Annotated in this window: 104 protein-coding genes and 1 tRNA gene (1 of these 105 running past the window's edge); 64 read left to right on the top strand and 41 right to left on the bottom strand. The window is 38.7% G+C overall.

Features of this window, described 5'->3' with window-relative positions:
• The 8 genes from LQ201_RS19210 to LQ201_RS19175 all read left to right on the top strand — a co-directional run.
• On the top strand, positions 1-2,737 hold the 3' portion of the coding sequence (locus LQ201_RS19210) for a type I polyketide synthase (RefSeq protein ID WP_230144908.1). It extends 1,499 nt beyond the left edge of the window; the window shows 2,737 of its 4,236 coding nt (coding positions 1,500-4,236); the start codon falls outside the window, past its left edge; its stop codon occupies positions 2,735-2,737.
• Positions 2,738-2,772: 35 nt separating this feature from the next.
• On the top strand, positions 2,773-3,021 hold the full coding sequence (locus LQ201_RS19205; protein ID WP_225876570.1) for a phosphopantetheine-binding protein: 249 nt from the start codon (positions 2,773-2,775) through the stop codon (positions 3,019-3,021).
• Positions 3,009-3,773 (top strand): alpha/beta fold hydrolase, encoded by a 765-nt coding sequence (locus LQ201_RS19200; protein ID WP_230144907.1) that lies wholly within the window; start codon positions 3,009-3,011, stop codon positions 3,771-3,773. The genes LQ201_RS19205 and LQ201_RS19200 overlap by 13 nt, the downstream gene beginning before the upstream one ends.
• A 12-nt stretch (positions 3,774-3,785) precedes the next feature.
• Positions 3,786-4,985: a glycosyltransferase gene (locus LQ201_RS19195; protein ID WP_230144906.1), complete on the top strand. Its 1,200-nt coding sequence runs from the start codon at positions 3,786-3,788 to the stop codon at positions 4,983-4,985.
• A gap of 10 nt (positions 4,986-4,995) precedes the next feature.
• On the top strand, positions 4,996-6,204 hold the full coding sequence (locus LQ201_RS19190; protein ID WP_230144905.1) for a glycosyltransferase: 1,209 nt from the start codon (positions 4,996-4,998) through the stop codon (positions 6,202-6,204).
• Positions 6,205-6,421: 217 nt separating this feature from the next.
• A complete protein-coding gene (locus LQ201_RS19185) occupies positions 6,422-7,711 on the top strand; it encodes a condensation domain-containing protein (RefSeq protein ID WP_230144904.1) in 1,290 nt (429 codons plus the stop codon).
• Positions 7,708-8,976, top strand: coding sequence for a hypothetical protein (locus tag LQ201_RS19180; RefSeq protein ID WP_230144903.1), 1,269 nt, complete (start codon positions 7,708-7,710; stop codon positions 8,974-8,976). Before LQ201_RS19185 ends, LQ201_RS19180 begins: the two co-directional genes overlap by 4 nt.
• On the top strand, positions 8,969-9,535 hold the full coding sequence (locus LQ201_RS19175) for a hypothetical protein (RefSeq protein WP_230144902.1): 567 nt from the start codon (positions 8,969-8,971) through the stop codon (positions 9,533-9,535). The genes LQ201_RS19180 and LQ201_RS19175 overlap by 8 nt, the downstream gene beginning before the upstream one ends.
• Positions 9,536-9,927: 392 nt before the next feature.
• Here LQ201_RS19175 and LQ201_RS19170 read toward each other — a convergent pair whose 3' ends face one another.
• Complete coding sequence (locus tag LQ201_RS19170; protein ID WP_230144901.1) at positions 9,928-12,006, bottom strand: hypothetical protein; 2,079 nt, start codon at positions 12,004-12,006, stop codon at positions 9,928-9,930.
• A 158-nt stretch (positions 12,007-12,164) separates the two neighbouring features.
• On the opposite strand from LQ201_RS19170, the gene LQ201_RS19165 reads away from it, so the two are divergent.
• The 7 genes from LQ201_RS19165 (at position 12,165) to LQ201_RS19135 (ending at position 20,311) form a co-directional block, all read left to right on the top strand.
• A complete protein-coding gene (locus LQ201_RS19165; RefSeq protein ID WP_230144900.1) occupies positions 12,165-13,001 on the top strand; it encodes an alpha/beta fold hydrolase in 837 nt (278 codons plus the stop codon).
• Positions 13,002-13,717: 716 nt separating this feature from the next.
• Positions 13,718-14,338: a hypothetical protein gene (locus LQ201_RS19160; protein ID WP_230144899.1), complete on the top strand. Its 621-nt coding sequence runs from the start codon at positions 13,718-13,720 to the stop codon at positions 14,336-14,338.
• Positions 14,339-14,493: 155 nt separating this feature from the next.
• Positions 14,494-15,843, top strand: coding sequence for a M28 family metallopeptidase (locus LQ201_RS19155; protein ID WP_230144898.1), 1,350 nt, complete (start codon positions 14,494-14,496; stop codon positions 15,841-15,843).
• 44 nt (positions 15,844-15,887) lie between these two features.
• Positions 15,888-16,361, top strand: coding sequence for a TspO/MBR family protein (locus LQ201_RS19150; protein WP_230144897.1), 474 nt, complete (start codon positions 15,888-15,890; stop codon positions 16,359-16,361).
• A gap of 48 nt (positions 16,362-16,409) precedes the next feature.
• The gene (locus tag LQ201_RS19145; protein ID WP_230144896.1) at positions 16,410-18,707 is read left to right on the top strand and encodes a patatin-like phospholipase family protein; all 2,298 of its coding nucleotides are present in this window, start codon (positions 16,410-16,412) and stop codon (positions 18,705-18,707) included.
• A complete protein-coding gene (locus tag LQ201_RS19140) occupies positions 18,704-19,234 on the top strand; it encodes a hypothetical protein (RefSeq protein WP_230144895.1) in 531 nt (176 codons plus the stop codon). Before LQ201_RS19145 ends, LQ201_RS19140 begins: the two co-directional genes overlap by 4 nt.
• A gap of 507 nt (positions 19,235-19,741) precedes the next feature.
• Positions 19,742-20,311 carry a 2'-5' RNA ligase family protein gene (locus LQ201_RS19135; RefSeq protein WP_230144894.1) on the top strand — a complete coding sequence of 190 codons (570 nt, stop codon included), beginning with the start codon at positions 19,742-19,744 and terminating at the stop codon, positions 20,309-20,311.
• A gap of 1 nt (position 20,312) precedes the next feature.
• On the opposite strand, the gene LQ201_RS19130 is transcribed toward LQ201_RS19135, so the two are convergent.
• The gene (locus LQ201_RS19130) at positions 20,313-22,745 is read right to left on the bottom strand and encodes a BamA/TamA family outer membrane protein (RefSeq protein WP_230144893.1); all 2,433 of its coding nucleotides are present in this window, start codon (positions 22,743-22,745) and stop codon (positions 20,313-20,315) included.
• On the opposite strand from LQ201_RS19130, the gene LQ201_RS19125 reads away from it, so the two are divergent.
• From LQ201_RS19125 to LQ201_RS19110, 4 genes are all read left to right on the top strand, one after another.
• Positions 22,730-23,476, top strand: coding sequence for an RNA methyltransferase (locus LQ201_RS19125; RefSeq protein ID WP_230144892.1), 747 nt, complete (start codon positions 22,730-22,732; stop codon positions 23,474-23,476). The two genes, LQ201_RS19130 and LQ201_RS19125, sit on opposite strands and share 16 nt — an antisense overlap.
• Before the next feature lie 59 nt (positions 23,477-23,535).
• A tRNA-Cys gene (locus LQ201_RS19120) sits at positions 23,536-23,609 on the top strand.
• 34 nt (positions 23,610-23,643) lie between these two features.
• Positions 23,644-23,814, top strand: coding sequence for a hypothetical protein (locus LQ201_RS19115; RefSeq protein ID WP_029275070.1), 171 nt, complete (start codon positions 23,644-23,646; stop codon positions 23,812-23,814).
• 116 nt (positions 23,815-23,930) lie between these two features.
• Positions 23,931-24,596, top strand: coding sequence for a DNA alkylation repair protein (locus tag LQ201_RS19110; RefSeq protein ID WP_230146665.1), 666 nt, complete (start codon positions 23,931-23,933; stop codon positions 24,594-24,596).
• Between the two features lie 226 nt (positions 24,597-24,822).
• On the opposite strand, the gene LQ201_RS19105 is transcribed toward LQ201_RS19110, so the two are convergent.
• From LQ201_RS19105 to LQ201_RS19095, 3 genes are all read right to left on the bottom strand, one after another.
• Complete coding sequence (locus LQ201_RS19105; protein WP_230144890.1) at positions 24,823-25,851, bottom strand: quinone-dependent dihydroorotate dehydrogenase; 1,029 nt, start codon at positions 25,849-25,851, stop codon at positions 24,823-24,825.
• A 243-nt stretch (positions 25,852-26,094) separates the two neighbouring features.
• Positions 26,095-26,745, bottom strand: a complete 651-nt coding sequence (locus tag LQ201_RS19100) for an NAD(P)-dependent oxidoreductase (protein WP_230144889.1) — start codon at positions 26,743-26,745, stop codon at positions 26,095-26,097.
• A 74-nt stretch (positions 26,746-26,819) separates the two neighbouring features.
• Positions 26,820-27,230, bottom strand: coding sequence for an Rrf2 family transcriptional regulator (locus LQ201_RS19095; RefSeq protein ID WP_230144888.1), 411 nt, complete (start codon positions 27,228-27,230; stop codon positions 26,820-26,822).
• Between the two features lie 125 nt (positions 27,231-27,355).
• On the opposite strand from LQ201_RS19095, the gene LQ201_RS19090 reads away from it, so the two are divergent.
• Complete coding sequence (locus tag LQ201_RS19090; protein ID WP_230144887.1) at positions 27,356-30,439, top strand: AsmA family protein; 3,084 nt, start codon at positions 27,356-27,358, stop codon at positions 30,437-30,439.
• A gap of 133 nt (positions 30,440-30,572) precedes the next feature.
• Positions 30,573-32,477 (top strand): ABC-F family ATP-binding cassette domain-containing protein, encoded by a 1,905-nt coding sequence (locus tag LQ201_RS19085; RefSeq protein WP_230144886.1) that lies wholly within the window; start codon positions 30,573-30,575, stop codon positions 32,475-32,477.
• Positions 32,478-32,771: 294 nt separating this feature from the next.
• Here LQ201_RS19085 and LQ201_RS19080 read toward each other — a convergent pair whose 3' ends face one another.
• The gene (locus tag LQ201_RS19080; protein ID WP_230144885.1) at positions 32,772-33,002 is read right to left on the bottom strand and encodes a hypothetical protein; all 231 of its coding nucleotides are present in this window, start codon (positions 33,000-33,002) and stop codon (positions 32,772-32,774) included.
• Between the two features lie 131 nt (positions 33,003-33,133).
• On the opposite strand from LQ201_RS19080, the gene LQ201_RS19075 reads away from it, so the two are divergent.
• The 5 genes from LQ201_RS19075 (at position 33,134) to LQ201_RS19055 (ending at position 39,197) form a co-directional block, all read left to right on the top strand.
• Positions 33,134-34,411: a DUF5103 domain-containing protein gene (locus LQ201_RS19075; RefSeq protein ID WP_230144883.1), complete on the top strand. Its 1,278-nt coding sequence runs from the start codon at positions 33,134-33,136 to the stop codon at positions 34,409-34,411.
• Between the two features lie 511 nt (positions 34,412-34,922).
• On the top strand, positions 34,923-35,888 hold the full coding sequence (locus LQ201_RS19070) for an SUMF1/EgtB/PvdO family nonheme iron enzyme (RefSeq protein ID WP_230144882.1): 966 nt from the start codon (positions 34,923-34,925) through the stop codon (positions 35,886-35,888).
• A gap of 34 nt (positions 35,889-35,922) precedes the next feature.
• Entirely contained in the window at positions 35,923-37,242 is a 1,320-nt protein-coding gene (locus tag LQ201_RS19065) for a Gfo/Idh/MocA family oxidoreductase (RefSeq protein ID WP_230144881.1), read from the top strand.
• 10 nt (positions 37,243-37,252) lie between these two features.
• Positions 37,253-38,248, top strand: a complete 996-nt coding sequence (locus LQ201_RS19060) for an FAD:protein FMN transferase (protein ID WP_230144880.1) — start codon at positions 37,253-37,255, stop codon at positions 38,246-38,248.
• A gap of 25 nt (positions 38,249-38,273) precedes the next feature.
• A complete protein-coding gene (locus LQ201_RS19055; RefSeq protein ID WP_230144879.1) occupies positions 38,274-39,197 on the top strand; it encodes a hydroxypyruvate isomerase family protein in 924 nt (307 codons plus the stop codon).
• 126 nt (positions 39,198-39,323) lie between these two features.
• On the opposite strand, the gene LQ201_RS19050 is transcribed toward LQ201_RS19055, so the two are convergent.
• A complete protein-coding gene (locus LQ201_RS19050) occupies positions 39,324-40,811 on the bottom strand; it encodes an alpha-amylase (RefSeq protein ID WP_230146664.1) in 1,488 nt (495 codons plus the stop codon).
• Between the two features lie 561 nt (positions 40,812-41,372).
• Between LQ201_RS19050 and LQ201_RS19045 the strand changes: the two genes are divergently transcribed.
• Together LQ201_RS19045 and LQ201_RS19040 are read left to right on the top strand one after the other, a co-directional pair.
• A complete protein-coding gene (locus tag LQ201_RS19045; RefSeq protein ID WP_029275086.1) occupies positions 41,373-41,894 on the top strand; it encodes an acyl-CoA thioesterase in 522 nt (173 codons plus the stop codon).
• Positions 41,895-41,964: 70 nt separating this feature from the next.
• Entirely contained in the window at positions 41,965-43,146 is a 1,182-nt protein-coding gene (locus tag LQ201_RS19040) for a cation:proton antiporter (RefSeq protein WP_230144877.1), read from the top strand.
• 547 nt (positions 43,147-43,693) lie between these two features.
• Here LQ201_RS19040 and LQ201_RS19035 read toward each other — a convergent pair.
• Positions 43,694-44,260 (bottom strand): hypothetical protein, encoded by a 567-nt coding sequence (locus tag LQ201_RS19035; RefSeq protein ID WP_230144876.1) that lies wholly within the window; start codon positions 44,258-44,260, stop codon positions 43,694-43,696.
• A gap of 282 nt (positions 44,261-44,542) precedes the next feature.
• Between LQ201_RS19035 and LQ201_RS19030 the strand changes: the two genes are divergently transcribed.
• Positions 44,543-44,731: a hypothetical protein gene (locus LQ201_RS19030; RefSeq protein WP_230144875.1), complete on the top strand. Its 189-nt coding sequence runs from the start codon at positions 44,543-44,545 to the stop codon at positions 44,729-44,731.
• Between the two features lie 168 nt (positions 44,732-44,899).
• On the opposite strand, the gene LQ201_RS19025 is transcribed toward LQ201_RS19030, so the two are convergent.
• Positions 44,900-45,304, bottom strand: coding sequence for an EVE domain-containing protein (locus tag LQ201_RS19025; protein ID WP_029275089.1), 405 nt, complete (start codon positions 45,302-45,304; stop codon positions 44,900-44,902).
• A gap of 330 nt (positions 45,305-45,634) precedes the next feature.
• On the opposite strand from LQ201_RS19025, the gene LQ201_RS19020 reads away from it, so the two are divergent.
• From LQ201_RS19020 to LQ201_RS19005, 4 genes are all read left to right on the top strand, one after another.
• Entirely contained in the window at positions 45,635-46,537 is a 903-nt protein-coding gene (locus LQ201_RS19020) for a nucleotidyltransferase (RefSeq protein ID WP_230144874.1), read from the top strand.
• 14 nt (positions 46,538-46,551) lie between these two features.
• Entirely contained in the window at positions 46,552-47,463 is a 912-nt protein-coding gene (locus LQ201_RS19015) for a patatin-like phospholipase family protein (RefSeq protein WP_230144873.1), read from the top strand.
• Positions 47,464-47,840: 377 nt separating this feature from the next.
• On the top strand, positions 47,841-48,551 hold the full coding sequence (locus LQ201_RS19010; RefSeq protein ID WP_230144872.1) for a hypothetical protein: 711 nt from the start codon (positions 47,841-47,843) through the stop codon (positions 48,549-48,551).
• A gap of 85 nt (positions 48,552-48,636) precedes the next feature.
• Complete coding sequence (locus LQ201_RS19005) at positions 48,637-48,996, top strand: ferredoxin (protein ID WP_230144871.1); 360 nt, start codon at positions 48,637-48,639, stop codon at positions 48,994-48,996.
• A gap of 83 nt (positions 48,997-49,079) precedes the next feature.
• On the opposite strand, the gene LQ201_RS19000 is transcribed toward LQ201_RS19005, so the two are convergent.
• Positions 49,080-49,643 (bottom strand): PIN domain-containing protein, encoded by a 564-nt coding sequence (locus LQ201_RS19000; protein ID WP_230144870.1) that lies wholly within the window; start codon positions 49,641-49,643, stop codon positions 49,080-49,082.
• A complete protein-coding gene (locus LQ201_RS18995; RefSeq protein WP_230146663.1) occupies positions 49,633-50,040 on the bottom strand; it encodes a helix-turn-helix domain-containing protein in 408 nt (135 codons plus the stop codon). The genes LQ201_RS19000 and LQ201_RS18995 overlap by 11 nt, the downstream gene beginning before the upstream one ends.
• A gap of 841 nt (positions 50,041-50,881) precedes the next feature.
• Here LQ201_RS18995 and LQ201_RS18990 point away from each other — a divergent pair.
• Entirely contained in the window at positions 50,882-51,418 is a 537-nt protein-coding gene (locus LQ201_RS18990) for a hypothetical protein (RefSeq protein WP_230144868.1), read from the top strand.
• Between the two features lie 379 nt (positions 51,419-51,797).
• Here LQ201_RS18990 and LQ201_RS18985 read toward each other — a convergent pair whose 3' ends face one another.
• From LQ201_RS18985 to LQ201_RS18970, 4 genes are all read right to left on the bottom strand, one after another.
• A complete protein-coding gene (locus tag LQ201_RS18985) occupies positions 51,798-52,487 on the bottom strand; it encodes an ATP-dependent Clp protease proteolytic subunit (protein ID WP_230145369.1) in 690 nt (229 codons plus the stop codon).
• Positions 52,488-52,565: 78 nt separating this feature from the next.
• Positions 52,566-52,835 (bottom strand): hypothetical protein, encoded by a 270-nt coding sequence (locus LQ201_RS18980; RefSeq protein WP_230144867.1) that lies wholly within the window; start codon positions 52,833-52,835, stop codon positions 52,566-52,568.
• A complete protein-coding gene (locus LQ201_RS18975) occupies positions 52,816-53,376 on the bottom strand; it encodes an RNA polymerase sigma factor (RefSeq protein ID WP_230144866.1) in 561 nt (186 codons plus the stop codon). The genes LQ201_RS18980 and LQ201_RS18975 overlap by 20 nt, the downstream gene beginning before the upstream one ends.
• A gap of 571 nt (positions 53,377-53,947) precedes the next feature.
• Complete coding sequence (locus LQ201_RS18970; RefSeq protein ID WP_230144865.1) at positions 53,948-54,940, bottom strand: AraC family transcriptional regulator; 993 nt, start codon at positions 54,938-54,940, stop codon at positions 53,948-53,950.
• Positions 54,941-55,098: 158 nt separating this feature from the next.
• On the opposite strand from LQ201_RS18970, the gene LQ201_RS18965 reads away from it, so the two are divergent.
• Positions 55,099-55,716, top strand: coding sequence for a class I SAM-dependent methyltransferase (locus LQ201_RS18965; protein WP_230144864.1), 618 nt, complete (start codon positions 55,099-55,101; stop codon positions 55,714-55,716).
• 177 nt (positions 55,717-55,893) lie between these two features.
• On the opposite strand, the gene LQ201_RS18960 is transcribed toward LQ201_RS18965, so the two are convergent.
• From LQ201_RS18960 to holA, 3 genes are all read right to left on the bottom strand, one after another.
• On the bottom strand, positions 55,894-57,405 hold the full coding sequence (locus tag LQ201_RS18960; RefSeq protein WP_230144863.1) for a sulfatase: 1,512 nt from the start codon (positions 57,403-57,405) through the stop codon (positions 55,894-55,896).
• Positions 57,406-57,853: 448 nt separating this feature from the next.
• Positions 57,854-60,112 (bottom strand): glycoside hydrolase family 95-like protein, encoded by a 2,259-nt coding sequence (locus LQ201_RS18955; protein WP_230144862.1) that lies wholly within the window; start codon positions 60,110-60,112, stop codon positions 57,854-57,856.
• Between the two features lie 134 nt (positions 60,113-60,246).
• On the bottom strand, positions 60,247-61,269 hold the full coding sequence (gene holA / locus LQ201_RS18950; RefSeq protein ID WP_029275124.1) for a DNA polymerase III subunit delta: 1,023 nt from the start codon (positions 61,267-61,269) through the stop codon (positions 60,247-60,249).
• Positions 61,270-61,487: 218 nt separating this feature from the next.
• Here holA and LQ201_RS18945 point away from each other — a divergent pair, with 218 nt between their 5' ends.
• The gene (locus tag LQ201_RS18945) at positions 61,488-61,946 is read left to right on the top strand and encodes a type I restriction enzyme HsdR N-terminal domain-containing protein (RefSeq protein ID WP_230144861.1); all 459 of its coding nucleotides are present in this window, start codon (positions 61,488-61,490) and stop codon (positions 61,944-61,946) included.
• Between the two features lie 752 nt (positions 61,947-62,698).
• Here the strand turns inward: LQ201_RS18945 and LQ201_RS18940 are convergent.
• The 7 genes from LQ201_RS18940 to LQ201_RS18910 all read right to left on the bottom strand — a co-directional run bounded on the left by LQ201_RS18940 (position 62,699) and on the right by LQ201_RS18910 (position 73,481).
• Positions 62,699-63,892, bottom strand: a complete 1,194-nt coding sequence (locus LQ201_RS18940) for a Gfo/Idh/MocA family protein (RefSeq protein ID WP_230144860.1) — start codon at positions 63,890-63,892, stop codon at positions 62,699-62,701.
• Complete coding sequence (locus tag LQ201_RS18935; RefSeq protein WP_230144859.1) at positions 63,893-65,257, bottom strand: DUF1080 domain-containing protein; 1,365 nt, start codon at positions 65,255-65,257, stop codon at positions 63,893-63,895.
• Between the two features lie 98 nt (positions 65,258-65,355).
• A complete protein-coding gene (locus LQ201_RS18930) occupies positions 65,356-66,711 on the bottom strand; it encodes a Gfo/Idh/MocA family protein (RefSeq protein WP_230144858.1) in 1,356 nt (451 codons plus the stop codon).
• 283 nt (positions 66,712-66,994) lie between these two features.
• Positions 66,995-67,678 carry a hypothetical protein gene (locus LQ201_RS18925; RefSeq protein WP_230144857.1) on the bottom strand — a complete coding sequence of 228 codons (684 nt, stop codon included), beginning with the start codon at positions 67,676-67,678 and terminating at the stop codon, positions 66,995-66,997.
• 55 nt (positions 67,679-67,733) lie between these two features.
• Positions 67,734-70,424 (bottom strand): valine--tRNA ligase, encoded by a 2,691-nt coding sequence (locus LQ201_RS18920; RefSeq protein ID WP_230144856.1) that lies wholly within the window; start codon positions 70,422-70,424, stop codon positions 67,734-67,736.
• 247 nt (positions 70,425-70,671) lie between these two features.
• The gene (locus LQ201_RS18915; protein WP_230144855.1) at positions 70,672-71,307 is read right to left on the bottom strand and encodes a Uma2 family endonuclease; all 636 of its coding nucleotides are present in this window, start codon (positions 71,305-71,307) and stop codon (positions 70,672-70,674) included.
• A gap of 188 nt (positions 71,308-71,495) precedes the next feature.
• Positions 71,496-73,481, bottom strand: coding sequence for a heavy metal translocating P-type ATPase (locus LQ201_RS18910; RefSeq protein WP_371823057.1), 1,986 nt, complete (start codon positions 73,479-73,481; stop codon positions 71,496-71,498).
• A gap of 347 nt (positions 73,482-73,828) precedes the next feature.
• Here LQ201_RS18910 and LQ201_RS18905 point away from each other — a divergent pair, with 347 nt between their 5' ends.
• From LQ201_RS18905 to LQ201_RS18895, 3 genes are all read left to right on the top strand, one after another.
• Positions 73,829-75,862, top strand: a complete 2,034-nt coding sequence (locus tag LQ201_RS18905) for a M13 family metallopeptidase (RefSeq protein WP_230144854.1) — start codon at positions 73,829-73,831, stop codon at positions 75,860-75,862.
• A gap of 386 nt (positions 75,863-76,248) precedes the next feature.
• Positions 76,249-77,061: a DUF2625 domain-containing protein gene (locus tag LQ201_RS18900; RefSeq protein WP_230144853.1), complete on the top strand. Its 813-nt coding sequence runs from the start codon at positions 76,249-76,251 to the stop codon at positions 77,059-77,061.
• A 22-nt stretch (positions 77,062-77,083) separates the two neighbouring features.
• Complete coding sequence (locus LQ201_RS18895; protein WP_230144852.1) at positions 77,084-77,548, top strand: DinB family protein; 465 nt, start codon at positions 77,084-77,086, stop codon at positions 77,546-77,548.
• Positions 77,549-77,597: 49 nt separating this feature from the next.
• Here the strand turns inward: LQ201_RS18895 and LQ201_RS18890 are convergent, their stop codons facing one another.
• Positions 77,598-77,936: an MmcQ/YjbR family DNA-binding protein gene (locus tag LQ201_RS18890; RefSeq protein WP_029279813.1), complete on the bottom strand. Its 339-nt coding sequence runs from the start codon at positions 77,934-77,936 to the stop codon at positions 77,598-77,600.
• A 405-nt stretch (positions 77,937-78,341) separates the two neighbouring features.
• Between LQ201_RS18890 and mnmD the strand changes: the two genes are divergently transcribed.
• The 6 genes from mnmD (at position 78,342) to mazG (ending at position 83,305) form a co-directional block, all read left to right on the top strand.
• Positions 78,342-79,004: a tRNA (5-methylaminomethyl-2-thiouridine)(34)-methyltransferase MnmD gene (gene mnmD / locus LQ201_RS18885; protein ID WP_230144851.1), complete on the top strand. Its 663-nt coding sequence runs from the start codon at positions 78,342-78,344 to the stop codon at positions 79,002-79,004.
• A 574-nt stretch (positions 79,005-79,578) separates the two neighbouring features.
• Positions 79,579-80,526: an aldo/keto reductase gene (locus tag LQ201_RS18880; RefSeq protein ID WP_230144850.1), complete on the top strand. Its 948-nt coding sequence runs from the start codon at positions 79,579-79,581 to the stop codon at positions 80,524-80,526.
• Between the two features lie 79 nt (positions 80,527-80,605).
• Positions 80,606-81,715, top strand: a complete 1,110-nt coding sequence (locus tag LQ201_RS18875) for an AI-2E family transporter (RefSeq protein ID WP_230144849.1) — start codon at positions 80,606-80,608, stop codon at positions 81,713-81,715.
• 1 nt (position 81,716) lies between these two features.
• On the top strand, positions 81,717-82,013 hold the full coding sequence (locus LQ201_RS18870; RefSeq protein ID WP_215130811.1) for a hypothetical protein: 297 nt from the start codon (positions 81,717-81,719) through the stop codon (positions 82,011-82,013).
• 16 nt (positions 82,014-82,029) lie between these two features.
• A complete protein-coding gene (locus LQ201_RS18865; protein ID WP_230144848.1) occupies positions 82,030-82,479 on the top strand; it encodes a hypothetical protein in 450 nt (149 codons plus the stop codon).
• A gap of 19 nt (positions 82,480-82,498) precedes the next feature.
• Positions 82,499-83,305, top strand: coding sequence for a nucleoside triphosphate pyrophosphohydrolase (gene mazG / locus LQ201_RS18860; protein ID WP_230144847.1), 807 nt, complete (start codon positions 82,499-82,501; stop codon positions 83,303-83,305).
• An 81-nt stretch (positions 83,306-83,386) separates the two neighbouring features.
• Here mazG and LQ201_RS18855 read toward each other — a convergent pair whose 3' ends face one another.
• Positions 83,387-83,770, bottom strand: coding sequence for a YchJ family protein (locus tag LQ201_RS18855; protein ID WP_230144846.1), 384 nt, complete (start codon positions 83,768-83,770; stop codon positions 83,387-83,389).
• A gap of 73 nt (positions 83,771-83,843) precedes the next feature.
• On the opposite strand from LQ201_RS18855, the gene LQ201_RS18850 reads away from it, so the two are divergent.
• From LQ201_RS18850 to LQ201_RS18840, 3 genes are read left to right on the top strand one after another with little or no spacing between them, the layout of a single operon-like run.
• Positions 83,844-84,644: a tRNA pseudouridine(38-40) synthase TruA gene (locus LQ201_RS18850; RefSeq protein WP_230144845.1), complete on the top strand. Its 801-nt coding sequence runs from the start codon at positions 83,844-83,846 to the stop codon at positions 84,642-84,644.
• A 36-nt stretch (positions 84,645-84,680) separates the two neighbouring features.
• Complete coding sequence (locus tag LQ201_RS18845) at positions 84,681-85,127, top strand: hypothetical protein (protein WP_230144844.1); 447 nt, start codon at positions 84,681-84,683, stop codon at positions 85,125-85,127.
• An 11-nt stretch (positions 85,128-85,138) separates the two neighbouring features.
• Entirely contained in the window at positions 85,139-85,540 is a 402-nt protein-coding gene (locus LQ201_RS18840) for a hypothetical protein (RefSeq protein WP_230144843.1), read from the top strand.
• Positions 85,541-85,596: 56 nt separating this feature from the next.
• Here LQ201_RS18840 and LQ201_RS18835 read toward each other — a convergent pair whose 3' ends face one another.
• Positions 85,597-86,817, bottom strand: a complete 1,221-nt coding sequence (locus LQ201_RS18835) for an FtsX-like permease family protein (RefSeq protein WP_230144842.1) — start codon at positions 86,815-86,817, stop codon at positions 85,597-85,599.
• A 179-nt stretch (positions 86,818-86,996) separates the two neighbouring features.
• On the opposite strand from LQ201_RS18835, the gene LQ201_RS18830 reads away from it, so the two are divergent.
• The gene (locus LQ201_RS18830) at positions 86,997-88,265 is read left to right on the top strand and encodes an exo-beta-N-acetylmuramidase NamZ domain-containing protein (protein ID WP_230144841.1); all 1,269 of its coding nucleotides are present in this window, start codon (positions 86,997-86,999) and stop codon (positions 88,263-88,265) included.
• Between the two features lie 166 nt (positions 88,266-88,431).
• Positions 88,432-88,638 carry a hypothetical protein gene (locus LQ201_RS18825; protein ID WP_029279784.1) on the top strand — a complete coding sequence of 69 codons (207 nt, stop codon included), beginning with the start codon at positions 88,432-88,434 and terminating at the stop codon, positions 88,636-88,638.
• A gap of 119 nt (positions 88,639-88,757) precedes the next feature.
• Here the strand turns inward: LQ201_RS18825 and LQ201_RS18820 are convergent, their stop codons facing one another.
• Positions 88,758-89,801, bottom strand: coding sequence for a DNA topoisomerase IB (locus tag LQ201_RS18820; protein WP_230144840.1), 1,044 nt, complete (start codon positions 89,799-89,801; stop codon positions 88,758-88,760).
• A 91-nt stretch (positions 89,802-89,892) separates the two neighbouring features.
• Here LQ201_RS18820 and fmt point away from each other — a divergent pair, with 91 nt between their 5' ends.
• Positions 89,893-90,801 (top strand): methionyl-tRNA formyltransferase, encoded by a 909-nt coding sequence (gene fmt, locus LQ201_RS18815; protein WP_230144839.1) that lies wholly within the window; start codon positions 89,893-89,895, stop codon positions 90,799-90,801.
• A gap of 548 nt (positions 90,802-91,349) precedes the next feature.
• Here fmt and LQ201_RS18810 read toward each other — a convergent pair.
• Together LQ201_RS18810 and LQ201_RS18805 are read right to left on the bottom strand one after the other, a co-directional pair.
• A complete protein-coding gene (locus tag LQ201_RS18810; protein ID WP_230144838.1) occupies positions 91,350-92,189 on the bottom strand; it encodes an aminotransferase class IV in 840 nt (279 codons plus the stop codon).
• 3 nt (positions 92,190-92,192) lie between these two features.
• A complete protein-coding gene (locus LQ201_RS18805; RefSeq protein ID WP_230145367.1) occupies positions 92,193-93,221 on the bottom strand; it encodes an RluA family pseudouridine synthase in 1,029 nt (342 codons plus the stop codon).
• Between the two features lie 103 nt (positions 93,222-93,324).
• Between LQ201_RS18805 and LQ201_RS18800 the strand changes: the two genes are divergently transcribed.
• The 4 genes from LQ201_RS18800 (at position 93,325) to LQ201_RS18785 (ending at position 97,279) form a co-directional block, all read left to right on the top strand.
• Entirely contained in the window at positions 93,325-94,353 is a 1,029-nt protein-coding gene (locus LQ201_RS18800) for a DUF6588 family protein (protein WP_230144837.1), read from the top strand.
• Positions 94,354-94,372: 19 nt separating this feature from the next.
• Positions 94,373-95,287: a 1-aminocyclopropane-1-carboxylate deaminase/D-cysteine desulfhydrase gene (locus LQ201_RS18795; protein ID WP_230144836.1), complete on the top strand. Its 915-nt coding sequence runs from the start codon at positions 94,373-94,375 to the stop codon at positions 95,285-95,287.
• Positions 95,288-95,527: 240 nt separating this feature from the next.
• Positions 95,528-96,124: a TetR/AcrR family transcriptional regulator gene (locus tag LQ201_RS18790; RefSeq protein WP_230144835.1), complete on the top strand. Its 597-nt coding sequence runs from the start codon at positions 95,528-95,530 to the stop codon at positions 96,122-96,124.
• A gap of 6 nt (positions 96,125-96,130) precedes the next feature.
• The gene (locus LQ201_RS18785; RefSeq protein ID WP_230144834.1) at positions 96,131-97,279 is read left to right on the top strand and encodes an NAD(P)/FAD-dependent oxidoreductase; all 1,149 of its coding nucleotides are present in this window, start codon (positions 96,131-96,133) and stop codon (positions 97,277-97,279) included.
• Between the two features lie 329 nt (positions 97,280-97,608).
• Here the strand turns inward: LQ201_RS18785 and LQ201_RS18780 are convergent, their stop codons facing one another.
• Together LQ201_RS18780 and LQ201_RS18775 are read right to left on the bottom strand one after the other, a co-directional pair.
• The gene (locus LQ201_RS18780; protein ID WP_230144833.1) at positions 97,609-97,914 is read right to left on the bottom strand and encodes a GNAT family N-acetyltransferase; all 306 of its coding nucleotides are present in this window, start codon (positions 97,912-97,914) and stop codon (positions 97,609-97,611) included.
• Between the two features lie 117 nt (positions 97,915-98,031).
• Complete coding sequence (locus LQ201_RS18775) at positions 98,032-98,397, bottom strand: helix-turn-helix domain-containing protein (RefSeq protein ID WP_230144832.1); 366 nt, start codon at positions 98,395-98,397, stop codon at positions 98,032-98,034.
• A 98-nt stretch (positions 98,398-98,495) separates the two neighbouring features.
• On the opposite strand from LQ201_RS18775, the gene LQ201_RS18770 reads away from it, so the two are divergent.
• Together LQ201_RS18770 and LQ201_RS18765 are read left to right on the top strand one after the other, a co-directional pair.
• Positions 98,496-99,248 carry an SDR family NAD(P)-dependent oxidoreductase gene (locus tag LQ201_RS18770; protein WP_230144831.1) on the top strand — a complete coding sequence of 251 codons (753 nt, stop codon included), beginning with the start codon at positions 98,496-98,498 and terminating at the stop codon, positions 99,246-99,248.
• Positions 99,249-99,512: 264 nt separating this feature from the next.
• Positions 99,513-99,980 carry a hypothetical protein gene (locus tag LQ201_RS18765; RefSeq protein WP_230144830.1) on the top strand — a complete coding sequence of 156 codons (468 nt, stop codon included), beginning with the start codon at positions 99,513-99,515 and terminating at the stop codon, positions 99,978-99,980.
• 11 nt (positions 99,981-99,991) lie between these two features.
• Here the strand turns inward: LQ201_RS18765 and LQ201_RS18760 are convergent, their stop codons facing one another.
• The 3 genes from LQ201_RS18760 to LQ201_RS18750 form a co-directional block, all read right to left on the bottom strand.
• Complete coding sequence (locus tag LQ201_RS18760; RefSeq protein WP_230144829.1) at positions 99,992-100,453, bottom strand: nuclear transport factor 2 family protein; 462 nt, start codon at positions 100,451-100,453, stop codon at positions 99,992-99,994.
• A gap of 126 nt (positions 100,454-100,579) precedes the next feature.
• Positions 100,580-101,470: an MBL fold metallo-hydrolase gene (locus tag LQ201_RS18755; RefSeq protein WP_230144828.1), complete on the bottom strand. Its 891-nt coding sequence runs from the start codon at positions 101,468-101,470 to the stop codon at positions 100,580-100,582.
• An 81-nt stretch (positions 101,471-101,551) separates the two neighbouring features.
• Complete coding sequence (locus tag LQ201_RS18750) at positions 101,552-102,133, bottom strand: Crp/Fnr family transcriptional regulator (protein WP_230144827.1); 582 nt, start codon at positions 102,131-102,133, stop codon at positions 101,552-101,554.
• A 240-nt stretch (positions 102,134-102,373) separates the two neighbouring features.
• Between LQ201_RS18750 and lat the strand changes: the two genes are divergently transcribed.
• The 3 genes from lat to LQ201_RS18735 are packed head-to-tail and all read left to right on the top strand — an operon-like array spanning position 102,374 to position 104,997.
• Positions 102,374-103,705, top strand: coding sequence for an L-lysine 6-transaminase (gene lat, locus LQ201_RS18745; RefSeq protein WP_230144826.1), 1,332 nt, complete (start codon positions 102,374-102,376; stop codon positions 103,703-103,705).
• A 2-nt stretch (positions 103,706-103,707) separates the two neighbouring features.
• A complete protein-coding gene (locus LQ201_RS18740) occupies positions 103,708-104,109 on the top strand; it encodes a hypothetical protein (protein ID WP_230144825.1) in 402 nt (133 codons plus the stop codon).
• Between the two features lie 27 nt (positions 104,110-104,136).
• The gene (locus LQ201_RS18735; RefSeq protein ID WP_230144824.1) at positions 104,137-104,997 is read left to right on the top strand and encodes a hypothetical protein; all 861 of its coding nucleotides are present in this window, start codon (positions 104,137-104,139) and stop codon (positions 104,995-104,997) included.
• Between the two features lie 451 nt (positions 104,998-105,448).
• Here LQ201_RS18735 and LQ201_RS18730 read toward each other — a convergent pair whose 3' ends face one another.
• The 4 genes from LQ201_RS18730 to LQ201_RS18715 form a co-directional block, all read right to left on the bottom strand.
• Positions 105,449-106,810 (bottom strand): acyl-CoA dehydrogenase family protein, encoded by a 1,362-nt coding sequence (locus tag LQ201_RS18730; RefSeq protein WP_230144823.1) that lies wholly within the window; start codon positions 106,808-106,810, stop codon positions 105,449-105,451.
• Positions 106,811-106,982: 172 nt separating this feature from the next.
• Complete coding sequence (gene bshB1 / locus LQ201_RS18725; protein WP_230144822.1) at positions 106,983-107,699, bottom strand: bacillithiol biosynthesis deacetylase BshB1; 717 nt, start codon at positions 107,697-107,699, stop codon at positions 106,983-106,985.
• Positions 107,700-107,706: 7 nt separating this feature from the next.
• Positions 107,707-108,219 carry a glutathione peroxidase gene (locus LQ201_RS18720; RefSeq protein WP_230144821.1) on the bottom strand — a complete coding sequence of 171 codons (513 nt, stop codon included), beginning with the start codon at positions 108,217-108,219 and terminating at the stop codon, positions 107,707-107,709.
• A gap of 6 nt (positions 108,220-108,225) precedes the next feature.
• Positions 108,226-108,840, bottom strand: coding sequence for a DUF4294 domain-containing protein (locus tag LQ201_RS18715; RefSeq protein ID WP_230144820.1), 615 nt, complete (start codon positions 108,838-108,840; stop codon positions 108,226-108,228).
• Between the two features lie 109 nt (positions 108,841-108,949).
• On the opposite strand from LQ201_RS18715, the gene LQ201_RS18710 reads away from it, so the two are divergent.
• The 3 genes from LQ201_RS18710 to LQ201_RS18700 all read left to right on the top strand — a co-directional run bounded on the left by LQ201_RS18710 (position 108,950) and on the right by LQ201_RS18700 (position 113,158).
• Positions 108,950-111,157 (top strand): bifunctional (p)ppGpp synthetase/guanosine-3',5'-bis(diphosphate) 3'-pyrophosphohydrolase, encoded by a 2,208-nt coding sequence (locus tag LQ201_RS18710; protein WP_055906427.1) that lies wholly within the window; start codon positions 108,950-108,952, stop codon positions 111,155-111,157.
• Positions 111,158-111,341: 184 nt separating this feature from the next.
• Complete coding sequence (locus tag LQ201_RS18705; RefSeq protein WP_230144819.1) at positions 111,342-111,839, top strand: Fur family transcriptional regulator; 498 nt, start codon at positions 111,342-111,344, stop codon at positions 111,837-111,839.
• A gap of 38 nt (positions 111,840-111,877) precedes the next feature.
• Positions 111,878-113,158 (top strand): adenylosuccinate synthase, encoded by a 1,281-nt coding sequence (locus LQ201_RS18700; protein ID WP_057933642.1) that lies wholly within the window; start codon positions 111,878-111,880, stop codon positions 113,156-113,158.
• Between the two features lie 192 nt (positions 113,159-113,350).
• Here LQ201_RS18700 and LQ201_RS18695 read toward each other — a convergent pair whose 3' ends face one another.
• Positions 113,351-113,662: a hypothetical protein gene (locus LQ201_RS18695; protein ID WP_230146662.1), complete on the bottom strand. Its 312-nt coding sequence runs from the start codon at positions 113,660-113,662 to the stop codon at positions 113,351-113,353.
• 182 nt (positions 113,663-113,844) lie between these two features.
• Between LQ201_RS18695 and LQ201_RS18690 the strand changes: the two genes are divergently transcribed.
• Positions 113,845-115,101, top strand: a complete 1,257-nt coding sequence (locus LQ201_RS18690) for an anthranilate synthase component I family protein (protein ID WP_230144817.1) — start codon at positions 113,845-113,847, stop codon at positions 115,099-115,101.
• Positions 115,102-115,343 lie beyond the last annotated feature (242 nt).

The following is a 115,343-nucleotide window of genomic DNA, read 5'->3' as shown; positions in this document are numbered from 1 at the left end:
AAGTTCCGAAAGGATCAAAAAAGCCTTAAAAATTGTGGCTAAAAATTCTCCATGGAGAAATAAACAGGATATCTGGTACACCAATGCGCCACTATTGGCGAACGATGGAAAAATTGCATTTGTTTTTCCGGGTTTAGATGGACTTGCAGGTGGTGAAATCAAATCGGTAGCCGATTATTTCAACATCAGTATCGACGAAAACGAAAAACAGGATGGTCTTTTAAGCGAGGCACTCAACATATTAAACAAAAGCAGCGTTTTAGATCAGGCTTTAAAGCAATTGGGCATTAAATCTGATATGAATGCTGGGCACAGCCTCGGCGAATGGCTCGCAGCAAGATCATCAGAACTGGCAGAAGAAAGTTCAGTAATGAATTTACTGAATGTGCTTAACCCCGAAACTTTTGAGCTGAAAGATTCGCGTTTTATTGCCGTGGGTTGTGGTTTAGACACCCTTCAACCCATCATCGAAAGTATACCCGATTTATACCTTTCTAACGATAATTGCCCACAGCAGGTCATCCTTTGTGGAAGCAAAATCGCACTTGATGAACTGGTTCCAATATTGAAGGTGAAACAGATTTTTCATCAGATTTTGCCTTTCCAATCGGGTTTCCATTCTCCATTTGTAGCAGATAAGCTGGGTTTGATTCTCGAAGGCATGCAGGATATGCAGTTTCGAAAAACCACTACACCGCTTTGGTCGGCCACTACTTTAGAAACTTATCCCGAAGGTTTCGAAGCCATCCGTCAGTTAAGTGCCGAACACCTGATTAAACCAGTTCGTTTCCGCGAGCTTACCGAAAAGTTATATGCAGAAGGTGTACGTGTTTTTATTCAGGTGGGTTCTGGTGGTTTAGTCGGCTTTATCGACGATACTTTAAGGGGAAAAGAAATCAGCACCATTAGTGCAAATGTGCCGATCCGTTCGGGCATTACGCAGTTACAAAGAGTTTTGGCAGCACTTTTTATTGAAGGAAAAGAAATTGGCCTTAATTATCTGGGCAATATCAAATCAACCCCACCGCAAAAAAATAAAGGCATTAAACTCGAACTGGGTTCGCCGATTATCCATAACCTGCAAACACTTAAAGGCTTAACCATTAAACAAGCTCCGTCCACACAAGCTAAAACTTTTGTGGAGGCTAAACATCCGGTTTTACAAGCCTTTAATGAGAATGTGATGGAAATGATCAACATGCAGAGCGAAATGATCGAACTGTTCGAAAATGCAGCTTTACAGGTCGATCAGCCGAGCAACTGGGCACCAACCAAACCAATAAAACCCATAAGGCAGCCTTTTAGCCAAAAACTTGATGTGAGCCTGGAGAACTGCCCTTACCTGATCGATCATTCCCTATTGAGGCAACCAAAAGGCTGGCCAACGGTAGAAGATATGGATCCGGTAATTCCAATGACCATGATTTTTGAAGTGTTTGCTGAAATCGCCAACGCGCAGTCGCCTGAAGAAAAGGTACAGAAAATCATGAACATGCGGGTTTTCCAATGGATGAACGTGGTTAAACCTTTTCAGGAAACCGTAACTGGCGAATGGAAAGACGAGCAAAGGGTTTACCTTAATCTGGAACGTTTTGCCAATGCAGAAGTGCGGTTAGCTGCACAGTTAAGCCCTGCTCCGAAAAGAACTTTCGATATTGGAAAATTATTGGATATCGACCGTACTGCTGCACAGATTTACGATGCGCACATGTTCCATGGACCAGATTACCAGGGCATCAAAAAACTGATTGCTGTTGGCGAAAAAGGAATTACAGGAATCATCGAAGCATCTGGCGGAAAAGGCTCACTGCTTGATAATGCAGGTCAACTGTTTGGTTTATGGCTTCAACTTACTTTAGAAAAAGATCGGATTGCTTTCCCTGTTAAAATTCAGGAAATAGAATTTTTTGGCGATATGGCCGATCAGAAAGGACAATTCGAATGTACCTGTGTACTTACAGAAATAAACGATGAATTTGCCACTGCCGATATCGTGATGAAAAGAGATGGCATCACCTGGCTCATTATATCAGGCTGGCAGAACCGCAGGTTGGAAATAGACGAACCACTTTGGAACGTTTCGATGTCGCCACTCCACAACCGCTTATCGGAAGAGGTTGCACCTGGCGTTTTCCTTTTCGGCAATGCTTATTCGCGTGTGGTATCATGGGATTTTATCCTGAAAAGATATTTCAACCAGACAGAGAAAAAGCACCACCAAAACCTCTTACCCAATAAAAGAAGAACCTGGATGATCAGTCGCGTGGCGGCGAAAGATGCCGTTCGGAATTTATTGAATACACAGAAAAACCAGGCCTGTTACCCCATCACCTTCGAAATCTATTCGGATGAATTCCGCAAACCTTACGTTAAAGGTGGTTTAACAGATAACATCAATATCTCGATTGCACATAAAGGTACCGATGCCGTCGGCATAGCACGTTTTAACGAACCTGTTGGTATCGATATCGAACATATTGAAGAACGGAGCGCCGGTTTCTTCGATCTTGTGTTTAACGATCACGAAATGGCCCTGCTCGAAAGCCGCGACAAAACAGAATGGGCAACCCGGTTCTGGGTAGCCAAAGAAGCTTATGGGAAATACCTGGGCAAAGGTTTACAGGGCAATCCAAAAGCCTATACCGTTGAAGAAATTAACGGCGAAGAATTGCGCATCAATAACATCACAATCAAAACAATCAAACATAAAAACTATATCATCGGATGGACACTATAACTACGAAATTAAGCAGCGAAGAAATCTTCAACCTCATGAAACAATTTATCACCGAAGTAATCGGCGAAGAATTTGTTGAAGAAATGGATATCACCCCTGAAAGTTCTTTCACTAAAGATCTGGAAATGGATAGCATCGAAATTGTATCTTTTTCTGAAAAAATCAAAGCGCATTTTGGCGAACAGATCGATTTTACGGGCTGGTTATCTTCAATGGATTTAGATCAGCTGATCAACTTAAACTTAGGCATGATCATCTCTTATATCGAAGAATGCCAATCATAACGGTAAACGGCAAATCGGTTCACATTCAGGAGCTCAATAAAGGGGCTACTGAAACCATCGTCCTCGTTCACGGGATGTTCAGCAACCTGTCTGTCTATTATTTTAATATCGCGCCGCTATTGGCCACAAAATATCATGTGGTACTGTACGACTTAAAAAGTCATGGCATGAGCGAAAAGGCTTTGGAAGGGTACGACCTGGAGAGCATGACCAACGATCTGTTTGCATTAATGGAGGTTTTAAACCTTCAAAAAGTGCATTTAGGTGGTTATAGCTTCGGTGGATTAATTGCTTTAAAAATGGCCATCCGCTTTCCAGAACGCATTAACAAACTGGCAATAATTGAAGCACCAGATCCGAATGACGATAAAACAAGGGGAATTATTGATGAGTACAGTCGCGAATTTTTAGAACATTACGTTGAAAACTTCACTGATACCACAAAAGTGAAAATGGGTAAAAGGCAGATGGAGCGTAACCACCGCATGTACGAGTACCTTTTTTATCAAACTTCGATTAAAACCGACATGGAACTCGAAAAAGACTTTTTTGGCAGTCCTGCAATCGAAACCATAAAACAGTCTACCCTATTGTTGTATGGTACCGATTCCAATTGCCTTAATGCTGGTAAACATTTAGACGGAATGATTAAAAATGCCTCGTTAATTGCTATACCGGGAGATCATAATATCCCGATACAACAACCATTGGTAATCGCCGAAGCATTGTTAAACTTCTTTCAGGAAATATAAAATTAAACACACATGGCAAAATTTGTATTTGTTGTTCCTCCGCTAACTGGTCATATTAACCCTACGCTAAGTATGGGTACTGCCTTGCTTGAAAGAGGCCACCGTGTAGGATGGATTACTTTAGATGAATCATTAGGCGATAAACTTCCTGCCGGAGGCGAGTTGCTGTTGATCAGTTACAACCAAAACGACCAACAGAAAAAAGATTCAGAGAAATACCTCGATATCATCACCAAAAAGATTGTTTACGGTATCGATAGCATCAAATTTCTGTACGAGGAAGTATTGATTCCGCTTAACAGGCACAGTTATGATGGCATTGCCGAGTTACTCGATCAGTTTAAGCCAGATTTGGTGATCACAGATCATCAAATGTTTGCCGGTGCAATTGCCGCAAGCAATAAAAACTATCCTTATGTTACATCTGTTACCGCACCTGCAGCCATAAAAGTAATGGATGAACTGCCCAAAGTGCATGAATGGGAAGTAAATCAGATTGTAGCCCTGCAAAAAGAATTCGGCATAAATACCACAGATTCTATTGCCTGCTCTGATCTTGCCACTTTGGTATTTACCTCCAGAGATTTTTTTGGGGAGATGGATTTACCCGAGCATTTTAAATTTGTAGGGCCCGTTTTTAACCGCCGCAAAACTACAATTCCTTTCCACTGGGAGGCATTTCATACCAGCAAACCAAAAATACTGGTCAGCATTGGCACCACCTTCGATCATGAGCATAAAAAAGCATTTTTTGCCAAGGTAATCGAGGCTTTCGCTAACGAAGACTTACATGTAGTTGTCGTTTCAGATCCTGCTTTATTTGAGGAATGGCCAGCCAATTTTACGGTGCAGCACCAGGTACCACAATTGGAACTTTTGCCTCACCTTGATGCTGTGGTTTGCCATGGCGGGCACAATACCGTTTGCGAAACCTTGATGAATGGCCTGCCCATGGTGGTTATTCCAATAGCATACGATCAAAGCCATGTTGCCGGACGTGTTTTTAGGGTAGGTGCCGGAGAGCGTTTAAACTTTAACCGTTTTAAAGCCAACCACCTTAAAGAAGCGGTAAACAAAGTGCTGCAGAACGAAAGTTATAAAATCGCCGCAGAACAAATTAAACAGTCCTTTATCGAAGCTGGCGGAACAGAATGTGCCGCCGATTTATTGGAAGCCTTAAGCAACAAAACCTCAAACGTATTCATCAGTTAAATTATACATTATGTCAAAATTCCTTTTCGTTGTCCCGCCTTTTTTTGGCCATATCAGTCCAACTTTAAGTATTGGCGCAAGTTTACTGGCCCGCGGCCATGAAGTAAAATGGCTGGGTATTACCCCACTTGCACAGGTACATTTACCTGAAGGCGGAGAATTTATTTACCCTGAAGAAGATCTGGCAGAGTATGCTGATGAAATACAACGCATTTTAAAACGTCAGGATGATGGCCCTTCGTGTTCTGGTCCGGAGGTGATGAAACTTGCCCTCGAAGAAACCTATGTTCCTTTTGCCAAAATGATGATGAAAGGACTGAACAACTTTGTTGACGCCTGGAAACCCGATGTAATTATTAATGATTGCATAACCTTTGCCGGTGCATTAAGTGCACATTTAAAAGGCATACCATCGGTTACCACTACCCCAGTACCACCCGATGTGATGGGCGATACGGCTAACAGCGCACCCAAAATATTCGAATGGCAACAAAACTTAATTAAAGATTTACAAAAGGAAGTAGGCATATATAGCGATGATATTCACATCCATTCACATGAATTGAATATGGTTTTCACTTCACAGGCATTTGCAGGTTTTGAAGAAAAACCACCACACATGCATTTTGTTGGTCCGGTAAAAGGCAGGCCAAATTTAGCCCCTTTTGATTGGGAACGTTTAAGTCAGGTCACCACACCTAAAGTTTTTGTTTCGTTGGGTACTTTGCTGGTTGATATTCGTAAAGAATTTTTCCAGAAACTGATCACTGCTTTCGAAAACCAGCCCGTAACAATCGTGGCGGCAACCAATCCTGATATTTTTGAAAAATGGCCTGATAATTTTATTGTAAACGGTTTTGTGCCACAATCAGAATTGATGCCACACATGGATGCGGTAATCTGTCATGGTGGGTTTAATACGGTAAACGATACCTTCACCAATGGTTTACCAATGTTGATTACGCCTATCGCCTACGATCATTTTCATACGGCTAAACTGATTGAGCAAGCAGGTTGCGGAGTAAGCATCCGCTACAAAAGGTTACGCATCAGCGATTTAAGAGATACCGTTTTCGAGCTTTTAGAAAACCCGAAATACCGCCAGGCCGCACAAAAAATAAAAGAAACATTTATCGAAGCTGGTGGTAACGATAAGGCGGTGCAATTGTTGGAAGATTTTGCAAAAACAGCACAGGTTGTAGAAACCAACAGCTTGTAAACCTCGACCGTCATCTCGAGACCTTTCTCGGTCGTCACCCTGAATTTATTTCAGGGTCTTAATAGCAGGAAAGATGCTGATCCCGAAGTTTCGGGACAGCATGACGAATCGACTAAATTAATCGCAAGCATGAAGGAACGCATCAACATAACTTTAAGAGTTGTCAACTTGCATAACCAGATTACTAGAAAGTTGACAACTCAGAATAATAAAAAAAATGAAGAGAAAACTGTTATTTGGCGAAAGAATGTTATACGGAGATGGAAACAGTCCGTTTAACATTGTAATACCTTTCAAAATCAGGGGAGAAATCAAGGAAGATGATTTAAAGTTTGCCTTATTCAAAATCCAAAAAAAACACCCTTGGTTAACCGCCGCAATACGTTTTGATGAAGGTAAAAGGCCTTGGTTTGTAACCAATCTTACCGAAAATTTTAGCATTCCAGTTCGCATTGTAGATAGATTAAACGATGAGCATTGGGAGGAGGAATCTACTTATGAATGGAAAACCGCTTTTGATGCCTCAATTGCACCACTTTGCCGCATTACATGGGTTAAAGGTAAAGCCGTATCCGAATTTTTGATGGTATATCACCATTGTCTTTGCGATGGCACTTCGGCACTTTCTATTTTAACAGAATTACTTCAGCTTTTAGATGACCCCGATGCCAATATTGGGAAAGAGATTCCAATTATGGATATAAAAGATGTGATTCCGAAAAAAGTATTAAACAGCTACCGCAACAGGGCCAAAAACGGATTAATCGGCAAAATTGCCACTTTAGCACTTTGGATCATCCCGATCAAAAAGGTAGCTGTAGAGCGAAAAAAAGATTTTATGCTCCGCTGGAAATTCGATCAGGATTTCACTACACAGCTAATCCAGTTTTGTAAAGCCAATCAGTTCACCGTAAATACTTTGTTAAGCGCTGCTGTTTTAACGGCATTTAAAGCGGTGAGAAAAGAAAAAGCATTTAATAAAATATCATTACCGGTTGATATCCGGAACTTTAACCCGATTATTAAAAAAGACCACATTTTTGCCTTCGGATTAATGATTGTACTTTCTTTATTTCCTGAAAAAGACTTTTTAGACAACGTTAAAGCGCTACAAAAAGATGTGAACGATAAATCGGCCAAACTTAATCCTTACAGCTTGATGATGATGATGGAAGCTTGCCACCCTGCGTTAAACAACTTTACTAATTTCTTAAAATATGGAAAATCGAGTAATGATTGTATGTTTTCAAACCTGGGCAAAATAGACATCCATTACCAATATCGAAACTTCGAAGTAGAAACCATATTCAGCCCTTCGGTAATGGGCCCCTTAGGCAACACCACCACCATGATTGCCTCCACTTACCGTAATCAAATGGATTTTACCTTTGTGGCTAGCGAAGGTTATGTTCCTTTTGTAGAAGCAGAAGCCATAAAAGAAAAAGTAATAGCTATCCTTAAAGAACAGGTTGAAAAACCAATCGAGATTTTAACTGCAACTGCATGAAAAGAAGATTAATTTTAGGCGAAAGAATAATGCATGTAGATGCTAAAACACCGTTAAACTGTGTTTTTGGCGCCAAAATTTCGGGTAAAATGAGTGAAGAAAATTTGCACAAGGCACTGTTTAAAATACAGCAGAAACATCCACTGCTGCAAATGAATATCGATGCTACAGGCAAAACACCATATTTTGTACGAAACGAAAACATCAGCAAAATACCCATTAGGATTGCTGATCGCCCAACAGATCAAAGCTGGTTGGCTCAATCAAAAATAGAGTGGTATAAACTTTTTGATGCCTCAAACGAGCCATTAGCCAGGTTAGTTTGGCTAAAAGGTGAAACTGAATCAGACCTTTTGCTCGTACTTCCACACTGTATTTGCGATGGAACGACCATTTTAAATTTAATGGGGGAGCTGATGACTTTGATTGATGACCCTGAACAAGATCTGGCTCCATATCCTTCATTTCTTTCTGTTCGCGACCTGTTACCAGAAGATTTTGTGATGAGTAAGTTGGGGCATTTTAAAGGGAAAATTTTTGCAGCGCTTGGCCGTTTGTTTTTCTTTTTTAAATCTACTTCAAACAATAATATAGACAGGAGCAATTACGCTGTTCATTGGAAAATCAGTGCAGAGGATACCAAAAACCTATTAATTAAGTGTAAGGAAGAAAACACAACTGTGCATGCCACCATCTGTGTGGCCTTTATGGAAGCTTTTAAACATGTACAAGGCACTAAAGCCCATGGCAAAGTGATCTGTCCGGTTGATATCAGGCGGTTTGTAGAAGCCATAAAACAAGATACCATGTTTGCCTTTGCACCTATTGTAGAGTTAAAATTAGCGCAAGGCGAAAATGATTTCTGGACAAAAACCCGAACCTTAAAAACCGATCTGGAAGCAAAAGTAGCAGAAATGAAAGTCCACGACCTGTTAAACATGAGCGAGTATTTCCATTCATCAGTAAATAAAATGATCGGCTTTTTGAAAACAACCAAGGGCACGCACGATGTGACACTCAGCAATATGGGGCTTTTAAACATCCCGAAAGATTATCAGCACTTTTCTATTGAAACCATTTATAGTCCTACGGTTGCTTTCCCATGGAAAAATGCCAACACTTTAGTATGCAGCACTTTTAACGGACAGCTGGATTTCTCTTTTATGTCAAACGAATCATTCCTGAGGGAATTTGAAGCCTGGCAGATAAAAGAAAGAGTAATGGAACTGATTAAGGAAAATTTAAATGAACTGGTCAATGTCTGATAAAGTGGAATATGATGAGCAGGCAAAAGTGTCGAACTGGCGAAAGTTTGTGCGCAAAAACCTGCTGATACACCTTATCCCAAACACGGTATTGAATACTATAGTGCCATATTTTGCTTTTAAAGCGCAAAATTCGGTGCATTTATTTAGTGGAGAGCAAAATTTGGCCAGGTTTTTATTGCCGATGTCGTTGCTCCTGCCCTTTATGATTACCCTCGATATTTTAAAAAAAATAAAACTGCTGCAACACGCTGGCGCCATTAATTATAACATAGACGAAAAAATTACGGGTTATCCTTTTATATTGAAAAAAGCAGGTTTAAATGGCTTGTACAGCATTTTGGTGGTATTTGGATTGATGCTTGTACTGCACTTCTCCTTCCCTAAAAATCACGATTTCGGAATTACCCCATCTGCTGTATGTGCGGGATTGTTGGCTGGTTTATATTCCATTACCTTTTTTTATCTCGCCATTAGAAGGTTTAGGATCGATGCAGTAACGCAATATCATTTTGAAAACGGCTGTCATTCTGAACGCAGTGAAGAATCTGCCCAATAATGGGATTATTATTCAATGTATATATTAAATCCTTACACTGTTTGGTTACCCACCAAACACTAGAAAACCAATTTTGCCACGGAAGCGCAGAAACACGGAAACTCGACGTTGGAGTTCGTAAGTACTTTTTATACTTATGAACGTCAAATTGGTCTTCGGGGGTAGTTCTAGAATGCTATTCATGGTCTTTTTCGAATATAGCATTGTTATTTTACCATCTGAGAAATATAAGCGCATTTAAGTTTATAATCAATGACGATAATCTGAGGAGATTTAATCCTTTAAATCCTCCTATCATTATAAAATAAATTACCCTTCAGGACGACAGATCGTATAATTTTAAGTGTTTCATCGCTTAGAGATTCTTCGCTGCGCTCAGAATGACAGTACAACTACTCCAGCCAAACCATTTGTGTAAAAGCACCATTAGTGGCAATATCCCAAGCCTCTACCCTTACCCACTTACGCCCTTTTAAATTAACTGGCCAACTAAAATCCTTTTTCCCAAAAGCCTGTGTAGCATTCAAATTAATGCGGTTTCGATAAACCTTAGTTCCATCACCCGATACAATTTCGACAAAGCTTAAGGGGAATGTCCAGTCGAGGCGCATATTTATCTTTACTTTTCCGCTATTATCAACCTTCAAAGTTTCTCCTGCGCCCTTTCCATTAACATTAAAACTCGGGATCAATACCTCTCCTGTTGATACAAAAAACTTTCCTTTCCGCATTACATCTAAAACAGGTTGCCAACCATCTGCATAATTAGGTACCTTATCCAACTGCAAATAATTCACGTTTAAGTGTGCGTACATTTCATTTTGCTCAGTAATGGTAAAGATATCAGCCTCTGAGATAATGTGTTTTTTCAAACCCCAATTGGCCATATCATCCATCAGGTTCAATACCCGTTTACTTAAGGTTGGCAGCGAAAGATCTCCTGGAATGGCCTTCCAGGCAGCGCCCATAAAAGTCTCCGATTTAAAAAAGTCTTCTTCTTTATATTTGTCTGGATAACCTGTTGAAGCCTTTGTTCGGGCATGGGCAGTCCAGGCTAAGCCATGTTCTTGTTCCAATAGTTTAAGCATTTCTGTTTTATCATTAATGCGGTAAACTTTACCATATTTAGAATCGTTAGCTTCGAAAGGCTGATCGCTTTTTCTCGACATAATCCAATAAATTGGTTTAGGAAAAAATGCCAGCCAATGCCCTCCATAAAAATTATTGGCTTCTTCTCCTGGTAACAATAAAAAATTTGGATCAGATAACCTTTTAGTTTGTTTAAACAAGGCATCTAATTCCTTTAAACGAACAGAATCGGGTCCTTTGGGGTGGCCTGGTCCGTGAAATTCGGCAAGCTTAACAATATTTAAACCCGCCTTTTTCAATACCTCAACAAATTCGGGCTTTTCCGGAACGGCTTTTCCACTCAGCACTACATCCGAAATAAACTCATTGTGGAAATGGCTAGCCATTGTTTTATAACCTGCCAAGGGCTCATAAGTATCATTGTGCGTAAACTTTTTAACTTCATCCAACGCTGCCCCTGCCTTCCCAGTGCTCAATAAACAGAAAAAATTAAGACGCTGTTGGGTATTTGGTGGTGCATTAAACCAAGGCACATAACGTTTATCGCCTAATGGATCCTGCCTGATCCCGATACCAAAGTCGGGGATTAAGTTTAAATAATTACTGCCTTTCCAGGTAAATTTAAGGTTAAAAGCTTCATCTAAGGGATAGAAATATTGATGCGGAGCAGGAAAAACGGCCAAACTTCCACCATTATTTTCGCCGATAACGGTGCGGTATTTTACTTCCAGGTTTTTACTTGGATCTGCTTGTGCTGCCTTTTCGCGCTGAAGGTTTCCTTTTACATCAGACCAGGCGATATTAGACCAGATATCTTTTTTGCTGAGCAATCCGGCATCGTATAAAATGGCTGTAGAATCTTTTGGGGTTGATACCACTGCAGCCACATTAAACAAAGGGCTTCCATTGTAAAGTGTTATTTCTAAAGCACCGCTAAAGTTTTCGCATTGAACTCCATTTATTCGCACCACAGTTTGCGAGCCCTTCGTAGAAACACTGGCTGCCCCTTTTTCGAATTTTACAACATTTGTGGTATATGGTCTGGTTGGAACCCGGTCGAAAAAAACATCCCAGCCCCCACTGTTTGGACTTAAAGTGCGTTTACCTATTCTCAGCACAAATCCAGGGTCGAGATGAGCCGCAACTTCTTTTAAGGCGCCTTGCTTACCTAACAGCAAACTTTTAAACAATGGTTTGGTACGGTCAAGATCTAAAATCATTTTACCTAATGTTCCTTTACCAGCTGGCCAGGTGAGCATGAGTTCTTTTTGATTGGAAGAAACGGTAGCTCCGTTAGCTTTAAAGGCTTTTAGATTTACCTGGCTCTGCGCGCAAAATGCTGAAAAGCACATTATCAATAATATAGAAATACTGTTTCTCATACAACTTAATCGTTTTAGTATAGATATAACGCAAGATAACAATTAAGTGCAAAACATAAAATATTCGCTAATCAGCAATACATTGCGTTCATTATTTATTTTTTAAGAAAAACATAATAACATTGCTTAACTTAAGTAAGAATTTTAAACCAAATATCTTGCATCCTATTCTCATCAGAAACAACGTTAAAATCCTTGGCGAAGGGAGCCAGGTAATTGTATTTGCCCATGGCTTTGGCTGTGCGCAAAGTTCCTGGAAATTTATTACAGATGCTTTTCTCCAATCCTACAAAGTAATACTATTTGATTATGTTGGATCTGGCGATTCAGACCTAAGCCAATACGACCAACGGAAATATGCTACACTCGAAGGATATGCCTGTGATGTAATCGATATTATAGAAGCGCTTGATTTAAACAATATTATTTTTGTTGGTCACTCGGTAAGCAGCATGATTGGCATGATTGCCGCATTACAGATGCCAGAAGCATTTAAAAAATTAGTTTTTATTGGTCCTTCGCCGAGGTACTTAAATGATCGTGATTATATCGGCGGATTTAATATTGAAGATATTGAAAACATATTTGAGCACATAGCAGATGATTATGTGGCCTGGAGCAAACAATTGGCTCCAGTAGTGATGAATAGTCCTTTAAAACCCGAATTAGCTGATTTTTTACAGGAATGTTTTGAGGCTACCGACCCAAGCGTGGCCCTGGCCTTTGCAATGGCTACTTTTAAGGCCGATTATAGAGACGATTTAAAGAATCTGGGCGTGCCAAGCCTTACCCTGCAAAGTTCGAACGATATTATGGCTCCTTTATCAGCCGGCGAATTTATCCATAAAAATACACCAGAGAATTTTTTGGTTGTAATGAAAGCCACAGGGCATTTTCCGCACATTAGCGAACCAGAAGAAACCATCAGGGAAATAAAAGACTTTATTGAAGATATCCCTTTAAAATCGGCATCTGATCACCTGTATGCCTCCTAATGATTTTTCGGCCAGCGATAAATTAAAAACCTTTTAGCAAAGAAAAAGCACCGCCATTGTTTAAAAACACCTGCGCTTTTTCTTTAGCCTTTTTGCAGTTTATGGTAATCAGCCTTACCCTTTACCGCAATGTCATTAAGTTAAGCATTTTAACCACAGATGAGTACAGATAAACACGGATTTCATATCTGTGTGCATCCCTTCCCATCTGTGATTAAATTATTTTTGCTGGTATCGAATGGCACATTACCCATTACCTCGATGTCATTAAGTTAAGCGTTTTTAACCACAGATAAACATGGATTTTCATATCTGTGTGCATCCCTTCCATCTGTGGTTAAATTATTTTTTGCTGGTGTCGAATGGCTTAACTTAATGAAATTGCCTGTTACTCTATACTAATCGACAGTTAAATTATCATCCTCAATAGCCTGTAAAGCGCGCGCTCAGTTTAGGGCCTAAACTCATTACATAAATGTTTGAAAGCATTTAGGTTATCACTGCAATTAAACTTCGCGTGGCTGGAGAATATTTTCGCGAATAAATAATGAACAAAATGAATAAAGTATATATTTGCAAAAACTATTCAAGTCTTCATCACGTATATACGCCCGTTCGTCTAGGATTTTCACCCATCCAATACCTAGATAATACCAAATTAGCTTAAAAAAACGTACATCCAGTTACAGCATCACCCCTAAAACAGAAAGAACAAAATGAACAAAATCAAAAAAATCTTCATTGCAGCATTAAGCTTGCTATGCATTTACAACGCTAAAGCACAATCTTTTAAAGAACCTGTTGGCTATAAACTCAAAAATGGCATGAACATCATCATATCAGAAAATGACAGGTCGCCAAAAGCATACTCAAGTTTTACGCTGGATAGCAAAGCTTTCGGCCATAAAAAAGATGGTGTGGTTGAATTATTAAATGCGGTATTAAACGAAAATGCAGGTAAAAACCCGAGTATTAGTTTCAACGACAATAGCGGCAAACTGGCTACACTAAATGCGGATCTTGATAAAGACCTGGCAATAATGGCTTCGGTAATTCAACATGCAAGCATCGACCAGAAAACTTTTAATACGGCTAAAGCTAAGTTAATTGCCAGTATAACATTGCAGAATTACGATTATGACCAAACAGTAAATGAAAATTCGATCAATGCATTAACCTTGGAAGATGTTAAAAACTTTTACAGCCAGATCTCTCCAGAAAAAACATTTTTAACGATTGCCGGAGATGTTGAATTAAATACAGCCAAAGCCTCAGCTAAAAAAGCTTTTGGCAACTGGAACCCGACGCAAGAACTTGCATTAACTGTGGCAAGGTAATATTAAAATTAAATTTGAGGCCCTTTGATTAGTTTCGAAGGGCCTTTTTTATGCCCAAAATGTTACAAGAGATTAGGCTTAAACCGCCTGTATTCAAGGAATCATTCAATATATTCGTTTTTAAATAAAATCATTGTTTCTGAAAAAACCGACAGATGAAAAAAATCTATACACTCCTACTTCTTGTTACCATAAGTTTACCGCTACAGGCACAAGTTGTGGTTAACCGAAATCAGGATATTGATAAAATGGTTAAAGCTGTAAATCAGGATTCGCTAAAATCGTATATCAGTAAAATGGTTTCTTTCGGAACAAGAAATACGCTTAGTGATATTAAAAGTAAAACGAAAGGAATTGGAGCTGCCAGAAATTGGGTCGTAAATAAGTTTAATCAGTTTGCAAAGCAAAGTGATGGCAGGCTTACTGCATACCTGGATACCATTACATTTAAACCCGATGGCAAAAGAGTAGATCAGCCTACACTTTTGGGCAATGCTGTAGCTATATTAAAAGGCACTGATGCAAACGACAAACGCGTTTATGTGGTGAGCGGACACCTCGATAGCCGGGTTACCGATGTAATGAACAGAACCAGTGATGCACCTGGCGCCAATGATGATGGTAGTGGTGTTGCGGGTGTAATTGAGGCTGCAAGAATTATGAGTCGATATAAATTTCCGGCCACCATAATTTTTGTAGCCGTAAGCGGTGAAGAACAATCGTTATTAGGCTCTGGTTTTATGGCTGCAAAAGCAAAAAAAGAAAACTGGAATGTCGACGCCATGTTAAACAATGATATGATTGGCAGCAACAACAGTAGCGAAACACAAATCATCGACAATACCAGGCTGCGAGTATTTAGTGAGGGTTTACCCAGCTTCGATCTGGATAAAAATGCGAAGAGCATCCGTCAGTTTGGTTTAGAGAACGATGGCAAAAGCCGTCAGTTGGCACGGTATGTTAAAGAAATAGGCGAGCGTTATGTAGATCAGTTAGAAGTTAAATTAATTTACAGGAACGATAGATTTCTCCGGGGTGGAGATCATACCCCATTCGTAGAAAATGGATTTACGGCGGTTCGCATAACCGAAATGAACGAAAACTTCGATCACCAACACCAAGACCTTAGAACGGAGAAAGGCATTAAGTATGGCGACCTTCAGGAATTTATGGATTTCGAATATCTGCGTAAAAATACAGGTGTAAATATTGCGGTTTTGGCCAATCTCGCCAAAGCACCCTCAAGCCCTACCGAAGTAAAAATTGATGTAAAAAACCTGAGCAACGCTACCTTTTTATACTGGAAAGCACCTGCTAATGGCACAGTAAAGGGCTATTATGTTTTAATGCGCGAAACCAGCAGTGCCGTTTGGGAAAAGAAATTTTTCACTTCTGCCACCGAATTGCGATTACCTTATAGTAAAGACAATTATTTATTTGCAGTACAAAGCGTTGGGAATGATGATAATGAGAGTTTACCTGTAGTGCCAGGCATTGGCAGGTAATAAAACATTTAGAATTTTCCATTGTTTAAACTCAAATTTATAACATGAAATTTAAACCGGTAGCTTTTGTTATCAATATTGCCATCACATTGGGTGTTGGTGCCCTTGGTTCGTGGGCAACACTTCAATCTGTTAAAACATGGTATCGTACAATAAACAAACCTTCTTTCAATCCACCTGACTGGCTTTTTGGGCCTGTTTGGACTACACTTTATGTACTTATTGGCATAGCGGCCTATCTGGTATGGGTAAGGCGCGATAAAATTGTTCATTTTCCACGAACAGTGGCCATTTACCTCATTCAGTTAATTTTAAATTTAGCCTGGTCATTTATTTTCTTTCACCTGCACGAGATAGGTTTTGCCCTGGCCGAAATTATACTGTTGCTAATTATTATTGTAATTAATGGTTTAGTTTTCTATAAAATAAATAAATGGGCAGGACTGATTTTTATTCCTTATTTCCTTTGGGTAAGTTTCGCCACAATTTTAACTTATAACATTTTCATGTTGAACTAATTTAAAAGAAAACCCCTATTTTTAAGGGTGGTAACTTTTAAAAGATTTTTGCTGATCCTCTTCGTTCTGTGCTGTAACCAATTGCAGGCGCAAAAGGTAGGTCTTGTGTTTAGCGGTGGCGGTGCAAAAGGATTGGCGCACATTGGCACATTAAAGGCTTTGGAAGAAAATCACATCCCTATCGATTACATTACCGGCACATCGATGGGTGGCATAGTTGGCGCCATGTATGCCGCAGGTTATAGCCCGGCGGAGATAGAAAAAATTGCACGAAGCAACGACTTCCAAAATTGGGTAAATGGACGATACACCAGCGATTACACCTTTTTCTTTCAGAAAAATGCGCCCAATGCCTCTATGCTTACCGCAAAAGTGGCTATTGATACGGGTTTTCATTTTAGCTTCCGTTCTAACCTCATTAACGATATTCCATTAAATTTTGCCTTTCTCGAGCTTTTTGCCCAGGCTTCAGCTGTTTCTAAAGACAATTTTGATAATCTTTTTGTTCCCTATCGGTGTATGGTTGCAGATGTGCTTTCGCAAAAAAGTATCACAGTAAGCAAGGGAAGTTTAGCAGAAGCAGTAAGGGCAACCATGACAGTTCCGATTATCTACCGGCCCATTAAATTGGATGGAAAATACGTTTTTGATGGGGGGCTTTACAATAATTTCCCTGCTGATGTAATGGAAAGAGATTTTAAGCCTGATTATGTGATCGGCGCCAATGTTTCTTCAAAAACCTATAACGAATACCCTAAAAACATCGACGATCGTTTAATGAACCGCTTTTTGGTATACATGTTTCTATCCAAATCAGATTCTACCATGATCGGGAAAAACGGCGTGTACATCCAACCCAACCTGGCTACGTACAGCGTAACTAATTTTGCTCCTGTAGAAGAGCTGATCAAAAAAGGCTATGATGCAACAATAGCCGATATGCCAAGGATTAAAGCTTTAATCAGCAAAAGAGTGAGCGATGAAGAACTGGCACAAAGAAGGGAAAAATTTAATGCGAGAAAGCCAGATCTAAAGTTCAGCAACATCATCGTAACCGGTGTAAACAGTCAGCAGAAAAAATATGTAGAAAGGCTTTTCAAAAGCGATAAAGTTACTTTTAACCTGCAGGATATTAAACGTGGGTATTATAAACTGGTTGCCGACCAAACTTTCGAAACTGTATTTCCTAAAATTTCATATCAGGCAGCAACAGACAGTTATACTTTTGAGGTAGTGGCACAGCCGAAAAAGAGCTTTAAACTCGAATTAGGCGGCAATATATCTACAAGGCCCATCAGCAATGTTTTTTTGGGCGCCCAGTACAATTACCTCAACCGAAAATCGTATACCTTTGGAACCAGCTTTTACTCTGGCCGCTTTTACGAATCGGTACAGGTTAATGGCCGGGTAGATTATCCAACCAGACTTCCCTTGTTTCTGGCCGCGGAGTTAACCTATAATCACTGGAATTTTTATAATACCAGCCAGATATTTATCGAAAACCCACGCCCCATTTACATCGAACAATCTGACCGTAAGATTGACCTTATGATGGGAATGCCTTTAAATTACAATACCAAAATTGTACTTCATTCTACTTTTATCAATAATAATGATCGCTATAGCCCAAACAACACCTTTGCGGTAGGCGACCTGCTCGATCAAACTATTTTTAATGGATTTAGGGGATCCTTAAATCTCGAAAAGAATTCGTTAAACCGGAAACAGTATGCCAGTAGAGGTCAAAGCTTTTCGCTAAGTTTCAATTACACCACAGGCCGCGAAAACTATAATCCCGGCAATATTTTCCGCACCACTCCAGGTTTTGTTAAAATCCCGGGCAGCAGTCATTTGCGCCAGTGGGGAAGCATAAAACTTACCCAGGAAAACTACTTTTTATACCTCAAAAAATACACATTGGGTTATATTGTGGAAGGCGTTTTCTCTAACCAGCCTTTATTTAGCAATTATTACGCTACGCTTTTAACTGCTCCGGCCTTTTATCCTTTGCAAGATAGCAGGTCATTATTCCTGGATAAATTCAGGGCCACAACCTATGCTGCCGGCGGAATAAAAAACATTTATAATGTTAAAAAAAATCTCGATTTTAGATTGGAAGGTTATTTATTTTTACCCCATAAGGAGTTTGAGCTGAATAATTTTCAGGATGTAGATTATGCTAGAGCCATCACAAAAATACGCTATGCAGGTACTGCAGGTTTAGTTTACCATTCACCGCTCGGCCCCGTAAGCCTAAGTTATAATTTATATAATGATGCAGTTAAAAGAAATGGTGTATTATTGCATATCGGTTATTTAATTTACAATAAACGTTCTATCGAATGAAACGAATCTTACTCTTGCTTTCGCTGTGTTTAACCGGGTTTTTCAGCCATGCCCAAACTGCAGCAATCAATAATTTTCTGGTAAAAGAAAATTTGCTTAAAAACAACAAACTGGCCATAATAGCCGCCGATTCTTTAAACAACCCGAACGAAAATATAAACGGAACTTATACCTTTAGTGTAAGTGGTTTTACACAGGTATTAAAATTTAACGATGGCATAGCGGTGTTACCTTTACCCATCGATAAATCTACCTTCGTTTACATCAAACATCAAAACGACTCTGGCACCCACAGTAAACTGGTGTATGTGTATAAAAAAGATACCGATTTAAGTCCGTATGCCATAAATAGTTTATGGCTTTTCATCATTCCGATTATACTGGTAATCATTGCCTTTGCCTTCCGCAAACTGATCATATTTGTGGTCATTGTTTTTCTGGTATTTGTGTATTTTAACCACAGTAATGGCTTAAACCTTTCTACCTTTTTCGAGAGCATATTCGATGGATTAAAAAACCTCGTCTGACGTTTTTGAATTAATTTTTCATCACGAATCGTCATTGCGAGGCTGGACAAGCGCGAGCCGAAGCAATCTCATGCTATAAATTCTCTTTCTTTTTAGAAAAGCAAGGCCTGTGGTGCTTCGGTTATACCAGTCCCGCCCTTTGCTTAATCCCGATAAAATTATAATAATAAAAAATCACCTCAAATCGGGATAACGCTGTCGGTCGGGTTTATTTTACCACGAATAGCAGTACTGTTGTAGCCCCCTAAGCCCGATCGAAGCGAGATGCCGATTATTTCAATCGGCAGAAGCGGGAGCGGGACTACAGAGAGCCAATAGCTTCTGCAATTGCCTTCCAATAAAAAATCTGAAGTTAAGATATGTTTATATGTTCTAAATAATGAAATTGTTATTGCGAGGCAGAACAAGCTTCATGCTCACGCTCGTTTCTAACGAGTGTGTAGATAACAAATCGTTTTTAACGGTTCATTATTACTTTTTTACTAAAATTTTTAGTAAATTTGATTCATGGAAAATCTATTTTTAGTGTGTTTAGTCCCTCCTGTTTCTGTTGTAGAAGACATAGATGAGATTAGAACATACATTTCAGAGAAATTTAATGTGTATGAATCATTAAAACGTCCGGCACACATCACCTTATACCCTCCGGTAAAACTATCAGCTTACGATGCAGAAGAAAGATTTTTTGATGCTTTAGCAGATGCTTCATTCAGTGAGCCATTTACACAGGTACTCCGAAACTTCAATTCATTTCTGGAGCGTACCTTTTATCTTGATGTTGAACAAAATGAGGGCTTAATGAGCCTGGAAAAACAGATTACTAAAGCTTTACAACCTTTAAAACTGATAGCGAAAAAAGAAAAATTCAATCCACATTTAACTTTAGCGTTTAGAGATGTAAAACCTCCCATTTTCAAACAGCTTTCTGCCGAGTTTAAAGACCGGAAATTTAAACGCGAGTTCCCGGTTTCATCCTTTTCTGTTTACAAACACATGGATAAAAGATGGCAACCCTTTAAAGAATTTTCATTTAAAGATCCGGATACCAAACCTAAAGCATTAAGCCTTTTCGGTTAATTTAGAATGGCATACCAATACCAAAGTTGTACTGTAGAAAACGATAGGTATCAGGCCCGTGTGTAGCGTTATAGCTATTTTTAAAATCTCTTGCCCCAGATAAAAATTTGCTGATTACCCACTGGTCTGATCCGATAAACTGAGGATCTTTAAGTTTTAGCCCCACATCAAACCTGAAAACAAAATACTGAACATCGTACCTTAAACCAACACCTGTACCAATAGCAATTTGCTTAGCCAATTTACTAAGTTTAAACACGGTCAGTTCATCCAACTCAGGGTATTCAAGTGTAATCGACTCCCCTCTGCGGATATTCCAGATATTACCGGCATCAACAAACGCAGCTCCTTTCAAAGTAGCACCGAAAAATTTCCGGGCAAGTGTAAACCGATACTCAAAATTAGTTTCTATCCGTAAAGTACCCAATTGATCTAGCCCAAAAACAGCTTTCCGTACTTCATCGCTGGCAAGTACCTGTCTATTATAATTACCCGGACCAATTGTTCTGGCTTGCCAAGCCCTTAAGCCGTTAGATCCACCGGCGAAAAATTGCTTTTCGAAAGGAATACCTGTTAAAATTGAATTACCATAAGCGTAGGCTAATCCGGTGTTTAAACGGGCAACAAATTGCCGCTCACCACCCAAATGTTTATACCACCTAATATCTACCTCTGGCCTGGTGTACTGGTTAAAAGGCAAGCCTAATATCTTTGCCGGGTCGTTGTTTGCCGGATCATGCTTTGAACCTGTTAGCTTAGATATGCCTTGCAACATATTACCTGCAATATCCATCCCTGCTCTTAAATAAACAAAAGTTCTCAGTTGGTTTAACTTATCCGCATTCAAGGTGTAGGTATATTTCATACCCAGTGTTAAATCTTTACGATCGAGTAGTGAAGAATAATAAAGGTTGTTAAAGCGGGTAATTGCATCCACTTTTGATGTATCGAGGTTACCAAAACGGTACTCAAAATTTAATGGGGTAAAAGAGTGCAGCTTAGATTTGGTTTCAAACCAATCATAAGTAATGGAGTTGATAAAAATCCTCCTTACCGAAACATCTTTTTGTAAGGCATAAATGTAACTGGTTGCAAAAGTAGTGTGCGGCATTCCGTTTCCACCTAAAACAGGGTTATAAAAAGGGATCATCAATCTAGGTACCGAAATACTCGCACTGATTGAAAAATCGCGCTGATAAATATCACTAAAAACCTTGGCACCGTTACCTATACGCGATTGCAAACCACCTTTTACCTGGAGTTCGAATCGTTCTGCTCCTCTAAAGATATTGTTATTGGTATAGGTATTTCCGATGGTAAACCCAACGGTACCACCATTAAACGGAACCTCGCCCTCCACGCGATTACTCATTACCTTTTGGGGGGTGAGCAAAATGATTGCATTGATTTTATTTGAGGTACTGTCCCTTCTGAAATAATCGATCTTTACGTTTTTGAAAACATTTAGCTCATATAAGCGGTCGTAAGTAAGGTTTTCATTCCGGATGTCATAAAGGTCACCTTGCTTCAGAAAATCGTAACGAACGATCGGATTACGCCTGTAGCGCTTAGAGAAATCGGTATAAATAATCCCGTTCAAAGTATCTTTGCTTAATTTATACCTTGCCGAATCGGGCAAACCGTCAGGATTTGGCGCAATTAACAAATGTGTGTAACCTATATTAAACTGTTTATGCGGGCCATTTGCAGGATCTGTTACATTAAGATTCAGATCTATTTTGTTAGTCTTAGAGCTGGGTTCAGCACCATATACATCGAAATTTACATAAGGCCTTAAGAAATAGAAATATCCATTTTCTTTCATAATGCGATAAATCTGCTCTCTTTCATAAGTTAAAGAGTCTTCATCGTACTGCATTCCCTTGTGTAAATGGGATATTTTAGCCTTATTCGATTCGTAAAGGTTCCTGATATTTGCATTTGGTATTGAATCAGAAATTTTCTCAATAAAATAAGCAGGCCCAGGTTTTGCACTGAATACAATTTCGGCCTTTTTATCTGCAATCTTGATGGCAGAAGTTACTTCGGCCTGGCGGTAACCCTTACTTTTTAAAAACTTCTGTATCTGTGTTCTGGAAATTTCGACCAATGTACTATCTAAAATAGCAGGTGGTGTACCAAATGGTTTAATATCGCTTGTTTTATACCGACCATCTTTTGTATTGAACAAATTGTACAAAGGCACGTTGATACTCAGCTTAGATGCCGGCCTGATATCTTTCTGAACATAATTGTAAGCCTGTTCTTCAAATTTAGCATCAACACTATCAATAGTTACCTTTTTCACTATCGATTGATAGTCGGCAATGTATTTAGTTGACGAGCAGGCCTGAATTAAAACAATAATAAATAGTAATATTGCAGTGCTTTTCAGTTTAATATTTATTGAGTTTTGGTATGCTTTCAAAATCACAGATTAGTTTTATAAAGTCGTTACATCAAAAAAAATACCGTAAAGAACATGGTTTATTTATTGTTGAAGGTATAAAATCCATAAAAGAATTTTTTCAGTCAAGCTACCAGATCCATACTATATTTTACAACAGCGAACAATACAATTTGTTACCCAAATTGCCTGCAAATATAAACTTATTTGAAGTAAAGAACGCCGAATTAGATAAGATTAGTACGCTGCAAACGCCACAAGGCTTTTTAGCGCTCATTCATATCCCAAAAAACAGAGAATTAGCGTTAACAGCGCTAAAAAATCAGTTCACTCTGGTTTTAGATGGCGTTCAGGATCCAGGTAACATGGGTACCATTATCAGAACGGCAGATTGGTTTGGCTTTAAAAACATCATCTGCTCTGTAGACTGTGTAGAAGTATTCAACCCAAAGACCGTACAGGCCACAATGGGCTCGTTGGCACGGGTAAATATTTATGAAGCAGATCTGCCGGCCTTGTTAGAGAAAAATACCATCCCTGTATTTGGAGCGTTGTTAGATGGCGAATCGATTTACAAAACGCAATGGGGAGCTGAAGGATTGGTGATTTTAGGCAATGAAGGAAAAGGAATATCGGCAGAAGTGATCAAAAAAATAAATAAACCGGTAACCATTCCGAGAATTGGCGAGGCCGAATCGTTAAACGTGGCAGTAAGTGCGGCAATCTTTTGTGCTGAGTTAGTGCGAGTTCGAAATTAAATTAAGATATTATTTGCGGGCTAACTAATAATTGCTATTTTTGCAGCCTTGAATTTAAGGGTCGAGTGGCCGAGTGGCTAGGCAGAGGTCTGCAAAACCTTCTACAGCGGTTCGAATCCGCTCTCGACCTCCATTTGTACAAATAAAATAATTAAAAGGTTATTACCATGGCAGTTACCAGATTAAAAAGAAAAGACAGAAGAAATAAAAATACAGCTCACCAAGAGGTAGCATTTTTAAAGAGAGCAACCAACATCGAGTTGGGAAGCCGCTCTGCACAACCTAAAAACGATCAATTAGCTAAAAACAATGCTGTTTTAGCTGCTTTGGCAAAATAGTTTTTAGAAATTTCTTCTTAAAGAATTTAAAGCATCCTTCTGATCAAAGGATGCTTTTTTTATGCCTTAAAAAATCTGGATAATCTTTAAATTTGGAAACAGCGAAAGGTAAAACCATGAATCTTACAGAAACTCTTTCAAAACTAGAATCGCTCGGCGAAGAGAAAGTCCGCGCCATGCACATTAAGAACGGTGCCAGAGAAAATATTTTTGGCGTTAAAATGGGTGACATTAGAACGATAGCTAAGAAGATCAAAACCGATCATGAGCTGGCACTTCAACTCTGGGAAACTGAAAATATTGATGCCCGATTGCTGGCCATCTTAATCCTTAAACCAAAAGCGCTGTCTGCAGCACAGATTGAGCAAATGGTAGCTTCAGAAAGTTTTACCTGGGCAGCTGATTGGTTTTACAATTACATTGTTAAAGAATACCCTGATAAGGAACAATTCAGGGAAAAGTGGATGAATTCAGAAAATATTATGCTGGCCCGCGCAGGCTGGAGCTTAACCAGCGGACGTATAACCAGAGCGCCTGAAGGAATAGACATCCCAGCAATTCTCGATCGGATTGAAAAAGAAATGCCTAAAGCAGCACCAGAAATCCAATGGACGATGAATACCGCATTGGCTCAGATTGGCATTAACCACCCTGATTATAGAGTAAGAGCCTTAGCCATAGGTGAAAAACTTGGCATTTATCGCGATTATCCTGTTTCTAAAGGTTGTACTTCTCCATTTGCACCAATCTGGATTAATGAAATGGTAAGCCGGCAGAAATAAGTTATTTAGCCCGTAACGCAATATGTTTTCGATTAGTAAAGGTTTCGATAGGCTATCAATGGCAGATACCAATAGAGTGGCCGTCTTTCCCGGGCAGACCCTCGTGTGGACACAATTCTATATTTGTTTTTAGTGCACATTAATTAGGGCGGTCGTCATGCTGAACTTGTTTCAGCATCTTTCATGCACGATAGACCCTGAAATAAATTCAGGGTGACGACTGGATTTAAACCAGCTCTTTACAGATGCTTTTGATCAACCCTGGTCCTTCATATATAAAACCAGTATACAATTGAACCAAACATGCGCCGGCATCTAATTTTTCTTTGGCATCTTTTGCCGAATGAATACCACCTACCCCGATAATTGGAAATGCTTTGTTCGATTTCTCCGAAAGATAACGGATTACTTCAGTGGAGCGCTCTTTAACAGGTTTACCGCTTAAACCACCTGTTTGCGTAGTCAAGTCTTTTTCTGTAGCCAGATTTTCTCTGCTAATGGTTGTATTGGTGGCAATAATACCAGCAATTTTAGTTTCTGCAACAATCTCAATAATATCATCCAGCTGCGCATCCGTTAAATCAGGTGCAATTTTCAATAAGATCGGACGTGAAATATCGTTTTTACGATTTCGTTGCTGTAAGGTATTGAGGATTTTTTTTAACGGTTCTTTTTCCTGCAGCTCGCGTAAACCCGGGGTATTGGGCGAACTTACATTCACCACAAAATAATCCACCACATCAAAAAGACGGTCGAAACATTTAATATAGTCGTTTACTGCGTCTTCATTTGGTGTAGCCTTGTTTTTACCGATGTTTCCACCAACTACAATATCAGGATGTTTATCTTTTAGCAGACGCAAACGTTCAGCCATTACATCTACGCCCTTATTGTTAAAACCCATCCGGTTAATTAAAGCTTCATCACTAGGTAAACGGAACATACGGGGTTTATCATTTCCGGGTTGTGGCATTGGCGTTACCGTACCCACTTCGATAAATCCGAAGCCTAAATTGCTAAGCGGCTCTACATATTCACCATTTTTATCAAATCCGGCGGCTAAACCAACAGGATTTCTAAATTTTATGCCGAAAACCTCACGTTCTAAACCTTTAATGTGAACATCAAAGCTGCTACGGATAATAGTTTTACCTAGTGGAAATTTATCATTAAACCATTTTAACCGCTTAACTACAAAATAATGTACGTTTTCGGGGTCAAATTTGAAGAATATTGGTTTAATAAGGCGATACATGGCACGAAGATAAGAACTTAATACTAATTATGAAAAAAGGTTAATTGGTTCATTAGTTCAATAGCCATTCGTTCATTTGTCTAAGTGTCTAAATCCAACCCTGCTCCTAACGTTGTTCATGGTCAATGGTTTTTATGCCCATGATCGATAACCTAGCAAGCTTGTTGACCATGAACCATCAACCCCTAGGCAATCTGCCGCCCACCAATGACCAATGAACTGATGACTAATGAACCAACTGCTCTAATATGCTGCCGTAAACTGCTCCTGGTGGTGTGCCTTATTTTCCAGCTCATCGGCAATAACGATTGCTAAATCTTCTACCGATAAAATAGAACGGCCTTCTTCATTAAAAACAGGGCTTGTTTTACCCAAGCGGTATTTCCCTGTACGACCGGTGGTGATGCCCTGGTGCATTTCAATAGCCGGACTAAAAAATAACCAATCTAATTCCTTCTCCTGTTTTAGCGTATTGAAATAATCTCTTACCGCTGTTGCACCTGGCTTGTATTCGGCAGGGAAGTTCGGTCCGTCTACAATTTGGTGACCATCAATCTGCAAGGTACCCGCTCCGCCGATAAAAATGTAACGTTTAACGCCCGATGCTTTTACTGCAGCCTGAATAGCCTCTGCTCCCTGTACAGTATCATTATATAAATTCGGATTGGTCCAACCTGCGTTAAAAGCACTTACCACTGCGTCGGCACCTTTTAAAACCGCTGCTAATTTTTCAGTATCCAAAACATCGACTGCGATTTTACTTACCTGATCATTGTTATTTTCAATTTTAGCGGTATCGCGTGCAATGGCGATCACTTCGTTTCCACGACTTACCAATTCGTTTAAAATGGCTTTGCCTACAAATCCAGAGGCTCCAATTAATGCTACTTTCATGTTATTTAATTTTTAAAATTTATTAATCTAATTAAAATTGTAATATTTTTTGTTACAGTTATATTCAAATTTTTTTATTTAAAACTTGCACTAAAATCTTTTAATGTTTTAGCTGATAAACTTTTAACCAAAGCGGTTTCGGCTTCATCATATAAATCGTTTAAGTGTTGGGTAATCTGCCTCCCTACCGGACAATTGGGATTAGGTTCATTTTTGCTTTCGCCTAACAGTTTTTTCTGTTTAACAGCCCAATACACATCCCCCAGGTTAATATCGGCAGGACTTTTTGCCAAAGTAGAGCCTCCGCCCTTCCCTTCTTTGCTCTGCACAAAACCATGTTTATGCAGGTTGGCCAATTCTTTTCTTACCAAAACAGGATTACAGTTAATGCTTCCGGCAATATATTCAGAATTCAATAGTTGCCCCTTCACCTGATCGAGCAGTGTAAGGATGTGAAGCGATATAGAAAAATGACTGCTGTTCATACTGTAACTATTTTTATTACAGAACAAAGGTATAAATATATTTTCTAATACAAAAATGTTAAATCTTTATTCCTAATTCATCTAAAGACTATCTTTGTCGCTGAACGTGCCCTTAAATTAAAATCTTGAAAAAGTTCCTAAAAATATTCGCGATTACGATCGTTTCCTTAATAGTTTTTCTAATTGTTGTTCCCTATTTAATTCCGCAGACCATTACCAAAGAAATCACACAGGTTATTAATAAAAACATAAAAGGTGAGGTAAAGTTTGAAAGCACCAACATTTCCTTTTTCAACCATTTCCCTTCTTTAACTTTAAACCTGAATAACTTTTTACTAAAAGGTTCTGCCCCGTTTCAACAGGATACGCTCATTTACACCAAAAAGTTAGCCCTGGGCATAAACCTGCTTTCGTTATTCTCTAAACAGGTTAAAATTGATCAGTTCTATTTAGACGATGCCCGCATCAATATCCTCAGCGATGAAAAAGGTCATGCGAATTATAATGTCTACGAAAGCAAAAAGGGAAATGCGCCGGATACCAGCGAAAGCAATACTGCAATAAAAATTGAAGGGATTTTCATTAACAACAGCAACCTTACTTACAGCGACCGTTCAATTCCTATGCTCATCAGGACCAAAGGGCTTACTTATACAGGAAAAGGCGACCTCAGCAATGCGATATTTGACTTAAAAAGTAATCTTTCTATCAATGAAATGGATGTTTATTATGCCAATACCCCCTATTTGATCAAGAAAAAAATAAATGCCAATCTGATCACAAAGGTGAATACCAACTCCCTTAATTTGATTTTCGATGAAAACAATTTAATGATCAACTCGCTTCCAATCCGTTTTGTTGGCCATTTTTCATTTTTAAAGGATGGTTACGATATCGATTTCAGAACCAGGGCTAAAGAAACAGATTTACAGAATATTTTCACTGCACTACCTTCAGAAATTGCCGATAAACTGGAAAAAACAAAGGTTAAAGGTTATGCAGAGATTGATGCTTCTTTAATCGGGAAATACATTGCCGCCACCCACAGCATGCCTACACTTTCGTTTAACATGAAAGTAAGAGATGGCTCTATTTCTAATCCAAATGCGCCAGAACCAATCAGCAACTTGTTTTTAAATTTAAAAACAAAACTCCCTGGCTTGAATACGGATAGCCTATTGATTAATATGGATAGTCTTTACTTCAATATCGGAAAAGATTACGTGGCCTCGGTTACAAAAATAAAGGGTTTTAAAGAACCCGAAATCTACACAGATACCCGCTCGAATATCGACTTAGAAAAATGGGCAAAAGTTGTTAATCTTGATGCCTTACAACTAAAAGGCAGATTGAATATGAACATTAAGGCAGATGGAAAATACAGCAAAAAAATTGTCCGCTCTGGCATAAGGCAGGTTGATACGGTAATTGCAACCGTACCCAAGTTTTCGTTAAAAGTAGCCTTAAACAATGGCTACTTTAAATATGCTGCTTTGCCCATTGCTGTTAATAAAATCAATTTCGATGTGCTTGGTTCAAATACTGATGGAAATTACAAAAGCACTAAATTAGCTATCGAGAACATCGATATCCAGGCCTTAAGCAATTATATCAAAGGTTATGCAAAATTACAGACCTCAGAAAATATGCCTTTAACTGTTCAACTTAAATCGATAATCAATTTTGCCGACCTAAAGAATATTTACCCGATAAAAGGTTACGAACTGAATGGTTTACTGAATATTGACCTGCAAAGCAATGGCCCTTTCAATAAAGCGAAAAAGCTTTTTCCTGTTACCACCGCGACCATTAAACTTAACAATGGTAGAATAGTGACAGGAAACTTTAATTATGCCATGGAAAACATCCAGGTTGATGCCGATTTAACCAACAACGATGGTACGCTGAAAAACACCAAATTAAACATTAAACCCATTTCCTTTCGAATGGGCGGGCAGCCTTTTACACTGAAAGCCAATGTGCATAATTTCGAAAATATTACTTATAATGTTTCATCAAAAGGCACCATAGACATTGGTAAAATATATAAACTGTTCGGGGTAAAAGGTTATCAGGTTAACGGTTTAATTTTCGCAGATGTTTTATTTAAAGGCTCACAAAGCGATGCAATTGCCGGCAGATACAACAAATTACAAAATAGCGGTAGTTTAGGCATTAAAGACTTAAATCTCCAATCGGATTTATTCCCTAAAAGCTTTTTAATCAAAAACGGTGTATTCTCTTTTCAACAGGATAAAATGAATTTTGATAAATTCAATGCCACCTACGGGCAGTCTGATTTTCAACTGAATGGAAGCTTAAGTAATGTAATCAATTACGTTTTAAATGAAAAAGCCAGGCTTACCGGCAATTTCAAATTGATCAGTAAAAAAATATATGCTGATGAATTTATGGTCTATGCAGACAATGCACCTAAAACAGCTTCAACTACAGCAAACGGTGTGATCATTATTCCTGATAATCTGAATGTTAATTTTGCTGCAAATGTTGCTGACGTCATGTACAATGGTTTAAATATCAGGAATGCAAAGGGAACAATGTTATTAAATAATGGAACACTTGCCCTAAAACAAACAGGTTTTAATATTGCTGGTGCACAGGTTGATATGGATGCGAATTACAAGAGCACAAGTACAAAAACTGGCTTATTCGATTTTCATCTTACCGCTAAAGAATTTGATATCGACAGGGCTTATAAAGAAATTAAGCTATTTAGAGAGATGGCCAGTTCGGCATCGAAAGTAAAAGGCGTGGTTGGCTTAGATTATCAACTCACAGGAAAACTGAATGCAGAAATGTTTCCGGTATATCCATCGTTGAAAGGCGGAGGTGTGCTGAGCTTAAAAAAAGTAAGTTTAATGGGCTTCAAAATGATGAATGCCGTGAGTAAAGAAACAAAAAGAGACAGTTTAACCAATCCCGATTTATCTGATGTTCAGATAAAATCAACCATCAAAAACAATATTATCACCATCGAGCAGACCAAAATGAAGGTGGCAGGTTTCAGGCCACGTTTCGAAGGTCAGGTGAGCTTCGATGGCAGGTTAAATTTGAGTGGTCGCTTAGGCCTCCCTCCTTTTGGTTTATTTGGCATCCCATTGAGCATAACGGGCACACAGGAAAAACCGATTGTGAAACTAAAAAGAAATAAAGAAAGCAAGCTCGAAGAAACGGGAGAAAATAAATAGCATTATCAACAAAGGACAAAGCCTTAAAGGTTGTTGTATTGCTTTTCCAAAAAGCTAAGGCAAAACCACGGGCTTATCCTATTTGACATTCCAGCTGAAAAAAGCCTTTAAATTTCGTACTTTTGCAGCCGAAATGATTTCAATAAATAATTTAACCTTCCTGATTGGCTCAAGGGCCCTATACGATGACGCGAACTGGCACATTAAACCTGGCGACAGAGCTGGTTTAATCGGCGCCAATGGAACAGGAAAATCAACACTTTTAAAAATAATTGTAGGCGAATATGCACCAAGTTCGGGTACTGTTTCCATGTCTAAAGACCTGAAAATTGGCTACCTAAACCAGGATTTACTTTCTTACGATTCGCACCATAGCATTTTGCATGTGGCCATGGAAGCTTTTGAGCGCCAAAACCAATTGCATGATGAGATTGAAGAACTGCTTAAAAAAATCGAAACGGATTATAGCGAAGAGGTTTTATTTAAGTTAAGTGATAAACAGCAAGAGTTTGAAGCCTTAGATGGCTATAACATCGAATACAGGGCAAACGAAATTTTGGCTGGTTTAGGTTTTAGTACAGCAGATCAATTGCGCCCGTTAAATACCTTCTCAGGAGGTTGGCGGATGCGTGTAATGCTGGCTAAAATATTACTGCAAACGCCTGATATCCTATTACTGGATGAGCCTACCAACCACATGGATTTACCTTCCATTAAATGGTTGGAAAACTATTTAATGGGCTTTGAAGGTGCCATTGTAATCGTATCTCACGATAGGTACTTCTTAGATAAGATTGTAAACCGTACAGTCGAATCGCGCAAAGGAAAATTAACCGTATACGCAGGCAACTATAGCTTCTATGTTGAAGAAAAAGCCTTACGTGGCGAAATTCAAAAGGGCGAATTTAAAAACCAACAGGCTAAAATAAAGCAGGAAGAACGTTTAATTGAGCGTTTTAAAGCGAAGGCGAGCAAGGCTAAAATGGCGCAATCGCGGATGAAAGCTTTAGATAAGATGGAGCGTATTGATGATGTAGATGATGATAATCCGACCGTAAATTTCGCTTTCAAATTTTCTAAACCATCGGGCAGGCACGTGGTGCGTATAGAACACGCCAATAAGAGCTATCCAAATGTGCACATTTTAGATGATGCAGAAGGTGTAATTGAAAAAGGTGATAAAATAGCCTTGATCGGTGCAAACGGTAAGGGTAAATCTACTTTATTGAGAATGATTGCCGGAACCGAAAAATTTGAAGGTTTCTGCGAAACTGGTCATAATGTTACCACCACTTTCTTTGCACAGCATCAATTAGAATCGCTGCATTTAGAAAATTCGATTTTAGAAGAATTACAGGCATTTGCCCCAAAACATAGCGATACCGAATTACGTAGTATTTTAGGTTGCTTCCTTTTTACGGGCGATGATGTTTTCAAAAAAATCAAAGTGCTTTCGGGAGGGGAAAAATCGCGTGTGGCCCTGGCTAAATCATTAACAACAGATTCGAATTTCCTGATTCTGGATGAGCCTACCAACCACTTGGACATTCAATCGGTTAACATCCTAATCCAGGCTTTAGATCAGTTTGAAGGCACTTTTATTGCCGTATCTCACGATAGGTATTTCTTAGATAACGTAGCCAACAAAATCTGGTTCATTGAAGGCGGAAAAATTAAACAATACCCTGGTACTTATGCCGAATATGAAGAATGGAATAGCAAAAGGGTAATTCCTGTGGCTAAACCTATTCCGGTTAAAATGCCTGAGAAAAAAGAACAGCCAAAAGTTGTTGCGCCAAATACAGCCAACCAATTAAAAAAGCTGAACGACGAACTGCAAAAAACAGAGAAGCTGATTACCGAACTGGAGCAGAACGTTAAAAATATTGAAGCAGAATTGGCTGATGAGAATGTATACGCCAAAGCCGATAAATTAGCAGAAGCCAACAAACGTTATTTAGCAACAAAACAGGAGTTAGATGCCAGCCAAAATAAATGGGAAAGTTTAGCTGCTGAGATTATGGAGCTGGAAGGATAGTTTTAGCCCCCTATTAAAGCATATTCATATTAAAGCCACAGAAATTCTGTGGCTTTTTTTGTTGCCACGGAAGCACAGAACACGGATAACAACATTTAAGACTATGTCATGCTGAGGCACGAAGCATCTGCAACCTAAGTGTGCTAACGGATGTTACCATCTGGCTTTGTTTATTGAATTCATCATTTAGTGTCAGATAGCAATATCTGACACCACAAAAAGATTTCTCGACTGCGCTGTACTCCTCTACCATTGACGTTATTTGGTAATTATTATTAATCAGGGGTTTATTGTTTATGCATTCCACCCAACTAGGCCATAGCACCATATCTTCGTTCTACTTAAATCCGGCCTAATAAATTTTTCGGGCTCCACTGAACCAGCCATCCCACTTGCTTCGAAAGAAAAATTTTCAGCCGGTGTTTTTTGTTTCTTTTTGACAGCAAAAAGAAAGAGCCAATCGGCGGCGGTGAGCCGAGGCAAGGTTGAGCCAAGGGGCAATAACCAAATATATACGTCATTCATATTGATTTTTATACAATAAATTAGCCCTCGAAATAACGGCACACGGGGAATCTTCCGTGTCCATCCGTGCTTCCCTGGCAACCATCCACAATTCGGTTTTGCCACTTCCCAATAAAACTTTACTTTTAGCCATGCAGAAAATATTAATTCCGATTTTATTTTTCATTTCTACCCTGGCCTTTGCGCAAAACGACAAAACGTTTACCAACGGGAATAAAATTTATCTTCCAAATATTAAAACTGTACTTTGCTATAACAGCAATAAAGAGCAGAGCCTACCTGTAATTATGCTCAATTCGTCAGAAACGATCACTTTTTCATTCGACGATTTACTTGCAGGCACCAAAAACTACTGGTATACCATAGAGCACTGTACCGCAGAATGGGAGACTTCGAAAATCTCGAGCATCGATTATTTGGGGAGCTTTAACGACGACCGCATCATCAATTACCGCTATTCTTCCAACACCACAAGAAAATACACTCATTACGAAATCAGTTTACCCAACACTCAAATCCAACCAAAAATTGGGGGTAATTATGTGTTAAAAGTTTATTTAGATGGCGATAAAAACCAACCTGTTATTTCGCAACGCTTCTACATCCTCGATAGTCAGGTTGCCGTAGCAGCAGAAGTAAACAATTCCATGCAAGTGGAAAACAGGAACTACAAACAAAAAATCAATTTCACCATTAACCATGCTTTTCCCATCCCAAACCCCTACCAGGATATAAAAGCAGTAGTGATGCAAAACTTCAATGCCAATACGATCCAGGTGAATACTAAACCATCTTTTGTAAGACCAAACCAATTGGTTTATAACGACCTCAATACGAATGATTTTTGGGGAGACAACGAATTTCGAAAATTTGATACAAGGAGTTTGCGTTACAAGGCTGATAATGTTAAAGATATTTATCGCGATAATCAATCCGTAAACGTGATGCTTTTTCAGGATGCGCCCAGAACTGTTGGTGCATTTGCCAATCAGTACGATGAAAACGGAAACTTTTTTATCCGCAATACCGATGGACGTGACGATAAAACAGAAGCAGAGTACATGAGTGTTTTATTTACATTAAATGCCCCGGCACCCAGCCCGAATGGCGATGCTTATGTTGTTGGCCGGTTTAACAATTATACCATGAGCAATGAAAATAAACTGTTATATGATGCCAACAGGAAACAGTTTTACGGTAATGTTATACTTAAACAGGGCCTATACGATTATGAGTTTGCCTGGTTTAATAAAGACACCAAGGTAATGGAAACCAAACCTTTCGAAGGTGCATTCTTCCAGACCGAAAACAGCTACCAGATCTTTGTTTATTATCGCCGCCCCGGTGCGCGATGGGATACGTTGATTGGTTATACCAACCTGAGCAATAAGGTTACCGATAGAAGATAAGTCAGCTTTCAATGATGATGCATCAAAATGCAAGGAAATATAGGCTTATGACCTCATATTCTTGATGTGGCAAAAGACCTTTCACCTACTCTTAGACAATTAATTATACTAAGATTGACTTAAAAGATCTTCGCCAATTAGATCCTGAAACAAGTACCATTGACAGAATCTATAGAAAGGTCGTCATTGCGAGGAACGAAGCAATCTTAAAGCGCACGCTAGTAGCGATCGTTGTAAGATTGCTTCGTCGGCTGAAAAAGCCTTCTCGCAATGACGATTCCTCGTAGCCTATTACTCCAAAAAAGATCCTCTGTCATCTTTATTGATTTTTACAAAATAAATTATCCCTCAAGATGACGATAGCTTTAATTGTCAGTTTGACTTTTAATGTTACATTTCTTACCTTTATTGTTACATAAGTTTTCTTTGTTTTAAATGTGGTTATTTACTTTAGTGTTTCAGAAAGTAACCAGATAAACACTTAGAAAACAAGTGTATCTAACCAAAAATTATGTTTAAAAAGTTAATTGCCGTAGCATTAATCTCCTATCCTTGTGCACAGATTTCAGCACAAACTTCTAGTGACTCGTACACACAATCCATTAATGGAACGAAATTAAAATTCGATATGCAGGCTATACCAGCAGGCAAATTTAAGATGGGAAGTAAAACAGGCAAACCTGATGAACAACCCGTTCACGAGGTTAAACTCGATGCTTTCTGGATTGGAAAACATGAAGTAACCTGGGATATTTTCGAACCTTTTCTTTATCGCGATTACGAAAAACAAGCCAGCACAAGTGCTATTCCAGCTGAGGTGGATGCAGTAACCAGACCTACAAAACCCTATCTCGATATGACTTTTGGCATGGGCAAAGAGCACCAGCCAGCGGTAGCAATGACACAATATAATGCCATCCAGTTTTGCAAATGGCTTTATGTGCGTACAGGTATTTTTTACCGTTTACCAACAGAAGCCGAATGGGAATATGCCTGTAAAGCAGGTACAGAAACCAATTATTCTTTTGGCAATGATGCAACCAAATTAGGAGATTATGCCTGGTATAAAGACAATAGCGACAATAAAACGCATCAGGTAGGGCAAAAAAAACCAAATGCCTGGGGATTATTTGATATGCACGGAAATGTTAGCGAATGGACTTACGACCAATACATCGCTGATTTCTATAGTCAAAGCAAGGATAAAATTGCAGAAAACCCTGTGGCAGTTCCCGAAAAACTCTACCCCAATGTAGTTCGTGGTGGCTCTTATGATGAAACGCCAAACAACCTGACATCAACAGTTAGGTTAGCGTCTGATCCATCATGGAAACAATTAGATCCACAGATTCCGAAAAGCAATTGGTGGTTCCCCGAAGCGCCATTTGTAGGCATGCGTTTAGTACGACCAGCTAAAACGCCATCAAAAGCCGAAATTGATGCTTATTACAATAAACAACCTATAAAAGACTTTTAACCGACACTATCTAACCAAAATAAAAACTAAACACATGAAAAAACCAATCAACCAACAAGATCGTCGCGATTTTTTAAAAGCGACAGCAATGCTCGCAGGCGGTGCAATGTTAAGCACTATCCCACTGGCCGGAGCTTATGCTTCAGGATCAGACACGATTAAAATTGCCTTAATTGGCTGCGGCGACCGTGGAACAGGAGCCGCTTTCCAGGCATTGAGCACTAAATTCAACATTAAACTGGTGGCTATGGCCGATGCTTTTCAGGATCGCCTGGACAGCAGTTACCAATCGCTAAGCGGAAAATTTGCAGCAAAGATGGATGTTCCAAAAGAACGCCAGTTTGTAGGTTTCGATGCTTATTTAAAAGCCATTCCATTAGCCGATGTAGTGCTATTAACAACTCCTCCGGGCTTCCGCCCGATCCATTTCGAAGAAGCGGTTAAACAGAACAAACAAGTTTTCATGGAAAAACCTGTTGCTGTAGATGCACCGGGCATTAGAAAGGTATTGGCCGCAGCCGAAGAAGCTAAAAAGAAAAAATTAAATGTTGTAGTAGGTTTACAGCGCCGTTATCAGACCAACTATCGTGAGTCGATGAAACGCATTAACGATGGCGCCATTGGCGATATCATGTCTGGTCAGGTATACTGGAACAGTGGTGGCGTTTGGGTACGTCCGCGTAAAGCAAACCAAACCGAAATGGAATACCAAATGAGAAACTGGTATTATTTCAACTGGTTATGCGGCGATCATATCGTTGAGCAACATGTACACAATATTGATATTGCCAACTGGATAAAAAATGGGCATCCGGTTTCGGTACAGGGAACAGGTAGCCGTGCCTGGAGAACAGGAAAAGATTACGGAGAGATTTACGATAACCACTCCATCGAATTAACGTATGCAGATGGCGCGGTAATTAATAGCCAATGCCGACATTTCGAGGGTATCAGTAACCGTGTGGATGAATCTTTTCAAGGTACCAAAGGCAAAATTTATCTTTCAGGCAGCAATCAGGCCATTATGAAAGATTACAGTGGCAAAGAACTATATAACCACAATACCAAAGGAAACGCAAATCCTTACCAGACAGAACACGACGAACTGTTCGATGCAGTTTCTAAGGGAGAATATAAATTCAGTAATGTAGACTATGCTGCAACCAGCACATTCTCTGCAATTATCGGTCGTTACGCTACTTACTCTGGTCAAACCATTAAGTGGGACGAGGCTTTAGCTTCGAACATCAGTTTAATGCCGGAGCGTTTTGCATGGGATGCGAACCCAAGGTTAATGCCTGATGAAAAAGGGCTATACCCTATCGCCATGCCCGGACAAGCAAAGGTGATCTAAAACTAAACTGATGCGTTATAGGTTTTTGCTTTTCCTTTTACCACTGATTTTTGCTTTCTCCTTGAAAAAAGAAGTGAGGCAATACAAAATCAATGGTTATGCACAGGGAACCGATTATGCTATAATGTACTATGCCACTGATAGTTTAGCCACTAAAACAGGTATAGATAGTTTATTAAATGAAATTGATTTATCGATGTCGCTTTACAAAAAGGGATCATTGATAAATCAATTTAATGCGGCTAAAAAAGAAATCAAAACCGACCGTTTTATAAACGATGTGCTCAAAAGGAGTTTCGAGATCAATCGGGATACAAAAGGTGTTTTCGATATTACGGTTGCTCCATTGGTACAGGCCTGGGGTTTTGGGCCAAAAGAGGCTAAAAACGAGCCCGATCCGGCAGTCATTAAATCGATACTCGCCTGCATAGGCATGAAAAACCTAAAATTAAAGAATGGTTTATTAAGCAAACTAAAGCCTTGCGTGCAGATCGATTTAAACGGAATTGCCCAGGGTTACAGTGTTGATTTAATTGCCGATTATCTCGAAAAAAAAGGAATTAAGCAGTACGTGGCCGAACTGGGAGGCGAAATTCGGATTTCAGGACCTAAACCCAATGGCGAAACCATGAAAATCGGTATTGAAGGCCCGGATAAGGACGGAACGCCGGTAATCAGGCATATTGCCGCCATCAACTCAGGAGCAATCACCACCTCTGGTAACTATCGGAAATTTCACCAGAGCGGAAAGAAAAAGATTTCACATCTGATCGACCCCAAAACAGGTTATCCGCTGGATAATGAAATGATCAGCGTAACAGTGTACGCTAATGATGCCATTACAGCCGATGGCTACGACAATGCCTTGATGGCCATGCACCTTAAAGATGCCATCGCCTTCGTAGAAAGCAGAAAAAGCCTCGAAGCTTATTTTGTATACCATCAAAAAGATGGCAAAGTGGCTGATACCTTAACTACAGGGTTCAAAAAATTAATTACACATTAATATCTATCCGTTTAAAACCAAACCGATGAAAAGAAGTGAATTTATAAGAAACAGCTTATTCACTGCTGGCGCAATTGCCACTGGAGCAGGAATTAACAATACTTTTGCAGCTGAAAAGCATAATACATTAAGTGATAAGGTTTTTAACATGGATTATGCCCCACACCAGGGCATGTTCGAAAACCATGCGGGCAAAAGTTTTTTAGATCAGATCCAATTTATGTACGATAAAGGTTTCCGATCTATCGAAGATAATGGCTACTTAAACCGCTCAGTAGAAGAACAGGAAAAAATTGGAAAGCTATTGGCGAAACTGGGTATGCGCATGGGCGTTTTTGTGGTAGATGGTGGCGATAACTGGAAAACCTCTTTAACCACAGGCAAAAAGGAATTTAAAGACAAATTTGTAGAAACCTGCAAAAAATCGGTTGAAGCGGCAAAACGTTGTAATGCAAAATGGCTTACCGTAGTACCTGGGTTTTATGAACGCAACCTGCCTTATGGCAATCAATTTGCCAATGTAATTGATGCCATGCGTGCCGGAACCGAAATTTTTGAGCCCCACGGTTTGATTATGGTTTTGGAAACCTTGAGCGATACCCCGGAGCTTTTCTTGCAAAAAACAAATGAAACCTATGCCGTTTGTAAAGCGGTTAAAAGCCCTTCGTGTAAAATTCTTTACGATATTTATCATATGCAGCGAACAGAAGGCGACTTAATTAAAACCATCGACCGTTGCTGGGATGAAATTGCCTACATCCAGATTGGTGATAATCCGGGCAGAAAAGAACCTACAACCGGAGAAATCAATTATAAAAACCTATTCAAACACCTGCATAAAAAAGGTTATAAGGGTGTGATGGGCATGGAACATGGCAATTCGAAAGGCGGAAAAGAAGGCGAACTGGCTGTTATTTCTGCTTACAGGGCTGAGGATAATTTTTTGTAGATAATGTTCAAAGAAGCGTCGTCATTGCGAGAAGGCTTTTTCAGCCGACGAAGCAATCTTAAAACGATCGCTACTAGCGAGTGCATTAAGATTGCTTCGTGCCTCGCAATGACGATTTATTGAGAGTTACCCCACCTTCAACACCCAAACCGATACACTTCCGGCATTGCAGTGAAATTCTGCCCAACCATTTTCATCAATGACTACTTCCTGCTGGCGATAGCCTAACGCATCAACAAAGGTTTTTCCGGCAAAATGTTTACCGATTTCCATTTCTTTATAACCTTCTTCTCCTGTGCTTAATAATACCGCCAAGCCACTATTTTCATGTTCCTCATCACCTGCACGGGTCCATCCTACGCAAATGCCGTGGTCAAAATAATCGCGTTGCTCACCGTAGGCTAAGGCTGTACGTATTTTACTCATGGTTTCTACTGCAGGAATTGCCACTAACTCCACATGCACCTCGTCACCTTCTTTGTCCTTATCATCATAAATTCCTCCATAAAGATCAGGGAAGAACAAACAGGGAATCCCCTGTATACGCAACAGGATGATGGCATAAGCCAAAGGTCTGAACCAAAAATCGACATAAGATTCCAGTGCCTGCAAAGGTTGCGAATCATGATTATCAACAAATGTTACGGCCAGATCAGGCTTTACCTGAACCAAGGTTCCATCAAAAATCGTCCGCATATCAAATTCCTCTTCCTTACTCGCCAGGAAAAAATTATGGTGCAAAAGCGAATCAAATATTTGGGTACGCCCACCTGTAATCTCAATATATTTCAATTGTCCTTCCCTATCCACCACATTCCAATCTTCGGCCACAATAAAAAATTCGCGGCTAAATTTTTGGTTCAGGTGATCGATCCACTCTACAATAAAATCCGGATTGATGTGTTTAACCGCATCTAAACGAAATCCATCTACTTTGGTGGTTTCAACTATCCATTCGCCCCAATATTTTAATTCTTCAATTACTGCCCTGTTGCGGTAATCGATATCGTTAAACATCAGATAATCGTAATTGCCCAATTCGGTAGAAGGAACCTCTTCAAAACCTTCTCCCAAATAATTCTGGATCGAATAGATCGCTGTTTTTTGGAGGTCTTCGGCCCAGTCTACCCCACTAAAACACTCATGATTCCATATAAATTCAGAATATTTACCCTGTCGCGCGGGGAAAGTAAACTTCGTCCAGGCTTCTATTTCGAAAACATCGCTGGTAAATTCGTTTCTATCTTCTGGATTTACAGTTCTAACGGCAATTTTTTCGAGCTCATCGCCTCCGGCTTTGTGGTTAAAAACTGCATCGGCCAAGACGCCAATTTCATTATCATGCAGGGCTTCAATTGCTTTGATATATTCATCTTTAGAGCCATGTTTGGTATTCACACTTCCTTTCTGATCGAACTCGCCCAAATCGAAAAGGTCGTAAACCGCATAACCAACATCGTAAGCCGCATTGTTTGATTTATAAGCTGGTGGCAACCAAACAGACGTTATACCAATTTCTTTTAAATGACCCGCTTCGGCAGCTACTTTAGTCCACAAATTTTGTTCTTCATTATAATACCAATGGAAAAATTGGATCAGGGTCTGGTTTTGCATTAATTCGATTTTTTGTATGGATAACATGATTCTTTACGAATTGTTTTTTGGGTTTACAGCCCCTACAAGCTTTTCCCGCTGATTTCGCTGATACCCGCAGAAAAACAAATAATAAGAGCCTGTTTAAAATTAAATAAAATTTATTTCGTGTGTCAGTCTGAGCGTAGTCGAAGACCATTTCAACGCTTTAATAAAGCACTTCGACTATGCCATCATTGACACTATTCTACAATCATTATTATCAGAATTTTAACCGCTTTTGCATTTCCGCCCAACTAGGCCGTAGCACCATATCTCCGTTCTGCTTAAATCCGGCCTAACAAATTTTTCGGGCTCTACTGACCAAGCCCTATTACTAGCTTTGAAAGAAAAATTTTCAGCCGGCATTTTTTGTTTCTTTTTGATGCCAAAAAGAAAGAGCCCTTCGGCGGCGGTGAGCCGAGTCAAGACTTGTGGCAAGGAAAAAAGCCCACTCATATTGATTTTATACGATAAATTACCCCTCAGTGTGACTGACTGCCTATACCATTTTACCCACATTTTACTTACTTTTGCCATCAAATGAGTCTAAAAAAGAAATTTGCCAGAGAAAGTTTTACCATCATGAACGAATTGGTATTACCAAACGATACCAATACCTTAAACAACCTAATGGGCGGGCGTTTGCTCCATTGGATGGATATTGCAGCGGCAATTTCGGCTCAAAAACACTGTAACCGTATTGTAGTAACAGCTTCGGTTGATAACGTTTCTTTTAAACAGCCCATTAAATTAGGTGATGTAATTACCATTGAGGCCAAAGTAACCAGGGCCTTTAATACTTCAGTAGAAGTTCGTTTAGATGTTTGGGCAGAGAATATTCCAAGTGGTGCACGCCAAAAAAGTAATGAGGCGTATTATACTTTTGTTGCGGTAGATCAGAGTGCCCGTACCATCCCTGTGCCAGAGCTAATACCAGAAACACCCGAAGAAATTGACTTATTTGACGGCGCTTTACGCCGCAGGCAATTGCGTTTGGTTTTAGGTGGAAAAATGAACCCCGATGATGCCAGCGAGCTAAAAGCACTTTTCTTTAAAGCGTAATTTTTACATTAAATTTCTTTCTGCTTAGCATGATTGTTTTATTTTAGCGGCTTACCTTACGCTGAAAAATATGACAACTTATACCATTCTTATTATTTTAAGCGGATTAGTAATTTTCTCTTATCTGTTTGATTTAGTGGCGAGTAAAACCAAAATACCATCGGTTTTATTGCTGCTTCTTCTAGGTATTGGTTTACGTTTCCTGGTCGATAACCTTAAAATACAAACCTTCAATTTTCTCTCTATCCTACCCACATTGGGTACCGTAGGCTTAATTTTAATTGTTTTTGAGGGTTCTCTCGAGCTTAAATACGACCGGCATAAAAACAAGGTTATACGCAGTGCTTTTTTCTCTGCTTTAACCATTTTAATGGGAACTATCGTAGTAATCACCAGTATTATTTACCAGATCACCCATCACGATTTATATACCTGTATTGCAAACGCCATTCCCTTTAGTGTAATCAGCTCGGCTATTGCCATCCCTTCCGCAGCGGCATTAAACAATATCGATAAAGAATTTGTAATTTATGAATCCTCTTTCTCTGATATTTTGGGGATTATCATCTTCAATTTTGCCATTACCAACCATTCGATCAATACATCTGCTTTTATTGGTTTGGGCTTAAGTACCTTCCTCATCATTTTACTGTCGGCTATTGCCTGTGTGGTGTTGTTGTACGTAATGGGCCGATTGGTACACCACATTAAATTCTTCTTAATTATAGCGATACTGATACTGGTTTACGCCATTGGTCAGTCTTACCACCTATCCTCTCTGGTGTTGATTTTGAGCACAGGCCTGTTTCTGAACAATGCCGATACGATTGAGAATGCCTGGTTTAGAAGTGTCTTTTTATATAAAAATTTAACAGCCGATTTATCCCAGCTTTATCAGTTATCAGCCGAAAGCGCTTTTATTCTGCGTACTTTTTTCTTCGTTATTTTTGGCTTTACCATGAATATCGGCGATTTGAACAACACAATTGTACTGGCCAATGGCTTTTTCATTTTAATATCGATTTACATCATCAGAGTGGTATTCCTCAAAATATTCAAAAAAGAAAACCTGAGTCCGATTTTATACATTGCACCCCGCGGCTTAATTAGTATTTTGCTTTATTTCAACCTGCCAGCTTCATTAAAAATATCGGAGGTGGGTACGCCATTTCTGTTCCTGGTTGTACTGGGGTCGAGCATTGTAATGACGCTGGGGATTACGTTGAGTAAGAGAAATAGTGTGGTTCAGTAGTTCATTGGTCATTAGTTCATTTGGCTAATTGTGTAACTGGTTAACTGAGGCGAGGTCATCGGTTCGTAGCCAGTTCTGCCATCGATAGCTATCGGATGCGACGCCGGAATTGAGCAAGCCAGCCTGTCCACGACTTTTCCTTTTGTGTAGACACATCTTTCGGTTTAGTTTTTTTATACGTTTTGCTAGCTTGCTTTAATAAATTACAGGCTTTACCGAAGAACGCCGTCAATCCCAAGGGCCAGGAGAATCAAAAAAACAGTTGCAGAATAGCCCAAATGGCACTACCAAACCTAAAACGCAGTGGTTTTGTGTTCATAAACGAGAATTTAAAACTTTAATAAGTATTGAACACAAAACGAAGTGCCGCTGTTTTTTGATGTGTGTAGGATTGTGCAAAAAGCCCATTGCTGGATTGACAAAGCGCTTTGGGTACTTTGGCGCTCCAAAGTACCATGCCACCGCGGCATAGAGCGGAAAAATTAATATTTGTGTTTAGAGTTATTAACAATCTGTTAATCCACGCCCAACGCCACACACCCAACCCCTAAGGTTTAAACGAAGATGAAATGCTTTTTAACTGGTGCAGCTCGGCGAGCACATTTGGATTGGCCTGATAGTAAATGGAATAATAACTGAGTTCGTTTAACTTATTCTTATCTACTTTATTAAAGTTAAAACGTGCCAAATTCGGATTAATGGCATGAATAGGCAGTGCAACAGCATTTGCCATTGCGGTAAAAACCACAGAGAATGCAGTTGCTGCCGCGTCTTCCCTCAGACCCGGCTCTTCCTTGCCCCATTTATCAACCATTTTACCAGCTGTATTCATTTTATACTCTTCCGCCCGATCTTCACCTATTTTAATAAAGCTCATTCCTTCATAGCCCTTTTTAATCGTCCTGATCTGCACGGTTTTAATTTCATTAATCGGAACCTTAATAAATTCGCCATCATGATTTAGGATCGCATTTGCCGAATCAACTTTATATAAAATCCCTTTGTATTTGCCATTTTCGGTTTTAAGAATGGCCATGTAAGGTTTTATTATGCTTTGAGCATTCACTAAAGCAGTGGAGAGGAAAAAGAGGAGTGTAAAATAGATGGTTTTCATGTTGAGGTATTAAAAGACAGTTAAATTTAATACAATATTTTAATATTTAACATTTCTGTCACGGTGAGCGGAGTCGAAATGCTTTTAATACATTCCAAATGGAGGCTTGGACTATGCTACCAATAATGTTGTTTTTAATAAGCTTTGTGTGTACCGTATGAACTTCCACCCAGCTAAGCCAAAGCACTGTATCTTCGTTCCACTAAATCCGGCCTAACAAATTTTTCGGGCTGCACTGTTCTGGCCTAACAACTGGCTTCAAAAGAAAACGGCGAAGCCCTCATGAATGCAACTAAAAGTTACAAACAACAAATGAATAAATTTTCAGCCGGTGTTTTTTGTTTTTTCATGGGCTTTTATGTTTTCAATGGCATTCAAGCTAGCTACGCTGGTCTTTTTGACACCAAAAAGAAAGAGCCCTTCGGCGGCGGTGAGCCGAGGCAAGACCGTGGGGTATGGCAAAGAAATTAATTATACTTCACTCACATTGATTTTTTATACAATAAGTTAACCCTCAGGATGACAATTTATCAAATAAACCAACTTCACTGATTAATGAGTAACGGGTTAATTATTTAAATCGGTTAACTGAATTCAAACTCGTAAATCGACTAAAAATTGCATACTCAAGACTTCGGACTAAGCCCCCATTTCCAAAATCTTGTCAAATTCTTCCGCTTTTAATGGCATTACCGATAAACGGCCCTGGCGCACCAATGAAATATCAACCAAACTCGGTTCTGCTTTGATCTGCTCTAAAGAAACCGGATTTTTCAGACTTTCTACAGGCGATAAATCAACCACCACCCAGTTAGCATCATCGGTAGTTGGATCTTGATAAAACTCCCTTACTACTTTTGCAATACCCACTACATTTTTACCCTCATTACTATGATAAAAAAGCACCAAATCTCCTTCTTGCATGGCTTTTAGGTTATTCCGCGCCTGATAATTACGAACACCATCCCAAAAGGTACGGCCATCCTGATTAAATTTTTCCCAACTGTATTTAAAAGGCTCTGATTTGACTAACCAATGATTCATTGTATTTCTTTATTTAAAGCTCAAAACTAACAAAACAGAATGGATTAGAAAATAGGTTGGAAAGATAAGCGATAACCTAAACAAGATTATATACTTACTTGTGTGTAATTATGGTTTCCCGTATTGAAGGTTAAGATTAAATTTATAATTTAGGAAAATCTAACCGTTATATGCTCAATCATTTCCTCTTTTTAAACAGTTATTTAACTATGTGCGCTTAACGGGTAAAATGTAATCGTATTGCTGGCCTTAAAAAACTCAAATCAATATCTACGAAGTTTTTATTTGTGCTGTTTGCAAATCTTATACTAACAACTATCTAAACGTATTATGGCAATAACTGAAGCACAATTACAAATCTGGTCTAACCTAGGAGCGACAACTTCCTCTGCTAATACATATAGTTCAATCAAAACTTGCATTGAAAACAATAGTTGGAACGATGATGTAAATTTTAATATATACTTACAAGGCTCATATCGTAATTCCACAAATATTCGAGGCGATAGTGATGTAGATGTCGTGGTTGAATTCAGCTCTGTCTTTTATTCCAACAAGAATGATTTAAATCAGGAGCAGTTGAGAGACTTTAATGAGTATTATTCTGATGGTAAGTATACTTTGGATTCTTTTAAGGAGGCTGTTATCAGGAGGTTAGAAAGCTATTATGGAGAAGATTATGTAGTTGTTGGCAATAACTCAATTAAGGTTCTTGCAAACGCGGGAAGATTAGAATGTGATGTAATTTGTTGTGCTGAATATAGAGAATACAGAAGTTTTAGTAAACTAAATACATCCAACTACGTTAAAGGAATTGTTTTCTGGACAAATAAAACCAATGAAAAGGTTGTCAATTTTCCTAAATTGCATTTTGATAATGGTGCGTCAAAAAATCAAGACTGTAATTCCAACTATAAGCCAGCAATAAGAATTATAAAAAATATTAGGTCAAGACTAGTGGATAGTGGTGCAATTACAAGCTCTCTTGCTCCTTCCTATTTTATTGAGGGGTTAATGTTTAATATGCCTAATAGTAATTTTCAAAGTGGAACTAATCACACAAGGATTCTTTCTGTTCTCAATACTTTCTACAATTATTCTAATCTTGAATTAGAATCCTTTATATGTCAAAATAAGCAACGTTTTCTATTTGGGAATTCCGGGCAACAGTGGAGCCTAACAGATTGTGTTTATTTTAGAACCCAATTAATTAAATTTTGGAATGAGTTTTAATGATATGTAATTGAATGAATATATTGGTATTAGACGGAGGAGGGTCCAAGGGTGTTTATACTATAGGAGTGTTAAAAGAGCTTGAGTTGAAGCTTGGGATACCTTTGTGTGAAGCATTTGAATTAGTTTATGGTACAAGTACTGGTTCAATAATTGCCGCATTAATTGGTTTGGGATATAGAATGGAAGAGATAGAGTTACTTTATCTAGAACTCATCCCGAAGATAATGAAAAATAGAAGTAAAGCGGGTAAAAGTAAGGCACTTGAAAAAGAGGCGAAGACTATATTTGGCGAAAAGAAATTCGATGCTTTTAAAACCGATATAGGGATCGTCGCCCTAAACTACGATACTCAAATGCCTTTAATTTTTAAAACAAGTGTTCAACAAGCTCACGGAATGAAGCAATCTTATAAACCAGGCTTTGACTGTACCATTGAAACAGCTGTGCGTTGCTCCTGCGCTGCATATCCCTTTTTTAATAAGGTAAAAATTGAAACCAAAAATCATGGAGAAATCGAAGTGGTAGATGGAGGATTTATTGCTAACAATTCTACTTTATATTCAATGATAGATGCGTATAAATCAATGGGAGAGGAAGAGGAAAATATCCATATTTTGAATGTTGGGGTTGGTGACTATATAGAAAATAGTTCTGGAATAATTTCTAAACTTCTGAAAAGAATAGGAATATTAAACTTTTTTGAAAGGGTTTTAAATGCCAGCACAAATAGCAATACTATTGTTTCTAAATTATTATTTCCAAAATTAAATATGTTAAGAATAAGTGATTCCTTTCCAGAACCAAAACATGGAACAAATATGTTTGAATATGATTTGCGAAAGCTAAATAAAATGATTCAACTTGGAAGAGCATCGTACGCAAAGTATGAAAAGGAAATTTTAAAACTCCTTCACATTCAATAAAAACTTGCTGATATCTGAGATTAATTCACAGCTACATTTTTTGCAAAAACTAACTTTTTATTAATTTTTCATTTCAGCAGACATCCAGTTAGATTATTAAGCACAAGTCAGGCCTATGCTCTAGCCAGGGGCACTAAGACTTGCACTAGATGTGGTGATTATAACCTGGAGGATTTAGAATAACACAAATCCCGTTACTAGCGCAAGTCTTAGCATCTACGCTAGTGGACTGGATGACTTGTGCTTAGCGGAGATTTAATTGACGGATTTTTAAGCACAAGTCGGGCCTATACTTGACCCAGGCGCGCTAAGACTTACGCTTAGATGCGTATATTTAGGAGCGATGCACCATTTTTAGAACAACCCAACCCTGACAAATGAAAATAGATGAGGAATTAAGGCATAGAATTGGACTTTCACTCAATGAAGCAACATTACTTGGAGTTGAATTTGACAGAGAGAAAAACTTGGTAGCCTGTTCATTTTCATTGGTTGCTATCGACAAGGACGGCAATGTTCCCCAAGACAACCGAGTCTTGTTTATCTTTAAATCGATTGGACGATTTGCAGCTTCATACCGAAACGGACATTGGGACAACAAAACAGCAGAAGTTGAAAAATTTGAACCAGAAAAAATTTCAGAAATAGTTCAATGTTTTGAGGAACTTTCAATTTACGGATGGGACTTTATCAACTGTGGCGACAATGATTTTGACACTTGGAAAGACAGGCTAAGTTTTGATTATTCATCAGGGATTGACAGTGGCTTAACGAACACAATTGACTTGTTTCAAGAAGGTGGTAACAGGCATATAGACATAAGAATTTGGTTTGACGAATTTGAAATTTTAACTCCAACTTATCAAGCTGTAGAATTAGAAGACTTTTTAGCGAACGGAAAACGTGGTTGGGACGCCGTTTATGCAAACAATGATAAAATAGGCAATTTTGGAATAATACCTTCTACAACTGACAACAAACAAAAGCTAAAAGAAACAACAACAGGAGTGATAGGGAATAGCGAAACCAAAAATTGGTGGACTGAAATAACAGATAAGTTCAAACGGCGAAATGAAAAAGGAACTTGAACAATTTAAACAACAGAAGCAAGAGACGATTGACGAGAATAAGCCTTGGTGGAAGTTTTGGCAGTGACAAAAATCATAATATTAAATGGAATTCCTGAAAAAGATATTTTCAACAAAGATAAAAGATAACGATATGCCGTTACCAGAACGGTATCCTGAAAATTCTATTGGAGATTTTTATGTAGAGAACCAGGTTTGTATTACTTGTGGTGCACCTGAAGCAGAAGCACCAGACTTAATAGAACATTCTAAACTTGAATATGGACATTGCTACTTTAAGAAACAACCTACTACTGCTGACGAATTAGACCGAGCAATTAATGCAATGCAAGTGTCTTGTATTGCAGGTATTAGATATGGCGGTAAAGATAAAGGATTACTTAAGAGACTTTATGATTTAGGTTTAGAAGCAGAATGTGATTATAAACTGGAGGATTTAGAATGACTCCATTACTAGCGCAAGTCTTAGTGTCCTGGCAAGCGGGCCGGATGACTTGTGCTTTAATTAATAAGGATGTTACTAGGATTTTACAATAGCGCATGCAAATAATTTGCAGTATCGATAAGTCCATTCCTACGCAGGCTTTCCAGCACTTGATATTCATCCATTGCAGGATTCTTCCGGTTCAGTACCATCTCGCGGAAAGCCTTAATTGCCTGCTCCTGATTCAGATCGATAATATCGGTAAGAAAATCATCGGCACTTTTGGCCTTTAGACCGAAAGTGTCCAGATATTCCTCTGGAAAATCCTTGAGGTTATTAGTAACGATCACATTTGCGTTCGTTTTAATTGCAGCCGCAAGCACATGACGGTCATCCTCATCCGGTAGCTGAAGCTGCGAAATAAGACCTTCATAATTACCCACCAAAGCATCCGGGAAAGCCTGGTTTGCCTTTTGCACCCGCTTTTCAGCTTCGCTCTCTTCCACGCCATGCCTGAGCATCACTTCTTTCCACTCACAGAAAATATTAGTACCCCACTTTGGCGTATAAAGATCATAATGCGCAAACCAGAAAAGCAGGTCTCTGATCACAACTGGATAGATGACATTGGTATCCAGTACTGCCTTAAACCTTACACTATGAATCATACAATCCGAGTTCCTCATCAGCGCCCATGATGTCGATAATATTGTTCTTCTGCTGCACTTTCATTTTTTCCCTGTAAGCCACAACATCCTCGAATTTTATCCTCCGGTGCTTACCCACCTTGATAAACTCAATAGCTCCCTCTTCTAGTAATTTTACTAAATATGGTCTTGAACATCCCAATATCTCGGCTGCCTTTTGGGTAGTTACCTCTGTTGCCACCGGAACTATAGAAACAGGCTTACCTTCACCCATAGCCTTTAAAATATCGCCAAGAAATACCAAAGCCCTGGCAGGTATCTTAATTCGGTCGCCCGTCTCCTCAATCTCAATCTCAGTCTGTTCAGAATGGATGTTGGAGAGTATCGATGATAAAGCTGGTAAAGATTCTATGGCCATCTTCTGCTCTGCTTTGGAAGGACGGCGTGTTTGATCAGTTGAAATCATGCTGCAATTTTCTACGAAGTTAAACAAAAAAACAAACGAAATAAACGAAATAAATAAAATAAACAAAAAACTAACAAACCAAATAGACCAATAGTTTGAAAGAAGAAATACATACTAACAGTTACGAACCCAAAAACTGTAAAAACTTAAGAATACAAAAACAGGGAGAAATGAAATTTAACTATAGCAAAGAACAACTAATAGTGGTTTGCAAAGTCTGAACTACCAACTGCAAAGTCTGAACTATCGACCGCGAAGTCTGAACTATCAACTGCAAGTATAGAACTGCGAACTGAAAGTATAGAACTATAAACTGCAAGTTCAAAACTATCAACTGCAAGTACAGAACTATGAACTGCAAGGTCTGAACTATCGCCTGCAAGGTCTGAACTACCAACTGCAAAGCCTGAACTGTCGACTGCAAGGTCTGAACTACCGACTGCAAAGCCTGAACTATCAACTGCGCCATCTGAACTACCGACTGCAAAGCCTGAACTATCGACTGCAACATCTGAACTATCAACTGCAAGTACAGAACTACTAGCTGCAAGTATGGAACTGCCTCCATTTACGCGTTATTATTCGAAAAGATTTCGTTAATTATTTTATTGTATTTATCTTAGTGGTGCAGATTAATAAATAACATATTTTTTCACCTAGCTAAGAGAGATCAATTTTCACAATTAAATTTTAAAAATATTCCTGGACGAGCGTTTTAGAAACGCATTTTCTAATTTCTCTGAAAAGAGTTATTTGTTAGTCTGCAGCGTCCAGGAACTTTAATTTTAATGTTATGCAGACTAACAATTGTAAAAACCCAAACACACAGCTCCCAGATCAGGTAGCAGCTGTAACAGCATTCCGGAAACTGATTGAAGCCTATTTCGATATGATTGGTTTATCTGATGTGAATCAATTCCTTACTGAAATGCTTAGCGCAGCTATCGGGCCCGATCCGCGCTCTGGCAAGCACAAACCCATTACCATTGCCAACGCCCTTTATGATGTAAACAATATCATCAGCCTGCTTACCAAAACAAAACTTTTGGCCAATGAAGAAACCTTTCAACATTACGCCATAAACCTGGGTTATAACCTACAAGCTGTTGGCCAATTTGATGTAGAGCATCTATCTGAACTATTATATGTTGGATTAAATGCCTATATCTTTCAGGAGGATGATTTTGAAGGCGCAACCTTAAAATTTTCTGCCGAAATTACTGCTGCCTATAAAATGATTTATGATTGGCTGTCAGACTGCGATGCCTGGTGTAATGCTGTTGAGTGTTATGAATATAATGAAACTATCGGTTTAGCAGCTACACTATAAACGTAAAAAGTTTAATTGGCCATTTACCTTATACAGCTATGAGGGAAAACTCCCCTCCTGATTTAGGAGAGGTGCCCAAAGGGGCGGGGTGGTTACACCATTGCTAGCCCAAGCCCTATGTTATTAAGTTAAGGTTTTTAACCACAGATGTACACAGATAAACACGGATTTTTATATCTGTGTGCATCTTTTTTATCTGTGGTTAAACTATGTTCATTACCAGCGCATGTCTTAGCGCCTACGCTAGTGGGCTGGATGGCTTGTGCTTAGCAGAGATTTAATTGATGGTTTAAAACACAAGTCAAGCCTATACTTTGCCCAGGGGGCGCTAAGACTTGTACGAGATAAGTTTAATACACATTTCAAATCAAACAAAACCCTATTCCCCACGCGTTAACACCTCATCTATCATTCCAAATTCCTTTGCTTCAATGGCGGTCATCCAATAATCGCGACTGGCAATTTCATTTATTCGCTCATAACTTTGTCCGCTATGTTTCGCCAAAATATGGTACAGATCCGACTGGACTTTTAACACCTCTCTGATCCTGATATCCATATCAATGGCGGTTCCCTCTGCCCCACCCGAAGTTTGATGAATCATCACCCTCGAGTGCTGCAGGGCCGAACGTTTACCGGCAGCTCCCGCGCACAACAATACCGAACCCATAGAAAGTGCAATGCCAGTACAAATGGTGGCCACATCAGGCGCGATATACTGCATGGTATCATAAATACCAAAGCCAGCATACACCGATCCACCAGGCGAATTGATATACAATTGGATGTCGCTTTTGGTATCAACCGACTGCAAAAAAAGCAATTGTGCCTGTATCACATTTGCATTCCGCTCATCAACGGCTTCCCCTAAAAAAATAATCCGGTCCATCATTAACCGTGAAAAAACATCCATCTGTGCCACATTCAGCTGGCGCTCTTCGGTAATATAGGGCGTCATGGCAACAGGCATGGCATGAGCAGCTGTTCTGCCCATATACTGATCTACATAAAGGCCGTTTAAGCCCTGGTGTTTTACCGCATAAAGGCGGAATTCTTTGTTGATATCCATCATATTGATTTTAAATTTTAGGCATAACAATGCCCCTACCCCGATAATAGGGCATGATTGATAAATTAAATTGATTGTTTATTTGCTGAACAAACGCATTACCTTTTGCCTGAAGCTTTGGTGCGCATCGGTATTATACAACGTTTGGTGTATGTTTTCGATTTCATTTTTCAGCTGCTTCCGGCCGTAATTACGCACCATTTGATAGGTTTTGTCTTGCCAGTAAACCTGCTGCTTGAGATCAGGCTGTAGGATCATTTTGGCTTCGAGCAGGAAACTTTCTCCATCCTTATCGTCCGACAGCAGGTAATGCTCTATCAAACGGAGCTCATTCAACGATGTCTTCATATTTTAAGGATTTTGCTTTAACTGTTTCTTTTACTTTTTCGAGGCATTTAAATTTCTGAGCGGTTGCAGAACGTGCACCCGAAAAGCCAAAGCGCTGTGCGAGTGTTTCCATATCCAGTTTTTCGTAATAAAAAGCACTGAGCAACCGCATACATTTCTGCCCGGCCTGCTCCAGTAAATGCATCAGTTTCCCCGAAGAAACTTCCTCATATCCGATATCTGCCAAATCGATCTCTTCATTAAGAATAAGGTCAAGCTGATTAAAGGAAACATTCTTGTCGCTTTCTTTATAACGTTTGATCCATAAATATTTGGCAATCCCAAATAAATAGGCTTTCTCCTGATACTTCAGCCTCAGCCCCGAAACCTGTACTTTCTCGTAGTACACCACCAGCGCATCCTGAAAAATATCTTTCGCCTCCTCAAATGATCCTCCCATCTTACTTACGTGCCTTGCCACCAAAGGAAAAGCTTCTTTGTAGAGTTTCATAAAAAGTGCTTCGCGCTGGCTGGGCTGCCCTTTAGTGGCTGTTGCTATCATGATTACTATGCTTTATACAGTATGTGGCTATTTTTGAACAGATATCACCTAAAATTAACAATTATTTTTTTTGGGCCTTAAGTCTATCTTGAAAACTCACATAGTAAAAATTGTTTGGAGCCTCATGCCAGCTTACTTCGAAAAAACACAATCTTTACCGAAGCACGCCAGTCAATCCCAATCTTAATATTAAATCCTACTGTGTGGACAATTCTCTTTTAAGGAAAGTTTAGGCGTTATGCTAGCTTGCTTTGAAATAACTCAACCCTCACCGAAGCACGCCCGTCAATCCCAAGAGCCGGGGAAATCAAAAAAACAGGTGCAGTTCAGGTAAATTGGCACTAACAAACCTGAAACGCAGTGGTTTTGTGTTCATAGCGATGATTTAATTTTAAAAAATATTGAACACAAAACGAAGTGCCGCTGTTTTTTTGATGCGCATAGGATTGTGCAAAAGGCTCATTGCTGGATTGACGAAGCGCTTTGGGTACTTTGGCGCTCCAAAGTACCATGCCCCGCGGCATAGAGCGGAAGAAGAATCCACCCTGTACCACATTAATCAATTCCCATCTTAAGCCTTCAACTTACCCGGCGTAACTGCAAATTTCTTTCTGAAAGCATTGCTGAAGTGCTGTACAGATGAATAACCAAGCATAAATGCCACCGATTTTATGGATAGCCCCTCAAGCAGCAGCTCTTTTGCATGGTTAAGCCTGTAATCACTCAAATAACCGAATATGCTGTTATCAAACAGTCCTTTAAAGCCCTGTTTAAGTTTAAATTCGTTAATACCACATACTTTAGCCAGTTCTGCAACCGATGGCGGCTGGTGGATATTGGCAATAAGGTAATCCCTTGCCTGATAAAGACAATCCCTATCGTAGGCAGAATGTAAAACTGCAGGCTGTTTTTGGCTAATGGAACGTTCAAAAGCTTCGGCCTGGAGTACCAGCAGTTCAATGCATTTCGATTCGATAAACATACGTTTCAGGCCCTCGGGGTAACCACAATCGAGAATTTCGCGGATGCAGTGCTGCATGGCCCATGAAATAGGAAGGTTTTGTTCAGCCAGTTCCGTATAGCGACCGGTATCGGCATAATCTGCCAAAACCTGCAATGCTTTGGTGGAATGTTCTGCCAGTTGCAAAAACTTCTCCTTAGCAAAATGTACCTCAAAAAAACAGTAGTTATGGCGGGTGTCATATTCGCCTGTACCATCAAGTTCAGGCATGTAAATAATATTCTGCTGGTTGGAATTAAAGATGTACTGTTTGTTATTTACCCGGTTAAAGATAGTGCCATTGCCGGAGAGCGTAAAACGCAGTTTAACCATATCCGGGACATCGTAAGTGGGCCTGAAATACATCTGTTGCTGTTTAAACCTGATATCGCCATACACGATGTAAATACCGGGGATATTGATCTGTACCAATTCGGCATCGCTAAACGAAAAACTGTATTTCTCCTTTCTTTCTGTTACCAATCCTCCCCGGGCAGGAAGATCACCAAAGCTGCCTCCTACCTTTTTCCAGGCGCCATAATCCTTACCAACATTGATTCCCATAAAGGCAATTATCACAAAAAAAGCCGAACTACAGTAATGGCGTTATCCACAATTCGGTTTTTTGTAAAAGAAAATCCTTTTGATGTAAAAGCGTACGCCTGCTATTTTTCAATTTTGCCCAATTGCGAAATGCACCGCAAGAGACTAATCACGATACCATGGAGGAGCAAGAAGACCTGAACACATTAACGCAAGATCAAAAAACAGACGTTCTCCCACCCAAAAACACCCTAATTTTTAAACTCTTACAAGATTTACCGTTAAAAGCGGAGGAAAAAGTATTGGAAATCGGCCCAGCCGGCACCGAACACCTCTCTTATTTGTTTCAAAAAGCAAAAAACATTAGTTATTCTGGTACTTACCCTACTGAATCTGCGATGAAAGAAGCCTCTTTAACTTACAAGGCGGATGGTAACGCTGCAGAGTTCATTAAAACAACGGATAACAAACTCAATTTTCAGGATAATTTCTTCGATTATTGTTTTACGGCGAATACCATTTATTTTTGGCCGGATCCGCTAAAATACTTAGCTGAAAGCTACCGTGTGTTAAAACCAGGGGGAAAAACGGACCTTGCCTTTGTTGAAAAAAACTCTGGTGGCGACCTGCCCTGGACACAGCTCGATTTTACATTTTATGAGATTGATGAAGTAAAATCGTTTTTCGAACTATCGGGATTTGCGAATATCGAAGTAAAAAAAATGATGGAAATGGTAATGGATCAAAACGGAAAGGAAATCAGCAAACCGTTTATCGTAGTGTCTGGACGGAAATAGTGGATGATCTGGTTAAATTTAACAAAACATTTTCCTTAAAAAACTGGACACAGGATTTTGAAAAATTGCATTATTGAAGGCTCTATATATAGCCAATAAAAACACAAAACAGCCAAATGCGCTCAATAGCGCATTGGCCTTCGACATTAAATTATTGGCAACAACCTCAGCAGATATTTAAAGTTCTGCCATAATACTTTTGGCATCCTGGTCGTCATATTGATCGATAAGCTTGTTTAATTTGCCTTTTAATTGCGCAACAATACCTGCATATCCTATTTTGCCATATAAATTATTTTCTTCTGAGGGATCATTTTTTAGATCGTACAATTCCCAGGTATTCACGCGTTTGTAAAAGCGGATTAATTTATATCGTTCGGTTCTAACACCAAAATGAGGAGATACCGAATGTTCACCATTTTCATAATAATGATAAAACATAGCATCCCTGAATGCTACTTTTTTTGATTGAAACAAAGGCAGCATCGATTTCCCTTGCATAGCTTTTGGTATTTTAAGCTTTGCGGCGTCAAGCAAGGTTGGCGCAAGATCGAGATTCATTACAAATGTTCCGTTTTGACTTCCTGGCTTAATTACCCCAGGGTAACGCATGATCATAGGTGTTCTGAAAGATTCTTCATACATAAAACGTTTATCAAACCAACCATGCTCGCCTAAATAAAAACCTTGATCTGAAAGGTAGATTACAATGGTATTTTTGGTAAGATTGTGTTTTTCAAGGTAATCAAGCGTACGGCCAATATTCCGGTCGAGCGATGCTGCTGTGCTTAAATAATCGCGCATATAACGTTCATACTTCCATTCAACCAAAGCTTTGCCAGTTAAATTCCGGCTTTTTAAATCTGCTTCGATTGGCTTGTAGTAGGCATCGAACCTTGCTCTTTGTGCTAAGTTCATGCGGTTAACGCTCCCCTCTCCATTTTTGCTATAAGAAAGCATTTTCAGGTCGTAGCCCATTAACATGGTTTTATCAATGGTCATATCCTGTGCTTTTGCCGCTTCCCGGTTTACATAATTGTCGTAAAAATTTTTAGGCAAAGGGAATTTCACTTTATCAAATTTCCCCATATCAGCCGTATCCGGAAGCCAGGTGCGGTGCGTAGCTTTGTGCCCAATAACCAAACAGAACGGCTTCGATTGGTCTCTATTATCTAACCACTGCTCGGAGGCATCTTCAATCAGATTGGTTACATAACCTTCTTTATGCACGGTTTTACCATCCATGCCGATAAAATCGGGGTTGTAATACTGCCCCTGATCTGGCAGAATGCTGTAATAATCAAATCCCTGAGGTTTATCGCCCAAGTGCAACTTACCTATCCAGGCGGTTTGATATCCGCCAGACTGAAGGTGTTTGGCAAAATTATCCTGTCCATGATCAAAATGGGAGGTTTCATTATCTTTAAAGCCATTTTTATGGCTATACAAACCTGTTAATATAACGGCCCTGCTTGGTCCGCAAATAGAATTGGTTACATAAGCTTTGTTAAAAGTTACCCCCGACCGGGCAATACGATCGATATTGGGTGTTTGCGTTAATTTACTACCATAACTGCTTATTGCCTGAAAAGCATGATCATCAGAAATGATGATTACAATATTGGGTTTTTGCTGGGCATAGCCTATTTTGCAGCATAGCAGCGCAGTGATTAATATTATTTTTCTCATTGATGATTTTGATATGAATCGTATATAAAAGGCTTATCATTAACGTTTTTAGCTTCTTGCTAAAGCTGGGTATGATGCGTGCCGTATACCCGTAAATTTACAAAATGCCTGTTATTTTATATACTTTGGTAAAACGGAATTTACTATCTACCCTAACAGTTATGATTAATTTATCGTTATGTTGCTTAAAAATGATCTTCTTTGCATCTCCAGGTACTGTAACGTGTGGTACAAAATATACTTTAATTTATACTGATGCATCGTGTATTTTGGCGTGCCCCCAAGCTGAGCAAGGGGTCGGGCTATGCGCTGCAAGTCCTCGCTCGTTGCCTCGCTGTGGGCTTTTCGCTTCTATCCCTCACGCTTAATAACATCAGCTTAGTCCTTTGCTTACTTTGCGAAACCCTTAGCGTTCTTTGCGGTTAATTCATCATTCTAGTTAAGGATATTATTCATATCCATTTTCAAAAACGATGGTCTGCCGTTTTTTCAGGCTCACTTCGGCAATTCCATCATCGCCCATTTTTACACTTCCAGCAGGTATATCTCTTACTACATAGGTTTTAAAAGGCAGTTTAATTCTAAGTACGCGCGCTTTTTCTGCATATACTTTTACTTTTGTTGGCACACCGTTTTCCTTATTCCCGCTTACTAAAAAGCCGCCTTCAGCACGTAAATCATTAAAAGCTACATCTTTCCAGCTTTGTGGTACAGCTGGGAATGCCTGTATATAACCATTTCTGCTTTGCAATAAAAGTTCCTGAACACCCTGTGCAAAGGCAAAATTGCCTTCTAAAGTAAAAGGGCGGTAGGTAAAACCAGAATACTGCCCTCCTTTTTGATCGCCATTTAAATGAAAACTGTTGGACGAACAGAAATTGGATGCAAAAATTTCCAGTTGTTTTACCGCCTTATCGGCCTGGTAAGCCCTTGCATATAAAGAGGCCATCCAGCTAAAAGAGTAACCACACCATGCCCTTGTACCAATTTCTTCTAACCGTTTTAAGGAATTATCAATAATGGTTTTGTCTTGCTTGTTGTTAACATCCAATAAATCGAGCGGATATATGGCCATATACTGCGAAAAATGCCTATGAGAGCTCGTTAAATCAGATCCAGGGGCAATAGTAAAACCGGTTTCATTTATTTCATAACCCGGTAACTGATTCAGCATTTCCGTCCAATGTTTGCTTTCATCTGTCTTGCCTTTTGCCTTGCTTACTTCGGCCGCAGCTTTAAATAAAAATTTAGCTAACGATAAATCATAGTTGGTCCAGTTTAAGAACCAGGCTTTAATACTGTTATCGTTAAATTCAGGACTAGAGCTTAAAGGCAGTGAACGTTTGCCTTCTTTCAACCTGGTAATGTTCTCCAGGTAGGTTGCAGCTTCATGAATATATGGATAGGCTCTCCTTTTAAGAAACCTATCATCCATGCTATATTTCCACTGCCAATAAAAATGTTGCGAAGTCCATGCGCTTACAGTTGGCGAAAGCGAATACTGGATCCATCCGCCCATCGGATCGCCATTTAAAGTAACTACACCAGGAACATTTAAGCCTTCAACACCAAAATACTGTTTGGTATAAATAAGGTTATTTTTTCTGATTTTCCATAGCCAATCTGTAAAAGTGGCACCTTCAGCTAAATGGTTAGCGCTATATGTTGGCCAATAACTCAATTGGGTATTTAAATCATTGTGGAAATCGCCTTTCCAGGGTGGCAAGCTACCGTTATCGGCGGTCCAAACGGCTTGTAAAGTTATGGCAGGTGCCCCCTTTCTGGCTACACACCCTAATTTATACATTTCTAAATAGTATTGTTTTTGAATAAGCTGATCCGGTACAGCGATATTCGATTTATTCCAGAAATCTTTCCACCATTTGGTATGAGCATCCCAGCCCGTTGGCTCTTTCGCTGTTGAAGAAATACCAGGTAATTTTGCAGCTTTATCATTACTAATGGTCCAGGAACCGATTACATTGCCATTAGCCATTGTTTTCCATTTAACCAACACTTCATAATAATGTCCATCATAAGTAGGCTGACGATAACGGACACTATTCATCGTATTGGTAACTGTTCCTTTTGCATAACCCAGTTTTTGCAAACCCTCACCTGCATGGCTATTATCGCCTTTTTCTATCAGATTATTGGCGTAATTATGCACAATCAAGTTAGGCACGATTGCCGTAGATTTAAGATTTTCGAAACTAAAATATCCCCGTTGCCGCTTTGCATGAATGTAACAGTTAAAAACAGTACCATTTTCAAATTTTACCGTGTTTAAGGCTGTTTCGATATCCAATTCATTCGATACTACTTTACCTAGTTTAGCGATATCAAATTCCATTGCCGCTGCAGGCAATTTGGTTGGATATGGACTGTTATCATAAGGTTCATCGCCTATTTTTTGAACGGCAGCGTAGTTATTTTGATGAACCTGCTCTTCTACCCATTTAAAATTAAGCTTCGAGATATCAAGCGACTTACGTTCGTCCCACAGATCTGCACGATCTAAAGAAAGACGTAGTTTATTGTTTTTTTTCCATATTAAAACACCTAACATACCATTTCCCAAGGGCATAGCTTCATCCCACCTGTTAGCGAGTTTAGGAAAGGAAAGATTATAAGGTTTTAATGATTGGGCATAAATAAAGCTCCCAATGCATTGAAGCAATAACAGTAAAAAGATTTTAGTTTTCATTTGTGTTTAGAAATGGTTAGCGCCTGTGGTAGCGTATCAATTTCTAAAATAATGATATTAAATTACAATAAAACCGCTAAAATTTGCGCAAACGTTTGATGGGTAATATAAAACAGGCAATTGCGAAAAAAAGATTAGTGTACAATTTTGAAAACGAGTTCTTTTAAGAGTTCTCCATCTTCAACATTTCCCGTACTATCTAAACCTTTGCTTTTTAAATCGTATTCGCGGAGTAAACCGATCACCTGGAAAACTTTTCCGGTGTTGTAATTTCTTGCAGCTACCTCATAATCTTTAACAAAGAATGGAGGCACGCCCAACGCTGATGCCGCATCGGCCTTATTTGGGATATAATGGTATTTTAGAAGTTTAGTAAAGTAACCACCTAAATTGGCCAGAACCATTACTGTTGGATTGGCTTTAGGGTTGCTGGCGAAGTAATTGATAATTTTATTGCATTTCAGCACATCGCGGATGGCCAGTGCTTTCTGTAATTCGAAAACATTATATTCTTTACTAATGCCTATATTTTTCTGAACCAGATCGGTATTAATGGTTGTCTCTTTCGGAACATTAAGCATTAATTTTTCGATCTCGTTGGCAATTTTAGAAAGGTCAGTTCCTAAATATTCGGCCATTAAAGCCGATGCCTGCTGATCGATCTTGTAACCTTTATCTTTAATAAATTCTTCAATCCAGGGTACCAGTTTATAATCGCGTACAGGATCTGACTGAAAAATCAATCCACTTTTATTAATGGCCTTGTAGATTTTTTTACGCTTATCGAAATTGGCATATTTAAAAGCCAATACCAAAATGGTACTTGGCAAAGGTTTTTCAAAATAATTGAGCACAAATTCGCCCTCTTTACTACTCGAATCTTCTTTGCCCCACTTTAAATCCTGTGCTTCCTTAACAATTACCACCTGATAATCCGACATCATCGGGTATCGCTTTGCAGCACCCAAAACCGTAGCCATATCGGTATCTTTACCATACAAAACCGTTTGATTGAAACCTTTTTCGGCATCGTTCAATAACTTATCTTCAATATAATCTGTTACTTGATCGATATAATAAGATTCTTCTCCATGTAACAGGTATACAGGTTTGAATTTTCGGGCTTTGATATCTTTAATAATTTCGGCAGCAGTCATTGCCCGTAAAATTACGATTTAGGTTTAACGATTTGGATAAATGTTTATAATTTAAGAGATGTGAGATTTGAATACTAGATGTGAGACATGAGACACTAGATTTGAGATTTGATTACATATCTAAAATTAAACTAACTTTGAAGCCGTAATAATTGATAAATTGTTTATTGTTGCATGGTTAACTGCCAATTGCAAACTGATAACCACCAACTGAGAAAATGTTTACCCCTACTCCGCTTAACCTACCGCCCTATCCATTTAAAATTACCCAAAAAGATGATCTGGTTTTTATTTTCGATGAGTTGAGGAAAAAGCACCTCGTACTTACACCTGAGGAATGGGTCCGTCAGCATTTTATACAGAACCTGATTTTGGAAAAGAAATTCCCACGCACGTTGATCCAGATTGAAGGTGGTTTGGTGCTAAACCAATTACAAAAGCGGAGTGACATTTTAGTGTATAATACGGCTGGCGAAAAGCTGATGTTAATTGAATGTAAGGCACCCAAAGTAAAGATTACGCAATCGGTTTTCGATCAGGCATCACGATACAATTCTATACACCAAGCCAAATGGATTGTGCTAACCAATGGTTTGCAACATGTTTATGCGAAGATGGACCTTGAAAAAGGTAAGTTTAACTTCGTACAGGAAATGCCTGAATATTTGGGGCTGTAGCTTTTTGCCACGGAAACACGGAAAATCACAGAATAGAATTACTCCAGTTTTAAATAATGTTATCCATCTATCGGTTGGTGTCCCACCGACCGAAACTTAATCGGCATCCACAAAATGAAAGTAGAATAACAGTTCTTCTTGGTCGGTGAGACACCAACCAATAGAAAGGTCCTTCGTATCTATAATTGACAGATTGTAGAAATCGGTCGTCATTTCGACTGAAGCGCAGCGAAATGGAGAAATCTTTGAACTATTCAACAAACACAGTTCAAGGATTTCTCCACTGCGGTCGAAATGACGATTTATCTTAACCTGTCATCCCACCGCGTTTTTTTAAAAAACTGATCCTCAAGGTAACAATCGAATTAATTGCGTTTTCTGAATCATGCTATGCAATCTTCAATAGCAGCAAAAACCTTCCGATTTTAAACCTGATTGACGCGGAAATCCTTTTTTGTCACCCTGTCCAAAGGACTCCTACGGAGAGCGTAGTCGAAGGGCAAAAAAGATTGGAGCAGAAAGCAGGACGGACTTTAAATACCCGACACAATTGCTTTCCAAAAAAAATTAGGAGCATTAAAAATCCTTTCATCTATCGGTTGGTGTCCCACCGAACGAAACTTAATCGGCATCCACAAATGAAAGTAGAATAATATTCTTCTTGGTCGGTGAGACACCAACCAATAGTAAAGATTTGCTTCGCAGAGCCTCCGGATTCTTCAATCGTTCAGAATGATAAAAGAGAATATGATCTAAACACTATATTCCGTCTTCCAAACCTGTTTATTCCCGCTATAAATGGCCTCGTTACACATGGCCACACAAATAGCCGCCTGCGTTCCGGTATTGATATTTGATACTGGTTCCTTCTTGGTTGTTATCGATTTATAAAATTCATCTAAGGCATAATTTGTACCATCAATGGTGGCTTTATCCAAAATCGGGATTCCACCATCTTTATTTACCACAATTTTTGTGGCCCCAGTTACGCCATCAACAATACCTAATTTTTTTTTAGCACTTTCTTCAGGATAAAACAAGCCGGTATTGGTAAGCAAAGAAACTGAACCTTTGGTACCCTTAATCTTAAACAGGTAACCATCATGCGCATTGCCGCAAGTAGCTCCAAAATTGCCGATCATGCCTTTTTCGTTATAACGGAGAATGGCCTGAATATTATCGTAGGTTTCCCGCCCGTCTTTAAATACATCTATCCCACCAGATCCCATAATTTCATCAGGCTGCGTTTCGAAAGCCCAATTGATAAAATCAATCTGGTGCGATAAAAGTTCGGCGGCTAATCCGCCAGAATACTCTTTATACATCCGCCAGTTGATCTTACGTTCTAAAGCTGGATCTGGCACTGCCCTACGCCAGTTGCCATTACGGTCCCAACGGCAATCGATCTGGCTAACCTTGCCCAAATAACCACTTTGGATCATATCCTTCACCTTAAAATACAAAGGCGAATAACGGTACTGATAACCCACCTGAAAAACCTGATTGGGATATTGTTTCACCAGTTTTTTAAGTTCGAGTGCCTGGGCAATATTGTATGTCATGGTTTTTTCTACATACACATGTTTGCCAGCCAGTACTGCATCTTTGGCAATTCTGAAATGTTCACTTAAAGGTGTGGCAATAAAAACCGCGTTGATTGTTTTATCGTCTAAAACTTTGTGATAATCTTTTATGGCCTTTGCATCTGCAGGAACATACTTTTCGGTTTCCTTAAGTCTAAAATCGAGTAAATCGCAATAAGCTTTAATTTTATACTTTGCAGGCATTGATTTAATTACCGACAAAACACCTTTGCCACGATCGCCACAACCAATCATTGCCACATTAATAATTTCATCAGCCACTAAATTGGCAAAGCCCTGGTTACCCAAAAGTAAACCAGAGCCTAACAAAGCTGATGTTTTAACAAACGATCTGCGCTGCATCTATAATGTTTTAATTTTAATCGTCCTGAAATCTACTTTGTTACCATGATCCTGAAGGAGGATATGTCCTTTTGGTGCTTCACCAAAGTTTTTCCAGTCTTTATATTTACTAATGGCAACCAGTTTTTTAAATTCTTCAGAGCCGCGGGTATATTCTAAAACTTTAACGCCATTTAAATAATGCTCTACTTTGTTATTTGGATACACCACCAAACGGCCATTGTTCCAGCTTCCAATTGGGCGTAAATAACGCGCTTCTTTTTTCGAAGTCATTAAATCGTATAACGAAGCTAAAGTTCTGTTTCCATCTCTACCTAATTTTGCATCTGGATGTAAAACATCATCTAAAACCTGATACTCTAGACCAATAGCAGAACCTGTATTTTTTTCGCTCAGGGTAACAAAATATTTTACGCCACTGTTGGCACCTGGGGTAAGCTTAAACTCGAACGACAAATCAAAAGCGGCATATTCATCCTTGGTTACAATATCGCCGCCGTTGGTCGATTCTGCACCACCCGATGGCTCTACACTGATAATGCCATCGGCAATCTTCCATCCTTTGGCAGGAAAAGTAGTTTTATAAGCACCAACCCAACCTGCATTGCTTTTACCATCGAACAAAAGTTTATAACCTTCCGATTTTTCGTAAGCAGATAAGGTATTGGGTGTTAAATTAACCGTATAAATTCCTTTTGGAAAAGCTTTGGCTTTTAAGCCGGCTGTTTGAATGTTAATGTTTTTGAAATAAACTTTTTTGCCATCATTATCGAGGTTATTGCCAATGCCATGAACCTGCAAACCGATAAATCCTGATTTATCCAAAGTATCGATCACGTAGGCAACAGGTGTTCCATTTACCCAGGTTTTGGTTTCGTTACCAATACATTCTATTTTGTAATGGTTAAACTCATTCTTTTTATACAGTGATTTTGCCGATGGGTTAAGTTCTAAAGGATATAGCCATAATCTTCTGGCCTCGTCGTAAATCCCACCTGTCCATGCCCTTGGTGTAGGGTCTATTTCTACCTGCCTGCCAAAAACCAATCCTTTACCGTTGTTTCCTTCTGGTTTAATATGACTGCGTGTTTGTACGCCGGAGTTGGTGGTTTCACCTTCCAGCTTCACATCGAGTTCTAAAATGAAGTCGCCATATTCTTTTTCAGTGATTAAGAATGAATTTGGTGTTCCTTTGGTCATCGTTCCGATAATCATTCCGTCTTCAACTTTGTATGGCGCGGCTCCTGCAACTGCTTTCCAACCGGTTAAGGTTTTACCATCAAATAATGGTTTTGCTTTTTGGGCAGCGGCTGATAAACTGATTAGCGAAAGGGCTAGAATACTATACTTTTTAAAATTTAACATGATTGGTTTTGTCTTGCTGTCATTGTGAGGAAGAATGACGAAGCAATCTTTTTTTTTAAGTAGACTTCTTCATTCCTCGTAATAACGATATGCTGTGATTAATATTTAAATACTTTTCCGTTTGCGAGTACTTCTTGTCTGCTTTCATCGAAAATTGCTTTTGCACCTGTTCGTACCGCAGCATTGGTCATGATATTGGCAATAGAGTGTGAATAACCAGCTTCAACGGGCGCATTTGGTGTTTTACGGCTACGCACACATTCCATCCAGTTGCGCATATGTCCAGAGGTTAACGCATCGCCACCCATATTGGCTCCTGTAGCCGCTTTAATTTCAGTTTTACTTAAATCAAATTCAGGCAAAAGATTGGCTTTTAAGCCCATGGCTGCAGCCTCTCTCTCCTTTAAACCACCTTTTGGCGATACTTTATTGGTGATTAAATTCAGCTCGCCACCGTTAGAATAGTAAACCTCGCCCACATCGCCTACACTATTCTGCATTCTTGAGGTAAAAGTAACCTGGAAACCATCTGTTGTATCGGGCTGACCATAATCGAATACGGCAACCATCGAATCCCAGTTTCTACGGCCATCTTTCCAGGTGTAAATACCTCCGTTTGCCACTACACTTCGCGGATGTTTTAAATTAGTAAACCAATGTACGGTATCAATCTGGTGCGACATCCATTGCCCTGGCATACCTGAAGAATATGGCCAGAACAAGCGGTATTCTAAATATTTTCTTGGATCGAAGGCTTCGTTTGGTCGGTTCAATAAGAATCTTTTCCAATCGATATCTTCTTCTTTTAATTTGGCTACTAAATCTGGTCTGCGCCATCGGCCTGGCTGGTTTACATTCCATACTAAATCTACAGCAGTTATCGGCCCAAATTTTCCATCCTGAATAAATTTTGCTGCATTGGTATAATTCTCTCCACTCCTTCTTTGCGAACCAATCTGTACAATCTGTTTACTTGCTTTAACGGCTTTAAATGCAGCTTTGGCATCGTCCATGGTTTCGGCAAAGGGTTTTTCTACATAAGCATCACAGCTGGCTTTTACGGCCTCGATGGTGTGAAGTGCATGCTGAAAATCGGCGGTACTGATAATCACCGCATCAAGATCTTTTGTGGCATAAAGCTCATCGTTGTTACGGCAGGCTTTAATATCGTGACCAAACTTTGCTTTTAAATGGGCAATTCCTAAATCTCTCCGGTAGTTCCATAAATCAGAAAGACCAACGATATCGAAATTGAGTTCCTTGTTGTGGTTCAGGAAACAAGGCAAAAGGGTGTCTTTAAAGCGATCAGAAAATCCAACAACGCCCACGCGTACCCTATCATTTGCACCGATGATACGTCCATAACTTTTGGCGCTCATGCCCATGGCACCTGCATAGGTTGCTGCAGCAAATATTGCCGATTGCTTAATAAATTTTCTTCTGGAATTTTCCATTTGAGGATATTAGGTTAGATTAACGCTTAAATAGTGTACGATCTGACAGATCGTTTTAACAAAATCTAAAATATGGTTAATAAAAACAAACCTTAAATATTCGAAAGTAATATTTTTGAAACCTTATCTTGAAATAATGGCTTACAATCATATTAACCTTAAATAAATGGCCAGAAAACCATTATTTAAGTGAATAGCATACTTTTATAAATATGTAGGAAAACGTTTGAAATAATTTATTCAGGTAACTTACCGGAATATTAAAAAATTAACTGAAGGGCTTTTATAGCCTCCAGTTATTCGTTGTTGTTTGAATAAGCAAAGTATCACGGTCTTGTAGCTCATTTAAGAAACGATCATTGAAATCGCCAAACAGATGACCGCTAGAAAGGGCAGCTCTATTATACAAGCGCAATTTATAAAGATAACCAGGGATAGTAAGGGCCTTTTTGTTCCCAGTAGCTTTAAATCCTAAATCTGCCCTGTAAATAACGGAAGGCATTGATGTTGGCTGACTGATTACCCTCACAGGCTGGGTATAAATACTCGTTCTATATATTAAAAAAGACCGGTCTAGTGATGCCTGGTTTCCGAACACATTCCCAGGAAATAGATGAACATCTCCCTTAAAATCAATATTTGCAGAATCTTTTACTTTATAAGTCCAAAATCCTTCTAATGCGCCTGGATATCTAATTTCAGCAGAATCGGGTTTGGTAAATTTTATCTGATAAAAATCTGCATCAAAAGAATTAACAAAGGCATTTCCCGCGAAATTAGCAATTTTCGGTTGGTCCAAAACTTCACCATCTCTGGTCCACATCCTCATTTTCCCCCTACTATAAGATTTATAATTTAAGGAAATCGGATATTTCAGTTCTTCTTCCTTATCGCTTTCTTTTTTACAGGAAACAATAAATAATAACAGGCAGGAAAAGATGCATAATAAATTTCGAGAGCACATCATATTTTTAATTAAAGACCTACAAGGCTTTTAAAGCCTTATAGATCTGTTACGGTTATTATCCTAAAACCGCTAAGCTTTCTTCAATAATTTTGATTTTAGCTTCAGCGTCGGCTTTTTTATTCCGCTCGTTTGCAATAATTTCCGGTTTTGCATTCTGTACAAAGCGTTCGTTGCTCAATTTAGCATCTACCGACTTTAAAAAGCCCTGTAAATATGCTAAATCGGCATTTAAACGCTCACGTTCTGCTTCCACATCAATATTTTCGGTCAGCGGGATGAAAAATTCATCTTTGCCCGCCATAAAAGCAGTTGCGCCAACAATTTTGTCGTTTACAATTTCGGCTTCTAATACATTGGCCAATTTGAAAACAATATTCAACCATTTTTCATAATCAAGATCAGAATTTATTTTGATACTTAAAGGCAAAGCTTCTTTAGGAGAAATTTGCTTCTGGTTCCTTACATTTCTAATTTCGGCTACCACGGTTTTAATTACCTCCGCATCTTTCAATAATTGCACATCAAAAGCCCCGCCTTTCGGGAATTCGGCAACAATACAACAGTCCATTTCTCCACGTTCGGCAAACAGATCGTCATGCCACAGCTCTTCAGTTAAGAAAGGCATGTTCGGGTGCAATAATTTGATGATATTTTCGAAGAAACCGACTGTAGCTTTAAAACTCTCCGCATCAATCGGTTGCTGATAAGCTGGCTTAACCATTTCTAAGTACCAGGCACAGAAATCATCCCAAACCAGTTTGTAAGTGATCATTAATGCTTCTGAAAGGCGGTATTGTTTAAAGTTAGCTTCAATTTCTACCAAAGCTTCGTTAAAGCGGTTTTCGAACCAGGATATGGCCTGGGTATTTGGGTTTGCTAAGTTTTCGTCAACTTCCCATCCTTTTACCAAACGGAAAGCATTCCAGATTTTGCTGGCGAAATTACGCCCCTGTTCGCAATAACTTTCATCGAACATTAAATCGTTTCCGGCAGGTGACGACATTAACATCCCCACACGTACCGCATCGGCACCATATTTTTCGATCAATCCAATTGGATCAGGTGAGTTACCCAACGATTTAGACATTTTACGACCTAATTTATCGCGTACAATACCTGTTAAGTATACATTTGTAAATGGTTTTTTACCCATAAACTCATGTCCAGCCATAATCATACGGGCCACCCAGAAGAATAAAATTTCAGGCGCCGTAACCAGATCGTTGGTTGGATAATAATAATTGATGTCTTTATTTTCAGGATTTTTAAAGCCATCGAAAACTGAAATCGGCCATAACCATGACGAAAACCAGGTATCCATCACATCGTCGTCCTGTCTTAGAAACGGCTCTAACTGATGTTTGAATCCAGCTTTTTCTGTTTCTGAACAGCTTTCATCCAAATGTTTTTTCTTCCAGAATTCTTCTAATGCTTCATCTTTAGTTTTGGCAACCACCCAATTTCCTTTATCATCGTACCAGGCCGGGATCCGCTGTCCCCACCACAGCTGGCGACTAATGTTCCAATCGCGGACATTCTCCATCCAATGGCGGTACGTATTTTCAAATTTATTTGGAATCAGGTTTACTTCTCCATTTAATACATCATCCAAAGCTGGTTGTGCCATTTCTTTCATCTTCACAAACCATTGCATGGAAAGTTTTGGTTCGATAGCGGCATCTGTACGTTCAGAAAAACCAACCTGCGATTTATAATCTTCAACTTTGTCCAAATGCCCAGCTTCTTCCAGCATTTTGGCGATTTTTTTACGGGCAACAAACCTGTCTTCGCCCACTAAAATAACCGCTAATTCATTTAAAGTTCCGTCATCGTTTAAGATATCTGTAACTGGTAAATTGTGCTTAACCCCCAACTCATAATCATTCAGATCGTGCGCTGGTGTAACCTTTAAACAACCTGTACCAAACTCAATATCAACGTACTCATCCTCAATAACCGGAATTTCATGATTAATCAAAGGCACAAAAACCTTTTTACCTTTTAAATGTGTAAAACGCTCGTCGTTCGGGTTGATACAGATTGCTGCATCGGCCATAATCGTTTCCGGACGGGTTGTAGCTACAACAAGATAGTCAGGAGTCTGAAGTCCGGAGTCCGAAGTCGTATTGCCTACAATGGTATATCTAATATAATATAGTTTTTGATTTACTTCCTTACGGATTACTTCTTCGTCAGAAACCGCAGTTTTACCGGCTGGATCCCAATTTACCATACGGATACCACGGTAAATCCAGCCTTTTTTGTACAAGTGGATAAATGAATCGATCACCGCTTCAGAAAGATCTTCTTCCATCGTAAAACGGGTACGGTCCCAATCGCAACTTGCACCCAGTTTCTTTAACTGTTCTAAAATAATGCCGCCGTATTTCTCTTTCCATTCCCAGGCATACTTCAAAAATTCTTCCCGTGAAAGATCTTTTTTATTAATCCCCTGCTCCTTCAACATCGCCACAACTTTTGCTTCAGTAGCAATAGAGGCATGGTCGGTTCCAGGTACCCAACATGCATTTTTACCTTGCATACGGGCTTTACGAATTAAAACATCCTGAATGGTATTGTTAAGCATATGCCCCATGTGCAGCACACCGGTGACGTTTGGAGGCGGAATGACGATGGTGTAAGGTTCGCGTTCATCGGGTTCGGAGTGGAAAAATTTCTTCGATAGCCAATAGCTATACCATTTATCTTCTGTTTCTGCAGGATTGTACTTGGTGGATATGCTCATGAATGATATTAAAAGTCCAAAAATAGCTAATTAAGCTGAAAGACCAAAGCAGCGTAAGCCGAAACGTATCCTTATGCGTTTAATTATTCCCCTCTTTTAGAAGGGTGTCCGTAGGACGGGGTTTATTTTTTGGAAAGCAAGTGCTGCATACCATTTAATTTTGTGCTCATAGGCGTATTAACCGCCATTATACTCTTTAATGCTGATCCAAATGGTATTATCCAAAAATCAAAAGCGAAAAAATAAGTTAATCGATATCATCAAAAACATCATCTAATTCCAATTCAAAACCTGGTAGTACCGATGAAGTGATTTTTTCGCTATGGGTAAATATTTTGGAAGGCTGAAATTTGCCCGAATCATTAAGGGTGTAAATGAGGATGCTTTGATCGCTTTGGCTAACCACCCAATATTCTTTAACACCAAATTCTTCGTAAACGCGGTATTTATTAAGCAATTCCATTTTGGTATTGCCAGGAGATAAAATTTCTATAACAAGATCGGGAGCACCAATACAACCGCGGGCATCTAGTTTGCTTTTATCACAAACAACACAAATATCGGGCTGTAATACCGTATATACATCCTTATCAGCTTTACTTTCTTTTGGAAAACGGACATCAAATGGAGCTGAATAAACTTTGCAGGGTTTACCCTTTAAAAAATTGACTATAGGATTTAATAAATTGATAGAAACTTCCTGATGTACCCTTGAAGGTGCAGGACTCATTTTAAAGATTTTACCTTTAATCAGTTCTACTCTTTCAGGAAAAAGCCAGTTTAAATAATTAGAGTAGCTATAAGTTAATGACGCATCAAGTTCATTGAATTGCCTTACGGGTTCATCATCGTTTAAAACCGGATATGGAATAGGCTTAGACATAAACGAATATACTAATTTTTATAGTATTCTGCCTTTCTATTTCTCAACATATCTTGCTTACTATCAAGAAGTTTTCAGTTGGCAATTGGCAGTTATCATTGGACTAATGAAGCGTAAATCAATATTTTAATCTAAAGTCGCTACTCCAAGTTCAGTTAACCTACTATCCAATTTAAACAATTAACCAACTAAGGAAACTTCATTTTCTGTATCCTCACCGCATTTAAAATGGCCAAAAGTGCAACGCCAACATCGGCAAAAACGGCTTCCCACATGGTGGCAATACCACCTGCACCTAAGATTAAAACCAATGCTTTTACCGCGAATGCCAATACTATATTCTGGATCACCACCTTTTTGGTTGCCTTTCCGATTTTAATAGCAGTTGCAATTTTAGAAGGCTGATCGGTTTGGATAACTACATCGGCTGTTTCAATAGCAGCATCGCTCCCCATTGCCCCCATGGCAATACCAATGTCGCTAATGGCCAATACAGGCGTATCATTTATTCCATCGCCAACAAAAGCCACTACCTTGCTTCTGTCACTTTTAATTTCTTCAAGCCTGTCTACTTTATCTTCAGGTAATAAATCACCAAAGTAAGCATCAATACCTAAACCTGTTGCTACTTTTTTAACAATTGAAGTTTTATCACCGCTCAGCATCACGACCTGTTTTATTCCATTTTCGTGGAGCTGCTTGATGGCCTCTGCGGCGTCTTCTTTTATTTCATCGGCAATTAAAACATACCCTACATATTTTTCGTCAACGGCAACAACCACAATACTTTCTTCAATAGCTGTAATCTTGACATCAAAGGCAATATTAAATTTCTCTAAAAGCTTTGTGTTCCCTGCCAAAACCGCTTTGCCATTTACAGATCCCTTTAAGCCCATTCCAGCAATTTCCTCAATATTTTCGGCTGGATGAATTTCTTTCTGGCCTGCGTATTCTACAATGGCCTTGGCAATTGGATGGGTTGATTTTGCTTCAACAGCAGTTAATAAATTCAAAAATGTTGCTTCATCGATACTACTTTCTACTTTCTGAACCTTAAAAACACCTTTTGTCAGGGTTCCAGTCTTATCCATTACAACAGTATTCAGCTTGGTAATTAAATCGAGGAAGTTAGAGCCTTTAAAAAGAATTCCATTTGCCGATGCAGCACCAATGCCTCCAAAGTATCCTAATGGAATAGAAATCACCAGTGCACAAGGGCAAGATATTACCAGGAAAACCAGTGAACGATACAACCAGGTTTGGAAATGATATTCGCTTCCTAAAACAAAGATCGGGACAGTAACCAGCGCAAGGGCTAAAAAGAAAACAATTGGTGTATATATTTTAGCAAACTTGCGGATAAAGAGCTCGGTTTTAGCTTTACGTGTAGTGGCATTCTGAACCATTTCCAAAATGCGCGACAATGTACTATCGGCAAAAGCCTTGGTTACTTTTACTTCGATTACTTTATCGAGATTAAGCATCCCCGCCAAAATCGATTCGCCCTTAATAATTGTACGCGGTTTACTTTCGCCCGTTAAAGCAGCGGTATTAAAACTGCTTTTATCGCTGACCAGTTCTCCATCCAGGGGGATTTTCTCACCAGCCTTTACTTGTATCATTTCGCCAATTTCTACCTTTTCAGGATTAACATCTTCGTATTTCTCATTACGGAATACATGTGCTACATCTGCGCGAACATCGAGCAATGCTTTAATATTCCTTTTGGCACGGTTTACTGCAGCCATTTGAAACAACTCGCCAATGGTATAAAAAAGCATTACCGTTACGCCTTCCGGATATTCGCCAATGGCAAACGCACCAATAGTAGCGATAGACATTAAAGAGAATTCGGTAAAGAAATCTTTGGCTTTAAAAGTTTCCCAAACCTCACGTAAAACCGGAATACCCACAGGTAAATAAGCTACTACATACCAATAAGGCCTGATGATCTGAAATGCAGGAACTGTAAATAGATTATCAAATGCAATTCCGATCAGCAGCATAACCAATGTTACAATGGCTGGCAGATAAGTTTGAAAGGCCGACGGATCTCCACCATGGTCGTGGTCGTGTTCGTCGCCTTCTTCGTGTGCATGATCGTGGTTATGTTTTGGAGTGGAATGTACTTTACTGCTGCAACAGCTATCTTCTTTATCGTGTGAGTGGCTCATTATATCTATTGTATGCTAAACATCATTTTTATTTATTATCGATAAAACCTCGCAGGTTTAGATAACCGTTTTCAAATTTATGGAAAATAAAATGCTTTATCCTGAATCGTTCTTGATAGCAATAATTTTTACAAGCGCACAATAAATTCTGTTAAAAAATGTTAATAGTGTATAAAAGATTTAAAATCATGAAATCTATTAAAATTTCTTTTTCAGCGTCCGAACTTATCAGGCGACTTGGTTTAGCAAAAATTTACTACTGGTTTAACAAGTAATATTCTTAATATATAACACCAGTATTAATTAGTATTTCATAAATTTCGCATAATTACTAACTTATTAAGCGAATGAAATACCAAAATTTGAAAAGATGTTTTGCGGCGCTAGGTATAGTCGCTGCAGGCTTTTCTGCAAATGCACAAACCAAAAAATTTATCGACCCTGCTAACATGGATCTTTCCGTTAAGCCAGGCGACGATTTCTACACCTACGCAAGTGGCACGTGGATAAAAAACAATCCTGTTCCTGCTAAAGAAACGCGTTGGGGTTCATTTAACGAACTTCGCGATTTCAACATCAATGCTGTTAAATCTTTAGTAGAAGATGCAGCTGCTGATAAATCTGCTCCTGCAGGTTCGGTCAAGCGTAGAGTTGGCGATTTTTATACGGCTGCCATGGATAGTGCAACCATAGAAAAACTAGGCTATATGCCAATAAAAGCCGATTTAGAGAAAATCAAACAGATTAAAACCATTCAAGGTGTGCTCGATCAGGTGGCTTACATGCGAACCAATGGTTTGGGCGGTGGAATGTTCGGCCTGGGTGTTGGTCAAGACCGCAAGAATGTAAACAAGTATATGGTGAATATTGGTCAGGGCGGCACAACACTTCCCGATCGTGATTATTATCTGAAAGATGATACCCGCAGTGTTAAAATCCGCGAGGCTTACAACACCTATATGGTTACGCTATTTACCTTAACAGGAAGTACCCCTGAAGATGCAAAACAAAAAGCAGCAACCGTTTATAAAATTGAAAAGCAATTTGCCGAAGCGCAGATGAGCCGTTTAGAAATGCGTGATCCTTACGCCACCTACAACAAACTTACTGTTGCAGAACTGAACAAAAAAACGCCAGACATTAACTGGACAACCTATTTACCTAAATTCAAAATCAAAAATCAAGATACTGTTCTGGTTTCATCGCCTAAATTTATGGCAAGCCTGAATGGGATGTTGAAATCGGTTCCGGTTACCGATTGGCAAACTTATCTGGAGTGGAACATTTTAAAAGGTTCTGCCTCTAGTTTAAGTTCTCCATTTGTTAAGGCAAGTTTCGCTTTCACACAGGCACAAACTGGCCAGAAAGTACAAACACCACGTTGGCAAAGGATGTCATCTTTAACTGATGGCACTATTGGCGAATTACTAGGCCAGCTTTATGTAGCCAAGTATTTTAAGCCAGAAGCTAAAGAACGCATGAACCAGATGATTGTGAATTTGCGGAAAGCATTCGAAATCAGAATCAATGGTTTAGAGTGGATGAGTCCTGAAACCAAACAAAAAGCTTTGGCTAAGCTCAATGCATTTACACCAAAAGTGGGTTATCCGGAAAAATGGAAAAACTACGATGGTTTAGTAATTAATAAAGATACCTACTTCCAAAACTTACGTAATGCAAGCGTTTGGGGTTACAATGAAATGGTTGGTCAGTTAGGTAAACCTGTAGATCGCAAACGTTTTGGTATGACCCCTCCAACGGTTAATGCTTACTACAGCCCCACTTTGAACGAAATTGTTTTCCCTGCGGGTATTTTACAGTTTCCTTTCTTCGATCCAAATGCCGATGATGCCGTTAACTATGGTGGTATCGGTGCGGTAATCGGTCACGAAATGAGCCACGGTTTTGATGACAGCGGAAGTCAGTACGATGCTGCTGGTAATTTAAAAAACTGGTGGACAGCTGAAGACAAAGCTAAATTTGATGCTAAAACAAAAGCTTTAGGCGAACAGTTTGATGGTTATACCGTTTTGGATACGGTTCATGTAATCGGTAAATTGACTATGGGCGAAAACATAGGCGATTTAGGGGGCTTAAACGCGGCTTATACTGCTTTTAAAATGACTAAACAAGGTCAAAGCAATGAGAAAATTGATGGTTTTACACCAGATCAGCGTTTCTTCCTTGCCTGGGCGCAGGTGTGGAGAGGTAATATTTTACCAGAAAGTGCCGCTCAGCTAATTAAAACCGACCCACATTCGCCAGGCCCGTACCGTACTATCGGTGCACCTGTAAATATGGATGCATGGTACAATGCTTTTGATGTTAAACCTGGCGATAAATTATATAAAAAGCCAGAAGACAGAATTAGAATGTGGTAGTTTTAAGGTGGAGGGCTGGAAGGTAGAAGGTGTAAGGTTTTTCCACTCAATAGTTTAAAATCAATTATTTATCATCCCTATATTACAAGCGCCCCGATTTCATTGGGGCGTTTTGTTTTATTAGCGTGGTATCAGATGTAGCCATCTGACACTGGCTGAAATTATCAATTCAATTCACCGAATTAATCAATTCTTTGTAGATATTGAATAAATTAGTTGGATGTTACCATCCGACTGCACGATTGCTCACACTCCTTGGTTTGTGTCTCCACAAACCAACAATTAAACCAAGCTCAATATTTCTTCCAATTCAAAAAATTAATCAATCTCCTTTCAACAATTCTTAATTATCATTCTATCTTTGGAAAAACATAAGCCCCTATTTCATGAGAAGCGCATTCAAAACAATTCTTATCCTAAGTTTAACTTTATTCTCTTCAATAACCTTTGCTCAAGAGAATAAGTTAATCAGTCTCGAAGCACTGGTAAATAAAACCGATCCGGCCTGGCCGTTGGTAAAAAAGTGGATCGATTCTGCCAAAAATAAGGTGGAGATTTTGCCAGTTGATTCTGCAAAAGCAAAAGAAGTTTTATATCACTCGCAAATGACTACCTATGCTACACTTGGTTCGGTAATTTACAATACCGGAGGCATTATGGTTGATAATGGCTGGATTAGAATTTTAGGTTCGGGCAGCGAAAGATTAAGCCGAAATATTGCCGAATGGAACAAAGGAAAAACCATAAAAGAATATGGCGATAACATTCCCTACCTATTAATTGCTGATGACGCTGTAGGTGGTTTCTTTGCCATTAATTATGGTGGCTTGGGTAAAGACATTAAAAACGTGTATTACCTAGAACCAAATACCTTAACCTGGCAACCACTTGGTGCGGGATATGGAGAATTTCTTGTTTTCTGTTTTGATAGTGATCTTTCTAAATTTTACAAAGGTTTGCGATGGAGCAATTGGAGCCAGTTTATTGCGAATTTAGATGGCACCAAGACTTATAGTTTCCGTCCATATTTATGGCAAGAAGGAACAGATATTGAAAAGTGTACCAGAAAACTGGTAGGCATTGAAGACATGTACCGTTTTAATATCATGAAGTCGAAAGAACTGAATGCAGATAAAGGCATAAAAAAAGATGATACACAAAAGAAAGAAACCAAAGAAGAAACCAAAAACGAGCAGTAAGTTACTGTCTATAAAATAATTAATGCCTAATACACTTGCCACCATCACCCAGATTAAAAATACCAGGGCTTTCATATTGGAACTGGTAAAAGATTTGAGCACTGAACAGTTAAATAAAATCCCTACAGGTTTTAACAATAATATTATCTGGAATATTGCGCATTTAACTGCAACGCAACAAAACATGTGTTATATAAGATCTGGACTTGAGATAACTGTTGAGGAAAAATATTTCAGCCCTTTTTTAAGCGGAACAAAGCCTGAAAAGTTTATTGGACAGGAAGAGATCAATTCTATTTTCGACGCACTCTTAAACAGTATGGATCGTTTAGCATCTGATTATTCGAGTGATATTTTTCTAAAATTCGACCCTTGGGATAAACGTTATGGCATGAAATTAAACTCAATAGAAGATGCAATAAACTTTATCCCTTTCCACGAGGGTATGCACATCGGCTACATCATGGCCTTAAAGAAACTTGTATAAAAATCTTACATTGAAGATATCCGCTGCTTTAATGCTTCTATGGCAGAACTTAAGCGTACTTTGCCTGTGTTTTTTTAGGTAATTTAGCTAAAACCATCGCCCTCGAATCGGCCACCCTTTTTTTCAGTTCTGTTTCGTTAAACACCTCCAGATTATCAACACGGATCCATTGTCGTTTAGCCATATGGTGTGCCTGTTGTATGCCATCTCTGGCCGTTAATGCATCAAACTCTTCGGGATCACACTTTATAGAGAAACTGTTATCTTCATCAATAGCGATAATGAAATACATTTTTTCTTCAATCATGAAGCACAAATGGCCCCATTTCATTCCCTCGGTTGTACCAGGTAAATTCAAACAATATTCTCTGAAAGATTCAATATCCATTTTTAGGGTTTAGGGTTTAGGGTTTAGGGTTTAGGGTAAGACCAAAGCTAAGAACAAAAGGTTAAAGCTGAAAGGACAAAGAGAAAATTCAGAAGTCGGGGTACGAAGACTAAAACTAAAAAACTAAGGACTAAAGCGGTTTAACTTCACCTCCTATCTCTGGCTAATTTATCCCTAAATCCAGAAATCGTTTAAATGCTGCGTTCATGTCTACACCATGATCCTGAAATCCAAAAATCATATTAATCCTATATCTATATTTGCACTACGATCTTGAAATCCAAGAATCATATTAATCCTGTATCTATATTTACATCATGATCTTGAAATCCAAAAATCACATTAATCCTATATCTATATTTGCATCATAATCTTTAAATCCAACAATCCTTAAAATCCTAGCTCATGAACATTATAACGCCTACTGCTGATGGTTCGAATACACTTTACAATGAAACTATAGGCGAACATTACCACAGTAAACATGGCGCATTACAGGAAAGCAGACACGTATTTATTGATGCAGGATTAAAATTCGCTTCAACTAATTTAACTGAACTTTCCATTTTGGAAGTTGGTTTCGGCACGGGACTGAACTTTATTTTAAGTTTCGAATATTGTGCTGCAAATAACATTAAACTTAACTATACCAGTATCGAAGCCTTTCCGCTCACTACAGCAGTAATTGAGCAAACAGGTTACGCTGCATATGTTCCCGAAATAATATGGGCCGATTTTATTTCAAATTACCCTGAAGCGTTAAAAACACCTCAAAAATTAACTTCGCTTTGCACCTTGGAAATTCCGCATACTACCTTGGCCGAATACCAAAGCGACCAAAAATTTGATGTGATTTATTACGATGCCTTTTCTGTGCAGCACCAGCCCGAAATGTGGAGTGATGAAATTATTGGACATGCCTGCAGTTTCTTAAAATTAGGCGGAACTTTTGTTACCTACGCCATTACCGGAAAGCTGAAAAGAGCCGTTAAAGCCTGCGGATTTACCATCGAAAAATTACCTGGTGCTCCAGGGAAAAGGGAAATGCTTAGGGCCATCAAAGGTTGAAGGTTAAAAGGTTGAGGGCATAAGGTTCGGCACGCCCTTGTCCAGCCTCGCATCCGATAGCCGTCGGATAATGATTTGTTGTTTAAAAAGCTAAAACATACCCTAACTTAAGGTTCTTTTTGTGGAAAGCTTAATAGAAGCTATTGGCTCTCTGCAGTCCCGCTCCCGCTTCTGCCGATGAAATATCGGCATCTCGCTTCGATCGGGTTTAGGTGGCTAAAACAGTGCTACTATCTGTGGTAAAATAAACCCGACCGACAGCGTTATCCCGATTTAAGTATTATTTTATTTATTGGTTTATCTATCGGGATTAAGCAAAGGGCGGGACGGGTTTAACCGAAGCACTACAGCCTTTGCTTTTCTAAAAAAAGAGCGCATTTTAATCTATGGAGAAAAATTGCTTTGGCTCGCGCTTATCCTGCCTCGGCAATGAACTGACTAAAATAAACCGACCGAAAGAAATAACTTTAAAATTGGTGGTTGACTGCTTTCCAAAAAACTACTGACATAATTCAGACTTCTGCACCAAACCTCAGTCCATATAATTTGTTAGCATAATATTAACATTCATATCATGGAAAAAAGAATCTTAGGAAAAACCGATTTAAATATTGCACCCATTATATTTGGAGGAAACGTATTTGGCTGGACAATCGATGAGCAAAAATCGTTTGAAATATTAAACCAGTTTGTAGAAAATGGATTTAACTTTATCGATACTGCCGATGTATATTCGCGTTGGGCACCCGGAAATAAAGGTGGAGAATCAGAAACAATCATCGGCAATTGGCTTAAACAACACAACAAACGCCACGACGTAATTATTGCAACAAAGGTAGGTTCTGATATGGGCCAGGGTAAATCGTTAAAGAGAGATTATATTATAAACGAAGTAGAACATTCTTTAGCGCGACTTCAGACAGATTATATCGACCTCTATTTCTCTCATTACGATGATGAAAATACCCCAGTCGAAGAAACCTTAAGTGCTTACGAAACTTTAATTAAAGCAGGCAAAGTACGGTGGATCGGCGCATCAAACTTTTCTGCTGAGCGGTTAAAAGAATCTTTGATTTATGCTACTGAACACGGTCTGCCTCGTTACGAAGTTTACCAACCAGGATACAACCTCTATGATAGAGAAAACTTTGAACAGGAGCACGAAAAAATCTGTCTGGATTATGGCTTGGGCGTAGTAACCTATTATTCATTGGCCAGCGGATTTTTAACAGGAAAATACCGCAGCGAAGATGATTTAAATAAAAGCCAGCGTGGCGGCGGCGTTAAAAAATTTCTGAATGAACGTGGCTTTAAAATTTTAGCGGCATTGGATGAGGTTGCTGAAAAACACCATGTTGAGCCGGCTTCGGTAGCCCTAGCCTGGTTAATTTATCATCCCTCAATTACAGCGCCGATTGCAAGCGTTACGGATTTAAGCCAGTTGAAGTCTTTTACGGATGCAGCGAATTTGAAATTATCGCCAGAAGATATTTCACTTTTAGACAAAGCGAGTATCTATTAAAAATAATCTCTTATATTTAAATGCCCGATTGGTGAAACAATTAATCGGGCATTTTGTATTAAACAGGATTTAAAATTATATGAAAGACAAATTATCGTTCCTCCCCAAGCTTGCCTTGGTTCTTTTCTGTTTAATAAGCTTAACCTATATCGCCATTTTAGGGCAATCGTTGTTGGCACCGCTGCTTTTCTCTTTTTTAATGGCAATTTTATTGTTGCCCGTGGGCAATTTTTTAGAGCAGAAATTTAAGTTTAAACGAAGTTTATCCACGCTTGTTTCAGTAGTGCTAATGATCGCTGTAATTGGTGGAATTATATATTTTTTCGGCAATCAGTTGAGCGATTTATGGGCCGATTGGCCATTGTTAAAAGAGAAAGCCAATGTTTCGTACCACGAACTGCAGAAATGGATTTCGCATACCTTTGGTGTAAATTCTCAGAAACAACTCGATTATTTAAATGATAGTACCGAAAAAGCTTTGGCTACCAGTGCTGCAATTGTTGCTACAACCTTGGCCACACTATCTTCTACCCTATTATTTTTGGGTTTCACACTTTTGTTCACCTTCTTCATTTTAAATTACCGCCGTGTTTTATTCACTTTCTTAACGGCTGTTTTTAAAGAAGAACACAAAGAAAAAGTTTCTGAAATTGTTAGTCAGATTCAATATATCATTAAAAAATACATCATCGGTTTATTTCTGCAGATGCTTATTGTTACGGTATTAATGATTACCGTACTGAGCTTATTAGGTGTTAAATATGCGGTTCTGTTAGGCCTGGTGGCCGGTATTTTTAACGTGGTTCCTTATTTGGGGATATTTTTTGCGCTGTTAATAAGCTGCCTGATTACTTTTGCAACAGCAGGGGCAGGTAAAGTACTTCTGGTTTTGATTGTTTTTGTTGGCGTACATGCGATAGATGGAAATGTGCTAATGCCGCTGGTAGTGGGTTCGAAAGTAAAAATTAATGCACTCTTTGCCTTTATTGGTATTGTAGTTGGCGAAATGATCTGGGGGATATCGGGCATGTTTTTATGTATCCCTTATCTGGCCATATTAAAAATAATCTTCGATAGAGTGGATAATTTAAAACCTTGGGGCATTTTAATGGGAGAAGAGCATAAGCCCGACAAAAAGAAACGCGTTTACCGCATTACGAAAAAAATTAAATTAGAAGAAAAGGATTAGTATGGCCGAAAATAGATCGCCTCATATTTTAAGCACTTCTGCCAATCTGTTGGGCATCTGCTTTATTGTGCTTACTTCTTTAAAAAAACTCGCACTTACCGATGGTTCCATAATTGATGAATTTGCCGTAGCTGCCGTAATGTTTTTTATGACCAGCTGTATCTTATCTTTTATCTCTATGAGAAGAGAAAGAAACACAAGTCAAAAGTTAGAAAAAGTTGCCGATTTTGTCTTTCTATCAGGCTTGGTTATCTTATTCATAGCAACGATTTTAATAGCCTTTAATTTGATCAAGTAAGTAAAAATTATAATAAATGAAACCTTTATTTGTATTACTTATCGTTTATATCGCCCTATTAGCTTTTGGCGGCCATACCACATTTGATAAAGGAAATATTTTTGCAGGCAATATCGCCATGGGCGTGATGTTACTTTTTACAGCTATAGGGCATTTCAAGTTTAAAACCAGCATGGCTGCTATGGTTCCCCTGTTTATTCCTAAAAAAGTAGAAATTGTGCTTTTAACAGGTGTCTTGGAAATCTTATTTGCCATTGGCCTGGCTATTGAAAGCACCAGGTATTTTACCGGGATAGCCCTGATTATTTTTTACATTGCTATTTTACCTGCCAATATTTACGCTGCCAAACACCGCATCAATTATGAAGATTTGCATAAGCCAGGGCCGGGACCAAAATATTTATGGTTCAGAATACCCTTTCAGCTTTTCTTAATCGCTTGGGTTTGGTACTTTAGCGTTCGATAAATATAGCTCAACCATAAATATGCCTAACAATCCAATTCCTGCCAGTGCCAATAATCCAGCTGATGCCTTTACACGATTACTCACCGTTTTAGATACATTGCGTACACAATGTCCCTGGGATAAAAAACAGACCATGGAAACATTGCGCCACTTAACGATAGAGGAAACTTACGAATTGAGCGACGCCATTTTAGAGGGCGACTTAAACGAAATTAAAAAGGAACTTGGCGATGTGATGATGCATTTGGTTTTTTATTCTAGAATTGCTTCCGAAACCAATGATTTTAATATTACAGATGTTTTAAACGGGGTTTGCGATAAACTGGTAAACCGACATCCACATATTTATGGCGATGTTGAGGTGCAGAACGAAGAAGATGTAAAACGCAACTGGGAGCAGATTAAACTCAAAGAAGGCAACAAATCGGTTCTGGCCGGTGTTCCATCTTCGTTACCAGCTTTGGTTAAGGCTGCCCGCATTCAGGAAAAGGCCCGCGGCGTAGGCTTCGATTGGGAAGATAAAAATCAGGTTTGGGAAAAAGTAGAAGAAGAATTACAGGAGTTTAAAACTGAATTTAACGTTGCCGATAATACGGCCATCGATATCGAAAAAGCAGAATCAGAATTTGGCGATGTACTTTTCTCTTTGATCAATTATGCACGTTTCATTAACATCAATCCTGAAAATGCATTGGAGAAAACCAATAAAAAATTTATCAAACGTTTTCAGTATCTCGAAACCAAAGCAAAAGAAAATGGAAAAGCCCTGGCTGATATGACACTAGCAGAGATGGATGTATATTGGAATGAGGCAAAGAAAATATAGCCATAAGGAGTAAAATCGCAAATTTTATATTAATTCTGCGAATGGAATCGCAAATTTTGTATGAATTTTGCGATTTCGTTCTTATTCATAAAATTCTCCATCCACATAATACCATTTCCCATCTTCTAACCTGAAATTCGATTTTTCATGCAATACTTCTGTTTGGAACTTTTTATTCAGATAATAGGCCTTAAACTCAACGACATCAAAATCAGAAAAAATAATTTCGAGTTTTAGCCATTTGGTGTTTTTTGCACTGCTTAGATAAGCATTTTTCGAATGCCCTTTTCTTTTACTGCTATGCATGGTGTCATAAAGATAAGCAGCATCAGCTACTACAAAAGCCGAATATCTGGAACGCATTAAGGCCTCTGCAGTTGATGCTACCTTCACTTTTAAATGATAAGGCTGGCAACAATGGCTAAACGCAGCTCCACTCCCGCAAGGACAGTTTATTAAATCCATAATTAAATTTACCACACAAAAGTATGATTTAATATTCCTGCTGCTAAAATTTCCGTAAAATTGCAGCTGAAAAATGAGGTATTTCTTTCACATTGCCTATCAAGGCCAGTACTTTAGTGGATGGCAAAAACAGCCTGGGGTAAAAAGCGTTCAGGAAGTTATTGAACAAACCCTATCGAAGATTCTAAAATCGCCGATTGCGATTAACGGCTGTGGGCGAACAGATGCGCATGTACATGCCAGTCAGTTTTTTTTTCATACCGATATTGAAAAAGAGATTGATTTCGATCTGCTTTACATCCTGAATAAAGCCTTACCTTATAATATCGCAGTATTCGACATTATTAAAATGGAGGGGAAACCGCATGCCCGGTTTGATGCTGTACAACGGAAATATGATTATTTTATCCATACCTATAAAGATCCTTTTTTAAGCACCCAAAGTTCCTTTTATCAATTAAACAATTTAGATTTTGATAAAATGAAAGCCGTTGTAAAACTACTACCCCAATACAAAGATTATAGGGCTTTTTGTACGCATCCTGATAAATATGAGCATACCATCTGCAATGTAATGGAAACCGATTTATTTGTAAATCCAAAAGGCGACAGGCTGAGGTTTCATATTGCCAGCAATCGCTTTTTGGGCAAAATGATCCGCATTATTATGGGTAAAATGCTCATGGTTGGCAAAGGAGAACTTAGCTTTGATGAATTTGAAAGCGGACTGATTACTCTGCAATCCCCAAAACTATCATTACCCGCTCACCCAACAGGCTTATACCTTTCGAAAGTCACTTATCCATATTTAAACCTCGAACCAAGGACTGAATTTATCCATAATACACAAGGTATAGACTGGATTTCAATTTAAGTGTAGCGTTTTCATTTTGAACTCCGTTTAAGGGGTATGAAAGTTCAAATCTGTATTTTCCTTTTTGCCCTGATCCTATCATTAGGCTGTAAAAAATCTACAACCGTGGATGTTTTATTGGATGGCAACTATACAGGTGTGTTGGTAATTACCAATAGTGCTAGGTCTGTGCCGATAACCAGACCAATTTCAATCTCGTTACAGGATGGAAAATTCATCATTACTCCAAGTACTGATGCTAACCTAAAACCATCGGGAGGTAAGGGAACCTATAATTTTAAGAACGGGATCGGATATTTTACCGATGAGGTCGTTTGGACAGCAGATTTTGATTGGAATATGATTTTAAACGGTGAATACGATATTAGAAGCAGCGGAGTAGATTTAACCCTTAGAAAAAGGTTTAAGCCTCAAACAGATCTTTCGCCGGCTACCTCTTATGCTACCGTAGATTATGAATACATTTTAAAAAGAAGCAATTAATCCTCATCTAAATGAAAAATTTAACATTCTTCTTTATTGTCTTATCTATTTTTGTTTTTGGATGTGAGAAAAAATCTGAAACAAAAACGACGAATTACGAATTTGAAATCAATACGTCAAAATCAATCGGTGCATCTACATTAGTATTAAAATCGATTAGCGATAGCCGTTGCCCAATAAATGCTGATTGTATTGGCGCTGGTGGTGCAAAAGCTTTTTTCAAATTAACATCTAATAACATTGATCAGGAAATTATCTTATGCAAAGGAGATTGTGGCACCTTAGCCGGTGTAGCAAACCTTAAAATTAACGGCATAGATTATTCACTCAAATTAATTGACATCACACCATACCCTCAGCTTCAGAAAAGTGATAACACACAAACTGTAAAAGTTGAGTTGACAAGAGCTTAAGTTTAGGTTTGCTTGGGCATCGGAAAATGATCTGTCCGGTGACCCAAGTTTTTTCCTTACTTAAATCTAATGGCTTTAAGCGGAGAAACCTTGCTGATCAATAGCGAAGGGATAATCAAGACCGTTAAACATACCACTACCGTAACGATATTAAGGAGCAGCACATCAATAAAATGAAATTCTATTGGTGCATAAGCTAAAAAGTAAGAGGCCTGGTTAAGCTTGAAAATGTGAGTTGCCTGCTGTAAAAAACCAAGTCCTAAGCCCAGAATATTCCCCAGTAATAAGCCAATACCAATTAAATAAGCCGCATTGTAAAGGAAAATTTTCATAATGCTCCAGTTGCTGGCTCCGAACGATTTTAGCATCCCGATCATATTTGTCTTCTCCAAAATCATAATTAACAGTGCCGTAACCATGTTAATTACACCTACAATTAACATCAGGATTAACAGCACATTGGTGTTCACATCAAGAAGACCTAACCAGGTAAATATATTAGGAAAATTTTCTTCGATAGAATACGAGCGCAAATTGCGTGGAAGCTTTTCATAAATATTATTGGCAATAGGCTTAAGTCTGTTAAAATCATTGATCCTAATTTCTATACCACCAATTTCGTTGGCCTCCCAGTTATTCAGGCGTTTAATGATATTCAGGTTGCCCAGCACAAAACCCTTATCTATATCTTCTACACCAATATCGTAAATGCCTACTATTTTAAATTTACGCGGTCGCAACTGGTTTTGAACAAAATACATGATAAAATCATCACCGGTTTTGAGTTTTAAACGATTAGCTGTATAATTCGAGATGAGCAGTTCTTGCATGGCAGCCGTACTGTCAGAAAAATCGATAATGGTTCCGCTGATAATATGCTGTTTAATGTAATCCCACTTATAGTTTTTGTCTATCCCTTTAAAATTAATGCCTTCAATTTCATTATTGGCCGAAAGGATAGCGGGTTTTGTAGCAAAAGGATAATAATATTCAATATCTGGATTGCTTTTGAGCATTTTTTTTGTTTCTCCATCTAGTACGAAGGGAGAATGCTCAAAAGAATTATTCAGATCGTAACGGGTAATCTGCACATCGCCCAAATAGCCCCTTACTTTATCCTGAATTTCAGTTTTAAAGCCTTTAATAATGGCTATAGAGAGAATCATAACAGCCAAACTCAACATCACGCCTGCTATTGCAATACGGACGATAAGTTTTGAAAAAGTACGCTCAGATTTAATGGCTATCCGCCCAGCTATGAAATATTCGAAATTCAATTTAATCAATTTGTATTAACAAAAATGCTCAATTCCTTTTTAAAAATGGCATTTTCGAAAATAAATAACCAACTTTAAACATCAATTTTTAAGTTGTAACAAGAAAATACCAATAGCATAATTGAAATATATTGTAAATTGTTTTGTTATAATACCGGAAGATTAGAATAATACTCAAAATGAAAAATTACATCAGCTTTGCTTTAACCAGTTTAATTGCATTATCGGCCTGCGGACAACCCAAACCACTTGAACAGGAAGTTCTTGGAAAGAAAAGCCCTGAAAACAGAAAACTGATGATCAGGAATGTTAAACTGCCATCGACAATTAAAACCGGTGCGGAACAGACCGAAAAATACCTCCCGCTTTTAAAAGGAAAACGTGTGGGTATGGTGGTTAACCCCACATCGATTATCGGTACACAGACTTCGGTTGATAGCCTGCTGAAACGAGGTGTTAAAATTCAGAAGATATTTGGTCCTGAGCACGGTTTTAGAGGCAATGCCAGCGCTGGTGTTACAGTTAATGATGATGTTGATACCAAAACAGGTATAAAAGCCATCTCGCTTTATGGCAAACACAGTACACCAACGGCTGAAGATTTAGCAGATATCGACATTATGGTGTTTGACATCCAAGATGTTGGTGTTCGTTTTTATACTTATATCAATACCTTACAGCACGTTATGGAAGCTTGTGCAGCAAACAATAAAACGTTGTTGATTTTAGATCGCCCCAATCCAAATGGTTATTTAATTGATGGGCCGATTTTAGACCCGAAATTTAAATCAGGCATTGGCGTGCAACCTATCCCTATTGCACATGGCTTGACGGTTGGCGAATATGCACAGATGTTAAATGGCGAAGGCTGGTTGAAAGATAAGGTGAAATGCAAGATTACGATTATCAAAAATGCCAATTACCATCATGATATGGAGTATATTTTACCAGTTAAACCCTCTCCTAACCTGAATACGCAGCAATCTATTTTACTTTACCCATCTACCTGCTTATTTGAGGGCACCTATCTAAACCACGGCCGCGGAACAATGTTTCCTTTTACTGTTGTTGGGGCACCCTACCTTAAAGGGAAATTCGATTTCAGTTTTACGCCGAAAAGTATAAAAGGAATGTCTGAAACACCATTGTTTCAGGATCAGGTTTGTTATGGCTTAGATTTAAGAACCTATGATACTTCGAAACTGGTAAAATCGAAACAGGTAAACATTAGCTGGTTAATTGAACTGTACAAGGCATCGCCAAGAAAAGAAGATTTCTTTAACACCAAGCTGAGTAAAGAAATGGGTACTATCGAAAGGTTAGTTGGTGTGGCAGATTTCAGACAACAGGTAATCGACGGAAAAAGTGAAGCAGAAATTAGGGCGAGCTGGGAACCAGGACTAAGTGCGTACAAAACCATGCGGAAGAAATATTTGCTATACAATTGATTATTGAATGATGGAATGATGGATTGAATGACTGAATGATTGGATTGCCCCTTGCAATTATTTTCAAACTTAACAGATAGCGATTTGTTATTATTAGATAATTGATAGGCAATGTGCTATTCAAAATTCATTCATCCAAACATTCACTAATTCAATCATTTTAGCTATGAGCGGTCCAAAAATTAAAAGTGATAAACCAGGAAGCAATTACCAGGAAGAAGTGCCCAAAGGCAGGGAGCCTGTTGACCATAAAACGGTGAGGCATAAAAACGACAGCACACCTAATAAAGCACCAAAAACGAATAACCCTGCTAAACAGCGCGAGCTTGAAGAGCAACCCGTTCATCCGATAAAAAAGGCCCCTAAAGAATAACTTTCAAAGGGCTATTGTAACTGGAGTATAGCTTAATACGGTCGTTTAAAACAGATTTTTCGAGCGGACCCGATAGCTATCGGGTCCGCTCGAAACGACGATTTTTTATATCAATTTGTCTATTTACTACTTGCTCTTAAAAACGACAATAAAACTTTCTCATCGTGTGCTAAACCTAATTTACCGGTTGTTTTGTTATTATTCATTTTTTTCATGTATTTACCAAGCTCATTGTTTTCGTAAGCGGTGAGCAATAACGGATATACATAAGAACTCTTGCAAACAGCCCTGGTATTGCCTAATTTTTTCGCTACACAATCTAAAACCGTTACAATTGTTTTTTTGGAGTTTAAGTTAAAACCCTCATCAGCGCTGCACTTCGAAAATTGGCGCAACGCTTCTAAAGTACCGCCCCAGGTTCTAAAATCCTTTGCCGTAAAATCATCGCCTGTAATTTCTTTAATGTAAGCGTTTATTTTGCCAGAATCGATACTTTTATGTTCTTTCCCGTTCGAATAAAACTGAAATAATTCCTGTCCGGGAATGTCCCTGCATTTCTTAACTAGTTTTGCCAGCGACCGATCATTTAACTCTACTTTTTGCCGAACACCTTTTTTCCCAACAAAATCCATGGTAATTTTACTTCCTTCGATCTTAACATGCTTATCGCGAAGGGTAGTTAAGCCAAAAGAGCCGTAAAGCTGTTTATAACTTTCGTTACCCACACGGATTAGTGTTTTTTGCAGTACATCTACAGAAATGGCCAATACTTTGCGTTCATCGAAATCTTTTCTGCGGAGGTCTTTTTCCAGGTTTTTCCGTGCATTGGGCAATGCTTTTCCAAACTCCAATAAACGGAAATATTTAGCCTCCGATCGGCGGCTGGTCCACTTTGCGTGGTATTTATATTGTTTCCTGCCTGCAGCATCAATACCCGTAACCTGTAAATATGCATTTGGCTTACTGGCAATCCACACATTTTGCCATGCGGGTGGGATAACTAAGGCCTTTATCCGCTCGAGATGTTTCTCTTCGGTAATTTTGTTGCCCTCTTTATCTTCATAATAAAATTTACCAGGTTTTCCTTTACGGTAAATGCCAGGCATGGTATCAGTTACGTACACCAATCCACTTGCCTGAACAACATCTTTGCCTTGTACCATTTTTTGCCTTAAGTATGGGTTTATTTTTAGTTATTTTGCAAAACTTAAACGTGGGTAGCCACGTTATTTTTAGAAACACAACACTTTCTTTATGAAAATAGTTTTTATGGGTACGCCCGATTTTGCGGTAGCCTCTTTAGATGCCCTGGTACAAGCCAATTTCGATGTAGTTGCAGTAGTTACTGCACCAGATAAACCTGCAGGCCGTGGCCAAAAATTGAATGAAAGTGCAGTAAAAAAATATGCCGTAGAGAAAGGTATTCCTGTTTTACAGCCTGAAAAGTTAAAAAATCCTGAATTTATTGAAGAACTAAGATCTTACCATGCCGATTTACAAGTGGTAGTGGCTTTTAGGATGCTACCAGAGATAGTTTGGACTATGCCGGCTAAAGGAACCATCAATTTACATGGTTCGTTGTTACCGCAATACCGTGGTGCAGCCCCCATTAACCATGCTATTATAAATGGCGAGAAAGAAAGTGGTGTAACTACGTTTTTCCTTAAACAGGAAATTGATACCGGTGATATTATTCTTAGCGATAGTGTGCCCATTGCCGACGACGAAACTGCGGGTGAGTTGCATGATAAACTGATGGTTGTTGGCGCAAATCTTCTGGTAAAAACACTACGTGCTATCGAAGCCAATAATGTAACCGAACAGCCGCAACCGCAAAATGACGATTTAAAACATGCGCCGAAGATTTTTAAGGAAGATTGCAAAATCGACTGGAACAAGCCGGCACAAACTATCCATAATTTAATCCGCGGTTTAAGCCCTTACCCAACTGCTTTTACCTTACTCAATGAGAAAAATTTAAAGGTATTTAAGGCCGAAATAGAAGATAAAGAGCCAGGTATAGTTGCTGGCGGTTTTTTAACCGATGGTAAAACTTATTTAAAATTTGCTGCGAAAGATGGGTTTATCAAGCTTCTAGACATCCAGTACGAAGGAAAAAAACGAATGCTGATCGAAGACTTTTTAAGGGGAATGCGGTTGTAATAATTAATACAGATCTCTCCATTCCGTTGCACTCCAGTCGGGATGACAACTGACAAAAGATACGTCATTTCGAGCGGAGTGCAACGAAGTCGAGAAATCTATTTAGCTGTATCGGATATGAATCAACTTCAAAGATCCCTCCATTCCGTTGCACTTCAGTCGGGATGACGATCGACTTAAGTTATTCTTTTTTGGAAAACATTTGCAGTAGCTTTTGGGTTATTTCAGCCCCCGCTCCCGCTTCTGCCAATTAGAAGGAAATTGGCATCCCGCTTTGATCGGGTTTAGGTGGCCACAGAAGTGCTGCTGTTTAGGGTTAAATAAACCCGACCGACAGCGTTATCCCGATTAAGAACTCTTTGTCTTGTGAAGCAAATTTATCGGGATTAAGCCAAGGGCGGGACCGGCCCTAACCGATTAGCACAGGTATTGCTTTCCAAAAAATTGAACAGTTTTTAAGGACATGATAGATGCTGAACTAAATCCGATAACTATCGGATCAGCATGACGACCAAGGTAAACCGTGCACTACAAATCGTGTGATAGCACTATAAATTATTCAATTTCTCAATCAAAAACTTCGATATCTCGTTAAAATAACGCTTCCTGCCGTAACCCATTACCCATTGAATGCCTTGTGTGGCGTTGGTAATAAACACTTCTTCGGCTTCTTTTAATATTTCGGGATTGATCTGCGCTTCGATTAAAGGCATATCGTTCATTTTGCACAACTGCATAATGGCTGTACGCATTACACCACTTATACAACCTTCAGCTAGCGACGGCGTATAAATCTGTTTGTTATATACGACAAAAACATTGGCACTGATACTTTCGCAAAGAAAACCATATTGGTTCAGGATCATTGCCTCATCCAAACGGTTTTGGCTTTTAAAAATTCCGGCCATGACATAAAGCAGCGCATTGGCTGTTTTAAAATTCGAGAGTTTATTAACCGGTTTAGTTATTTCATCAAAAACATCGATGATTAAACCTTTGCTGTTCAACTCGTATGTGGATGCTTTTAAAGGAATACCTTCTAAAATGTAGCCTGCTTTATTAATTTCGGGTGTATAAACGCCAGCTCCACCCCTGTATACAGAAAGGCGAAAACGGACATTGCCATTCCACTTGTTCCTTTTGGCCAGATCGGCAGTTTTTTGGCGCAGAAAATAATCGTCCATTAAAGCATGACCGTCGATTTTAAGCGCTTTCATGCCAGCCGTTAATCTATCGGCATGTAAATCGGCAAATTGCAGCTTATTATTAATCATTCGCATGCTTTCGAACAGTCCATCGCCAAATTTAAAGCTTCTGTTCGAAGCCGTTAAAATCGGGGCATCTACCGCCTGAAATTCATCATTAAACAAAAGGTACTCCTGAAGCATATTTTATGATGTAGCGATATAATTTTCCCATTTGGTTAAGCCAGCTTTAAAATCGGGTGGCAATGGCGATTCAAAATACATATACTCTTTAGTAGTAGGGTGGATAAAACCCAAACTTTGCGCGTGTAAAGCCTGACGGGGCAGTAATTCAAAACAATTATCTACAAACTGTTTGTACTTATTAAACGTAGTCCCTTTTAAAATCTTATCACCACCATACATTGCATCGTTAAAAAGTGGATGACCAATATGTTGCATATGCGCCCTGATCTGGTGCGTACGACCCGTTTCTAACTCACAACTGATCAAAGTAACATAACCTAAACGCTTTAATACTTTATAGTGTGTTACAGACCATTTCCCTTTTTCTTCATCATCGTAAATATCCATCACACGGCGGTCTTTCACACTTCGGCCAATGTAACCGGTTACCGTTCCATCATTTTCGATATCGCCCCAAACCAGTGCAATATATCTACGAGTAATGCTGTGGTCGAAAAACTGACGTGCAAGGTGCGTAATCGACTTTTCATTTTTACTGATCAGCAATAAACCTGAGGTATCCTTATCAATGCGGTGCACCAAACCTGGTCGGCCATCATTGCCAGGTAACTGAGGCAGTTGCTCAAAATGGAATGCCAAAGCATTAACCAAAGTTCCGGTATAATTATTAAAACCAGGGTGTACAACCATTCCCGCAGCTTTATTTACGATCAAAAGATCACTATCCTCGTAAATGATATCAAGCGGTAAATCTTCAGGATAAACTTCGGTATCGCGTGGTGGGTGAGGTAAAACAATAGATATTTCATCATAAGGTTTAACCTTGTAACTCGCTTTTATCTGTTTCTGGTTAACCAATACATTACCTGCATCAATTGCATTTTGAATACGGTTTCGGGAGGCATTTTCTACACGCACCATCAAAAATTTATCAATACGAAGCAGCGATTGCCCCTTATCAACAATAATTTTTAAATGTTCATATAATTCCTGCTCTTCTGATTCCTGCAATTCGACCACATTTTCCATGGCGCAAAAATAAACTTTTAACTTCAAGAATTTTTCAATGATTGCAGTTTTCGAAAAAACAGCCTTATCTTTACTCACAATCAAAACTTTCTAAATTTTTTATATGAAAAAATGCTACGCTTTAAAGGCCCTGTGTGCCTTATTTTTATTGGTGATGGCTCAAAAAGCAAGTGCCCAACAAGATGTTGGAGACTTGTTTGTGGGCGGGCCAGCAGATGCGACCAAACTGGTTAATGCCTATTTTGATCCTTTGTACAAAGGTTTAGGTCTGGGTTTAACCGATGGGTGGTCTAACACTGCTCAATCAAAAGGTTTTTTAAAATTTGATGTCAGGGTTTCGGTCTCCGGGGCTTTTGTTCCACAATCGGCCAGAAGTTATGATGTAAATACCTTGGGCTTAAGTAATATCAAACCTGCACCTGGTGCATCATCGATAGGCCCTACTGCATTTGGCGATGACCATGAAGGTGGTAAAATGCAAATTTATACAAGCAGTGGCGTTCCTACAGGTAAATTTTTCAACTTACCTCAGGGAGTGGGGTTTCATGTAGTGCCTTCTGCGCAGATACAGGCCACTTTGGGTTTACCCAAAAACATTGATGTTACTTTGAGAGCAATGCCGAAGATTAAATTAGGTGATGACCTGGGAAGTTTATCGATGATTGGCTTCGGTGCAAAAGTTGAACTTTTACCCTTATTTATGGGTTCGACAACAGAAAAACTGATTCCTGTAGACATTGCCATTGCCGGTGGTTTTACGCAGTATAAATATAATTTGCCTTTGAATATCAATAATACTTCCAATTCAGATCAACGTATTGATGCTAAATTCAATGGCGTAAATTTTGATGCCATTGTTTCTAAGAAAATTATGTTTTTCACGCCTTTTGCCAGCATCGGTTACCAAACCTCGAACACCAATTTAAAAGCGCTTGGTACTTATAAATTTGAAGATGGTGCAAGCAATGCAACTTATGTAGATCCAATCTCGGTGAAACAAACCGATATTGACGGCGTAAGAGGTAGTTTAGGCTTTCAACTGAAATTTGGTTTCTTTAAATTTTACGGCTCATATACTCAGGCAAAATACAGTATGGTTAATGCAGGTATAGGCCTTGGCATCGGCAAATAATTAATTTTCGAATATAATAATGCTTAAAACACCTGAAATACTCAGGTGTTTTTTATTTTTACACGTGCTCGAAGAAATATATAGTCCAATACAAAAAATAGCTTTTTCTCCTTTAAACAACCTGTTTGTTAAAAGGGATGATCTTATCGATCCTTATATTTCCGGCAACAAATGGCGTAAGCTCAAATATATTTTAGCCAAGGCTAAAGCTGATCACAAAACGCATCTGGTCACTTTTGGCGGTGCTTATTCCAATCACCTTGTGGCAACTGCCGCCGCAGCATCAAGATCGGGCTTAACCGCTACTGCTTTTGTACGTGGAGAAGAAGTAAAAAATGAGATGTTGCTGTTGTGCAGTTTATTTGGAATGAAACTCATTTTTACCGACCGTGATAGTTATCGGGATAAACACCAATTGTTTGATCAATATTTTGCGTCTGATGCGCAAGCCTATTTTATAAACGAAGGGGGTGCATCACCTGAAGCCACTATTGGTTGTGCAGAGGTAATCAGCGAATTAACAGAACCATACGACCACATTTTTTGCGCTGCCGGAACAGGAACCACAGCTGCAGGTTTGTTGAGAGGAATTCAGCAACAACAGTTAAATACAAAGTTACATATCATCCCCGTTTTAAAGGGTGCTTCATTTATCAAAGCAGAAATAGCACATTATACCCCCATATCGAGCCACCTCGAACTTTATCTTGATTATCATTTTGGAGGTTATGCAAAAACCACCCCTGAACTGATCAGCTTTATCAAAACCTTTACTGCAAAAACCGGATTGTTACTAGACCCTGTTTATACGGCGAAAATGTTTTATGCCATTCAAGATCTGGAAAAACAAGGAATTATTGGTAAAGATGAAAAAGTATTGGCCATCCATACCGGAGGGCTAATGGGCATTTTTGGCATGAAGGATAAATTTTAATATTTCCTAAAACTTAATTAAGATATGCGGATAATCCACATGTAAAGATTCTCCCCTTCTAATTTTAATCTGAACTATCTTCTATTATTTCCGGATTGATGCTGATCCCTAAGCTTCGGGACCATGAAGTAGCATAAGATAAAACCCAGCTCAATTTGTCAGAATAAATCAATAATTCAAACAAAATTTAAAAGTAAACAAACGTTTACTTACTTTTGAATCATATTAATTAAACGAGTTATGCGGCCCAAAAATTTAGTCAAAGAAGAAGCCATCAGATCGATCGCCCTACAGATTATTTCTGAAGAAGGATTGGAAAACCTGAGTATGCAGAAACTGGCAAAAGCAGCCAATATATCGCCGCGTACCATTTATATCAAGTATGAAAATAAAGAAGATCTATTGATAAAACTTTTTATCGAAGAAGTATTGGGCAATTATGAAAAAGCGATATTGGAAAATTTTGATCCAAAAATGGCTTTTGCTGATGGTATGAAAAGGTTATGGCTAAATACCTTTCATTACCTTAAAAATAATAAACCTGCTTTCTCTTTAATCCGATATGGAAAATCTTCTCCTTTGCTGAATAAGGCTTTTCAAGAGAAAAACATACAACAAGGTGCATTTTTCGCACCCATTCATACCTTTTTAAAAACAAATGTTCAAACGGGATTGATTGCAGATTTACCTCATGATGTACTCAGCGCGCTCCTATTTTCGCCCATCCAAGATCTGGTAGCTGAATATTTAGACCATTTAAATCGGCCCTTACAAATTATTACTGAGGAAGTTATTTTAACCTCCTGCGAAATCGTAATTAAAGGCATCCTTAAATAAAAAATAATGAACAATATTAAAGATAAAAAAATCGCCATCATTGGTGCTGGCCCGGGAGGTTTAACCCTAGCCAGGCTTTTGCAAATGGATGGCTTCAAGGTAAAAGTTTACGAACGCGACACTGATGAAAATGCACGACCGAAAGGTGCTACATTAGACCTACATGAGGAATCTGGTTTAGCTGCCTTACGTAAAGCCAAACTCATGGATGCTTTTATAGCAAACTATCGTCCAGGTGCAGATCGTACACGTATTATTGATCAGCACGGCAATATCGTTTTTGAAGATAGCGACATACAAAACAGAGAAGCTTTCCGGCCTGAAATAGACCGCGGTCCATTACAAAAGATCCTTTTAGATTCGCTGGTAAAAGATACTGTAATTTGGGATAGCCATTTTGAAGCAGTAACCCCCAACGACGGTTCATGGCTGATCGGATTTAAAAATGGAACTTTAGCGCAGGCCGATATTGTAATTGCCGCAGACGGGGCTAATTCAAAAATCCGTCCATACATTACACCCATTAAACCTTTCTATTCGGGGATTAGCATTGTTGAAGGTGCCATTTATTCATCGGCAACTGCTTGTCCGAAAATGCATGCGCTTTTAAACGGCGGCAAAATATTCGCTATGGGTGATGAAAAATCACTGATCGTAAGTTCAAAAGGTGATGGCAGTTTGGTATTTTATACTGGTTGTCATACGCAAGAAAACTGGGCAAAAGCGTCGGGTATTGATTTTGCAAATAAAAACCAAGTGATCGACTGGTTCAAGAATGAATTCTCCACTTGGGACTCAATGTGGTTGGAATTATTTGAAAATGCATCAACAGCTTTTATTCCCCGGCCTCAATATTGCATGCCTTTAGATCAGCGCTGGGAAGCCGTCTCCAATTTAACCATACTAGGCGACGCAGCCCATTTAATGCCTCCTTATGCTGGCGAGGGTGTAAATATGGCTATGCTCGATGCTTTAGAGCTAAGCCAATGCTTTAAGGACAACTGCTTTAATACACCTAAGGAAGCGATAGCAGCCTACGAAAAACAAATGCTAAAAAGAGCTTCGGAAACTGCAGATATTACAATGCAATCTACAATGGCACTTCATTCTACAGATGCAATTAGCTATATGCTCAACATTATGGGCCCTGAATAAAAAAAGGGCCCTCATCGCTGAGGAACCCCAATAAGATCTCTAAATCGTCCCGTTGATTTGATTCTTATGGTAAAAGTATCGCTACTTTCTTTCGAATGAAATAAAAATAGAGCAAGCCCGCTAAATAATAGATGAAGATGCACGATCTATACACATTGAACAATAAACCCTCCAAAACAACCGGCTTTTAGTTCTTTTTTACAGGTTCAATTAACTCATTTACAATTTTCCGGCGGCTTTCTTACCAGAAGCGCTGGAAAATTGGTTTTCCACAACCATGAAGTATCAATTTAGCTTTCCTGAATTTAATTCTAGTATTATTCTATCGATTAATCGTTTTCGCGCACTTTGTTCCAGATATCTCTGTAAAGTTCCTCATGGCGTTTAAATTGAAGATGCACATAAGGGCACAGTGGAATTACCTTCAGGTTATTTGTACGGACATAATTTACCATGGCATCCAGCAATAGTTTTGCGTAACCTTTGCCTTCTTTTTCGGGATCAATTTCGGTATGATAAACCGTTAAATTTTCTCCCTGAATATCAAAAACCATTTCTCCATATTTTTCTCCCTCATCATAAAGTTCGAATGCACTAGGTTCTTCTTTTTGGATATTTAATTTAACTTCTGCCATAATAATTAACTCGATATAATTTTAAAATTTGCTAATCAACTGATGCAGCAAATAGCTGCCAAATCAATTAAAGGTAACCAATATCTGCTGATTTATGTATAATCATAATTAACGGTTTTATGATCTACTCTTCTTTAGCGCTTTATTCTTCTTGCCCCAAGCACTTAATTGACAAAAAATCGGAAGAAACTCTAGTGCTATCGAAGTCAGTTCATATTCTACCCTCGGGGGAACCGCTGCATAAACGGTTCTTTTAACCAGTTCATCCTGTTCCAATGCACGCAACTGTAAGGTTAGCATCCGTTCTGATATATATGGAAATTCCTTTTTCAGTTCGCTAAACCTCAGTTTTCGGTCTCCAAGTTTATCCAATATTACAATTTTCCATCTCCCTCCTATTTTGTTGGCCGCATAAGTCAGATCGCAATCCGTTATAAATTTTTCGTTGAGGGTATAAGTCGAATTTTCTTTTCGTGCCGTCATTACTTACAAATTTGTTTGTACCATACAAATGGTAGTACATGCTATAAAAATACGCGGTACAGGTTATTATTGCAAGGTCATTTTAATCACAAGAAAATATGGACTTATATTTAACCGGAAAAACGGCATTGGTAACCGGGGCCTCTAAAGGAATAGGTAGCGCAATAGCAAAAGAGTTGGCAAGGGAAGGTGTAAAAGTTTTTGTAACGGGCCGTAACCAGCAATCATTAGATAATCTTTCTAGTGAGATCGTTGCTGAAGGCAACCTTGCTCCTATTGTTTTTGCACAGGACTTGCTAGCACCTAACGCGCCTCACGAAATTGCTACTGCGGCCTTAGCTGCACTTGGCCATATCGACATCCTCATCAACAACGCGGGGCAAAGTCAGCCTGTAGATGTTGCAGGGCCAGAAGAACCTTGGACTAGATCGATGGCCTTAGATTTTGAGCGCCCCAGGTTGCTCACTCAAGCGCTATTGCCACATTTCATTGCCAGGAAAGAAGGTACAATACTCAATTTAACCAGTACTTACGAATTACGCTCGTTAAATGTTTCTGCTATTGCCAAGGCCGCAATGGCAATGTGGTCTAAACAGCTTGCAGGTCAATTGGGCAAATATGGAATCAGGGTGAACTGTTTACAGCCGGGACTTATTGATACTGAAAACATCCGGCCTTATTTCCCTGGCGATGAGCGCCGTAAGTATGCTGAAAGTGAAATACCTTTGCAAGATTTTGGTGAAGTGCAAGATATGGCGAACATGGCCGTTTTCCTGGTTTCTCCACGTGCTAAATATATAACAGGAACGGTTTCGGTGGTGGATGGTGGAGGAACGCGTTCGGCATTCTAATTTTTAATCGACAAAACAACTTAAACACTTATATTCAATATATTATAATCGAATCCTGATTTATGTATTTCAACCTACCGCAAGAGATAAATGATTTAAAGTATCAAAAAAGCACAAGCAATCAACTTGAGCTGTAATAGGAATAATTTTTACACAATTAACCTGTAACAGAATTTTATTCTAAATCAATCAGATAGTATATATATTAGTGCTTTAGATAAGTTTTTATACGTGAAGAAAGTTTCTCAACCTTAAAATATTTCAATGGAACCCCTTATTATCAGAAAAGCACCTTTAAACCTTTATGTTATATTAGTGCTGTCCATAATATCGGTACCCTTTTTTATTTATATATTTTATGGTGAATTTTCAATTGTAACAGTAGGCATGATAGCTGTTTTTAGTATATTCCCTATATGGCTTTTTATTTATGCACTTCGCGAGCTGATCAAAAAAACACCTCATATTACTTTTACGAAAGACGAACTAATCATTAAAGACCGTGATTTTTACAATTGGGAAAACATAGAGGGTTTTGCATTCAGCATAGAAGAAGTAGGACGTGATAATGCCGGGAGTATATATAAAAATTACATCACCCTATTATTAAAGGGTGGCACTTCTGCAAAAATTCCGGTATCACATCTTGACAGAAAGGCAGACGAAATTCTGTATTTACTTAATGAATATAAGCGGGAATCAGATGATGCAAAAAGGCCTTCTCAACAATAAAGCTAATATCTTCATTGCATGACATCATTTACTGGCTTACTATCCACAAACTGCTCAAAACTTATGATTTTACGGTCTTTCAGTTTCCATATGTGGGCAACTCTTGCCGTAAAAGGCTTATTTGTCTTTTTATAGGTACCAGAATAAGTTCCATACGCTACCACTTTGTCTTCATTGGCAACATAATCTTCAGGCGTAAATTTATAGTCAATCCATTCGCTTCCTAGTCTTGCAAAAACATTTTTTGTAATGTTTTCCAAGCCTATATAAGTGCCTGCACATGGAAATCCTTCCGCTTCTGTCCAAGAGATATCTTCAGCAACATATTTTGCTAAGTTTTCCCCATTTTCTTCCGAAGTTTTTCCTTCGTAGGTACTTTTTACAATTTCTAGATTTGTCATTTTATTGGAATTTGAGAAACAGCTTGTCAGCAACATACCTGCAACCAACAAACTGAATATAATAGTTTTCATTTCTTTTATGCTGTGCTTTTGCAAAAAAACAATCCCAAAAAAGAAATAATGTTTTAAAAAAGTTTTTTTGTCTTTAAGATCAGCACGAATAAATTTTAAGTTAATTTATTCGTGGCGATTTTGATTCTACCATTTCATTTCTCCGGTATTTACCTTTGCTCCAATCTGCAAAGCCGTTTCAAAAGTTAAGGTTGGATATTGTGCTTTAATCGCTTTGATCAATTCTTCAGAGGTTCTGTTGCTTTTTAAAGCCTCTTCGTAAAACCGGATATAACTTTTGGTATGTTTTATTGCACTAACATCAAACGGGCTTGCGTTGTTGGCATGTGCAGGAATAACGATTGAAGGATTTAAGGCTTCGATTTTGTCTAAAACAGCAATCCAATTTTTACGGGCTTCTGGCGTTTGTGCATCTGCCATCCATAGGTTAAATGTAGTTCCGAAAATATTGATACCACCTATTACTGCTTTGATTGAAGGAACCCAAACAAATGTTTTTGCAGGAAATTCTTCCAAGCCAACAACTTCGAGTTTCTGACCTTCCAAATCAATGCTATTTCCCTTTATCACCTGTGGTAATACCACATTAGAAGTAATGGCCTTACCTAATCTTTCCCCCCAAACATCCAGTTTTTTCTGTGCAGAGGCTTTGATAGCTTCCACGGTTGCCGGTGAGGCGAAAGCCGTTACTTCCGGGAAATGTTTCTTAAAAACTTCCAATCCGAAGTAATAATCAGGATCGGCATGGGAAACATAAATTACAGTTAATTTTTTACCAGACTTTTTGATTTGGCTGGCAACCTTTTCGGCGTCTTCCAAAGTAAATTGTGCATCGATTAAAACGGCATCTGTTTTGCCCGAAACGATTACGGATGCCACACCAAAAGCATTCTCTGATGCGTTATAAACTTCGAGTTTTAAATTAGCTGTTTCAATTGTTTTGAAACCTTGTGCATTTGCTTCCATTTTTAATAAGATTAGAATAGTTAGAAATAATGTTGAAATAATTGATTTCATGTCTTAATGTTATTTGATGAAACAAAGATGCACAGGACACCAAGACAAAAAGATTGAACAAGTTCAATAAATACAGGTAAGCTAGCTACCGGTTACAATTTTCTTTCTGATCTTACTTAAAAATTCGTGACTAATGCCTAAATAAGCTGCAATCTGAAGGTTGGTCAATCGTTGTTGGAGCTGCGGATATTTTTTAATAAAATCAAGATAGCGCTGGTCTGCAGTTTTACTCAAATTATCGATCATCCTCCTTTGTAGGGCAACATGGGTTTTTTGGGTCATTATCCTGAATAGTTTCTCAATTTGAGGAAGATTGATGTAGGCAAATTCTTTGTCCTTCTTAGAAATGAGCAGTACCTCACTATCTTCAAGAGCCTCTATATAGAGCTGAGAAGGTATGGTATTGGTAAAACTATCAATATCGGTAATCCACCAGTTTTCAATGGCAAAATACAATATGTTTTCGAAACCATTTTGGTCAACATGATAGACGCGGAAAAGTCCTTTGATTACAAAACCTTCAAATTTACAGGTTTCCCCCGCTTGCAGTAAAAAACGCTTTCTTTTAACCAATTGATGTTTGAACAGGTTACAGAATCTATCTCTTTCCTTTTCCGGAATAGTTACATGGTTGGAAATATGCTGATGGAGAAGTTCTTTCATAAGGTTTTACAATATCAGGCTTAAAACCCATAGATAGTTCATATTTATTTAGATTTAATTTGCGCTGTAGTAAGAATTTTCGAAAAAGTTTTCCACATCTGTGAAGTCCAAAACGCGATTTTGTCTATAATCATACTTTAAACAGTTTAAACCTATTTTTTATGTAAAGTGCACAAAAAGTGCTTAAATTTTGATTTTAGGCACATTTAACTAAATTTGGATTATACCAAAACCAAGTTTATGTATCAATTAACAGTACCTGCAGATCGCGTTAACGAATCGTTAAGTAAGCACATTTTGGCCGATGGTTTCGACCTGACTTATGATATGGAAAAAAGTCATGGTGCTTACATTTACGATGCTAAACACAACAGAACTTTACTCGATTTTTTCACTTGTTTTGCTTCAGTTCCTTTAGGTTATAACCACCCTAAAATGATCAATGACGAAACGTTTAAAAAAAATCTTCTTCTCGCTGCATTAGCCAATCCATCGAACTCTGATGTTTACACCCAGCAGTATGCACAGTTTGTTGAAACATTTTCCAAAGTCGGTATTCCTGATTACCTTCCACATGCTTTTTTTATTGCAGGTGGAGGTTTAGCAGTAGAAAATGCAATTAAGGTAGCTATGGACTGGAAAGTTCAGAAAAACTTTGCAAAGGGATATACTGAAGAAAAAGGTTTTAAGGTTTTACACTTCGAAAGGGCTTTTCATGGCAGAACGGGTTATACTTTAAGCTTAACCAATACCCTACCCGATAAAACCAAGTGGTTTGCCAAATTCGATTGGCCAAGAGTGGCTGTCCCGGAAGTTAGATTTCCGCTTTCAGGAAATAATTTAAGTCATGCCATTCAAACCGAAGAAACATCTTTAGCGCAGATCAAAAAAGTCTTTACAGAAAATAAAGACGATATCTGTGCTATAATTGTAGAACCAATCCAATCTGAAGGTGGAGATAATCACTTACGTGAAGAATTTTTGATCCAACTTAAGGCCTTAGCCGATGAAAATGATGCCTTTTTGATTTATGATGAAGTACAAACTGGCGTTGGGTTAACCGGCAAATTCTGGTGCCATCAACATTTTAGTGAAAAAGCTCGACCAGATATCATCGCTTTTGGAAAAAAAATGCAGGTTTGCGGTATCCTTGTCGGTAATAAAGTAGACGAAATTGAAACCAATGTATTTAAAGTGCCAAGCCGTATTAACTCAACGTGGGGAGGCAATTTGGTTGACATGGTTCGTTCAACGCAGATCTTACAAATTGTAGAGGAAGATCAGCTTTGTGAAAATGCTGAAAAAGTGGGTACTTACCTGAGAGATCAACTGAAAAATCTATCGCATAAATTTGATCAAATGACAAATGTTCGTGGAAGAGGTTTGTTGTGTTCTTTTGATTTCCCGACAAAAGAAATGCGTAATGCATTTATTGGGAAAGGATTAGAAAACAATGTGATGTTTTTGGGCTGTGGTGAAAAAACGATACGCTTTCGTCCGGCACTTTGCATTGAGCAAAAACATATTGACGAAGGCTTGACGGTTATGGAAAAAATATTGCCTTTATTGTAGGCATGAATGGAAAATGGTTAGTTTATTTCTTAGTTGCAGGCATTTTAGTAGTGATCTTTTTCATGGTTAAGGCTGTTTTTGATCAGCCTGGGATTGAGGACATGAAAGCCGGTTTTAAAGAAGTTGCCAAGTATAGAAATGCAAACAATACTGGTCCGGTACAGCGCATTTATGTAGTTACGGTTAAAGATTCGGTATGGAAAGAAATGGAAGATTATGGCAATTTAATGCCCCATACCAAATACGGCAATACAAAAGTTTACTTCTTTATGGAAAATGCCAATGTTCCGAAAACTTTGGAGCCTGGAGAAGTAAACTTCGATTCTCAATATAATAAATCCTGTATAGCGCTATTCGAAAAAAGTGCAATGAGCCAGGTAGCATTTAATAAGTATCCGTTTTAGACATAGATTTTTTTTGTATAATTACAAATGAATCGTGATTATAGTTCGATAAGTCCATCAGCAAAATCGCTTTTACTTGCCAAAAGTTTAACGGATATTCCCTTTGTTGCTGATGCTGTTAAGTTAATTTACGGTAACGACGCCCTTGAAAAATTATATGATAAAGATTTTGATGAGGTATTTTTAAAACGCTTGGTGCATTTTGAGAGTAGATATTTATCTCTGGATAGCTTACTTTTTGCATCAGGCTCTTTAAATATTATAGAAATTTCTTCTGGTTATTCTTTCAGAGGCTTGGATCTGGTTTTAAGGCATCCGACTATCTATTATTTGGATACTGATTTACAAGGCGTAATCGATATCAAAAAAGATTTGGTCGATCGGCTAATTATTGATGAGAAATTACAACTAAAGGGTAAACTCAAAATCGAAGCTTTAAATGCTTTGGATGAAGACGCCTTTTCAAATGTTATAAATCAAATGCCTCTCGGCCCGATTAGTATTATAAATGAAGGTTTATTGGTATACTTAAATAATGAAGAAAAGATATCACTATGTAAAACCATCCATAAATCATTAAAACAAAGAGGTGGTTATTGGATCACTGCTGATGTATATGTTAAACGAGCAGCACTTAAAAATGAAACCAATGATCATTTTTCTCAGTTTCTGGAAGCACATCATGTAGAAGATAATAAGTTCGATAGCTTTGAACAGGCAGAACATTTCTTTCTTGAACAAGGTTTCAAATTGACAACTAAAGCAACTTCAGTTTGGCATCAACTTTCCTCGCTAAAATATATTGATATTGAATTATTAAAAAAAATGAAAGAGCAGGCGGATAAAATTGGGAGAATCCGAGAAACCTGGGTGTTAAAAGCGATTTAATGAAGTGAAGCAAGGCTACAATACGCTATTCCAATTCTAAAATACTTTTTCTTGTAGCGCTATGCCTGTGCAAAACATTAAGTTCCTTCCCGTTTTACGCTTATACGCTTCGCTGCCTCGTACCTCGTTGCTGCAGGGTATCGCTTCAAACAGGGCTAAATGGCCAAAACAGTATTTCATTTTTGAGGTTGCAGGGGCCACTAACTTTTGTTCAATAAACCTGACAGCAGCGGCAGCTCCCGACTTCTCGTCGGGACTACAGCGAATGGCAGGACTACAGCACCCATGAAATGCTGACATTCATTTCCTAACCTAAAAAATCCTGCTATTTATCTTACTATATCAGCCTTCGACTACGCACAGACTGGCAAGCAACTAATTACTCCAACTCAAAACTCACGAAGTTTCCCAAGCTGCTCTTACCCTTTCAAACTTCATGAGTTCCCTCCACCTAAACAAATGCAGAGAAACCCGTTATGGCTCTACCTACAATCAGCGTATTAATTTCTTTTGTACCCTCATATGAATAAATTGCTTCAGCATCGGCCACAAAACGTGCTACATTATATTCCAATAAAATGCCGTTTCCACCCATTACCTCACGGGCCTTACTCACCACATCACGTGTACGTAACGAACAGAATACCTTGGCTAACGAAGCGTGTTCGTCTTTCAACAAGCCCTGATCCTGTAATTGTGACAACCTAAAACATAATGTTTGCATTGCTGTTAAATTAGACAACATCTCAACCAAATGGTTTTGAATCAATTGAAAAGATGCAATAGGTTTACCAAACTGTTTTCGGGTGCGGGTATAATCCAATGCATTTTCGTAAGCGCCACGTGCGCAGCCAACAGCCTGCCAGGCCACCCCTGCCCTTGTCATTTGCAATACCTTTGCTGTATCTTTAAATGAGTTTGCATTTTGTAAGCGATCGGCTTCTTCTACTTCACAATTGGTTAAAGTGATAATTCCATTCTGCACAATCCTGAGGGCCATTTTATCCTGCATTTTTTCTACCGCAAAACCCGGATTATCCTTTTTTACAATAAAGCCCTTCACTTCTCCACTCTCTTCATCTCGCGCCCAAATAATTAAGATATCGGCAAAAGTGGCATTACCGATCCATTTTTTCTGACCATTTAATATCCATTTGCCATCTACTTTTTTGCAGGTTGTAGTGAGTCCTCCAGCAGCAGCAGAGCCCACTTCCGGTTCAGTTAGTCCAAATGCACCGATAATTTTAAATTGCTGCATCAATGGCAACCATTGCTGTTTTTGTTCTTCCGATCCACATAAATAGATCGATCCCATTGCCAAACCACTCTGTACACCAAAAAAAGTAGAAATTGAGGTATCTATCCGCGCCATTTCCATCGCTAAAATCCCTTCCATCAAATTCGATTTCCCCGGACAGCCATAACCTTTATAGGTTAAACCACAGATATTAAGTTCAGCAAGTTTTGGAATAATTTCGAAAGGAAATTCGGCTTTGTTCCAGTAATGGTTTACAATGGGTTTTACTTCTTTTTCTAAAAAAACACGCACTTTTAACTGGAGTTCGCGATCCTCATCGTTGAGCGCTTCGTCGCCTAAATGGTAAAAATCACCTTCAATTGGTGGTAATTCTCTCTTTTTACCCGGTCCACCCATCATTTTCATCATTCCCTGAATCTGTTTATCATCCAGATTGGATATGGTTTCGACCATTTTGGGTAAATCGACTTTTTTCGATAAAGCTTCTAACTTACCGAAATCTATATGTTTGAAAAGGTTGTACGCATTTTTGAGAGAAGAGAATATATTCGCCATTATTATTCGTTTTGAGAATAACAAACGAAGAGCGGTTTTGTTGGACTGTCAAAATAACCGCAAAGGGCGCTAAGTTTTTCGCTAAGGAAAAGAAAGAGAAATCTTAGTAAGACAAATCCCTACAGCTTTGCGTACTCTGCGGAACACTTCTTTTCTTTGCGGTTAAAAAAAGTTACCTTAAATCAAACAAACTATCAACACCCAATAATTTCCTTGAGGTAAAACCTTCGCCAAAAGTGGTACCAATGCTTTTACCAAATTCTCTCGAACGGCCAATTACGCTTTCGAAAAACTCTGGTGAAGAAATATAGGTTTGCAAGCCATCTACATCAGGATTATAAAATTGTGTTTTAAAAGCTTTGATCGATTCAATTTTCTTATCCATATGGTCAGATATATCCACAATGATATCAGGTTTTAAGTACCTGTCTTGAATATATTGCAATAATAACCTTGGGCGGTGCGCTTCTTGCTTAACGCCATCTATTGATGTTTCTATTTTTGGCAAGCCTGATAAAAAAACCGAATCGTACACCAAATCGCCTGCACGTCCATGATCAGGGTGACGGTCTTCCAGCGCATTGCTTAAAATAATTTCTGGTTGGTATTTCCTGATGGCTTTAATTACTTCTAAACGGTGAAATTCATCATTCTGAAAAAAGCCATCCCTCATTCTCAAATTCTCGCGAACATGTAAACCTAAAATTTTTGCAGAGTCTGCGGCCTCTTCATCCCTTGTTTCTGCAGTGCCACGCGTACCCAGCTCGCCTCTCGTTAAATCTACTATTCCAACTTTTTTACCAAGGGCAATATGTTTTAAAATAGTACCTGAACAGCAAAGCTCTGCGTCATCAGGATGCACGGCTATAACTAAAATATCTAACTTCATGATGTAATTATTGGGCATTTTGGCTCAGCAGTTGCTGAATTTTCTTTTTAATTTTCGAACTTAATGGCTTGGTGAAGGGTAAGAAATAATCTTCCAACTCGCCATTTTTGTTCACGATATATTTATGAAAGTTCCAACGGGGTTTTGAACTTAATTTTGAGTTTTGTTTTTTATCGCTCAGAAATTGATAAAGCGGGTGGGCATGTGCACCACGTACCATAATCTTATCAAAAACCGGAAATTTTACGCCATGGTTAATTTCACAGAAAGATGCAATATCGGATCCATTAAGCGGTTCCTGCTTTCCAAAATCGTTGGTCGGAAAACCCAAAATTTCAAAATCAGGGCTATTAATTTCGTCTTTTAACTGCTGTAATTCCTTTAATTGTGGTGTAAAGCCACATTCGGAGGCTGTATTTACAATTAAAACAACTTTATTGCGATAGGCAGATAATGGCTGCTCTTCGCCATTAATTTTTTTAACCTTAAATGAATAAATATTCGGAATGCGTTCCTGCATTATATGTTATTGATAAAATCCTGAGGTACGGATAATAGATTCTATATCCCTATCCTCGTTCGGATCGTAAGTGCTTTTTAAATTATGTCCTACCACTCGGGCCACAATCTGATAAGAAAACGCAGCGAAACCGCCTTTGGTCTGCTTTACAATATCATATGTTGTTCTGCCCACTTCACGATCGATCAGTTTCGTCAAAATCTGACCTTGAGTAATGGTTAATTCTTTAATTTCGCGGTTAAACATATCTTTAATTTCTTTATCACATTGTTTAACCAGTTGTTTTTGTTCCTTTTTCTCCGGCGTACGGGCAATATCCTGCTCTAATTGCTCATATCTGCGCTTTGCAAATAAGGCGTAGGGCATTACTTTTAATACATTATACCTTAATCGGTTATATGCGGCCTGTTCTGCCGGCGATTTCCAGATTCTAGCCGCGTAAATAGATACTTCGTTAAGCTGCATCCATGGAATCATTACACCATTATCATTTGTTGAGGCTACTCTTATTGTATCGCTTTTACCCAATTTAGGGAATATTGGCGCAGCAGGATCCTGAGCCCGTAGCGAAATGCTACAAATCATTACAATACAAAGAAAAAAGAGCCCTTTAATTTTCATAAATTTATACTTTTACAAAGTTAGGTGTTATTTCATATATTAGGTGTTTCACAAAACTAATATAAGTTTTATTCATAAATAAGACGCAATTTTTACGCAAAAAATACAAATGAAAACAGAGTTAGTGATTGATTTAGAGGCGGAAAAGCAAGAGATTCTAAAAAGATATAGGGCATTACTACGGGCAAGTAAATCTACTTTACAAAAGGGCGATAAAAAAGAAATCAGGAAAGCTTTCGATATGGCACTGGAAAGCCATAAAGATATGCGCCGAAAGTCTGGCGAACCTTATATCTATCACCCTATTGCTGTAGCGCAGATTGCCGCTGAAGAAATTGGCTTAGGAACAACCTCTATTGTATGTGCCTTATTGCACGATGTGGTAGAAGATACCGATATCACTTTAGAAGATATTGAACGCGAATTTGGCAAGAAAACCGCTAAAATTATCGATGGTTTAACCAAAATATCTGGCGTTTTCGACACCAATAGCTCTTTACAGGCTGAGAATTTCCGTAAAATGTTGCTTACCCTGGCAGATGATGTGAGGGTAATCCTGATCAAACTTGCCGATCGTTTGCATAACATGCGTACAATGGATTTTATGCCCCGCCACAAGCAGCTTAAAATCGCTTCAGAAACCATTTATTTATATGCACCATTAGCCCATAGATTGGGTTTATATGCCATAAAATCAGAGTTGGAAGATCTTTCGATGAAATATCTCGACCCTGACACTTACAAATTCATTGCAAAAAAATTAAACGAGAAAAAAGCTGAACGTGCGCTTTTCATCAAAAAATTCGTCGAACCGATTGATGAAATTGTTCACGAACAAGGATTAGTGGCCGATGTTTACGGCAGACCCAAATCAATCCACTCCATCTGGAACAAGATGAAAAAGAAAAATATTCCTTTCGAAGAGGTTTACGATCTTTTTGCCATCCGGATTATTTTGGACTCGGCACCTGAAAATGAAAAGGCCGATTGCTGGAAAGCGTATTCTATTGTTACCGATTTATATCGTCCAAATCCTGATCGTTTACGCGATTGGGTTTCCTCTCCAAAAGGAAATGGCTACGAAAGTTTGCATACTACGGTAATGGGACCACGCGGACAATGGGTTGAGGTACAGATCCGTACACAACGCATGAACGAAATTGCAGAGAAAGGTTTTGCTGCACACTGGAAATACAAAGAATCGAGTAATGATAACGGTCTGGATCAGTGGATCCAGAAAGTCCGCGAAATGCTGAGCAACCCGGAAGCCAATGCTTTAGACTTCCTGGACGATTTCAAGATGAACCTTTTCTCGGATGAGATTTTTATTTTCACGCCAAAAGGCGCCTTGATTCAGCTGCCTTTAGGTGCTACCGCGTTAGATTTTGCTTTCGAGATCCATACCGATGTAGGTGCAACCTGTATAGGCGCTAAAGTAAATCACAAACTGGTTCCTATTTCGTATAAGCTTCAAAATGGCGATCAGGTGGAGATTATCACCTCAAGCAAACAAACACCTAAAGAAGATTGGCTAAATGTGGTGGTTACTGCCAAGGCTAAATCGAAAATTAAATCATCTTTAAAAGAAGAAAAGCGGAAAATTGCCGAAAATGGGAAGGAAATCTTAGAAAGGAAGCTAAAATCGTTAAAAATCACCTACAATACCGACAATCTACAAAAGCTAAGTTATTTCTTTAAACTGCCTTCTACACAAGAGCTTTTCGTTAATGTTGCTTTAGGAAAAATCGAACTGAAAGATATAAAAGAGTATCTATCGAGTGAGAAAGAAGTTGAAAACCGCGGACCAGAACGTCCTGAAAATCTTTCAGTTGACGGAATCAAGAGTAAAATTAAAGGCGGTGAATCTGATATTTTATTGATTGGCGAAGACATGCAGCGCATTGATTATACCCTGGCTGCCTGTTGTAACCCGATTCCCGGTGATGATGTTTTTGGCTTTATTACCGTGAGTGAAGGTATTAAAATACACCGTACCAACTGCCCTAACGCAGCACAGCTAATGGCTAATTATGGTTATCGCGTGGTGAAAGCTAAATGGAACAAACAGCAGGAATTAACTTTCTTAACTGGCTTACGCATTGTAGGCATTGATGATGTAGGTTTGATCAATAACATTACCAGGGTTATTTCTACCGACTTTAAAGTAAATATGAGATCGATTACTGTTGATACCAATGAAGGGATTTTTGATGGTTCGATTATGATTTTCGTAAATGATACCGAACACCTGGAAAATCTGATTAAAAATTTATTAAAAGTTAGAGGTGTTACAGGAGTAACGAGGTTTGACGCCTAATTAGTCCGAAAGTCGGAAGTCCGGAGCTAGAAGTCTAGATGCTAAGTTACACGCTATTTGCAGATTGAACTCCATAACTCCAGCTTATTACAACAATCAAAAATTACCAAATCTATGTAATCATTTCATCGGTGTAATCGTTTTTCAAAACAATTTACCTACCTTTGAATGGAGTTTAAAAACTATGTCTGAACAAAAAACAAATGAGCTCGTTCGCAAGATTTTTGAGGCTTATTTAGAAAACAAAAATCTACGTAAAACACCAGAGCGTTTCGCTATATTGGAAGAAATATATTCAAGAAACGACCACTTTGATGTAGAAACCCTTTATATCCACATGAAAAACCAAAAGTACCGCGTAAGTCGTGCTACGGTTTATAACACATTGGAGTTACTGGTTTCATGCGATTTAGTTACCAAACATCAGTTTGGTAAAAATATGGCACAATTCGAAAAATCTTATGGTTACCGCCAGCACGATCACGTAATCTGTATCGAATGTGGTAAAGTAGTAGAATTCTGCGATCCACGCATCCACCAGATCCAAACCATGGTTGGTGATCTTTTAAAATTTGATGTAAAACACCATTCGTTAAATCTTTATGGTTTCTGCTCTGATTGCAGTATGGCCAGAAAAGTAAACGAAAGCGCAGTAACAGCCGCAAAAATTGTACAAAATTAAATCAAAATACAAATAAAACCAGCTTAATTTATTAAATAATGACGCAAGTAGATGTACTTCTCGGCCTGCAATGGGGTGATGAAGGAAAGGGAAAAATCGTTGATGTACTAAGTCCAAAATATGATCTTATTGCCCGTTTTCAGGGTGGCCCAAATGCCGGACATACTTTAGAGTTCGATGGCAAAAAATTCGTTTTAAACACAATCCCTTCAGGAATTTTTAACGAAAAAACCATGAATCTTATTGGTAATGGTGTAGTAATCGACCCTATTATCCTAAAAAGAGAGTTAGATAATTTAAAAAAAGCTGGTCATGATCCTGTTGCCGATGGTAAATTGGTGATTGCCCGTAAAGCGCACTTAATTTTACCAACCCACCAATTATTGGATGCTGCAAACGAAGCGCGCATGGGTAAAAATAAAATTGGATCAACCCTAAAAGGTATTGGTCCGACTTATATGGATAAAACTGGCCGTAACGGTTTACGCGTTGGTGATACTACTCTACCTGATTTCAAAGAACGTTATGCCAAATTGGTAGAAAAACATACTGAAATCCTTTCTCATTACGAAGGTTTCGAATATGAATTGGCTGAGAAAGAAGCATCATTCTTTGAAGCAATCGAATTCTTAAAAACCATCCCTCATGTTGATAGCGAACATTATGTGAACGGTTTCTTAAAAGAAGGAAAAGCTGTTTTAGCAGAAGGTGCCCAGGGAACGTTATTAGACGTAGATTTTGGTTCATATCCTTTTGTAACTTCTAGTAACACCACAACTGCAGGTGCCTGTACTGGTTTAGGTATTGCACCAAATAAAGTAGGTGCTGTTTATGGTATCTTCAAAGCATATTGCACACGTGTTGGTGGCGGCCCTTTCCCTACTGAATTAGATAACGAAGTTGGCGAAAATTTACGCGCTTTAGGTCACGAATTTGGCGCAACTACAGGTCGTGCCCGTCGTTGTGGCTGGATCGATCTTCCTGCATTAAAATATGCCATCATGTTAAACGGGGTAACCGAATTAATTATGATGAAAGCTGATGTTTTGGATACTTTCGATACCATTTATGCTTGTACGCACTACGAATACAATGGCGAAACGATCGATTACATGCCATACGACATCATTTCAATCGAACCAAAACCAGTATTGAAAGCAATTGATGGTTGGGCTACTGATGTAACTAAAATTACTTCTGTAGATGAAATCCCAGCTAAATTAACTGATTATATAGCGTTCTTAGAAAAAGAATTAGAAGTGCCGATCAAATTCCTTTCAGTAGGACCAGATAGAGCACAAACTTTGGAGTTACGTTAAAACATAAGATTCCGTCGTCTAGAAATAAATTCAGGTTGACGGTTCATAAAAGAAAAGCAACCCACAATCGGGTTGCTTTTTTTGTTTACGTCGCCTATTGCTCTTTACGATCGTCTTCGTTTTTAACGATGATACAGGAGGTCCACATTTTTAATGTGATTAATGGATTAAGTGGTAACATTGCTTTTCTCACTAATCTAATAGCCAAAATAAATTGGAGAAAACATATTTAGCTCCTTTCGGAATTACAAGATCCCGAGGAACAGAAACAACAATCTCTTTTGGAATGCTAGTTTTAATATCGCTTTTCATAATGCAAACATTATTGTCAAAAGGAATACTTTTCTCGGGATCACAATCAGCGAAGACATAAAGCGTATCTCCAGTAGATTGTTGTCTGCATAAATATAAGTTTGCTAATTGTTTATTTGTCTCATCCTTTTGTGTGTTTGGAAAATATTCTATAATATCTACTATAGCACATGAATCATCCGTCATATCCATTTTTACTTTTGCCTTCTGGAGTTCGTACAAATGAATTTTTCTATGCTCAATCCTCGAGCATCCCAATATTAATAAACTGATACATAGACAAAACAGATACTTTACTTTCATAACATAATTATCATTCAAGATAAAAATTAATTTCTTACAATTATCAACGCTATTTTTACCTTTGCCGCAGCTTGAAAACCACACAAAACATATCCAATTTTAAACAAAAAGCTTTGCATTGGGCCAACAAGTTCGAGGTTTGCTGCTTTTTAGATTCAAATAACTACAAAGATGCCTACTCGGCCTACGATTTCATTATCGCAGCTGATGCACATCATGAACTAAAATGCGCGGTAGGTAATGCGTTTGATCAACTAAAAAGCTTTTATGCTACGCATAAACAGTGGATTTTTGGCTTTTTCAGCTACGATTTAAAAAACGAAATTGAAGAGTTAAATTCTAATAATTCTGACAACTTAGACTTCCCTGATCTTTACTTTTTTGTTCCAAAATATTTAATCGCCTTTAAAGATGGCAAGGCGGAGGTTTTGCTTGGTCATCCTTCCATTTTAGCAGATATCGAATCCTTTCAGCTTCAGGTAAAAAATCAATCGAAAGCGATAACAATAGCACAAAGATTATCAAAAAATCAATATATCCATAAGGTCGAGGCTTTAAGAGATCATATTATTCGTGGCGACATTTATGAAGTTAACTTCTGTCAGGAGTTTTTTGCTGAAAATATAGAAATAGATCCCGTTCAAACTTTCGAGGTGTTAAACCAGGTTTCTCCTACCCCATTTGCTGGCTATTTTAAAGTTCAGGGTAAATATATTTTATCTGCAACGCCAGAACGGTTTTTATGCAAACGTGGATCGAAACTCACTTCACAACCAATAAAAGGCACTGCAAAACGAAGTTCTGATCTGGCAGAAGATGAAGCCATAAAGCTGCAACTCAGGAATGATATTAAAGAGCAGGCAGAAAATGTAATGATTGTTGATCTGGTACGCCACGACCTCACTAAATCGGCCGTTAAGGGTTCTGTTACTGTTGATGAATTATTTGGCATCTACAGCTTCCCACAGGTCCATCAAATGATTTCTACCATTAGCTGTAAACTAAATCCAGCGGTTCACTTTATCGACGCCATTAAAAATGCATTTCCAATGGGCTCTATGACAGGTGCGCCAAAGGTAAAAGCAATGAAATTAATTGAAGAATATGAAGTAACCAAAAGAGGTATTTATTCCGGTTCCTTTGGCTGCATCAGTCCAGATGGTGATTTCGATTTTAACGTGGTTATCCGGAGTATTTTGTACAATGCTGAATCTGGTTATTTGTCCTTTCAGGTTGGGGGAGCCATTACCTACCAAAGCAATGCCATTTTAGAATACGAAGAGTGTTTGTTGAAAGCCAGTGCAATTTTGAAGGTACTGGGTAGTTAATTTGTCAGTTGTCATTAATTCATTGTTTTTTTTATAGGATGTCATTCTGAGCACAATGAAGAATCTTTAACCCAAAATTTTCTAGCTGTAGCGTCTTTTATAGTTGTAGCGTCCCCAATGCTATTAAGTTAAGCTATTTATATGCTTGGTGCAACCTGCTTTTATTTTGCCGAACTTTAATTCTGGGAAAGCTTCTTGTTGGCTTTACCGCAACTACAGTTTTAGAAATTTGCTCTATTAGC

The sequence above is a fragment of the Pedobacter sp. Bi126 genome (assembly GCF_918698245.1).
Lineage (GTDB): Bacteria > Bacteroidota > Bacteroidia > Sphingobacteriales > Sphingobacteriaceae > Pedobacter.
This window is presented reverse-complemented; position numbering and strand designations above follow the sequence as displayed.

Coding starts and splice junctions, on each gene's coding strand:
- LQ201_RS18965 (WP_230144864.1), top strand. CDS start 55,099: ATGGAGGAGCAAGAAGACCTGAACACATTAACGCAAGATCAAAAAACA.
- LQ201_RS18995 (WP_230146663.1), bottom strand. CDS start 50,040: ATGGCCATAGAATCTTTACCAGCTTTATCATCGATACTCTCCAACATC.
- LQ201_RS18905 (WP_230144854.1), top strand. CDS start 73,829: ATGAAATACCAAAATTTGAAAAGATGTTTTGCGGCGCTAGGTATAGTC.
- LQ201_RS18730 (WP_230144823.1), bottom strand. CDS start 106,810: ATGGCGAATATATTCTCTTCTCTCAAAAATGCGTACAACCTTTTCAAA.
- LQ201_RS18805 (WP_230145367.1), bottom strand. CDS start 93,221: ATGGAAAATGTGGTCGAATTGCAGGAATCAGAAGAGCAGGAATTATAT.
- LQ201_RS18770 (WP_230144831.1), top strand. CDS start 98,496: ATGGACTTATATTTAACCGGAAAAACGGCATTGGTAACCGGGGCCTCT.
- LQ201_RS19095 (WP_230144888.1), bottom strand. CDS start 27,230: ATGAACAGCAGTCATTTTTCTATATCGCTTCACATCCTTACACTGCTC.
- LQ201_RS18740 (WP_230144825.1), top strand. CDS start 103,708: ATGAATGGAAAATGGTTAGTTTATTTCTTAGTTGCAGGCATTTTAGTA.
- LQ201_RS19035 (WP_230144876.1), bottom strand. CDS start 44,260: ATGAAAACCATCTATTTTACACTCCTCTTTTTCCTCTCCACTGCTTTA.
- LQ201_RS18780 (WP_230144833.1), bottom strand. CDS start 97,914: ATGGCAGAAGTTAAATTAAATATCCAAAAAGAAGAACCTAGTGCATTC.
- LQ201_RS18710 (WP_055906427.1), top strand. CDS start 108,950: ATGAAAACAGAGTTAGTGATTGATTTAGAGGCGGAAAAGCAAGAGATT.
- LQ201_RS19025 (WP_029275089.1), bottom strand. CDS start 45,304: ATGAATCATTGGTTAGTCAAATCAGAGCCTTTTAAATACAGTTGGGAA.
- LQ201_RS18705 (WP_230144819.1), top strand. CDS start 111,342: ATGTCTGAACAAAAAACAAATGAGCTCGTTCGCAAGATTTTTGAGGCT.
- LQ201_RS19200 (WP_230144907.1), top strand. CDS start 3,009: ATGCCAATCATAACGGTAAACGGCAAATCGGTTCACATTCAGGAGCTC.
- LQ201_RS18980 (WP_230144867.1), bottom strand. CDS start 52,835: ATGAAGACATCGTTGAATGAGCTCCGTTTGATAGAGCATTACCTGCTG.
- LQ201_RS19110 (WP_230146665.1), top strand. CDS start 23,931: ATGAATCTTACAGAAACTCTTTCAAAACTAGAATCGCTCGGCGAAGAG.
- LQ201_RS19175 (WP_230144902.1), top strand. CDS start 8,969: ATGTCTGATAAAGTGGAATATGATGAGCAGGCAAAAGTGTCGAACTGG.
- LQ201_RS19180 (WP_230144903.1), top strand. CDS start 7,708: ATGAAAAGAAGATTAATTTTAGGCGAAAGAATAATGCATGTAGATGCT.
- LQ201_RS18760 (WP_230144829.1), bottom strand. CDS start 100,453: ATGAAAACTATTATATTCAGTTTGTTGGTTGCAGGTATGTTGCTGACA.
- LQ201_RS19135 (WP_230144894.1), top strand. CDS start 19,742: ATGGAAAATCTATTTTTAGTGTGTTTAGTCCCTCCTGTTTCTGTTGTA.
- LQ201_RS18970 (WP_230144865.1), bottom strand. CDS start 54,940: ATGGGAATCAATGTTGGTAAGGATTATGGCGCCTGGAAAAAGGTAGGA.
- LQ201_RS19000 (WP_230144870.1), bottom strand. CDS start 49,643: ATGATTCATAGTGTAAGGTTTAAGGCAGTACTGGATACCAATGTCATC.
- LQ201_RS18735 (WP_230144824.1), top strand. CDS start 104,137: ATGAATCGTGATTATAGTTCGATAAGTCCATCAGCAAAATCGCTTTTA.
- LQ201_RS19115 (WP_029275070.1), top strand. CDS start 23,644: ATGGCAGTTACCAGATTAAAAAGAAAAGACAGAAGAAATAAAAATACA.
- LQ201_RS18790 (WP_230144835.1), top strand. CDS start 95,528: ATGCGGCCCAAAAATTTAGTCAAAGAAGAAGCCATCAGATCGATCGCC.
- LQ201_RS18800 (WP_230144837.1), top strand. CDS start 93,325: ATGAAAAAATGCTACGCTTTAAAGGCCCTGTGTGCCTTATTTTTATTG.
- LQ201_RS18775 (WP_230144832.1), bottom strand. CDS start 98,397: ATGACGGCACGAAAAGAAAATTCGACTTATACCCTCAACGAAAAATTT.
- LQ201_RS18870 (WP_215130811.1), top strand. CDS start 81,717: ATGGCCGAAAATAGATCGCCTCATATTTTAAGCACTTCTGCCAATCTG.
- LQ201_RS19070 (WP_230144882.1), top strand. CDS start 34,923: ATGTTTAAAAAGTTAATTGCCGTAGCATTAATCTCCTATCCTTGTGCA.
- LQ201_RS18955 (WP_230144862.1), bottom strand. CDS start 60,112: ATGAAAACTAAAATCTTTTTACTGTTATTGCTTCAATGCATTGGGAGC.
- LQ201_RS18695 (WP_230146662.1), bottom strand. CDS start 113,662: ATGGATATGACGGATGATTCATGTGCTATAGTAGATATTATAGAATAT.
- LQ201_RS19185 (WP_230144904.1), top strand. CDS start 6,422: ATGAAGAGAAAACTGTTATTTGGCGAAAGAATGTTATACGGAGATGGA.
- LQ201_RS19060 (WP_230144880.1), top strand. CDS start 37,253: ATGCGTTATAGGTTTTTGCTTTTCCTTTTACCACTGATTTTTGCTTTC.
- LQ201_RS19150 (WP_230144897.1), top strand. CDS start 15,888: ATGAAATTTAAACCGGTAGCTTTTGTTATCAATATTGCCATCACATTG.
- LQ201_RS18785 (WP_230144834.1), top strand. CDS start 96,131: ATGAACAATATTAAAGATAAAAAAATCGCCATCATTGGTGCTGGCCCG.
- LQ201_RS18900 (WP_230144853.1), top strand. CDS start 76,249: ATGAGAAGCGCATTCAAAACAATTCTTATCCTAAGTTTAACTTTATTC.
- LQ201_RS19030 (WP_230144875.1), top strand. CDS start 44,543: ATGAATGCAACTAAAAGTTACAAACAACAAATGAATAAATTTTCAGCC.
- LQ201_RS18845 (WP_230144844.1), top strand. CDS start 84,681: ATGAAAGTTCAAATCTGTATTTTCCTTTTTGCCCTGATCCTATCATTA.
- LQ201_RS19040 (WP_230144877.1), top strand. CDS start 41,965: ATGACAACTTATACCATTCTTATTATTTTAAGCGGATTAGTAATTTTC.
- LQ201_RS18830 (WP_230144841.1), top strand. CDS start 86,997: ATGAAAAATTACATCAGCTTTGCTTTAACCAGTTTAATTGCATTATCG.
- LQ201_RS18875 (WP_230144849.1), top strand. CDS start 80,606: ATGAAAGACAAATTATCGTTCCTCCCCAAGCTTGCCTTGGTTCTTTTC.
- LQ201_RS18915 (WP_230144855.1), bottom strand. CDS start 71,307: ATGTCTAAGCCTATTCCATATCCGGTTTTAAACGATGATGAACCCGTA.
- LQ201_RS19105 (WP_230144890.1), bottom strand. CDS start 25,851: ATGTATCGCCTTATTAAACCAATATTCTTCAAATTTGACCCCGAAAAC.
- LQ201_RS18810 (WP_230144838.1), bottom strand. CDS start 92,189: ATGCTTCAGGAGTACCTTTTGTTTAATGATGAATTTCAGGCGGTAGAT.
- LQ201_RS18715 (WP_230144820.1), bottom strand. CDS start 108,840: ATGAAAATTAAAGGGCTCTTTTTTCTTTGTATTGTAATGATTTGTAGC.
- holA (WP_029275124.1), bottom strand. CDS start 61,269: ATGACTGCTGCCGAAATTATTAAAGATATCAAAGCCCGAAAATTCAAA.
- fmt (WP_230144839.1), top strand. CDS start 89,893: ATGAAAATAGTTTTTATGGGTACGCCCGATTTTGCGGTAGCCTCTTTA.
- LQ201_RS19015 (WP_230144873.1), top strand. CDS start 46,552: ATGAATATATTGGTATTAGACGGAGGAGGGTCCAAGGGTGTTTATACT.
- LQ201_RS18865 (WP_230144848.1), top strand. CDS start 82,030: ATGAAACCTTTATTTGTATTACTTATCGTTTATATCGCCCTATTAGCT.
- LQ201_RS19020 (WP_230144874.1), top strand. CDS start 45,635: ATGGCAATAACTGAAGCACAATTACAAATCTGGTCTAACCTAGGAGCG.
- LQ201_RS19075 (WP_230144883.1), top strand. CDS start 33,134: ATGCAGAAAATATTAATTCCGATTTTATTTTTCATTTCTACCCTGGCC.
- lat (WP_230144826.1), top strand. CDS start 102,374: ATGTATCAATTAACAGTACCTGCAGATCGCGTTAACGAATCGTTAAGT.
- LQ201_RS18795 (WP_230144836.1), top strand. CDS start 94,373: ATGCTTAAAACACCTGAAATACTCAGGTGTTTTTTATTTTTACACGTG.
- LQ201_RS18935 (WP_230144859.1), bottom strand. CDS start 65,257: ATGTTAAATTTTAAAAAGTATAGTATTCTAGCCCTTTCGCTAATCAGT.
- LQ201_RS18920 (WP_230144856.1), bottom strand. CDS start 70,424: ATGAGCATATCCACCAAGTACAATCCTGCAGAAACAGAAGATAAATGG.
- LQ201_RS18960 (WP_230144863.1), bottom strand. CDS start 57,405: ATGAGAAAAATAATATTAATCACTGCGCTGCTATGCTGCAAAATAGGC.
- LQ201_RS19045 (WP_029275086.1), top strand. CDS start 41,373: ATGAGTCTAAAAAAGAAATTTGCCAGAGAAAGTTTTACCATCATGAAC.
- LQ201_RS18945 (WP_230144861.1), top strand. CDS start 61,488: ATGTTTACCCCTACTCCGCTTAACCTACCGCCCTATCCATTTAAAATT.
- LQ201_RS19140 (WP_230144895.1), top strand. CDS start 18,704: ATGAAACGAATCTTACTCTTGCTTTCGCTGTGTTTAACCGGGTTTTTC.
- LQ201_RS19065 (WP_230144881.1), top strand. CDS start 35,923: ATGAAAAAACCAATCAACCAACAAGATCGTCGCGATTTTTTAAAAGCG.
- LQ201_RS19195 (WP_230144906.1), top strand. CDS start 3,786: ATGGCAAAATTTGTATTTGTTGTTCCTCCGCTAACTGGTCATATTAAC.
- LQ201_RS18825 (WP_029279784.1), top strand. CDS start 88,432: ATGAGCGGTCCAAAAATTAAAAGTGATAAACCAGGAAGCAATTACCAG.
- LQ201_RS19055 (WP_230144879.1), top strand. CDS start 38,274: ATGAAAAGAAGTGAATTTATAAGAAACAGCTTATTCACTGCTGGCGCA.
- LQ201_RS18925 (WP_230144857.1), bottom strand. CDS start 67,678: ATGATGTGCTCTCGAAATTTATTATGCATCTTTTCCTGCCTGTTATTA.
- LQ201_RS18755 (WP_230144828.1), bottom strand. CDS start 101,470: ATGAAATCAATTATTTCAACATTATTTCTAACTATTCTAATCTTATTA.
- LQ201_RS18975 (WP_230144866.1), bottom strand. CDS start 53,376: ATGATAGCAACAGCCACTAAAGGGCAGCCCAGCCAGCGCGAAGCACTT.
- LQ201_RS18820 (WP_230144840.1), bottom strand. CDS start 89,801: ATGGTACAAGGCAAAGATGTTGTTCAGGCAAGTGGATTGGTGTACGTA.
- bshB1 (WP_230144822.1), bottom strand. CDS start 107,699: ATGAAGTTAGATATTTTAGTTATAGCCGTGCATCCTGATGACGCAGAG.
- LQ201_RS19125 (WP_230144892.1), top strand. CDS start 22,730: ATGCTTTCAAAATCACAGATTAGTTTTATAAAGTCGTTACATCAAAAA.
- LQ201_RS18720 (WP_230144821.1), bottom strand. CDS start 108,219: ATGCAGGAACGCATTCCGAATATTTATTCATTTAAGGTTAAAAAAATT.
- LQ201_RS18855 (WP_230144846.1), bottom strand. CDS start 83,770: ATGGATTTAATAAACTGTCCTTGCGGGAGTGGAGCTGCGTTTAGCCAT.
- LQ201_RS18910 (WP_371823057.1), bottom strand. CDS start 73,481: ATGAGCCACTCACACGATAAAGAAGATAGCTGTTGCAGCAGTAAAGTA.
- LQ201_RS19005 (WP_230144871.1), top strand. CDS start 48,637: ATGGAATTCCTGAAAAAGATATTTTCAACAAAGATAAAAGATAACGAT.
- LQ201_RS18985 (WP_230145369.1), bottom strand. CDS start 52,487: ATGGATATCAACAAAGAATTCCGCCTTTATGCGGTAAAACACCAGGGC.
- LQ201_RS18765 (WP_230144830.1), top strand. CDS start 99,513: ATGGAACCCCTTATTATCAGAAAAGCACCTTTAAACCTTTATGTTATA.
- LQ201_RS19010 (WP_230144872.1), top strand. CDS start 47,841: ATGAAAATAGATGAGGAATTAAGGCATAGAATTGGACTTTCACTCAAT.
- mazG (WP_230144847.1), top strand. CDS start 82,499: ATGCCTAACAATCCAATTCCTGCCAGTGCCAATAATCCAGCTGATGCC.
- LQ201_RS19170 (WP_230144901.1), bottom strand. CDS start 12,006: ATGAGAAACAGTATTTCTATATTATTGATAATGTGCTTTTCAGCATTT.
- LQ201_RS19080 (WP_230144885.1), bottom strand. CDS start 33,002: ATGAATGACGTATATATTTGGTTATTGCCCCTTGGCTCAACCTTGCCT.
- mnmD (WP_230144851.1), top strand. CDS start 78,342: ATGAACATTATAACGCCTACTGCTGATGGTTCGAATACACTTTACAAT.
- LQ201_RS18700 (WP_057933642.1), top strand. CDS start 111,878: ATGACGCAAGTAGATGTACTTCTCGGCCTGCAATGGGGTGATGAAGGA.
- LQ201_RS19100 (WP_230144889.1), bottom strand. CDS start 26,745: ATGAAAGTAGCATTAATTGGAGCCTCTGGATTTGTAGGCAAAGCCATT.
- LQ201_RS18890 (WP_029279813.1), bottom strand. CDS start 77,936: ATGGATATTGAATCTTTCAGAGAATATTGTTTGAATTTACCTGGTACA.
- LQ201_RS19190 (WP_230144905.1), top strand. CDS start 4,996: ATGTCAAAATTCCTTTTCGTTGTCCCGCCTTTTTTTGGCCATATCAGT.
- LQ201_RS18930 (WP_230144858.1), bottom strand. CDS start 66,711: ATGGAAAATTCCAGAAGAAAATTTATTAAGCAATCGGCAATATTTGCT.
- LQ201_RS19160 (WP_230144899.1), top strand. CDS start 13,718: ATGAACAAAATCAAAAAAATCTTCATTGCAGCATTAAGCTTGCTATGC.
- LQ201_RS18880 (WP_230144850.1), top strand. CDS start 79,579: ATGGAAAAAAGAATCTTAGGAAAAACCGATTTAAATATTGCACCCATT.
- LQ201_RS18850 (WP_230144845.1), top strand. CDS start 83,844: ATGAGGTATTTCTTTCACATTGCCTATCAAGGCCAGTACTTTAGTGGA.
- LQ201_RS19205 (WP_225876570.1), top strand. CDS start 2,773: ATGAAACAATTTATCACCGAAGTAATCGGCGAAGAATTTGTTGAAGAA.
- LQ201_RS18840 (WP_230144843.1), top strand. CDS start 85,139: ATGAAAAATTTAACATTCTTCTTTATTGTCTTATCTATTTTTGTTTTT.
- LQ201_RS18895 (WP_230144852.1), top strand. CDS start 77,084: ATGCCTAATACACTTGCCACCATCACCCAGATTAAAAATACCAGGGCT.
- LQ201_RS19050 (WP_230146664.1), bottom strand. CDS start 40,811: ATGCAAAACCAGACCCTGATCCAATTTTTCCATTGGTATTATAATGAA.
- LQ201_RS18750 (WP_230144827.1), bottom strand. CDS start 102,133: ATGAAAGAACTTCTCCATCAGCATATTTCCAACCATGTAACTATTCCG.
- LQ201_RS18940 (WP_230144860.1), bottom strand. CDS start 63,892: ATGCAGCGCAGATCGTTTGTTAAAACATCAGCTTTGTTAGGCTCTGGT.
- LQ201_RS19085 (WP_230144886.1), top strand. CDS start 30,573: ATGATTTCAATAAATAATTTAACCTTCCTGATTGGCTCAAGGGCCCTA.
- LQ201_RS19155 (WP_230144898.1), top strand. CDS start 14,494: ATGAAAAAAATCTATACACTCCTACTTCTTGTTACCATAAGTTTACCG.
- LQ201_RS18990 (WP_230144868.1), top strand. CDS start 50,882: ATGCAGACTAACAATTGTAAAAACCCAAACACACAGCTCCCAGATCAG.